97 protein-coding genes and 1 pseudogene (2 of these 98 only partly in view) are annotated in these 115,343 nt (G+C 67.1%); 63 read left to right on the top strand and 35 right to left on the bottom strand.

Annotated features, from left to right (window positions below):
* Both AC07PF_RS03060 and AC07PF_RS03055 read right to left on the bottom strand, forming a co-directional pair.
* On the bottom strand, positions 1-1,309 hold the 5' portion of the coding sequence (locus AC07PF_RS03060) for an AMP-binding protein (RefSeq protein WP_145694741.1). It extends 380 nt beyond the left edge of the window; only the first 1,309 of its 1,689 coding nucleotides appear in the window; it begins with the start codon at positions 1,307-1,309; its stop codon lies beyond the left edge, outside the window.
* 66 nt (positions 1,310-1,375) lie between these two features.
* Positions 1,376-2,116, bottom strand: coding sequence for an FFLEELY motif protein (locus tag AC07PF_RS03055; protein ID WP_007852027.1), 741 nt, complete (start codon positions 2,114-2,116; stop codon positions 1,376-1,378).
* A gap of 102 nt (positions 2,117-2,218) precedes the next feature.
* On the opposite strand from AC07PF_RS03055, the gene AC07PF_RS03050 reads away from it, so the two are divergent.
* Positions 2,219-3,115 (top strand): esterase/lipase family protein, encoded by an 897-nt coding sequence (locus AC07PF_RS03050; protein ID WP_494610846.1) that lies wholly within the window; start codon positions 2,219-2,221, stop codon positions 3,113-3,115.
* 12 nt (positions 3,116-3,127) lie between these two features.
* Here AC07PF_RS03050 and AC07PF_RS03045 read toward each other — a convergent pair whose 3' ends face one another.
* From AC07PF_RS03045 to AC07PF_RS03035, 3 genes are all read right to left on the bottom strand, one after another.
* Complete coding sequence (locus AC07PF_RS03045; RefSeq protein WP_007852025.1) at positions 3,128-4,096, bottom strand: Bug family tripartite tricarboxylate transporter substrate binding protein; 969 nt, start codon at positions 4,094-4,096, stop codon at positions 3,128-3,130.
* Between the two features lie 134 nt (positions 4,097-4,230).
* The gene (locus AC07PF_RS03040) at positions 4,231-5,217 is read right to left on the bottom strand and encodes a lipase secretion chaperone (RefSeq protein ID WP_108016389.1); all 987 of its coding nucleotides are present in this window, start codon (positions 5,215-5,217) and stop codon (positions 4,231-4,233) included.
* Between the two features lie 18 nt (positions 5,218-5,235).
* Positions 5,236-6,177, bottom strand: a complete 942-nt coding sequence (locus tag AC07PF_RS03035) for an esterase/lipase family protein (protein WP_007852022.1) — start codon at positions 6,175-6,177, stop codon at positions 5,236-5,238.
* 166 nt (positions 6,178-6,343) lie between these two features.
* Here AC07PF_RS03035 and AC07PF_RS03030 point away from each other — a divergent pair, with 166 nt between their 5' ends.
* From AC07PF_RS03030 to fabB, 9 genes are all read left to right on the top strand, one after another.
* A complete protein-coding gene (locus AC07PF_RS03030) occupies positions 6,344-6,826 on the top strand; it encodes an Lrp/AsnC family transcriptional regulator (protein ID WP_145694738.1) in 483 nt (160 codons plus the stop codon).
* 55 nt (positions 6,827-6,881) lie between these two features.
* On the top strand, positions 6,882-7,775 hold the full coding sequence (locus tag AC07PF_RS03025; RefSeq protein WP_494610845.1) for an ATP-binding cassette domain-containing protein: 894 nt from the start codon (positions 6,882-6,884) through the stop codon (positions 7,773-7,775).
* A 2-nt stretch (positions 7,776-7,777) separates the two neighbouring features.
* The gene (locus AC07PF_RS03020; protein ID WP_494610844.1) at positions 7,778-8,605 is read left to right on the top strand and encodes a hypothetical protein; all 828 of its coding nucleotides are present in this window, start codon (positions 7,778-7,780) and stop codon (positions 8,603-8,605) included.
* Positions 8,602-9,549, top strand: coding sequence for a hypothetical protein (locus AC07PF_RS03015; RefSeq protein ID WP_494610843.1), 948 nt, complete (start codon positions 8,602-8,604; stop codon positions 9,547-9,549). The genes AC07PF_RS03020 and AC07PF_RS03015 overlap by 4 nt, the downstream gene beginning before the upstream one ends.
* A gap of 277 nt (positions 9,550-9,826) precedes the next feature.
* Positions 9,827-10,558, top strand: a complete 732-nt coding sequence (locus AC07PF_RS03010) for a GNAT family N-acetyltransferase (RefSeq protein ID WP_007852008.1) — start codon at positions 9,827-9,829, stop codon at positions 10,556-10,558.
* A 124-nt stretch (positions 10,559-10,682) separates the two neighbouring features.
* Entirely contained in the window at positions 10,683-11,558 is an 876-nt protein-coding gene (locus AC07PF_RS03005) for a CorC family transporter (protein ID WP_007852006.1), read from the top strand.
* Positions 11,558-13,156, top strand: coding sequence for an apolipoprotein N-acyltransferase (gene lnt / locus AC07PF_RS03000; protein WP_007852003.1), 1,599 nt, complete (start codon positions 11,558-11,560; stop codon positions 13,154-13,156). Before AC07PF_RS03005 ends, lnt begins: the two co-directional genes overlap by 1 nt.
* A gap of 179 nt (positions 13,157-13,335) precedes the next feature.
* Entirely contained in the window at positions 13,336-13,866 is a 531-nt protein-coding gene (gene fabA, locus AC07PF_RS02995) for a 3-hydroxyacyl-[acyl-carrier-protein] dehydratase FabA (protein ID WP_007851999.1), read from the top strand.
* A complete protein-coding gene (fabB, locus tag AC07PF_RS02990) occupies positions 13,863-15,077 on the top strand; it encodes a beta-ketoacyl-ACP synthase I (protein WP_494610842.1) in 1,215 nt (404 codons plus the stop codon). The genes fabA and fabB overlap by 4 nt, the downstream gene beginning before the upstream one ends.
* A 53-nt stretch (positions 15,078-15,130) precedes the next feature.
* Here fabB and AC07PF_RS02985 read toward each other — a convergent pair whose 3' ends face one another.
* Complete coding sequence (locus AC07PF_RS02985) at positions 15,131-16,036, bottom strand: LysR family transcriptional regulator (RefSeq protein ID WP_007851992.1); 906 nt, start codon at positions 16,034-16,036, stop codon at positions 15,131-15,133.
* A gap of 154 nt (positions 16,037-16,190) precedes the next feature.
* Here AC07PF_RS02985 and AC07PF_RS02980 point away from each other — a divergent pair, with 154 nt between their 5' ends.
* The 8 genes and pseudogenes from AC07PF_RS02980 to AC07PF_RS02945 all read left to right on the top strand — a co-directional run bounded on the left by AC07PF_RS02980 (position 16,191) and on the right by AC07PF_RS02945 (position 24,203).
* On the top strand, positions 16,191-17,261 hold the full coding sequence (locus AC07PF_RS02980; RefSeq protein WP_145694732.1) for an asparaginase: 1,071 nt from the start codon (positions 16,191-16,193) through the stop codon (positions 17,259-17,261).
* 305 nt (positions 17,262-17,566) lie between these two features.
* Entirely contained in the window at positions 17,567-18,487 is a 921-nt protein-coding gene (glyQ, locus tag AC07PF_RS02975; RefSeq protein ID WP_007851987.1) for a glycine--tRNA ligase subunit alpha, read from the top strand.
* A gap of 21 nt (positions 18,488-18,508) precedes the next feature.
* Entirely contained in the window at positions 18,509-20,644 is a 2,136-nt protein-coding gene (gene glyS, locus AC07PF_RS02970) for a glycine--tRNA ligase subunit beta (protein ID WP_494610841.1), read from the top strand.
* A 35-nt stretch (positions 20,645-20,679) separates the two neighbouring features.
* Positions 20,680-21,246, top strand: coding sequence for a D-glycero-beta-D-manno-heptose 1,7-bisphosphate 7-phosphatase (gene gmhB / locus AC07PF_RS02965; protein WP_007851981.1), 567 nt, complete (start codon positions 20,680-20,682; stop codon positions 21,244-21,246).
* A 67-nt stretch (positions 21,247-21,313) separates the two neighbouring features.
* Positions 21,314-22,060, top strand: coding sequence for a lysophospholipid acyltransferase family protein (locus AC07PF_RS02960; RefSeq protein WP_494610840.1), 747 nt, complete (start codon positions 21,314-21,316; stop codon positions 22,058-22,060).
* A 35-nt stretch (positions 22,061-22,095) separates the two neighbouring features.
* Complete coding sequence (locus AC07PF_RS02955; RefSeq protein WP_494610839.1) at positions 22,096-23,022, top strand: M48 family metallopeptidase; 927 nt, start codon at positions 22,096-22,098, stop codon at positions 23,020-23,022.
* A gap of 68 nt (positions 23,023-23,090) precedes the next feature.
* Positions 23,091-23,591, top strand: a pseudogene (locus AC07PF_RS02950) (MBL fold metallo-hydrolase); the annotation flags it as partial.
* A gap of 120 nt (positions 23,592-23,711) precedes the next feature.
* On the top strand, positions 23,712-24,203 hold the full coding sequence (locus AC07PF_RS02945) for a rhodanese-like domain-containing protein (protein WP_369751434.1): 492 nt from the start codon (positions 23,712-23,714) through the stop codon (positions 24,201-24,203).
* Positions 24,204-24,268: 65 nt separating this feature from the next.
* On the opposite strand, the gene lysM is transcribed toward AC07PF_RS02945, so the two are convergent.
* On the bottom strand, positions 24,269-24,751 hold the full coding sequence (gene lysM / locus AC07PF_RS02940) for a peptidoglycan-binding protein LysM (RefSeq protein WP_007851976.1): 483 nt from the start codon (positions 24,749-24,751) through the stop codon (positions 24,269-24,271).
* Positions 24,752-24,945: 194 nt separating this feature from the next.
* On the opposite strand from lysM, the gene AC07PF_RS02935 reads away from it, so the two are divergent.
* A complete protein-coding gene (locus tag AC07PF_RS02935) occupies positions 24,946-25,713 on the top strand; it encodes a type III pantothenate kinase (protein WP_494608337.1) in 768 nt (255 codons plus the stop codon).
* Between the two features lie 24 nt (positions 25,714-25,737).
* Here AC07PF_RS02935 and AC07PF_RS02930 read toward each other — a convergent pair whose 3' ends face one another.
* From AC07PF_RS02930 to AC07PF_RS02920, 3 genes are all read right to left on the bottom strand, one after another.
* The gene (locus AC07PF_RS02930) at positions 25,738-26,511 is read right to left on the bottom strand and encodes a hypothetical protein (RefSeq protein WP_494610838.1); all 774 of its coding nucleotides are present in this window, start codon (positions 26,509-26,511) and stop codon (positions 25,738-25,740) included.
* A gap of 55 nt (positions 26,512-26,566) precedes the next feature.
* Entirely contained in the window at positions 26,567-27,232 is a 666-nt protein-coding gene (locus tag AC07PF_RS02925) for a TetR/AcrR family transcriptional regulator (protein ID WP_007851973.1), read from the bottom strand.
* 225 nt (positions 27,233-27,457) lie between these two features.
* Entirely contained in the window at positions 27,458-28,069 is a 612-nt protein-coding gene (locus AC07PF_RS02920) for a phasin family protein (RefSeq protein ID WP_494608336.1), read from the bottom strand.
* Between the two features lie 230 nt (positions 28,070-28,299).
* Between AC07PF_RS02920 and AC07PF_RS02915 the strand changes: the two genes are divergently transcribed.
* The 13 genes from AC07PF_RS02915 to AC07PF_RS02855 all read left to right on the top strand — a co-directional run bounded on the left by AC07PF_RS02915 (position 28,300) and on the right by AC07PF_RS02855 (position 46,306).
* Entirely contained in the window at positions 28,300-30,285 is a 1,986-nt protein-coding gene (locus AC07PF_RS02915) for an SDR family oxidoreductase (protein ID WP_494610837.1), read from the top strand.
* A gap of 111 nt (positions 30,286-30,396) precedes the next feature.
* Complete coding sequence (gene rfbB / locus AC07PF_RS02910) at positions 30,397-31,485, top strand: dTDP-glucose 4,6-dehydratase (RefSeq protein WP_494610836.1); 1,089 nt, start codon at positions 30,397-30,399, stop codon at positions 31,483-31,485.
* Positions 31,482-32,372 (top strand): dTDP-4-dehydrorhamnose reductase, encoded by an 891-nt coding sequence (gene rfbD, locus AC07PF_RS02905; protein ID WP_494610835.1) that lies wholly within the window; start codon positions 31,482-31,484, stop codon positions 32,370-32,372. The genes rfbB and rfbD overlap by 4 nt, the downstream gene beginning before the upstream one ends.
* Before the next feature lie 10 nt (positions 32,373-32,382).
* A complete protein-coding gene (gene rfbA / locus AC07PF_RS02900) occupies positions 32,383-33,267 on the top strand; it encodes a glucose-1-phosphate thymidylyltransferase RfbA (RefSeq protein WP_007851963.1) in 885 nt (294 codons plus the stop codon).
* Positions 33,268-33,285: 18 nt separating this feature from the next.
* Positions 33,286-33,852 (top strand): dTDP-4-dehydrorhamnose 3,5-epimerase, encoded by a 567-nt coding sequence (gene rfbC, locus AC07PF_RS02895; RefSeq protein ID WP_007851962.1) that lies wholly within the window; start codon positions 33,286-33,288, stop codon positions 33,850-33,852.
* 32 nt (positions 33,853-33,884) lie between these two features.
* Complete coding sequence (locus AC07PF_RS02890; protein WP_494610834.1) at positions 33,885-34,850, top strand: glycosyltransferase; 966 nt, start codon at positions 33,885-33,887, stop codon at positions 34,848-34,850.
* Positions 34,847-35,983 (top strand): DUF1972 domain-containing protein, encoded by a 1,137-nt coding sequence (locus AC07PF_RS02885; RefSeq protein ID WP_494610833.1) that lies wholly within the window; start codon positions 34,847-34,849, stop codon positions 35,981-35,983. The genes AC07PF_RS02890 and AC07PF_RS02885 overlap by 4 nt, the downstream gene beginning before the upstream one ends.
* Positions 35,980-36,885, top strand: a complete 906-nt coding sequence (locus AC07PF_RS02880) for a glycosyltransferase family protein (protein WP_494610832.1) — start codon at positions 35,980-35,982, stop codon at positions 36,883-36,885. The genes AC07PF_RS02885 and AC07PF_RS02880 overlap by 4 nt, the downstream gene beginning before the upstream one ends.
* 385 nt (positions 36,886-37,270) lie before the next feature.
* On the top strand, positions 37,271-41,101 hold the full coding sequence (locus AC07PF_RS02875) for a glycosyltransferase (protein ID WP_494610831.1): 3,831 nt from the start codon (positions 37,271-37,273) through the stop codon (positions 41,099-41,101).
* 78 nt (positions 41,102-41,179) lie between these two features.
* Entirely contained in the window at positions 41,180-42,964 is a 1,785-nt protein-coding gene (locus AC07PF_RS02870) for a methyltransferase domain-containing protein (protein WP_494610830.1), read from the top strand.
* Positions 42,965-42,989: 25 nt separating this feature from the next.
* On the top strand, positions 42,990-43,505 hold the full coding sequence (locus AC07PF_RS02865; protein ID WP_494610829.1) for a hypothetical protein: 516 nt from the start codon (positions 42,990-42,992) through the stop codon (positions 43,503-43,505).
* 382 nt (positions 43,506-43,887) lie between these two features.
* Positions 43,888-45,060, top strand: a complete 1,173-nt coding sequence (locus AC07PF_RS02860) for a hypothetical protein (protein WP_494610828.1) — start codon at positions 43,888-43,890, stop codon at positions 45,058-45,060.
* A 100-nt stretch (positions 45,061-45,160) separates the two neighbouring features.
* Positions 45,161-46,306 (top strand): hypothetical protein, encoded by a 1,146-nt coding sequence (locus AC07PF_RS02855; protein ID WP_494610827.1) that lies wholly within the window; start codon positions 45,161-45,163, stop codon positions 46,304-46,306.
* A 154-nt stretch (positions 46,307-46,460) separates the two neighbouring features.
* Here the strand turns inward: AC07PF_RS02855 and AC07PF_RS02850 are convergent, their stop codons facing one another.
* The 10 genes from AC07PF_RS02850 to AC07PF_RS02805 form a co-directional block, all read right to left on the bottom strand.
* Positions 46,461-47,123 carry a hypothetical protein gene (locus tag AC07PF_RS02850; protein WP_494610826.1) on the bottom strand — a complete coding sequence of 221 codons (663 nt, stop codon included), beginning with the start codon at positions 47,121-47,123 and terminating at the stop codon, positions 46,461-46,463.
* A gap of 452 nt (positions 47,124-47,575) precedes the next feature.
* The gene (locus tag AC07PF_RS02845; RefSeq protein ID WP_494610825.1) at positions 47,576-48,712 is read right to left on the bottom strand and encodes a glycosyltransferase; all 1,137 of its coding nucleotides are present in this window, start codon (positions 48,710-48,712) and stop codon (positions 47,576-47,578) included.
* Positions 48,703-49,887: a class I SAM-dependent methyltransferase gene (locus AC07PF_RS02840; protein ID WP_494610824.1), complete on the bottom strand. Its 1,185-nt coding sequence runs from the start codon at positions 49,885-49,887 to the stop codon at positions 48,703-48,705. Before AC07PF_RS02840 ends, AC07PF_RS02845 begins: the two co-directional genes overlap by 10 nt.
* On the bottom strand, positions 49,884-50,627 hold the full coding sequence (locus tag AC07PF_RS02835; RefSeq protein ID WP_494610823.1) for a hypothetical protein: 744 nt from the start codon (positions 50,625-50,627) through the stop codon (positions 49,884-49,886). Before AC07PF_RS02835 ends, AC07PF_RS02840 begins: the two co-directional genes overlap by 4 nt.
* Before the next feature lie 33 nt (positions 50,628-50,660).
* On the bottom strand, positions 50,661-51,608 hold the full coding sequence (locus tag AC07PF_RS02830) for a lysophospholipid acyltransferase family protein (protein WP_494610822.1): 948 nt from the start codon (positions 51,606-51,608) through the stop codon (positions 50,661-50,663).
* Positions 51,605-52,423: a class I SAM-dependent methyltransferase gene (locus AC07PF_RS02825; RefSeq protein ID WP_007851920.1), complete on the bottom strand. Its 819-nt coding sequence runs from the start codon at positions 52,421-52,423 to the stop codon at positions 51,605-51,607. The genes AC07PF_RS02830 and AC07PF_RS02825 overlap by 4 nt, the downstream gene beginning before the upstream one ends.
* Before the next feature lie 120 nt (positions 52,424-52,543).
* A complete protein-coding gene (locus AC07PF_RS02820; protein WP_494610821.1) occupies positions 52,544-53,539 on the bottom strand; it encodes a GNAT family protein in 996 nt (331 codons plus the stop codon).
* Complete coding sequence (locus AC07PF_RS02815) at positions 53,536-54,849, bottom strand: ABC transporter ATP-binding protein (RefSeq protein WP_494610820.1); 1,314 nt, start codon at positions 54,847-54,849, stop codon at positions 53,536-53,538. Before AC07PF_RS02815 ends, AC07PF_RS02820 begins: the two co-directional genes overlap by 4 nt.
* Positions 54,839-55,645, bottom strand: a complete 807-nt coding sequence (locus tag AC07PF_RS02810) for an ABC transporter permease (RefSeq protein WP_007851915.1) — start codon at positions 55,643-55,645, stop codon at positions 54,839-54,841. The genes AC07PF_RS02815 and AC07PF_RS02810 overlap by 11 nt, the downstream gene beginning before the upstream one ends.
* A 67-nt stretch (positions 55,646-55,712) precedes the next feature.
* The gene (locus AC07PF_RS02805; protein WP_158279151.1) at positions 55,713-56,411 is read right to left on the bottom strand and encodes a Crp/Fnr family transcriptional regulator; all 699 of its coding nucleotides are present in this window, start codon (positions 56,409-56,411) and stop codon (positions 55,713-55,715) included.
* Positions 56,412-56,833: 422 nt separating this feature from the next.
* Between AC07PF_RS02805 and AC07PF_RS02800 the strand changes: the two genes are divergently transcribed.
* From AC07PF_RS02800 to AC07PF_RS02770, 7 genes are all read left to right on the top strand, one after another.
* Positions 56,834-58,183 (top strand): FecR family protein, encoded by a 1,350-nt coding sequence (locus tag AC07PF_RS02800; protein ID WP_494610819.1) that lies wholly within the window; start codon positions 56,834-56,836, stop codon positions 58,181-58,183.
* 93 nt (positions 58,184-58,276) lie between these two features.
* On the top strand, positions 58,277-60,349 hold the full coding sequence (locus AC07PF_RS02795; RefSeq protein ID WP_494610818.1) for a CHASE2 domain-containing protein: 2,073 nt from the start codon (positions 58,277-58,279) through the stop codon (positions 60,347-60,349).
* A gap of 253 nt (positions 60,350-60,602) precedes the next feature.
* The gene (locus AC07PF_RS02790; RefSeq protein ID WP_494610817.1) at positions 60,603-61,955 is read left to right on the top strand and encodes a tetratricopeptide repeat protein; all 1,353 of its coding nucleotides are present in this window, start codon (positions 60,603-60,605) and stop codon (positions 61,953-61,955) included.
* A 300-nt stretch (positions 61,956-62,255) separates the two neighbouring features.
* Positions 62,256-64,460, top strand: coding sequence for a beta strand repeat-containing protein (locus tag AC07PF_RS02785; RefSeq protein ID WP_494610816.1), 2,205 nt, complete (start codon positions 62,256-62,258; stop codon positions 64,458-64,460).
* A 269-nt stretch (positions 64,461-64,729) separates the two neighbouring features.
* Entirely contained in the window at positions 64,730-66,268 is a 1,539-nt protein-coding gene (locus AC07PF_RS02780) for a methyltransferase regulatory domain-containing protein (protein WP_494610815.1), read from the top strand.
* 90 nt (positions 66,269-66,358) lie between these two features.
* Entirely contained in the window at positions 66,359-67,990 is a 1,632-nt protein-coding gene (locus tag AC07PF_RS02775; RefSeq protein ID WP_494610814.1) for a hypothetical protein, read from the top strand.
* 337 nt (positions 67,991-68,327) lie between these two features.
* A complete protein-coding gene (locus AC07PF_RS02770; protein ID WP_494610813.1) occupies positions 68,328-68,882 on the top strand; it encodes a hypothetical protein in 555 nt (184 codons plus the stop codon).
* A gap of 46 nt (positions 68,883-68,928) precedes the next feature.
* On the opposite strand, the gene AC07PF_RS02765 is transcribed toward AC07PF_RS02770, so the two are convergent.
* From AC07PF_RS02765 to AC07PF_RS02730, 8 genes are read right to left on the bottom strand one after another with little or no spacing between them, the layout of a single operon-like run.
* A complete protein-coding gene (locus AC07PF_RS02765; RefSeq protein ID WP_494610812.1) occupies positions 68,929-69,822 on the bottom strand; it encodes a beta-keto acid cleavage family enzyme in 894 nt (297 codons plus the stop codon).
* An 11-nt stretch (positions 69,823-69,833) separates the two neighbouring features.
* Positions 69,834-71,003, bottom strand: a complete 1,170-nt coding sequence (locus tag AC07PF_RS02760; protein ID WP_494610811.1) for an acyl-CoA dehydrogenase family protein — start codon at positions 71,001-71,003, stop codon at positions 69,834-69,836.
* Positions 71,004-71,007: 4 nt separating this feature from the next.
* Positions 71,008-72,981: an acetyl/propionyl/methylcrotonyl-CoA carboxylase subunit alpha gene (locus AC07PF_RS02755; RefSeq protein WP_494610810.1), complete on the bottom strand. Its 1,974-nt coding sequence runs from the start codon at positions 72,979-72,981 to the stop codon at positions 71,008-71,010.
* Positions 72,978-73,793, bottom strand: a complete 816-nt coding sequence (locus AC07PF_RS02750; protein WP_494610809.1) for an enoyl-CoA hydratase/isomerase family protein — start codon at positions 73,791-73,793, stop codon at positions 72,978-72,980. Before AC07PF_RS02750 ends, AC07PF_RS02755 begins: the two co-directional genes overlap by 4 nt.
* A gap of 13 nt (positions 73,794-73,806) precedes the next feature.
* Positions 73,807-74,988: an acyl-CoA dehydrogenase family protein gene (locus AC07PF_RS02745; protein WP_494610808.1), complete on the bottom strand. Its 1,182-nt coding sequence runs from the start codon at positions 74,986-74,988 to the stop codon at positions 73,807-73,809.
* Positions 74,989-75,040: 52 nt separating this feature from the next.
* Positions 75,041-76,654: an acyl-CoA carboxylase subunit beta gene (locus AC07PF_RS02740; RefSeq protein WP_494610807.1), complete on the bottom strand. Its 1,614-nt coding sequence runs from the start codon at positions 76,652-76,654 to the stop codon at positions 75,041-75,043.
* A complete protein-coding gene (locus AC07PF_RS02735; RefSeq protein ID WP_494610806.1) occupies positions 76,651-77,562 on the bottom strand; it encodes an SDR family oxidoreductase in 912 nt (303 codons plus the stop codon). Before AC07PF_RS02735 ends, AC07PF_RS02740 begins: the two co-directional genes overlap by 4 nt.
* 3 nt (positions 77,563-77,565) lie before the next feature.
* Entirely contained in the window at positions 77,566-78,294 is a 729-nt protein-coding gene (locus AC07PF_RS02730) for a TetR/AcrR family transcriptional regulator (RefSeq protein ID WP_494610805.1), read from the bottom strand.
* A gap of 311 nt (positions 78,295-78,605) precedes the next feature.
* Between AC07PF_RS02730 and AC07PF_RS02725 the strand changes: the two genes are divergently transcribed.
* From AC07PF_RS02725 to AC07PF_RS02620, 22 genes are all read left to right on the top strand, one after another.
* A complete protein-coding gene (locus tag AC07PF_RS02725; RefSeq protein WP_494610804.1) occupies positions 78,606-79,730 on the top strand; it encodes a carboxypeptidase regulatory-like domain-containing protein in 1,125 nt (374 codons plus the stop codon).
* 279 nt (positions 79,731-80,009) lie between these two features.
* Positions 80,010-80,150, top strand: a complete 141-nt coding sequence (locus AC07PF_RS02720; RefSeq protein WP_157405917.1) for a hypothetical protein — start codon at positions 80,010-80,012, stop codon at positions 80,148-80,150.
* Positions 80,151-80,430: 280 nt separating this feature from the next.
* A complete protein-coding gene (locus tag AC07PF_RS02715; RefSeq protein WP_494610803.1) occupies positions 80,431-81,747 on the top strand; it encodes a M12 family metallo-peptidase in 1,317 nt (438 codons plus the stop codon).
* A gap of 209 nt (positions 81,748-81,956) precedes the next feature.
* Positions 81,957-82,520 carry a hypothetical protein gene (locus AC07PF_RS02710; protein ID WP_494610802.1) on the top strand — a complete coding sequence of 188 codons (564 nt, stop codon included), beginning with the start codon at positions 81,957-81,959 and terminating at the stop codon, positions 82,518-82,520.
* Entirely contained in the window at positions 82,517-84,268 is a 1,752-nt protein-coding gene (locus AC07PF_RS02705; protein ID WP_494610801.1) for a type I secretion system permease/ATPase, read from the top strand. Before AC07PF_RS02710 ends, AC07PF_RS02705 begins: the two co-directional genes overlap by 4 nt.
* A 22-nt stretch (positions 84,269-84,290) precedes the next feature.
* Positions 84,291-86,048 carry a type I secretion system permease/ATPase gene (locus AC07PF_RS02700; protein ID WP_494610800.1) on the top strand — a complete coding sequence of 586 codons (1,758 nt, stop codon included), beginning with the start codon at positions 84,291-84,293 and terminating at the stop codon, positions 86,046-86,048.
* A gap of 58 nt (positions 86,049-86,106) precedes the next feature.
* On the top strand, positions 86,107-87,450 hold the full coding sequence (locus AC07PF_RS02695) for an HlyD family type I secretion periplasmic adaptor subunit (protein WP_494610799.1): 1,344 nt from the start codon (positions 86,107-86,109) through the stop codon (positions 87,448-87,450).
* Positions 87,451-87,454: 4 nt separating this feature from the next.
* Positions 87,455-88,843, top strand: a complete 1,389-nt coding sequence (locus AC07PF_RS02690) for a TolC family outer membrane protein (RefSeq protein WP_494610798.1) — start codon at positions 87,455-87,457, stop codon at positions 88,841-88,843.
* Between the two features lie 196 nt (positions 88,844-89,039).
* Entirely contained in the window at positions 89,040-90,140 is a 1,101-nt protein-coding gene (locus AC07PF_RS02685; protein WP_007860862.1) for an MraY family glycosyltransferase, read from the top strand.
* A gap of 190 nt (positions 90,141-90,330) precedes the next feature.
* Entirely contained in the window at positions 90,331-91,221 is an 891-nt protein-coding gene (gene argB, locus AC07PF_RS02680) for an acetylglutamate kinase (RefSeq protein WP_007860864.1), read from the top strand.
* A gap of 13 nt (positions 91,222-91,234) precedes the next feature.
* Positions 91,235-91,927, top strand: a complete 693-nt coding sequence (locus AC07PF_RS02675) for a response regulator transcription factor (protein WP_007860866.1) — start codon at positions 91,235-91,237, stop codon at positions 91,925-91,927.
* 79 nt (positions 91,928-92,006) lie between these two features.
* A complete protein-coding gene (locus AC07PF_RS02670) occupies positions 92,007-93,458 on the top strand; it encodes a sensor histidine kinase (RefSeq protein WP_007860868.1) in 1,452 nt (483 codons plus the stop codon).
* 176 nt (positions 93,459-93,634) lie between these two features.
* On the top strand, positions 93,635-94,297 hold the full coding sequence (slmA, locus tag AC07PF_RS02665) for a nucleoid occlusion factor SlmA (RefSeq protein ID WP_007860869.1): 663 nt from the start codon (positions 93,635-93,637) through the stop codon (positions 94,295-94,297).
* Between the two features lie 212 nt (positions 94,298-94,509).
* Positions 94,510-95,244, top strand: coding sequence for a TetR/AcrR family transcriptional regulator (locus AC07PF_RS02660; RefSeq protein ID WP_007860871.1), 735 nt, complete (start codon positions 94,510-94,512; stop codon positions 95,242-95,244).
* 4 nt (positions 95,245-95,248) lie between these two features.
* Entirely contained in the window at positions 95,249-97,045 is a 1,797-nt protein-coding gene (locus AC07PF_RS02655) for an acyl-CoA dehydrogenase C-terminal domain-containing protein (RefSeq protein WP_007860872.1), read from the top strand.
* Between the two features lie 53 nt (positions 97,046-97,098).
* Entirely contained in the window at positions 97,099-97,545 is a 447-nt protein-coding gene (locus AC07PF_RS02650) for a DUF2147 domain-containing protein (RefSeq protein WP_007860874.1), read from the top strand.
* A gap of 89 nt (positions 97,546-97,634) precedes the next feature.
* Complete coding sequence (locus AC07PF_RS02645; RefSeq protein WP_494610797.1) at positions 97,635-100,058, top strand: 3-hydroxyacyl-CoA dehydrogenase/enoyl-CoA hydratase family protein; 2,424 nt, start codon at positions 97,635-97,637, stop codon at positions 100,056-100,058.
* Between the two features lie 17 nt (positions 100,059-100,075).
* Complete coding sequence (locus tag AC07PF_RS02640; protein WP_494610796.1) at positions 100,076-100,591, top strand: DUF4442 domain-containing protein; 516 nt, start codon at positions 100,076-100,078, stop codon at positions 100,589-100,591.
* 14 nt (positions 100,592-100,605) lie between these two features.
* Positions 100,606-101,805: an acetyl-CoA C-acyltransferase gene (locus AC07PF_RS02635; protein ID WP_007860877.1), complete on the top strand. Its 1,200-nt coding sequence runs from the start codon at positions 100,606-100,608 to the stop codon at positions 101,803-101,805.
* Between the two features lie 197 nt (positions 101,806-102,002).
* Positions 102,003-102,890 carry an alpha/beta hydrolase family protein gene (locus AC07PF_RS02630; protein WP_494610795.1) on the top strand — a complete coding sequence of 296 codons (888 nt, stop codon included), beginning with the start codon at positions 102,003-102,005 and terminating at the stop codon, positions 102,888-102,890.
* Between the two features lie 27 nt (positions 102,891-102,917).
* Entirely contained in the window at positions 102,918-103,796 is an 879-nt protein-coding gene (locus tag AC07PF_RS02625) for an acyl-CoA thioesterase (protein ID WP_494610794.1), read from the top strand.
* Positions 103,797-103,893: 97 nt separating this feature from the next.
* Entirely contained in the window at positions 103,894-104,670 is a 777-nt protein-coding gene (locus AC07PF_RS02620; protein WP_007860889.1) for an enoyl-CoA hydratase, read from the top strand.
* Positions 104,671-105,481: 811 nt separating this feature from the next.
* Here the strand turns inward: AC07PF_RS02620 and AC07PF_RS02615 are convergent.
* Positions 105,482-107,644, bottom strand: coding sequence for a 3-hydroxyacyl-CoA dehydrogenase NAD-binding domain-containing protein (locus AC07PF_RS02615; RefSeq protein WP_494610998.1), 2,163 nt, complete (start codon positions 107,642-107,644; stop codon positions 105,482-105,484).
* A 20-nt stretch (positions 107,645-107,664) separates the two neighbouring features.
* Positions 107,665-108,870 (bottom strand): acetyl-CoA C-acetyltransferase, encoded by a 1,206-nt coding sequence (locus tag AC07PF_RS02610; protein ID WP_145694673.1) that lies wholly within the window; start codon positions 108,868-108,870, stop codon positions 107,665-107,667.
* A 217-nt stretch (positions 108,871-109,087) separates the two neighbouring features.
* Between AC07PF_RS02610 and AC07PF_RS02605 the strand changes: the two genes are divergently transcribed.
* A complete protein-coding gene (locus AC07PF_RS02605; protein ID WP_494610793.1) occupies positions 109,088-109,366 on the top strand; it encodes a hypothetical protein in 279 nt (92 codons plus the stop codon).
* A gap of 75 nt (positions 109,367-109,441) precedes the next feature.
* Here the strand turns inward: AC07PF_RS02605 and AC07PF_RS02600 are convergent, their stop codons facing one another.
* Complete coding sequence (locus AC07PF_RS02600) at positions 109,442-110,071, bottom strand: outer membrane beta-barrel protein (protein ID WP_494610792.1); 630 nt, start codon at positions 110,069-110,071, stop codon at positions 109,442-109,444.
* A 247-nt stretch (positions 110,072-110,318) separates the two neighbouring features.
* Here AC07PF_RS02600 and AC07PF_RS02595 point away from each other — a divergent pair, with 247 nt between their 5' ends.
* Positions 110,319-110,624 carry a hypothetical protein gene (locus AC07PF_RS02595; RefSeq protein ID WP_007862169.1) on the top strand — a complete coding sequence of 102 codons (306 nt, stop codon included), beginning with the start codon at positions 110,319-110,321 and terminating at the stop codon, positions 110,622-110,624.
* Positions 110,625-110,649: 25 nt separating this feature from the next.
* On the opposite strand, the gene AC07PF_RS02590 is transcribed toward AC07PF_RS02595, so the two are convergent.
* The 4 genes from AC07PF_RS02590 to AC07PF_RS02575 all read right to left on the bottom strand — a co-directional run.
* Complete coding sequence (locus AC07PF_RS02590) at positions 110,650-111,813, bottom strand: acyl-CoA dehydrogenase family protein (RefSeq protein WP_494610791.1); 1,164 nt, start codon at positions 111,811-111,813, stop codon at positions 110,650-110,652.
* A gap of 116 nt (positions 111,814-111,929) precedes the next feature.
* Positions 111,930-113,090, bottom strand: a complete 1,161-nt coding sequence (locus AC07PF_RS02585) for an ABC transporter substrate-binding protein (protein WP_494610790.1) — start codon at positions 113,088-113,090, stop codon at positions 111,930-111,932.
* An 82-nt stretch (positions 113,091-113,172) separates the two neighbouring features.
* Positions 113,173-115,029 (bottom strand): AMP-dependent synthetase/ligase, encoded by a 1,857-nt coding sequence (locus AC07PF_RS02580; protein ID WP_494610789.1) that lies wholly within the window; start codon positions 115,027-115,029, stop codon positions 113,173-113,175.
* 5 nt (positions 115,030-115,034) lie between these two features.
* Positions 115,035-115,343 carry the final stretch of an ABC transporter ATP-binding protein gene (locus AC07PF_RS02575; protein ID WP_494610788.1) on the bottom strand. The gene runs 513 nt beyond the window's last position, so the window shows 309 of its 822 coding nt (coding positions 514-822); the start codon falls outside the window, past its right edge; its stop codon occupies positions 115,035-115,037.

Below are 115,343 nucleotides of genomic sequence, written 5' to 3'. Positions count from 1 at the left end.
TGAAGGCCTTGGCGTTTTCCTCGGGCTGGTTGTAGTAGCCGGTCATCACGTTGGGGCCGCGGATGCAGATCTCGCCCGATTCGCCCTGGGGCAGGCTGTTGCCTGCATCGTCCTTGATGGCGATGTCGATGCCCGGCAGCGGCAGGCCGATGCTGCCGCTGAACTCGGTGTTGGTCACCGGGTTGTTGGTGCCGATGGCGCAGGTCTCGCTCATGCCCCAGCCCTCGATCATGGTGTTGCCCGTGACCTTCTGCCACTGCTTGGCCGTGCCCTCGGAGGCGGCCATGCCCCCGGCCTGCGACACGCACAGGTGCGAGAAGTCGAGCGCGCGGAACTGCGGGTTCTGCAGCAGTGCATTGAACAGGGTGTTCACGGCGGGCAGCATGTGGAAGGGGCGCTTCTTGAGCTCGGCCACGAACTTGGGGATGTCGCGCGGGTTCGGAATCAGCGTCAGGCTGGAGCCCTGGCGGATGGCCAGCAGGCACAGCGTGAGCGCGAAGATGTGGTACAGCGGCAGGGCGGCAACGCTGTTGGCGCGGCTGAGGTCGCCCACCTTGGACAGTGCCGGGGTGAACCAGGCCTCGGCCTGCAGCGTGGCGGCCACGATGCAGCGGTGCGTGAGCACCGCGCCCTTGGACAGGCCGGTGGTGCCGCCTGTGTACTGCAGGAAGGCGATGGAGTCGAGCGTGGCCTGGCTCGGGGCCAGGGTGCGGCGCTCGCCCAGGGCCAGCGCCTTCTTGAACGGCACGACCTTGCGGCCGTTGGTCAGCGGCAGGTCGTAGGCCGGCACCATCTTGGCCAGGTGGCGCACGGCAAAGGTGATCCAGTGGCCGAACCAGAAGCCCAGCAGGTCGCCCATGGAGGCCATGACCACATGCTGCACGGCCGTGTTGTCGATCACCTCGGCCAGGGTGTGGGCGAAATTCTCCAGGATCACGATGGCCGTGGCGCCCGAGTCCTTGAGCTGGTGCTGCAGCTCGCGTGCGGTGTACAGCGGGTTCACGTTCACGCAGGTGTAGCCGGCGCGCAGCACGGCGGCCATGGTCACGCCGAACTGGGGCACGTTGGGCAGCATGATGGCCACGCGCGCCCCGGGCTCGAGCCCCAGGCCCTGCAGGTAGGCGCCCAGCGCGCCGGACAGGCGGTCGAGCTCGCCGTACGACATCCACTGGTCCATGCAGACCGAGAACGGGTTCGATGCATTCTTGCGGAAGGATTCCTCCAGCATATGGGCCACAGAGCGGTATTGCTCGGGCTTCACGTCATGCGGGACGCCCGGTGGGTAGCTCTTGAGCCAGATCTTTTCCATGCGTTTTCCTTGTGCACACCAGTAGATAGATGGGCACAGATTGTGGAAGTGCAGGCAGGAAACCGGCTACCGGGCTTGTCCTAGGGTGCGGGCCAGTTCGGTCCCCGAGGTGACAGCATCGCCCTCGAACAGCAGGCGCATCAAGGCTTCCTCGCGCTGCTCGATGGTGGCCAGGAACTGCTCCACCGCGCCGCGCTGGCGCGCGAGCTGGCCGAAGGTGTCGAACCCGGCTTCGAGGAACTGCTGCAGCGCGCCCATGCCGGCCGCCGTGGCGGGCCCGCGCATCATGCGCAGCATGGTGCGCAGGCCGGGCGCCCGGGTCAGGCGCGCCAGGTCGCGGCCCATGGCCAGCACGCGCGCCAGCTGCTGCTGGCGCCCGGCGCGCTGGCCCACGGCGCGCCAGGCGGTGGTGTAGCGCATGGCCTCGGGTTCGGCTGTGACGGTCTGCAGCCAGGCGCGGCCCATGTCCTGGTCCAGGTTCTCGGTCTGGGCGTGCAGCACGGCCAGGGCCACGGCCGTGTCCACCACGGGGCGCGGGAACATGGTCTGCAGCGTGCCTGCGATGCGGCCGAACTGCTGGTCGCGCGCCGTGTAGTCGCGGTCGCTGTAGAGTTCTTCCAGAAAAAAGCGCGCCGCGGGGCCGAACGCGGGCGAAGCCATCAGGTCCGCATAGGTGCCCGCAAAGCGGCGCGCCTGCAGGGTCTTGATTGTCGCCACGGCGACCCCCAGGGGGGCATCCCCCGTGCGGTGCAGGCGCAGGGCGTTGACATCGGCAATGCTGTCGCGGATGGTCTGGGCCGCGTCCATAGGTCCCTCTCGTGTGGCCGCACAATGCAGGCACGCCATTAGACCCTGTTCAAAATGGTCTTGAACAGCCGGCGTTGACCGGAAACAACTCCACTGCAAACCATGATTGCGCGCTGGCAAAAAATCCTCCTCCTGATCCTGGCACTGGCCGAGACCGCCTGGCTGGCCTGGCAGTGGCCGCAATCCCCCGTGCGGGCGCTGGCCGGTGCGCTGGCGCCCCTGGCCTTGTTCTGGCTGGTGATGGCCATCGAGTTCGTGCTCATGCACCACCTCAACCGGGGCGATGGCGCGCCCCGCGCGCGCGCTGCACAGGTGGTGCGCGCCTGGTGGGCCGAGGTCTGGGTGGCCCTGGTGGTGTTCTGCTGGCGCCAGCCGTTTCGCCACCAGGCCGTGGGGGACTGGCTGCCGGCGCAGGGCACGGGGCGCCGCGGCGTGGTGCTGGTGCATGGCTTCATGTGCAACCGGGGGCTGTGGCTGCCCTGGTATGGGCCGCTGCGCGCACAGGGCCATGCCCATGTGGCGGTGAACCTGGAGCCGGTGATGGGCTCCATCGACGACTATGCCGCGATCATCGAAGACGCCGTGCTGCGCGTGACGGCCGCCACCGGCATGTCGCCGGTGCTGCTGTGCCACAGCATGGGCGGCCTGGCGGCACGTGCCTGGCTGCGCGCGCATGCGGCCGATGCGCGCGTGCACCGCATCCTGACCCTGGGTACGCCGCATGGCGGCACCTGGCTCGGGCGCTTCAGCCGTGCCGTCAACGGCCGCCAGATGAGCCTGGCGGGCGATTGGGTGAAGGGGCTGCTGAGCGTGGAGCCGCAGGGGCGTGCCCAGCGCTTCGTGTGCTGGTACTCCAACTGCGACAACATCGTCTTCCCGGCCAGCACCGCGACCCTGGTGGGTGCGGACAACCGTTTCCTCGATGGCCCGGCGCACGTGGAGATGGCGCTGCACCCCGAGGTCATCAGCGCCTGCCTGGCCGAGATCGGCAGGGGCTGAGCTCCCCGGTGCCTACTCAATCTTGATCTTGGCGGCGCGGATCAGGAATTCGTACTTGCTGTTTTCAGAGCGCACGAACTGCGCGAAGCCATCGAGCGTGAGTTCTTCGGGCGTGATGCCCATCTGCTTGAATTTTTCCTTGCCGGCGGGCGATTGCATGACCGCGGTGAACGCCGCCGCATAGCGCTGCGCATCGGCCTGCGGCAGGGACGCCGGGGCGAACAGGCCGAACCAGGTCGACACATTGAAGCCCTGGACCGAGTCGTTGATGCTGGGCACCTGGGGCAGCGCATCGTTGCGGCTCAGGGTGGTCACGCCCAGCGCGAGCAGCTTGCCCGAGCGGATGTGCGGCAGCGCCGACGCGAGGTTGTCGAACACCAGCAGCACCTGGCCCGATTGCAGCGCGGCCAGCGCCGGGTTCGATCCCTGGAAGGGGGTGTGGCCCATCCTGGTGTTGGTGAGCGACTTGAACATCTCGGCCGAGATATGGCCGATGCTGCCGTTGCCGCCCGAGCCGTACTTGGCCTGGTCGGGGTTCTTCTTGAGGTACTGCACCAGGTCGGGCGTGGTCTTGATGCCCAGCTTGGCGGCCTGTTCGGCGTTCACGACCAGCACGTTTGGTGTGCGGGCCACGAGCGCGATGGGCTTGAAGTCCTTGATCGGGTTGTACGGGAAGTTCTTGTACAGCCAGGGGTTCACGGCATGGGTGGCTACGGCGCCCATCAGCAGCTGGTTGCTGCCGGCTGGCGACTTGGCCACCAGATCGGCACCGGTTCCGCCACCGGCACCGGGCTTGTTTTCCACCTTGACGGCGCCCAGCTGTGCGGCAGCGCCTTCCGCGATGATGCGGGCCGAGGTGTCCAGCGGGCCGCCTGCAGGGTAGGGCACCACGATGGTCATCGGGGCGGACGGGGTCTGCGCCAGGGCGGCGGTGGCCGCCGCGGCCAAGGCAACGCTGAACAAGGTGCTACGGAGCGACATCGGGATCCTCTTGATTTCCGGGAATGCGCAGTATAGGCATCTGTACAGGGTTTACCCTTTGTTACCGCGTGGGTGTTCCCCGGTGCTGGGCGCGCGCTGGCCCGATGGAAGGCAAAGCCCCTGGGGATGCCGCGTCAGGGGCGCGAACCCGGGGCCTGCAGGGCGCGCAGGGCCAGTGCGGCGTCCACCCGCTGCAGCTCTTCGGCCGAGAACAGCTGCTGGCGCAGGGCCTGAGCGGCGGCCTCGCCCTGCCGGGCGCGGGCCTGGCCGAGCTCGTCGAGCCGGTTCTGCCAGTGCTGCTCGTCGCGGTCCAGCTGGGCCAGGGCGTGGGCCGCTTGCTCGCCGTACTGTGCGCTGCGCGCCAGGTGGCGCTGGACATCGCCCACGCCCTGGGCGTTGAAGGCCGCGGTCTGGGCCGCCGCATCGAGGTGGGCCGTGGCGGCGGCGCGTTCGGCGCGGCGCTCGGGCGCGAGTTCGGACTCGGCGGCGCGCAGTGCGCTGGCGCGCTCCTGCGGCGAGAGCTGGGTGTTGCGCGCGATCTCCAGGCGCGCCAGGGTGTAGCGGTCGAGTTCGGCCTCCTGCGCGAACAGGGCGTCGTGCTCTTCTTCCTGGAAGTGCTGCTGCCGGACCTTCTGGCGCGCCTCGATGGCCTCGCGCAGTGCGCGCGGATCGCTGGGATCGCGGGGGGCCGACAAGGCGCCCAGCGCCACGCGGTAGTCCACGTAGCGCTCGGCCAGGGCGAGGGCGCGGGTGGCCAGCGCGGCAGGGAAACGCTCGCCTACCAGCTGCGCCAGGCGTTTCTTGAGGGCCTCTGGGTCGCTGGCTTCGCCGGCATCGGCGATCAGGGCTTCCAGCGTGTGGCGCAGGCCGGGCACCAGCAAGGGGTCGCTGCCCCCTGCCGCCAGTGAGGCGGCCGAAGCGGCGGCCAGCGCTGCGGACGCGGGCGCTGCCGATGCCGTGCTGCGGGCGGGCAGAGCAGCGCCTGCCACAGGTGCTGCCGTGCCGGAGCCGGGCCCGGTGTCCTGGCTCGCCTCGGCCCGCCAGGCCCGCCACCCGAGCACAGCCGCGACCAGCAGCGCCAGGGCAATGGCGGTCACGGCGGGGCGGGGCAGGCGGTCCATGGCGGCCATCATCGCAAATTACAGGCCGGCTGCCTTGAGGCGGTTGGCCTGCTGGCGGTACAGGGTGACCGGGTCGGTCGAGAACCAGTCGCGCAGGCCCACGAGCTGGTTCACCTCGTCGAGGTGGTTCTGGCGGTAGTCGCCCAGGTGGGTGCCCAGCCGCGAGGAGCAGGCCGAGACCAGGCCGTCGTTGGCTTCGCCGAAGACCAGGCCCAGCACGCCGAGCAGGGCGTCGCTCGCGTCAAGCACATTGGTCAGGGTCTTGGTGCCCGTCCAGGAGTAGTAGCGCACGCCATTGACCAACTCGGCCCCGTTGCCGCAGCCTGCGGTGGGAACGCCCTGCGGGAAGCGGCGGTTGAAGGCGGCCGAGCCGGCCGTGGTCAGCGAGTCGAGCGCTGCCGTGGGCATCTGCGGCAGGCCGGAGCCCCCCGAGGTCAGGTTGATCAGCGCCACCAGCGCCGAGGCCGCGCCGTTGGCGATGGTCTCGGACACCGAGCCCGCGGGCGCCACGCCGCGCATGATGTCGGCCACGCGCGAGCCGCGGTTGACGCCGCCCACCGAGGTCACCGAGGCGATCTTGCCCGGGGCCACGCCGGCCACGTAGCGCGCCGTGGGCCCGCCATGCGAGTGGCCCACCAGGTTGACCTTGGCCGCACCCGTGATGGCCAGGATGTTCTTCACCTGGGCCAGCAACTGCTCGCCACGCACCTCGGTGCTGTTGGCCGCCGAGACCTGGGCCACATAGACCTTGGCGCCCCCCTGGCGCAGCGCGTCGGGGATGCCGTAGAAATAGTCCACGCCCAGCGCCGAATCGAAACCGAAGAGGCCGTGCACCAGCACGATGGGGTAGCGCGTCTGCGTGTACCCGGCCTGTGCATGGGCACTGGCCCCCAGGAGCAGTGTCGAAGCGGTAGCGGCGAGCGCGAGTCGCCGCAGAAGGCGGCCAAAGAAACCGGTCATGTGCTTGTCTCCGTTGATGGATATTTTTGGTTTTCGCAAAAAAGAACGACCGTTCGTTTTTGCGGTATTCATTGTTTGTTGGCAGCCCCCTGTGTCACTATCGGGACATACCCGAGTTTGGTGAAGGGCCATCGCGGCGCCCGGCAATTTCGTAAAATCCTGCGCAATGACTGCTTTCAACGCACTTGACAAGCTGGATCGGGCCATACTGCGCCGGTTGCAGGAAAATGGCCGCGAGACCTATGACGTGATCGGCGAGCAGGTGGGGCTCTCGCCCAGCGCCGTGCTGCGCCGGGTCAAGCGGCTCGAGGACGCGGGCGTGATCGCGCGCTACGTGGCCCTGGTGCCGCCCGAGGCCGTGGGCCTGGGGCTCACCGCCTACCTCAACGTGCGCCTGGAAAAGCACACCGAAAGCCACAAGCGCAACCCCATGGACGTGTTCCGCGCCAGCGTGCAGACCTGGCCCGAGGTGGTCGAGTGCGCCTCGCTCACCGGCGAAATGGACTACCTCTTGCGCGTGGTGGTGGCCGACATGGCGCACTACAGCCGCTTCATCATGGACACGCTGCTCAAGCACCCCAGCGTGCAGGACTGCAAGACCAGCTTCGTGCTGGACCGCGTGAAGGCGACCACCGCAGTGCCCGTGTGACAATGCGCGCGCCGTGGCCCTGCGCCTGCGTGCATGAAAGGCCGGACTGCCACCCATGATCGCCATCGACGACCTGCACTTCGGCTATGGCCGCAACGCGCTCTACCAGGGCTTTTCCGCCGAGGTGCACCAGCCCGGCATCTACGGTCTCTTCGGGCGCAACGGCAGTGGCAAGTCCACCTTGCTCAAGCTCCTGTGCGGGCTGCTCACCCCCTGGGGCGGTCGCATGCAGGTGCTGGGCCAGGTGCCGCGCCAGCGGGCGGCGGATTTCCTCGCCGGCATCTACATCGTGCCCGAGGAATTCCACCTGCCCAACCTGACCACGGGTCAGCTGGCGGACACCCAGGGCGTGTTCTATCCGCGCTTCTCGAAGGCCCTGTTCGGGGAATACCTGGCCGAGCTCGAGGTACCCACCGCCAGCCGTTTCGAGGCCATGAGCCTGGGGCAGAAGAAAAAGGCCGCGATCGCCTTCGCGCTGGCCACGGGCACGACGCTGCTGCTCATGGACGAGCCGACGAACGGGCTGGACATCGTGGGCCGCGGCCAGTTCCGCCGCCTGGTGCAGCGGCCCGAGCACGCCGAGCGCGCCGTGCTCATCAGCACCCACCAGGCCCATGACCTCGAAAGCATCCTGAGCCACATCTGGTTCATCGACCAGGGCCAGCTGGCCCTGTCGGCGCGCATGGCCGACCTCGCCGGGGTGCTGCGCACCGGTGTGGCCAGTGGTGTGCAGGACTTGCCCGCCGCGCAGGACCTGCTCTACCAGGAAAGCATCGGCCAGCAGATCGCCTATGTGGCGCGCCATTCCCGATCCGGCGCACAGGCGCCGTCGGCAGAGGGCGCCGTGCAGCTGGAGCTGCTGTACAAGGCGCTGAGCCTCAACCGCGACGGCATGCTGGCGGCGCTGGCGCCATCGCAGCAGGCCAGCCCGGACCTGGAGCAGGCATGACCATGGAATTCATCCCTGTGCGTGGACCCGAGTCGCCCACCTTGTCCTGGCCGCGCTGGCGGCGTCTGGCGCGTGCCCACTGGGCCGAGCAGCGGCCCCAGTACCTGGCGCACATGTTGGTGAGCGGCATGCTCTACGTCGCACTGCTGTTGTTCCTGCTGGGGGTGTCGGGCTTTGCGGCTTTCCAGACCACCGTGCAGGCGGCGCTGTACTTTGGCGGCTTGTTCCTTACCGGTTTCGTGTTTGCCGGGCGCTATTTCGGCGCCATGGCGCAACGCGAGTCGGCCCTGCTGGCATTGATGCGGCCCGCCTCGGCGTTCGAGAAATGGTTGCTGTGCATCGTGGTGGTGGCCATTGCCTATCCGCTGGCCTACAGCCTGCTGTTTCTGGCGATCTCCTGGCCGGCGCAGCAGATCGCCATCGCGGCGCGCTCCGCCCTGGAGCCGCAGTCCTTCAAGCCCGAGGACTATGCGCTCTTCGTGCCCCTGCTGAAGATGGCCGCCAGGCAGGCCATGCCGGTACCCCAGCAAACCGGTTGGCTGGTTGCGGTCTGGGCCCTGCAGGCGTTTGCCGTGGCCGGCTCGCTGTACTACGCACGGGCCTCGCTGCTCAAGACCCTCGCGCTGGGCTTTGCCCTGTTCGTTCTCACGGCGCTGCTGTGCTCCATGGCCGGCGTGCGTGGGGAGGTGCTTTTTGCATGGTGGTCGGCGCGCCGCTCGGTGCCCCTGGATGCGGCGGTCCATGCCGTCAACGCACTCCTGTGGATCGGCCTGCCGGCACTGCTGTGGTTGCAGGCCTATGTGCACCTCCAGGAAAAGGAGCTGCTGTGAGTGCCACTGCGACGCGACGGCACGCCCTGCCCCGGCGCGGGCGCTGGCTCTTCCTGGCCACCCTGCTGCTGTTCTGGGCCCTGCTGGCCTTGAGCGGGATGGAGCGTTTCAAACGACCCGAACCCACCGCCATCGCCTACGCGATCCCGGCCCCGGCGCTGGAGGGCGTGACCGGGCTCCGGCTGGAGGAGGGGGGCGGCAATGCCCAGCGGCTGGCGGTGCGCGTGGTGCTGGACGAGGCACCCGAGGTGCGCATCACCCTGCGGGCACGGCGGGGGGAGGGCGAGGACCCGGACACGCTGCCTGCGCAATTCCCGGAGCTGACCGCCCGCCGGGAAGCCGACATGCTGGTCCTGCGCTGGACCGAAGTTCCGGCGGTTGCCGGTGTGCCGCCCAGGCGACACGGGAAATCGACGGTGTGGATGGATGAGATCGTGCTGCCCGCCCAGTTCCGGCACCTGGCGCTTGCACGCGCCCGTATCGAAGCGCGGACTCCCGTGGAGCGCCTGGAGGTGGTCGGGCAGGCCATCGCCGTGCGCGGTGCCATCGGGCGCCTGGACCTGTGGTCCACGCAGTGCCGGCCCTGCGCGTCCGGAACCACGCCCGCGCTGGCCGAGGACGTGGCCCAGTGCGCGGAACGCACGCGCCGGGGCACGGCAGCGCTGGAGGTGAACGCCGCCCGCATGCGCTCGCTGCGGGTCGATACCCGTGCCGGGCAACTGGATCTGTCCGAGACCCAGGGCCTGGATCGGGCGCTGCTGCAGCTGGGGGATTCCGTGGCCCTGTCCGTGGACCGTGCCAGCGTGCTCGAAAAGGCGCGCGGCAATGACCGGGGCGAGCCCTTGGGCATGCCGCCCGCCTGTGGCGGGCCCGCGACGGACCCCGCGCCGGCACAACTGCTGCCGGCCAGTCCACCGCAGGCGGAGGGGGCTTCCGGCCCTTAGAACCTGTTCGCGGCCACCAATCCCGCATGGCCAGGGCTGTTGCTATTGCATCCCGCGCGCGGGAGGCTTAACGTGGCGCTTCAGGGCCAGCAGGTGCCTCGGTGGCGTGGTGTCATGCCCTGTACTTCCCATCAACTGCTATGGAACTGAGAGCTATTGGCGGGCGCTGGTAAACAAGTTTCGCCATTTTTGAAGGAATTCGACGTGCCTCCCTATTTTGCTGCGGTGCAGCAAAAATCACTGGAAATTCCTAGGGAAAACCCTTATATTCGGAGGCATGATCGCTACCAAAGACTGGCTCAAGGCATCCTGGGACGCAGGCCGGGGAATGCTGCGCCCGGTCACGGGGCGCCCGCATGAGAGCGAGGACACCATGTCTGCACCGTTGATGGTTCCCATCCGTTCGCTCGGCCCTTCGTACCGCGAGCGCATCACGGCCCACCTGCTGCGGCTGGAGCCCGCCGACCGCTACCTGCGCTTTGGCTACGCGGCCAACGACGAGCAGATCCGCCGCTATGCGGACCAGCTCGACTTCAACCGCGACGAGATCTTCGGCATCTACAACCGCCGCCTCGAACTGATTGCCATGGCGCACCTGGCATTCTCCGAGCACCCTGAATACAAGCACTGCGCCGAATTCGGCGTGTCCGTGCTCAAGCAGGCCCGGGGCCGGGGTTTCGGCGCACGCCTGTTCGAGCGCGCCGTGATGCATGCCCGCAACGAGGGGGTGAACATGGTGTTCATCCACGCGCTGTCCGAAAACACCGCCATGCTCAAGATCGCCCGCAATGCGGGTGCGCAGGTGCGCCGCGATGGCTCAGAGTCCGAGGCCTACCTGCAGATCGCCCCCGCCAGTCTCGACACCCGCATGGCCGAACTGGTCGAGCAGCAGTTCGCCGAGGTGGACTACCAGCTCAAGCGCCAGGCCAAGCAGTTCTGGGACTTCCTCGCCGGTGTGCAGGAAGTGCGCAGCGGCGTGCAACATGCACGCCACCAGTCCGCCGAATAGGCCGGACGGCGGCGCTTAGGCGGGCCCGTACCGGGCGATGGCCGCCCGGACGACAGGCGCTGTCACAACAATCCGCTATCCTAGAGCCCCTGATCCACTACCGCACGTCCTGCACTCCAAGACAGTGTCTGACCCGCACCCCGGGCGATTGCCCGAAAAGGAAGACAAGCGCACCTTCCTGCAGAAAGTCGCCGAGTTCATCCACCCCGGACCGGACTCGACCGAAGAACTGATCGAGACGCTGGCCGAAGCCGAGGACAACGACGTCATTGGCGCGGAATCCCGCGTGATGCTCGAACGTGTGATCCGCATGGCCGACATGACGGCGGGCGACGTGATGGTGGCCGCGCCGCGCATGGACCTCGTCAACATCGACGCGCCCTTCGATGAGCTGCTGTACCTGGTGATCACCACGGCCCACTCGCGCTTTCCGGTGTACCAGGGCGAGCGCGAGAACATCATCGGCATCCTCATGGCCAAGGATCTGCTCAAGCTGCAGCGGGCGCCCGAGCTCAATATCCGCGCACTGCTGCGCCCGGCCGTGTTCGTGCCCGAGAGCAAGGGCCTGAATGATCTGCTGCGCGAGTTTCGCGGCAACCGCAACCATTTGGCCATCGTGATTGACGAGTTCGGCCGCGTGGCAGGGCTCATCACCATCGAAGACGTGCTCGAACAGATCGTCGGCGAGATCGAGGACGAGTTCGACATTCCCGAGGATGCGGGCGACATCTTTGCCCTGGCCGACCGCACCTACCGCGTGAGCGGCGACACGCCCATCGAACGCGTGGCCGAGTCTTTCGGGGTCACGCTGCAGGGCAGCGACCGCGAGGAGGCCTTCGACACCATCGGCGGCCTCATTGCCCATGAGATGGGCCATGTGCCCAGGCGCGGCGAGCATGTGCAGCTCGGCGGCCTGCATTTCGTGGTGCTGCACACCAAGGGCGGCGCCGTGCGCTGGTTCAAGGTGTCGCGGATCGAAGAGAGCCAGGCTGGCGACTGATGGGGCTGGAGCGCGGAACGCAGGGATCCAGAATCACCTTGCCGCTGTTGATCGCCGTGGTGGCGGGGCTTGCGCAGGCGGCTTCGCTGGCGTTGCCCTGGAACGGCCAGCCCCAGTGGTGGCTGCAGATCGCATCGCTGGCCGTGCTGGCCTGGCAGGTGCGCGCAGGCGCCACCACCTGGCGCCACGGGGCGCTGCTGGGCTTCGTGTTCGCCACGGCCTGGTTGTGCGGCACGTTCTGGTGGCTCTATATCTCCATGCACACCTATGGCGGGCTGGCTGCTCCGCTCACGGTGGCCGCCATCCTCGGGCTGGCCGCCTTTCTGGCCAGCTACTACGCGATCGCGATCGGCGCCTTCTGCCGGCTGGCGGTGGTGCAACGGGTCGGGGCGGCGCTATTGTTCGCGGCCCTCTGGACGCTGGCCGAGATGGCCCGCGGCTGGCTCTGGACCGGCTTTCCCTGGGGGGCCGGCGGCTATGCCCATGTGGACGGTCCGCTGGCGGCGCTGGCGCGCTATGTCGGGGTCTACGGCCTGTGCTTCGTCACCGCCGTGATCGCCATGTTGCTGGTGCAGTTGCGCGCCAGCGACCTGCGCAGCCCGCGTGCCTGGGCCCTGGTGGCGGGGGGGCTGGCCCTGCTGGGCCTGGCCGCCGTGGACCGCCACTGTGCCGTGGAGCTGTGCCACACGCCGGCGGCGCGGGCGCCCGCGCCGTTGCAACTGGCACTGCTGCAGGGCAATATCCCTCAGGACGAGAAATTCCAGCCCGGCTCGGGCGTGCCATTGGCCCTGCAGTGGTATCGGGAGCAACTCGACGGCGCCAGCGCGTCGCTGGTCGTGGCGCCGGAGACCGCCATTCCCCTCTTGCCGCAGCAGCTGATACCGGGCTACCTCGAAGGCATCGCCCGGCGCTATGGCAGCGGCTCGCAGGCCGTGCTGCTGGGCATTCCGCTGGGGGACGAGAGCGAGGGCTACACCAATTCGGTGCTGGGTGCGCGTCCTGGCCTGACCGCCCCCTACCGCTACGACAAGCACCACCTGGTGCCGTTCGGCGAGTTCATCCCGCCCTTCTTCAAGTGGTTCACGCAGATGATGAACATCCCCCTGGGTGATTTCAACCGGGGCGGCCTGGGCCAGGCGCCATTCGCCTGGGCTGGGCAGCGCATCGCCCCCAACATCTGCTACGAGGATCTGTTTGGCGAGGAACTGGGGGTGCGCTTTGCCGATCCGGCCGGCGCCCCCACGGTGTTCGTCAATTTCAGCAACATCGGCTGGTTCGGCAACACCGTGGCCATCGACCAGCACCTGCACATCAGCCGCATGCGCGCGCTGGAGTTCGAGCGGCCCATGGTGCGCGCCACCAACACCGGCGCCACGGCCATCATCGACCACCGGGGTGTGGTCACGCACCAGCTGGAACGCCACACGCGCGGCGTGCTGCTCGGCTCGGTGCAGGGCCGGGGGGTGGACGCGCAGCAGGGCTGGGCGATCACGCCCTATGCTTTCTGGGTGTCGCGCTGGGGCTTGGTACCGCTGGCGGTGCTGGCGCTCGCCATCATTGCCTTCGCCGCAGTGGCGCGCAACCGGGAAAACCGGTGATTTCCAGGGGCCCGGGGCTTGATCCAGCTCAGCCCTGGCCGGGTGCCCGAGCGCCCTGGCAGGCCAATCGCTGGCAGGGTTGCCCCGTGCCTTGATAATAGAGCCCGCAAGCGGGGGCTTGTTTTGCATACAACGATGATTTGAAGCGGTGTGGCCGCTGTTCTGGAGCACGACTGAAAATGGCTGATTCCTTTTCCTACGAACAACTGATCGCCTCGGGCGAGGGACGGCTGTTCGACGCCGACAGCGGGCGTTTGCCGCTGCCGCCCATGCTGATGTTCGACCGCATCACGCACATCGACAGCGATGGCGGCGAGCACGGGCTGGGAAGGATCCGCGCCGAGCTGGATGTGCGTCCCGACCTTTGGTTCTTTGCCTGCCACTTCCAGGGCGACCCGGTCATGCCCGGCTGCCTGGGCCTGGACGCCATGTGGCAGCTGATCGGCTTTTACCTGACCTGGCTGCGCCTGCCCGGCAAGGGCCGCGCCCTGGGCGCCGGCGAAGTCAAGTTCACGGGCGAAGTGGGCCCGGACGTGAAGCTGGTCACCTATGAGATCGACATCAAGCGCGTGATCAAGCGCAAACTGGTCATGGCCATCGGCGATGCGCGCCTGTATGCCGACGGCAAGGAAATCTACGTCGCCAGCGACCTGCGCGTGGGACTGTTCAAGCGCGAGGAAGCCGGTGCAGCCCCAGGGGAGGCAGCATGAAACGCGTGGTCATCACGGGCACGGGCATTGTCTCGTGCATTGGCAATGACAGTGCCAGCGTCACCGAATCGCTGCGCGAAAGCCGGCCCGGCATCCGCGCCATGCCCCAGTTCACCGAGCTGGGCATGCGCAGCCAGGTGGCGGGTGTGCCGCAGATCAACCTCGAAGAGCTGATCGACCGCAAGCAGCTGCGCTTCATGGGTGATGCGGCCGCCTACGCCCACATCTCGCTGGCCAACGCGATTGCCGAATCGGGCCTCACGCCCGAGCAGGTCTCGCACCCGCGCACCGGCCTCATCATGGGCTCGGGCGGCGGCTCGCCCGCCAACCAGATCGAGGCGGCCGACATTCTGCGCAGCAAGGGCATCCGCCGCGTGGGGCCCTACCAGGTCACGCGCTGCATGAGCTCCACCGTGTCCGCCTGCCTGTCGACCAACTTCGGCATCAAGGGCATCAATTACTCCATCACCTCGGCCTGCAGCACCTCGGCCCACTGCATCGGCGCGGCCGCCCAGCAGATCGCCTGGGGCATGCAGGACGTGATGTTCGCCGGCGGCGGCGAAGAAGTCAGCTGGGGCATGGGCCTGCTGTTCGACGCCATGGGCGCCATGTCCAGCGCCTACAACGCCACGCCCGAGAGGGCCTCGCGTGCCTATGACGCGAATCGCGACGGCTTCGTGCTGTCGGGCGGCGGCGGTGCCGTGGTGCTCGAAAGCCTGGAGCACGCGCAGGCGCGCGGTGCCACCATCCTGGGCGAAGTCGTCGGTTTCGGCGCCACCTCGGACGGTGCCGACATGGTCGCCCCCTCGGGCGACGGCGCCATTGCCTGCATGCGCCAGGCGATTGCCACCGTGGACGGCCCCATCGACTACATCAACACCCACGGCACCTCCACGCCCGTGGGCGACGTTCCCGAGCTGCGCGCGATCCGCGAAGTCTTCGGAGATGCCATCCCCCCGTTCTCGTCCACCAAGTCGCTCACCGGCCACTCGCTAGGTGCCACCGGCGTGCAGGAGGCCATCTACTGCCTGCTGATGCTGCGCCAGGGCTTCATCGCCGGCTCGGCCAACATCGAGAACCTGGAGCCCGCTGCCGAGGGCATGCCCCTGGTGCGCGAAACGCGCGACGCGCCGATCCGCACGGCGCTGTCCAACAGTTTTGGCTTCGGCGGCACCAACGCCAGCCTGGTCCTGCGCCGCTGGGATAACTGACCCGCGCGGTTTTCAGCGCAGCCCGCCATCCTGCGAGGGATGGGCGGGTTTTTTCATGCCGCCTTTGCCGAAAGGGCCTGGTGCAGCAGCCCCGGCAGCATGGCCAGCATGCGCGTGGCGGGCAGGCCCGGGGGCAGGGCGCGGGCGTGGTAGCTGTACAACGACATGGGCGGCAGCTCGTGCAGTTCCACGGCCACCATGGCCTGCGGATCGAGCTGGGTGGCGGTGAGGAAGTCCACCACGGTCCAGCCCATGCCCCGGCGCACCAGGTCGAGTGCCAGGCGCGAGGTCTGCACCTGCAGCCCGGGCCCGGCCGGCGTGCCCAGGCGCTGGGCGATCTCGTCGATGGACTGGCGCATGGGATCGTCTCCCACGAGCCGGATCACCGGCACCTGGGCCAGCCGGGCGGCCGGTGTCACGGCGCGCGGCGCGCGCGTCCACACCGACTGCGCCACCGCCAGGTACATGCGGCCGCTGACCAGCAGCTCGCTGCGTACCTGCGGGTGCGGGTGCTTGTAGAAGCCCAGGCAGAAGTCCACGCTGCGCGTGAGCAGGGCCTGTGTCATCTGGTCCTGGTGGATGGTGCGCACCTCCACGCCCACCTGCGGGTAGCGCAGCGCGTGCTCCTGCAGCACCCGGGGCAAAAACTCGTGCGTGATGGATGGAATGGCCGCCAGGCGCACGTCCCCCGTGTCGCTGGTGCCCAGGTTGCGCGCCGTGCGCCGCAATGCGTCGAGCTGGCGGTGGATGCCGGTGGACTCGGCTGCCAGCACCTGGGCCTCGGGCGTGGGCGTGAGGCCGGCCGGCGTGCGCACGAACAAGCGGTAGCCCAACTGCAGCTCGGTGTGCGCCACGGCCTTGCTCACGGCCGAGGGGGTGATGCACAGCAGGCGCGCCGCTGCGCTCATGTTGCCGGTTTGCAGCACGGCCTGGAAGACCTCGAGTTGGCGCAGGTTCATGGGTATGAATGAAATTCACAGGGGGTGGCTGATTATTCCCTGTCGGTGTGCGCAAGTCTCTCATACCATCCGGCACCGCCAACGAGCGGGTGAGGGCGCCAGCGGCACCAAGCGCGGCAACCCTCTTCAAAACAACTGTCTGGAGATTCCCGTCATGCGCATTTCCCATCCCGTGCACCGCTGGCTTGCCGGCCTGCTGCTCTCGGCCGCATCGGCCGTGGCCATGGCCCAGGCGGCCCGTCCCCATGTCGTGGTGCTGGCCACCGGCGGCACCATTGCCGGCGCTGGCGCCTCGGCCGCCAACAGTGCGACCTATGCCGCGGCCAAGGTGCCGGTGGACAAGCTGCTGGCCGGCCTGCCCGAGCTGGCGAGCGTGGCCCGTGTCTCGGGTGAGCAGGTGTTCCAGATCGCCTCGGAAAGCTTCACCAACGAGCACCTGCTGCAGCTGGGCAAGCGCGTCTCGGCCCTGGCCAAGCAGGCCGACGTGGACGGCATCGTCATCACGCACGGCACCGACACGCTCGAAGAAACCGCCTACTTCCTGAACCTGGTGGTGCGGACCTCCAAGCCCATCGTGGTCGTGGGTTCCATGCGCCCCGGCACGGCCCTGTCGGCCGACGGCGCCCTCAACCTGTACGACGCCGTGGGCGTGGCCGCCAGCAAGGATGCGGCCGGCAAGGGCGTGCTGGTCACCATGAACGACGAGATCCAGAGCGGTCGCGACGTGAGCAAGACCATCAACATCAAGACCGAGGCCTTCAAGAGCCAGTGGGGCCCGCTGGGCATGGTGGTGGAAGGCAAGAACTACTGGTTCCGTGCCCCGGTCAAGCGCCACACGGCCGCGTCCGAGTTCAACATCGACGAGATCCAGTCCCTGCCCGCGGTCGACATCGTCTATGGCTACGGCAACATGAACACCACCGGCATCGAGGCCTACGGCAAGGCCGGCGTGAAGGCGCTGGTCCACGCCGGCACCGGCAACGGCTCGGTCGCCGCACAGGCCGTGCCTGCCCTGCAGGCGCTGCGCGCCCAGGGTGTGCAGGTGGTGCGCGCGGCCCGCGTGCCCGACGGCTTTGTACTGCGCAATGCCGAACAACCCGACGACAAGTACGACTGGGTCGTGGCCCACGACCTGCGCCCGCAGAAGGCCCGCATCCTGGCCATGGTGGCCCTGACCAAGACCAACGACAGCAAGGAACTCCAGCGCATCTTCTGGGAGTACTGATTTCTTGAATTGGCGCACCACGTGTGCGCCGACCGGCTGCCCTTGCGGGCAGTCACCGGTGCGCACCGGCAGACAGACAGCTTGCGCAATCGGTTGGAAAGGCCGGGGCTCCAAAAGGGCCCCGGCCTTTGTACTTGGGGCGGTGTTTTCGTGGCCGGGAGCAGCCTGCCGAGGGTCTGCGAGCGAAGGCGTGCTGCAGCGCCGTAAAATCACCGGTTTGCGTGCGCAAAGGGTCACCTCTGCGCAGCGGCCTTTTTCCATTCCCCCTTAATGCCCGGCCCTGGTCCGCCAGCGCCACAGACGCCATGTTGACATTCCAGCAAATCATCCTGAAGCTGCAGTCCTACTGGGACGCGCAGGGTTGCGCCCTCCTGCAGCCCTACGACATGGAAGTGGGTGCCGGCACCTCGCACACCGCCACCTTCCTGCGCGCCATCGGCCCCGAGCCCTGGAAGGCGGCCTACGTGCAGCCCAGCCGCCGCCCCAAGGACGGCCGCTACGGCGAGAACCCCAACCGCCTGCAGCACTACTACCAGTTCCAGGTGGTCCTGAAGCCCGCACCGTCCAACATCCTGGAGCTGTACCTGGGCTCGCTGGAGGCCCTGGGCTTCGACCTGAAGAAGAACGACATCCGCTTCGTCGAAGACGATTGGGAGAACCCCACCCTGGGCGCCTGGGGCCTGGGCTGGGAAGTCTGGCTCAACGGCATGGAGGTGACGCAGTTCACCTACTTCCAGCAGGTGGGCGGCATCGACTGCAAACCCGCCACGGGCGAGATCACCTACGGCCTGGAACGCCTGGCCATGTACCTGCAGGGCGTGGACAACGTCTACAACCTGACCTGGACCGAGGGAGCGGACGGCTCCAAGCTCAGCTACGGCGACGTTTACAAGCAAAACGAGGTGGAGCAATCCACCTACAACTTCGAGCACAGCGACGCCGACTTCCTGTTCACCGCCTTTAACGCGCACGAAAAGCAGGCCAAGCACCTGATGGAGCAGCAACTGGCCCTGCCGGCCTACGAGCAGGTGCTCAAGGCCGCCCACAGCTTCAACCTGCTCGATGCGCGCGGCGCCATCAGCGTGACCGAACGTGCCGCCTACATCGGCCGCATCCGCAACCTGGCGCGCGCCGTGGCGCAAAGCTACTACGAGAGCCGCGAGCGCCTGGGCTTCCCCATGGCCCCCCGCGAATGGGTGGAGCAAATGGCCAAGAAGACCGCCTGAACCCGCCGGAGCCCCTGACAAATGACGACAACGCAAAACCTCCTGGTCGAACTGTTCGTGGAAGAGCTGCCTCCCAAGGCGCTCAAGAAGCTGGGCGACGCCTTTGCCGGCGTGCTGGCCGAGCAGCTCAAGGCCCTGGGCCTGGCCACGCCGGCCTCCACCGTGACGGCATTCGCCTCGCCCCGCCGCCTGGCCGCCCACCTGACGGCCGTGGCCGACAAGGCCGCCGACAAGGCCGTGCAGCAAAAACTCATGCCCGTGACCGTGGGCCTCGATGCCGGCGGCAATGCCACGCCGGCCCTGCTCAAGAAGCTGCAGGCCCTGGGCGCCGACGTGTCCGACCCCGCAGCCGCCGTGGCCGCGCTCAAGCGCGCCCCCGATGGCAAGGCCGAGGCCCTGTTCTATGACAGCGTGCTGCCCGGCGCCACGTTGCAGGAAGGCCTGCAGAAGGCGCTGCTGGAGTCCCTCGCCAAGCTGCCCATCCCCAAGGTCATGAGCTACCAGCTCGAGTCCGACTGCGAACTGCCCGGCTGGACCAGCGTGAACTTCGTGCGCCCCGCGCACGGTCTGGTGGCGCTGCACGGCAGCACCGTGGTGCCGGTGAAGGCACTGGGCCTGTCGGCCGGCAACAGCACGCAGGGCCACCGCTTCGAGGCGGCCGTGTCGCCCGTGGTGTTCAAGGACGCCGACAGCTATGCTGCCACGCTGCAGGGCGATGGCGCCGTGATCGCCTCGTTCGAAGGCCGCAAGGCCGAGATCGCGCGCCAACTGTCCGCCGCCGCCGCCAAGGTGGGCAATGGCGCCCGCCCGATCGAAGACGACGCCCTGCTCGACGAAGTGACGGCCCTGGTCGAGCGCCCCAATGTGCTGACCTGTGCGTTCGAGCAGGAATTCCTCGACGTGCCGCAGGAGTGCCTGATCCTCACGATGAAGGCCAACCAGAAGTACTTCCCGCTGCTCGACGCGGCCGGCAAGCTCACCCACCAGTTCCTGGTGGTGAGCAACATCAGCCCCACGGACGCCAGCTTCGTGATCGGCGGCAACGAGCGCGTGGTGCGCCCGCGCCTGGCCGATGCCAAGTTCTTCTTCGACCAGGACCGCAAGAAGACGCTGGCCTCGCGCGTCGAAGGCCTGTCCAAGGTGGTCTACCACAATAAGCTGGGCACGCAGGGTGAGCGCGTGGAGCGCGTGCGCGCCATCGCCCAATCCATTGCCGAACAGCTGGGCGACGCCACGCTGGTGGCGCAGGCCGACCAGGCCGCGCAACTGGCCAAGACCGATCTGGTGACCGACATGGTCGGCGAGTTCCCCGAGCTGCAGGGCACCATGGGCCGCTACTACGCGCTCAACGACGGCCTGGGCGAAGTGGTGGCGGACGCCATCGAGGACCACTACAAGCCCCGCTTTGCCGGCGACACGCTGCCGCGCAACAGCGCCGGCGTGGTGGTGGCGCTGGCCGACAAGCTCGAGACGCTGGTGGGCATGTTCGGCATCGGCAATCTGCCCACGGGCGACCGCGACCCGTTCGCGCTGCGCCGCCATGCACTGGGCGTGATCCGCATGCTGGTCGAGAAGGACCTGCCGCTGGACATGGGCGCGCTGCTGGCCGGTGCCGTGCCCGCCTTCGGCGACAAGATCACCGATGCCTCGGCCGCGCTGGCCGATTTCATCTACGACCGCCTGGCCGGCAGCCTGCGCGAGCAGGGCTACAGCGCCCAGGAAGTCGATGCCGTGCTGGCCCTGCGCCCGCAGCGCCTGGCCCTGGTCGAAAAGCAGCTGGCCGCCGTGCGCGCCTTTGCCGCGCTGCCCGAAAGCCCGGCCCTGGCCGCAGCCAACAAGCGCGTGGCCAACATCCTCAAGAAGGCCGGCGAGGTGGATGCGCACGTCAATCCCGAGCTGCTGCAGGAAAAGGCCGAGCAGGACCTGTATGCCGCGCTGCAGCGCTTCGTGCCCGAGGCCAATGCCCAGTTCGACGCGGGTGACTACACCGCGTCGCTGCAGACGCTGGCCGTGCTGCGCGCTCCGGTCGACGCCTTCTTCGACGATGTGATGGTGAACGCCGAGCAGATGGACCTGCGCCTGAACCGCCAGGGCCTGCTCAAGAGCCTGCACGACGCGATGAACCGGGTAGCCGACCTCTCCCGTCTGGCGGCCTGACCTGCTAGGCTGGCGGCTGTCACAAGGGGATTCCCATGAAACTCGCCATCCTGGACCGCGACGGCACCCTGAACCCGCTGGGTGAGGATTTCATCACCTCGCCCGAGGAGTGGACGGCCGTTCCCGGCGCGCTCGAGGCCGTCGCGCGCCTGAACCACGCTGGCTGGCATGTGGCGCTGGCCACCAACCAGCCGGGCCTGGGGCGCGGGCTGTTCGACGTGGTGGCGCTCAATGCCATCCACGCCAAAATGCACAAGCAGCTGTCCGCCGTGGGCGGGCGCATCGATGCCGTGTTCTATTGCCCCCATGCGCCCGAGGAGGAATGCACCTGCCGCAAGCCCGGCCCGGGTCTGCTGGAGCAGATCAGCGACCGCTACGGGGTGGAGCGCCACGACGTGCAGGTGGTGGGCAGCTGCCTGGCGCACCTGCAGGCGGGTGCTGCGCTGGGCGCGCAGCTGCACCTGGTGTGCACTGGCAGCGCGGCCGGCCTGGTGCCGGGACAGGCACTGCCGCCGGGCTATCCCCCGGGCACCCAGGTGCACGACAGCCTGGCGGCGTTTGTCGAGCAACTGTTGCCGACGGCTCCCCTGATGGCGGTCTGACCTTTCGCAACACCCTCATGGCTACCCCGCGCCTGCGCCGCGGCGGGCAGCGCAAGACCTTCATACCATGGCCCTGATCCGTTCCATCATTCACCTGCTCTGGATGGCGACCACCGTCATGCCCTATGCGTTGCTCATCATGCTGGGCACCCTGTTCGGCGTGCGCGGCCTGCCGCTGTACCGCATCGCGGCCGCGTGGCTGTCGCTGTGCATCAGCGGCGCGCGTGTGCTGCTGGACATTCGCGCCCGGGTGTCGGGCATGGAGAACCTGCCGCAGGGCGAGCACGAGGGGGCCATCCTGCTGGTCAAGCACCAGTCGACCTACGAGACCTTTCTGATGCCCACGATCATGCCGCACCCGCTGGCCTATGTGTTCAAGAAGGAGCTGCTCTACGTGCCCTTCTTCGGCTGGGCCATCGGCCGGCTGGACATGATCCACATCGACCGCAGCCAGCGCGCCCAGGCCTTCAACAAGGTGGTGCAGCAGGGCAAGGACCTGCTGGCCAAGGGCATCTGGATCATCATGTTCCCCGAAGGCACGCGCATCGAGCGCGGACAGAAGGGCACCTACAAGACCGGTGGCACGCGCCTGGCCATCGAAACCGGCGCGCCGGTGGTGCCCATTGCCGTGACCTCGGCCAAGGTGTGGGGCCGCCGGGCCTTCGTCAAGCGCCCGGGCGTGGTGGATGTGTCCATCGGCAAGCCGATCTCCAGCGTCGGGCGCGAAGCGGAAGAGCTGATGCAAGAGGTCGAGGCGTGGATCGAGGCCGAGATGCGTCGCCTCGACCCCGAGGCCTATCCCGCAGTCCATTGACTGCCTGTTGACCGCGCATTGATCGGACGCCCCCCATGATGCAGCGGCTCGTGCAGATGGCGCTGGACTTCTTCGACGCGCCGCCCCCTGGCGCCGCGCCGCCACCGGTTGCCAAGGTGCCCGCCACGCCACCGCCCCGGCCCGTGGGACCGCCAGCGGTCCCCCTGCCTTCGCTGCTGTCGCCTGCCGAATTCCGCCATCCCGAGGCCAAACGCGAACTGCTGCTGGGCGAGGCCGTGGTGGCCTATGCGCTGCAGCGTGCGCGCCGGCGCACCATCGGTTTCAGCGTGGGGCCCGATGGCCTGTCGGTGCGCGCTCCCAGTTGGGTGACCCTGGGCGCCATCGATGCGGCGCTGCGCGAAAAGTCCGACTGGATCCTGCGCAAGCTCGGTGAGGCGCGCGAGCGCCAGCAGCGCATGGAGGGGGGGCGCATCGTCTGGGCCGACGGCGCTGTCCTGCCCTACCTGGGCCGGCCGATCACCGTGGTGCTCGACCCTGCGCACGGCTTCAGCGGTCGCGGCGGGCAGCTCAAAGCCATCGCCTCGGCCGAGGATCCGGATGCGCCGCTGGCCTCGCGCCTGCACATCGGACTGCCGCACAGCGCCGGGCCCGCGCAGATCCGCGATGCCGTGCAGGCCTGGCTGATGCGCGATGCCAAGCGCCATTTCACCGAGCGCCTGGAGCACTTCGCGCCGCTGCTGGACGTGCGCTGGACCAGCCTGCGCCTGTCGAGCGCGCAGACACGCTGGGGCAGCGCCAAGGCCGATGGCTCCATCCGCCTGAACTGGCGCCTGCTGCACTACCGGCCTGCGGTGATCGATTACGTGGTGGCGCACGAGCTGGCCCACCTGCGCGTGATGGACCACAGCCCGCGCTTCTGGGACACGGTGGCCACCGTCGTCCCGGACTATGCAGCCCTGCGCAACCACCTGCGCGACGAGCCCGCCCCCCTTTGGGATTGAGCGCGCGCGGGGCAGGGAGACACCGGGCGCGGCACAATGGCAGCAACACCGCCATTCCCGCGCCCACCATGATCCCCCTGCAGCTCTTCGACCCCGCCTCCAGCACCTACACCTACGTGCTGCACGACCCCGCCACGCGCCAGGCGGTCATCATCGACCCCGTGGACGAGCACCTCGACCGCGACCTGGCCGTGCTGCAGTCTTTGGGCCTCACGCTGCGCTGGACGGTGGAAACCCACACCCATGCCGACCACATCACCAGTGCCGCACGCCTGGCCGAGCACACGGGTGCGCAGATGGCCGTGCCGGCGGGTTGCGACATCGGCACGGCGGTCGTGCAGCTTGAGCACGGCCACACCCTGGATTTCGGCGGCGAAGCGCTGGAGGCGCTGCACACGCCCGGCCACACGGCGGGCAGCATGTCCTACCGCTGGCGCAACCATGTGTTCACGGGCGATGCGCTGCTCATCAACGGCTGTGGCCGCACGGATTTCCAGTCGGGTGACGCCGCGGCGCTGTACCGCAGCATCACGGGCGTGTTGTTCGCGTTGCCCGATGACACCACGGTCTGGCCCGGCCACGACTACCAGGGCCGCAGCCACAGCAGCATCGGTGCCGAGAAGGCCGGCAACGCCCGCGTGGCGGGCCGCAGCCAGGCCGAGTTCGTTGCGTTGATGGAGTCGCTCAACCTGCCGCGCCCGCGCCGCATGGACGAGGCCGTGCCCGCCAACCAGCACTCGGGCCAGCGCCAGGACGCCGATGGCGCGTCGCTGCAGGCGCCGCGCGGGGCCGAAGGCTATGCCGGCGATGTATCGCCCGCGCTGGCCTGGCAGTGGGTGCAGGAGGGCCAGGCCGTGCTGGTGGACGTGCGCAGCGATGCCGAGCGCGAATGGGTGGGCCAGGTGCCTGGTGCCGTGCCTGTGGCCTGGAAGCAATGGCCCGGCATGGCCATGAACCCCGATTTCGATGCACAGATCCGCCTGGCTGTGCCCGAGGGTGGGCGCGTGGTGTTGCTGTGCCGCAGCGGCGTGCGCTCGGTGGCGGCCGCCAAGCGTGCGACCGAGCTGGGCATCACGGCCTACAACATCCTCGAAGGGTTCGAGGGGGATGCCGATGGCCAGGCGCATCGAGGCCGCAAAGGCGGCTGGCGCTTCAGAGGCCTGCCATGGCGACAGGGCTGAGCACCATGCACCATGAAAAAAGCGGGCCTTGCGGCCCGCTTTTTTCGTTGGGAAGCGCTGTGCGCTCAGAGCGGCGGGATGCGCAGCTTCTGGCCTGGGTAGATCTTGTCGGGATGCGTGAGCATGGGCTTGTTGGCCTCGAAGATCTTGGGGTACTTGTTGGCATCGCCGTAGAACTTCTTGGCAATGGCCGAGAGCGTGTCACCGCGCACCACGTCGTGGTACTGGGCTTCGGGCTCGGGGTTGGTCACGTTCATCAGGTTCTCGACGCTGGTGACGCTGGCCACGTTGCCGCAGCACAGGGTGACTTTTTCCTTGGCCGCCTGCGTGGGGGCATCGCCCTTGACGGTGACCTTGCCCTGGCTGCCATCGAAGGCGACCTGCAGGTTGGTCGCGCCCAGGTTCTGGGTGCCGATGTAGGTCTCGATGGCCTTGGCCGCCGTGGCGTTGAGGTCGTCCTGCGATGGAGCGGCGGCCGTGGCGGCGTGCGCATCCTTGCCGCCGAACAGCTTTTCACCGGCTTCCTTGATGAAACTGAAAAGACCCATGTCGTATCTCCTAAGGTTGCACAAAACAGGAAGGGCCACTGTAGCGGCAAAGTGCGACGCCGCAATGTAAGACGGGCGCGCGACACGATTTTTCACATTGACGCACGCGGGCTGTCCCCGGTGCGACGGCGTGCATGGCACGGGTTATGGGGGGCGGCAGGTGCGCCCGGCCAAAACTCGGGATAATCCGCCGCATGACTTTTCTGGCCATCGACGTCGGCAACACCCGCCTCAAATGGGCACTGTACGACGCCCACCGCCCCGGGGCCACGCTACTGGCCCACGGCGCCGAATTCCTGGACCACATCGAGAAGCTCGCCGAAGGCAGCTGGGCCGACCTGCCGGTGCCGCAGCGCATGCTCGGCTGCGTGGTGGCGGGTGACGCCGCCAAGCGCCGCGTTCAGGAGCAGATGGAGCTGTGGGACGTGGGCGCACAGTGGGTGGTGTCCTCGGGCGAGGAGGCGGGGCTGGTCAACGGCTACGACCATCCCTCGCGCCTGGGCTCGGACCGCTGGGTGGCCATGATCGGTGCGCGCCACCATGTGCTGGCCCAGGGGGCTGCGCGGCCGCTGGTGGTGGTGATGGTGGGTACGGCGGTCACCGTGGAGTGCATTGACGCGCATGGGCGCTTCATGGGCGGGTTGATCCTGCCGGGCCACGGCATCATGCTGCGCGCGCTCGAAACAGGCACTGCCGGCCTTCATGTGCCCACGGGCGACGTGCGCATGTTCCCCACCAACACCAGCGATGCGCTGACCAGCGGCGGCACCTATGCCATCGCGGGCGCCGTGGAGCGCATGGTGCAGCATGTTATCCAGCACTGCGGCGAGGAGCCGGCCTGCATCATGACCGGCGGCGCCGGCTGGAAGATGGCGCCGAGCATGACGCGCCCCTTTGAGCTGGTGGACAACCTGATCTTCGACGGACTGTTGGAGATCGCCTCCCGGCGCTTTGCTGGCTGAGCGCCGGGGCGGCGCCCAGCGGCGTCAGTCTTCCAGCTCGGCGCGCGCCATTTCCACGTCCAGGCGCTCCATGGCGTCGGCGGAATCGCAGGCAGCGGCCTTCTCGTAGAGCTGGGTCGCTTCCTTCATCTTCTTGTCGCCTTCGAGCATCACCAGCGCATTGGCGTACTCCACCATGGCGATGGCCGATCCGGGGTTGAGCTTGAGGGCTTCCTGGAACAGCTTGAGCCCGGTGTCCTTCTTGGCGCCATAGGTCATGCCACCGATCAGCGAGCCCACCTTGTCGATCACCTCGGCGTGGAAGGCGCCCAGCGCAATGCGGGCGTCGGCGTGCTTGGGGGCCAGGGCGATGGATTTCTCGAGCGACTCCTTGACCTTGCCGCCCAGGCCCTGGGCCAGGGCCTTGGCCACGCTGATGCCCTGGCTGTAGCGGCCCAGGGCGTAGGCATGCCAGTACCAGGCATTGGCGTTGTTCGGGTCGTCACCGGCCTGGGCTTCGGCGCGCTCGGCCACCTGGGTGAACAGGTCCAGGCGGGTCTTTTCCTTCTGCTCGAGGTAGTTGGCGTAGATGGCCGTGGCCTTGTTGGCCACGGTGATGCCGGGGCCGCCAGCGGCCAGGCCGGCGGCGGTGGCTTTCTCGAAGTCACCGCTGTGGAACAGCGCCCAGGCCTGCAGCACAGCCGCGTCCTTGGGGCAGGGCTCGGCGTCGCCGCTGTGCAGCCGGGCCCAGTGCTTCTTCACGCTCGTGGCATCGAAGCTGTAGTCACCCGCATGGGGAAAAGGGGTCCATTTGGCCATGGTGTGTCTCCTGTGGTTCTTGGGGTCGGGTGTTGGGGGGATGGCGCCTGGGCGCTCAGCCCGGTGGGGTGGCGGCGTAGGCGCCAACGAGTTCCAGCAGGTGTGCGCGCTGCCCGCTTTCCAGGTAGGGCATGAGCAGGTTGAGCACATGGTGGGCGCCGCGCAGCAGGGCCGCCTGGGCGCTTTCGGGCTCCAGGGCGCGGCGCGGGTCGCGCACGTACTCGAAGCTCAGCCAGTAGGTCAGCACCACCACCATGCTGGTCGCCGTGGCCTCGAGCTCGCGCGTGTCGATGTGCAGCGCGTCCGAGCGGCCCATGCCATCCAGCATGGCGCGCACGGCGCGGGTCTTGTTCTTGAGGATGGCCTGGAAATGGGTCTCCAGGCGCCGGTTCTTGGACAGCAGGTCGTTGAGGTCGCGGTACAGAAAACGGTACTGCCAGATGAGCTCGAACAGCGTGTGCATGAAGAACCAGGCGTCCTCCACGTTGCGCACCCCGTCGGCGGCGGCGAGCAGCTCGGTCAGCGACTGCTCATAGCGGTCGAACAGCGCATTGATCAGCTCGTCCTTGGCCGGGTAGTGGTAGTACAGGTTGCCGGGGCTGATGCGCAGCTCGGCCGAGATCAGGGTGGTGGAGACGTTGGGTTCGCCAAACCGGTTGAACAGGTCCAGCGTGACTTCCAAGATGCGTTCTGCGGTGCGTCGCGGCGCTTTCTTCACCATGTGTGCGGGCCCTCTTCGCGTCGTTTTGGATCGGTGTTGGGATGTCTCTGGTGGCTACTCTAACCGAGGCGCTGATGCTGCACTGCATCAATATTGGCATGTCCTTAGAACCGGTTTCCATGCCCTGCGGCAAGGGAGGCCAACGAAAAAACGGCTGGCACGCACAGGGCGTGTCAGCCGTTCGCAGCAACGGGCCGGTCGGGGCGGCCCATTGGCTGGGGGCGATCAGTTGGAAGCGGCAGCTGCCGAGGCGGGCGCAGCGGCCTTGGCGCTGGCCTTCTTCGCGGGGGCTGCTGCCTTCTTGGCAGGAGCGGCCTTGGCGGCAGGCTTGGCTGCAGCCTTGCGGGGGGCGGCGGCCTTCTTGGCGGCTGCCTTCTTCGCGGGGGCGGCTGCCTTCACTGCGGCCTTGGCAGGTGCCTTGGCCGGGGCTGCCTTGCCGGTGCCCTTGGTCAGTGCGTCCACGCGCGCCGTCAGGGCTTCCAGGTCACGCGCCGAGGGCACGCCGAGCTTGGACAGGGCCTTGGCCACGCGGTCTTCGAAGATGTTCTCGAGCTTGTCCCACTGGCCCTGGGCCTTGGTGCCGATGTCGCTGGCCATGGTGGTCACGCGGCTGGTGGCTTCGGAGATCTTCTCTTCGGCCACGGCCTGGGTCTTGCGCTGGATGGACAGGCCTTCCTTGACCAGGGACTCGAACACCTTGCCGCCTTCTTCCTGGGCCTTGGAGAAGGCACCCAGGCCCGCCAGCCAGATCTGCTGGGCCGAGTCCTTGACGGTGCTCGACAGCTGGGCATTGCCATTCTTCTTGTCGGCGCTGAGTTTCTGCAGTTTCTTGACCATGGGGCCTCCGGTATGCGGGTGGGTGGTTGGGGTTGCCAGTGCCGGGTGGCTTTGGCGCATGGCCGAACTGTACGCCGCGTGGCAGGCCAGGTGTAGGCGCGCGCTCCTAAAAACGTAGAGCGTGGCCTCTAGCAGGCCATGCTGGTCGGCCACCGGGCTGCGCGGGTTTGTGCTGAATCCACCGGCCATGCGCTTGGGCAAGAATGAACAGATCTCACAGGAGTTTTTTCATGCAGTATTTCGTGACGGGAGCGACGGGGTTCATTGGCAAGCGGCTCGTGAAGAAGCTGCTGGAGCGCAAGGGGGCCGTGGTGCACTTCCTGATCCGGCGCGAGAGCGCGGACAAGGTGGCCGACCTGCGCAGCTACTGGGGCGTGTCGGCCGCGCGGGCGGTGCCGGTGTTCGGCGACCTCACGGCCAAGAAGCTCGGCGTGGCCTCCGAGGACGTGAAAAAGCTCAAGGGCCAGATCGACCACTTCTACCACCTGGCCGCGGTCTACGACCTCGGGGCGGATGAGGAAACCCAGGTGGCCGTGAACATCGAGGGCACGCGCAATACGGTCGACCTGGCCAAGGCCATCGACGCCGGGCACTTCCACCATGTCTCGTCCATCGCCGCGGCCGGCCTGTACGAAGGTGTGTTCCGCGAGGACATGTTCGAGGAGGCCGAGGGCCTGGACCACCCGTACTTCCAGACCAAGCACGAGAGCGAGAAGATCGTGCGCGAGGACTGCAAGGTGCCCTGGACGGTGTACCGCCCGGCCATGGTGGTGGGCGACAGCACGACCGGTGAGATGGACAAGATCGACGGCCCCTACTACTTCTTCAAGCTGATCCAGCGCCTGCGCCAGCTGCTGCCGCCCTGGATGCCCACCGTGGGCCTGGAGGGCGGGCGCGTGAACATCGTGCCGGTGGACTTCGTGGTCAACGCGCTTAACGTCATCAGCCACCAGAAGGACATCGGCAAGAAGTGCTACCACCTGGTGGACCCGGTGGGCTACCGCGTGGGCGACGTGCTCGACATCTTCAGCCGCGCCGCGCATGCGCCACGCATGAACCTGTTCATCAACGCCGCGCTGCTGGGCTTCATCCCCAAGGGCATCAAGAAGAGCCTGATGGCCATGGCGCCCGTGCGCCGCGTGCGCAATGCCGTCTTGAAGGACCTGGGCCTGCCCGAGGACATGCTGACCTTCGTGAACTACCCCACGCGCTTCGATTGCCGCGAGACCCTGGCGGCGCTCAAGGGCTCGGGCGTGAGCTGCCCCAACCTCAAGGACTATGCCTGGCGCCTGTGGGACTACTGGGAGCGCAACCTCGACCCCGAGCTGTTCATCGACCGCAGCCTCAAGGGCACGGCGGGTGGCAAGGTGGTGCTGGTCACGGGGGGCTCCTCGGGCATCGGCCTGGCGGCCGCGCACAAGTTTGCTGAGGCGGGTGCCACCACCATCATCTGCGGCCGCGACCAGGACAAGCTCGACGAGGCCTGCGCCGAAGCCCGGGCCAAGGGCTACGAGTTCATCGCCTATGCCGCCGATATCGCCGACATGGCCGATTGCGACCGCTTCGTGCAGCTCCTGATCGACAAGCACGGCGGCGTGGACTTCCTGATCAACAACGCGGGCCGTTCCATCCGCCGCGCCATCGAGTCGAGCTACGACCGCTTCCACGACTACGAGCGCACCATGCAGCTCAACTACTTTGGCTGCCTGCGCGTGACCATGGGCTTTCTGCCCGGCATGGTGGCCAAGCGCAAGGGCCATGTGGTCAACATCAGCTCCATCGGCGTGCTGACCAATGCGCCGCGCTTTTCGGCCTATGTGGCCAGCAAGGCCGCCCTGGATGCCTGGACGCGCTGTGCCTCGAGCGAGTTCGCCGACCAGGGCATCACCTTCACCACCATCAACATGCCGCTGGTGCGCACGCCCATGATCGCGCCGACCAAGATCTACAACAACGTGCCCACGCTGAGCCCCGAGGAGGCGGCCGACATGATCGCCCAGGCCTGCATCTTCAAGCCGGTGCGCATCGCCACGCGCCTGGGCATCACCGGGCAGATCCTGCATGCGCTGGTGCCGCGCGTGGCGCAGATCACCATGAACACGAGTTTCCGCATGTTCCCGGATTCCACCGCCGCCAAGGGGGCCAAGGACGCCAAGCCGCAGCTTTCCGCCGAAGCGGTGGCGCTGCAGCAGATGATGCGTGGCATCCATTTCTGATGGCCTTTCCACCCGCCCCGGCCGGCCCGTGTTGAACTCTGTTACCGGGTAACCGGGCGGGGTGGGATAATCGCGGGTTCTGCCGAGCAGGCATTTCACACAGCCCACCCTATGATTCTGGTTACCGGCGGCGCGGGTTTCATCGGCGCCAACTTCGTTCTTGACTGGCTTGCTGCCTCCAGCGAGCCCGTCGTCAACCTCGACAAGCTCACCTACGCGGGCAACCTGCACAACCTGGACAGCCTTCAGGGCGATGCCCGCCATGTCTTCGTGCAGGGCGATATCGGCGACACCGCCCTGATCGCCCGCCTGCTGGCCGAGCACAAGCCGCGTGCGGTGGTCAACTTTGCGGCCGAATCGCATGTGGATCGCTCCATCCACGGGCCCGAGGACTTCATCCAGACCAACATCGTCGGCTCGTTCCGCCTGCTGGAGGCCGTGCGCGCCCACTGGAGCTCACTGCCCGAGGGCGAGCGCGCGGCGTTCCGCTTCCTGCATGTCTCCACCGACGAGGTGTACGGATCGCTGGCACCCACGGACCCGGCATTCGCCGAGACGCGCGGTTTCGAGCCGAACAGCCCCTACAGCGCCAGCAAGGCCGCCAGCGACCACCTGGTGCGCGCCTGGCACCACACCTACGGCCTGCCGGTGCTCACCACCAACTGCAGCAACAACTACGGGCCCTACCACTTCCCCGAGAAGCTGATCCCGCTGATGATCGTCAACGCCCTGGCCGGCAAGAACCTGCCGGTGTACGGCGATGGCATGCAGGTGCGCGACTGGCTCTACGTGAAGGACCACTGCAGCGCCATCCGCCGCGTGCTGGAAGCCGGCGCCCCCGGCGAGACCTACAACGTGGGCGGCTGGAACGAGAAGCCCAACATCGAGATCGTGAACATGGTCTGCGGCCTGCTCGATGAGCTGCGCCCCCGCGCCGATGGCCAGAGCTACCGCACCCAGATCACCTATGTAAAGGACCGTCCGGGCCACGACCGCCGCTACGCCATCGATGCGCGCAAGATCGAGCGCGAGCTGGGCTGGAAGCCTGCCGAGACCTTCGACACCGGCATCCGCAAGACCGTGCAGTGGTACCTGGAGCATGCCGACTGGGTGGCCAGCGTGCAGACCGGTTCCTACCGTGACTGGGTGCAGACCCAGTACGCGCAGGAGCCCGCAGCCGTTGCGGACGCCAGCGCATGAACATCCTGCTCTTCGGAAAGGGCGGCCAGGTCGGCTGGGAACTGCAGCGTAGCCTGTCCGTGCTGGGTACGGTCACGGCGCTGGACTTCGACAGCACCGAGCACTGCGGTGACTTCTCCAACCCCGCTGGCGTGGCCGAAACGGTGCGCGCCCTGCGCCCCGACGTCATCGTCAACGCCGCGGCCCACACCGCCGTGGACAAGGCCGAGAGCGAGGCCGACTTCGCCCGCACGCTGAACGCCACCACCCCTGGCGCCATCGCGCAGGAGGCCGCGAAGCTTGGCGCCTGGCTGGTGCACTACAGCACCGATTACGTGTTCGATGGCAGCGGCAGCCGCCCCTGGGTGGAGTCCGATGCACCCGCCCCCTTGAGCGTCTACGGCCGTACCAAGCTCGAAGGCGAGCAGCTGATCGCCCAGTCCGGCGCGAAGCACCTGATCCTGCGCACCAGCTGGGTGTATGCCGCACGCGGCAGCAATTTCGCCAAGACCATGCTGCGCCTGGCCCAGGAGCGCGAGCGCCTGACGGTGATCGATGACCAGTGGGGCGCACCGACCGGTGCCGACCTGCTGGCCGATGTGACGGCCCACGCCATTCGCCACCTGCAGCAGCACCCCGAGGATGCGGGCCTGTACCACCTGGTCGCAGCCGGCGAGACGAACTGGAACGAGTACGCGAAGTTCGTGCTGGCACTGGCCGCGAAGCACCCGGTGGGTGAAAAGATCGTCGCCAAGGAAGTCGCTCCCGTGCCGACCAGCGCCTTCCCCACGCCAGCCGTGCGCCCGCACAACTCGCGCCTGGACACCACCAAGCTGCGCAGCACCTTCGGCCTGACCCTGCCGCATTGGCAGGCCGGCGTGGCGCGCATGCTCACCGAGATTCTCTGAAAAATACCCCATGACGGCACGCAAAGGCATCATCCTCGCCGGAGGCTCCGGAACCCGGCTGCACCCGGCCACCCTGGCCATCAGCAAGCAATTGCTGCCGGTGTACGACAAACCCATGATCTATTACCCGCTGAGCACGCTGATGCTCGCGGGCATCCGCGACATCCTGGTGATCAGCACCCCGCAGGACACGCCGCGTTTCGAGCAATTGCTCGGCGATGGCAGCCAGTGGGGCATCAACCTGCAGTATGCGGTGCAGGCCAGCCCCGACGGTCTGGCGCAGGCCTTCGTGATCGGCGAGTCTTTCCTGGCGGGAGCGCCCAGCGCGCTGGTGCTGGGTGACAACATCTTCCACGGGCACGACTTCCACGAACTGCTGGGCAGCGCGGCCGAGCGCACCGATGGCGCCACCGTGTTCGCCTACCATGTGCACGACCCCGAGCGCTACGGCGTGGCCGAGTTCGACGCCAACGGCAAGGTGCTGTCGCTGGAGGAAAAGCCCAAGGTCCCCAAGTCGAGCTATGCGGTGACGGGCCTGTATTTCTACGACAACCAGGTGGTGGAGCTGGCCAAGGGCCTCAAGCCCTCGGCCCGGGGCGAGTACGAGATCACCGACCTCAACCGACTGTACCTGGAGCGCGGCCAGCTGAACGTGGAGATCATGGGCCGGGGCTACGCCTGGCTCGATACCGGCACGCACGAGAGCCTGCTCGAAGCCGGCCAGTTCATCGCCACGCTGGAGCACCGCCAGGGCCTGAAGATCGCGTGCCCCGAAGAGATCGCCTGGCGCTGCCAGTGGATCGACAGCGCGCAACTGGAGCGCCTGGCGCAGCCGCTGACCAAGAACGGGTACGGCCAGTACCTGATGCGCGTGCTCAAAGAAAAGATCTACTGATTCCCTGAAATTCATTCCATGCAAGCAACCCGACTGGCCATTCCCGACGTCGTGCTGATCGAACCCAAGAAGTTCGGCGACGCGCGCGGCTTCTTCTTCGAAAGCTTCAACCAGCGCGCCTTCAACGAGGCGACCGGTACCGACCACGATTTCGTGCAGGACAACCACAGCCGCAGCGCCCGCGGCGTGCTGCGCGGCCTGCACTACCAGGTCCAGCAGCCCCAGGGCAAGCTGGTGCGCGTGGTGCGTGGTGCCGTGTTCGACGTGGCGGTGGACATCCGCAAGGGCTCGCCCACCTTCGGCCAGTGGGTCGGTGAGGAGCTGAGCGAAGACAACCACCGCCAGCTGTGGGTGCCGCCGGGCTTTGCGCACGGCTTCCTGGTGCTCAGCGAGACGGCGGAGTTTCTGTACAAGACCACCGACTACTACGCGCCGGCGCACGAGCGCTGCATCATCTGGAACGACCCTTCCATCGGCATCGAATGGCCCGACATCGGCGCCAACCCGCTGCTGTCGGCCAAGGACCAGCAGGGCCTGACCCTGGAGAACGCGGAAGTCTTCGCTGCTGTTGCCGCCACCCGCTGACGGCGGCCCCTGGCGCACCTGAAAAGTCCGGCATGACCCTGCATGTGCTCCTGTGCAGCCACAACGGGGCCCGCTTCATTGCGCAGCAGATTGCCTCGATCCGCGCCCAGTCCCGCGCCGTGGACGTGATCCACGTCTTCGACCATGCGTCCGACGACGGCACGCGGGCCGTGCTGAGCCAGCTGGCGTCCCAGCCGGGCGCCCCCCTTGAGCTGCACTGGCTCGGCGACGCTCCCGGGCCGGCGATGTCCTTCTTGCGTGCCATCGGCTATCTGGCATCCCGCGTCGATGCGGCAGACAGTATCTTCCTGGCCGACCAGGACGACGTCTGGCTGCCCGGCAAGGTGGCTGCCATGCTGGAGGCAGCGGCCCACAGGCCCCGGCCCTGGGCGCTGTTCCATGACGTGCAGGTGGTGGACGAGGCGCTCGCCCCTCTGCAGCCCAGCTTCTACACCGGCAACCCGTACGCCGTGCCGCGCGACCTCGATCCCCGACGGTTGCTGCTGACCAACCCGGTGGTCGGGCACACGCTGCTGCTCTCCGGGGACTTTCTGGCGCTGATGGCCCGGTTGCCCGGGCAGGATGCCTATGTGATGCACGACTGGGCCGTGGCCCTGGTGGCCCAGCGCATGCAGTGCCTGGTCTATGTGCCGCAAGCCCTGTCGCTGTACCGGCAGCACGGTGCCAACCTGCTGGGGGCATCGCGCGAGCGCCGGCTGGGTGAGCAGCTGCAGCGCGGCATGCAGCTGGCCGAACGCGTGCTGGTGCAGGCCATGGCCTGGGCGCGGGCCCCCTCGTCAGGGCTGGTGCCCGCTGCCAGCGCAGCAGCGGGGCCGGTGTGGCTGTCTCGGCCCTGGGCCGGCCACAGCCGCCTGCGTACGGCCCTGCACCTGGCCTTCCATGCCCTGGTGTCGGCACCCACGCTGCGGCGGCGGGCCCTGGGCATCTTCCTGTTGCTGCAATTGCTGCGCCCTGCCCATGGGAGTGCCAGGCCGTGAAGGGTGCGGCCGCCAAGGCACTGCGCATCGCCGTCATCGGCACCGATGGCATGCCGGCCCGCTACGGCGGGTTCGAGACCTGCGTGGAGCAACTGGCGCCACGGCTGGCCCGGCGTGGCCATGCCGTGCAGGTGTTCGGCTCCTCGGTCGGGCGCACAGAGCGGGCGGTTCCCCAGGCGGGTCTGGTGCACCGCTACCTGCCGCTGCGTGCCAACGGCCTGTGGTCCGTGCCGTACGACCTGCTCAACTTCCTGCTCTGCTGGCGCCAGTCGGATGCCATGCTGGTGATGGGTGTCTCGGGCGGCATTTTCATGCCCTGGCTGCGGCGCCTGGCTGGCCGGCGCCGCATCATCGTGAATGTGGACGGGCTGGAGACCCGGCGCGACAAGTGGACCGGTTTCAAGCGCTGGTTCCTGGCGCGCAGTGAAGCCCTGGCCGTGCGCCATGCCCACGTGGTGGTGAGCGACAACCAGGCCATCGCCGAGATGGTGCAGGCCCGGTACGGCCGCGCCAGCACCGTGATTGCCTATGGCTGCGACCATGTGCAGCAGTTGCCCGCAGCCGAGGCCCAGGCCCTGGTGCGCGAGCGCTTCGGCCTGGCACCGGGCGGCTACCTGCTGACCGTGGCCCGCATCGAGCCCGAGAACCAGATTGCCGAGATGCTGCAGGCCTTTCTGGCCTCGCCCCAGCCCCAGTATGTGGTGGTGGGCAACTTCGGCGGTACGCCGCTCGGACGCGAGCTGCAGGCCCGCTACCAGGGCGAGCCGCGCATCCGGTTCATCGACTCGCTGTTCGACCCCCGGGCGCTGGCCGCCCTGCGCGCCTGCTGCCACATCTACCTGCACGGCCACAGCGTGGGGGGCACCAACCCTTCCCTGGTGGAAATGCTGCCCTATGGTCGGCCGCTGCTCGCCTTCGACTGCAGCTTCAACCGCCATACGCTGGCGGGTGGGTGCGGTTACTTTGCCGACGTGCCGTCGCTCATGGCGCAGCTGCAGCACCCGGCGCTGCCGGCCTGGGTGCCGGGGCCGCAACTGGTGCAGTCGGCGCGCTACCGCTGGGAGGCGATCGCCGACGCCTACGAGGCGCTGTGCCGCGCAGACGCCGTCCGCAGCGGGGGCGGCACGCCATGAGCCCGCGTGTGCTGGCTTGCGTGGTCGCCTACCTGCCGCAGGCGGACCGGCTGGCGGCCCTGATCGAGCGCCTGCTGCCGGACGTGGCGGGCCTGCTCGTCATCGACAACGGCCAGACCATCGACCCGCAGGCCGCCCCCTGGAACCAGATGCAGGGCGTGCAGTGGTACCGCGCGCCCCGCAACCTGGGCATGGGCGCTGCGCTGGAGATCGCACGCGGGCGTGTGCTGGCGCAGGGCTACGATTTTCTGCTGAGCTTCGACCAGGACTCCCTGCCACCTCCTGGCTATGTGCCGCAGCTGCTGGGCATCTGGGCGCGCGAGGCCGATGCGACCTGGGCGGCGCTGGGCGCGGCCGTGGTGGATGAAGCCACGGGCGCGCCCCTGCCGGTGACCCGGGTGGATGGGCGGGGGGGGCTGGTGGCGTCCAGTGCCCTGGTGCCTGGCCCGGCCGCAGCGGTGGACCATGTGATCACTTCCGGCTGCCTGGTCGCGGCGCCGGCCCTGGCTGCTGTGGGGCCGTTTCGCGCCGACTGGTTCATCGACCTGGTTGACACCGAGTGGTGTTGGCGCGCGCGGCACCGCGGCCTGGTGGTGGTGCAGACTGGCGATGTGGCGATGGTGCACACCATTGGGCGGGCGGGCGTGCGGGTGCTGGGGCGCAGGGTGCTCGCGCATGCGCCGGCGCGTGTGTACTTCCAGGTGCGCAATGCCTTGTGGCTGCTGCGTTCGCGCGAGGTTCCGGCAGGTTGGCGCAGGCACCTGGTCGCGCCGCTGCTGCGCAAGGTGGCACTCCAGGCGCTGCTGCCCGACCAGCGGCTGGCGCGCTGGGCGGCGGTGGCGCGCGGCGGCTGGCAGGGCCTGGTGGGCCGGCCCGATGCCCAGGATCGCTCGCGCGTGTGACGCCCTGAAGGCAGGCGGGGTGTCTCCGCGACCACGCTGCTGCGCAAAAAACAGCCGTTGTAATCGATTGGCAGGGCAACAATCCGTTGCATCGGAACGGATTTGCGCACGATCAGAGCTGCATACGACAGAATATAGAATTGCAGACCTGCCCAGCAGCCCGCCCAGGCGGTCGGCTGGCAAAAAATCCCACAGACCTGGTCTCAGCCCTGGCAACCGCCGCGGCCCTTCGGCAACGAAGGCTGCGCATTGTCGTGTGTGCGCCTTTTTTGCGGATGCACCCGGTTTCCACGCGCTCCAGACTGTCCCCACGTTCCTTTTCCTGATCTGAATGCACAACATGCACCCTAGCGAGGCTGAGATCATTCCTTACCACGCCTCCCCTGTGCCTCCTGCCCCAGGTGGCGTGCTCGTACTGGCGCCCCACCCAGACGACGAGGTGTTCGGATGCGGCGGTGCGATCGCCGGGCACTTGCAGGCCGGGCACTCCGTCCAGGTGATCCTGCTGACGGCGGGCGGCCACGGAGAGCAGGGCGAGGCCGGGCAAGGCTATGCCGAAACCCGCCTGTCCGAAAGCGCTGAGGCGGCCCGCGTGCTGGGCCTGCCGCCGCCCCAGTGCTGGGGCCTGCCGGACCGCGAGATCAGCTACGGCGAAGCCCTGGTGGGCCGCATCACCCAGGCGATCGCCGAAACCGGTGCCGACGCGGTGTACGCCCCTTCCCCTTGGGAGCTGCACCCCGACCACCGTGCAACCGCCCTGTGCGCCCTGGAGGCGGTGCGCCGCCTGGAAGGCGTGAGCCTGCACCTGTATGAAGTAAGTGCCCCCCTGCGGCCCAACCGGCTGCTGGACATCACGCCCGCGTGGTCGCTCAAGCAGCAGGCCATGCAGGTCTTTGCCAGCCAGGAGAAGAAGCTGCCCTATGCGAGCTTCATCTCCGCGCTCAACCGCTTCCGCGCGCTCACGCTGTTCCCGGCCGCGGAATATGCCGAGGCCTTCGAGAGCTACACCTCGGCCGATCTGCGCGCCGGGGGGCCGCTGCTGATCGAAGGCGAGAAGCAGCGCCTGCTGGGCCGCGGCGTGGCCGTGCTCCCGCAGGACATGCCGCTGGTATCGGTCATCGTGCGCACCATGGGCCGGCCCACGCTGGCCAAGGCGCTCGGTTCCGTGGCGCTGCAGACCTACCCGCACCTGGACATCGTGCTGGTGGATGCTGCCGGCGATGGCCTGCCCGGCACCCAGTGGGCCGAGGGACCGGTGCCCGTGAGCCTGGTTTCACAGGGCAAGAAGCTCAACCGGGCGCTGGCGGCCAATGCCGGCATGGCGGCGGCCAAGGGCGAATACCTCATCTTCCTGGACGACGACGACTGGTTCTACCCGGACCACATCGCCAAGCTGGTGCTGGCCGTACGCCAGAGCACCACGGTCAAGGCGGTGCACACGGCGGTGGAGTGCGTCGATGCGAAGAGCGAGCCGGTGGGCGAGATCTTCCAGTTCCCCTACGCCTCGGGCGAGTTGCGCTACGGCAACTTCATGCCCATCCACTCGGTGCTGTTCCATCGCAGCCTGGTGCAGGCCGGCGGCGCGGCCTTCGACGAGCGCTTCGATCTGTACGAGGACTGGGACTTCTGGCTGCAGGTGGAAAGCCGCACGCCGTTCGAGTTTGTACCCGGCGTCTCGGCGGCCTACCGCATCCATGCCGGGGCAGGCGAGGGTGTGCAGGCCGATCGCCAGCGCGCAGCCGATGCCACGGCGCAGCTCTATGCCAAGTGGCAGGTGCTGCAGTCGAAGCAGACCTTCGAGGAGCTGGTCACGCGCTCACTGTCGCGGCGCAGCGTGCTGTCGCAACTGGCCGAACGCGGCAAGGACGTGAAACGGCTGACGCAGGACCTGATGGACCAGCAGCAGCGCGCCATGGACGCCATGCAGGCAGCGGACAAGGCCCGCCAGGATGCGCACCACCTGGGCGAGGCGCATGACCTGGCCTGCGCCGCGCGCGACGTGGTGCAGCAGGAGCGCGATGCCACCATCGTGGAACTCCATGCCGTGGTGCGCGAGCGGGACCTGGCCCACCAGCATGGCGCGAACGTGCTGAGCCTGTACACCGATGCCCAGGCGCACATCGGCTCCCTGGAGGCTTCTGCCGCCGCCCTGGGGGCGGAGATCGCCCTGGCACGCAACCATGCGCACAACCTGCAGACCATGCTGGACGGCACGCAGCACCAGTTGCGCCTGGTGACGGGCTCGCGCTCCTGGAAGATCACCCGCCCGCTGCGCCTGGTGGTCCGGTTGCCGCGCTACGCCCGGAGCGTCGTGGCGGCCTATTCGGTGGCCCGCAGCCGGGGTGTGGGCCTGCCGCACCTGGTCAAGCGCACGGTGTCGGTCCTGCGCACCCAGGGTGTGCAGGGCGTGCGCCAGCGCCTGCGGCGCATGCTGCATGGCTCTGGCCATGGGTCGGAAGCGCTGGATACCGGAGCGCCGGTGCCGGACGCGGTGTCCGGTGCCGCACCACGCAGCTATGCCGACTGGGTGGCGAAATACGACACCATGGACCCGGTCAAGCTCTCGCGCCTGGTGGCCGAGGCGGCCGAGCTGCCGCGCAAGGCCCTGGTCTCCATCATCATGCCGGTCTACAACCCCGATCCGCAGGACGTGGGCCGCGCCATTGCCTCGGTGAAGAACCAGGTCTACCCGCACTGGGAGCTGTGTATCTGCGACGATGCATCGACCAAGGCAGGCACGCGCGCGCTGCTGGAGGCGGCGGCGGCCGAGGAGCCCCGCATCCGCCTGGCCTTCCACGAACAGAACCAGCATATCTCGGCGGCGACGAACACGGCCATCGCCCTGGCCAACGGCCAGTACATCGCCCTGCTCGACCACGACGACGAGCTCACGCCGCATGCGCTGCTGCGCGCCATGCAGGCCTTTGCGCGCAACCCGCAGGGCAAGGTGCTGTACTCCGACGAGGACAAGATCGACCAGACCGGTCGGCGCTTCGACCCTTACTTCAAGCCCGATTTCAACCTGGGCCTGCTGCGTTCGCACAACTACATGTGCCACTTCGCGGTCTACGACGCGAATTTCATGCGCGAACTCGGCGGCCCGCGCGTGGGCTTCGAAGGGGCGCAGGACTACGACCTGGCACTGCGCGCCATCGACAGCGTGGATGCCGCGGCTGTGCTCCATGTGCCGCAGATCCTGTACCACTGGCGCACGGCAACCGGCAGCACGGCCTCGGGCCACGGCAACAAGAGCTATGCCTTCGAGGCCGGCCGGCGCGCCCTGCAGGAGCACCTGCAGCGCCGCGGCCTGCAGGGCGAGGTGCTGGAGGCGCCCGAAGCGTCCGGCATGTACCGCGTGCGCTGGGGCATTGCGGCCAACCCGCCGCTGGTGAGCATCGTCATCCCGACCCGCAATGGCGAGAAGATCCTGCGCCAATGCCTGGACAGCCTGGTGCAGACCCGCTATCCCAATTACGAAATCATCGTGATGGACAACGGCAGCGACGAAGCCGCTTCGTTGCAGCTGCTGGCCGAGCGCACGGCGTCGGGACAGATCCGGGTGCTGCGCGACGACGGCCCGTTCAACTTCTCGGCCATCAACAACCGGGCGGTACACGAGGCCACGCGCGGCGAGTTCGTGCTGCTCATGAACAACGACATCGAGGCCACCCACCCCGAGTGGCTCGACGAGATGGTCGGCCCGGCCCTGGAGCCCGGCGTGGGCTGCGTGGGCGCCCGGCTGTGGTACCCCGATGGCCGTATCCAGCACGCGGGCGTGGTGCTGGTCTGCGGCGTGGCGGGGCATGCGCACAAGCTGCTGGCGCGGGGGCAGCACGGCTACATGGGCCGCGCCGTGCTGGCGCAGGACTTCGTGGCCGTGACGGCGGCCTGCCTGCTGCTGCGCAAGTCGATCTATGAAGAGGTGAGCGGCCTGGATGAAACCCTGGCCGTGGCATTCAACGACGTGGACTTCTGCCTGCGCGTGCGTGAAGCGGGCTACCGCAACCACTGGACACCGTATGCCGAGTTGATCCACCACGAGTCGGTCTCGCGTGGCTACGAGGACACGCCGGAGAAGCAAAAGCGGTTCAACTCGGAAGTGAAGATCCTGCAGACCCGCTGGCCCGCCCTGCTGGCCAACGACCCCTGTTACAACCCCAACCTGACCATCGACGCCGAAGACTTCTCGCTGGCCTGGCCTCCCCGGGTTGTCTGACGCGGCGCTCGTCGCCACCCTTTGCCACGTGACCGTTTCCTTCCTTGAATCCATCGTATGAGCCGACTTGATTCCCTGTTGCCGCTGCTTGCCTGCCCGCGTTGCGGCTCACGACTGAACCAGCATGAGAGCCGGATGGTGTGTGGTGGGTGCGGCACGGCCTACCCGCTGCGCAATGGGGTGCCCGTGCTGTTGCCGGAAACCATCGAGGAGGCGGGGACGGGCGAGGCATCGGTGGACGATCCGGTCTCGCGTCACCCTTACAGCCAGGAATCGCAGAGGATCATCGAGGACCACAAGGACGGGTGGGTGCTGGACCTGGGCGCGGGTGGCAAGCTGCAGCGCTGGGACAACGTGGTGCAGATCGACATCTTCCGCTACCCGATGACCGACGTGGTCGGCTCCGCGGACCGGTTGCCGTTCCGCGACAACAGCTTCAGCGCGGTGATCAGCCAGGCGGTGTTCGAGCACCTGCAGTATCCGCAGGCTGCGGTCGAGGAAATCCGCCGCGTGCTCAAGCCGGGCGGGGTGGTCAAGATCGACACCGCCTTCCTGCAACCCGAGCACGGCTATCCCCACCATTTCTACAACGCCACCGAGACTGGCCTGCGCGAGTGGTTCCGCGAGTTCGACTTGCGCTGGAGCGGGGTGGAGCCCCACCAGCATCCGCAGTGGTCGCTGAGCTGGTTCATGGGCGTGTACCTGGACCGCCTGCCGGCCGAGGCTGCGGCGCTGCTGCGTGCCACCCCATTGGGCGACGTCGTCGATGCCCTGCAGCGGGCGGGCACGGGTGCAGCCCAGCCGCAGGACGCCGCCATCATGGATGCGCTCGGCGCGCTGCCTGAACACCACCTGCGGACATTGGCGGCAGGGGTTTCGATTCGTGCGATCAACCCGCCCAAGACCTTGCCGTCGTCCGCATCCCCTGCGATGGAGGGCGTGTCCCCGGTCGTGGCCACGGATCTGGACCGCAAGCTGGCCGCCGCGCGCACGGACCTGGAGCGCCTGCGCTCGGAGCTGACCACGGTGCGCGAGCACCATCTGCTCGCCAACGACCAGTCGCGCTACATGGCGCAGTACTACCGCCTGATCGCCGATGCCGGCGAAGAGGCGCCCCTGAGTGCCGGGCGGCGGGCGCATGCCCTGTTCCATGCCAAGAACATGGTGCGCGCCGTGGTGCCGCCAGGCATGTGGCGGTTCATGCGCGATGGCTGGCGCTCATTGTCCGGTGCAGGCGCGGCGCAGAGCGCTCAGGCAGCCCCCGCCCGGGCGGTGGCTGCACCCTTCGTCTCGGCAGTGGTGCAGCCATTCGACGTGGCTGCGCTCACCGCCACCTTCTTTTCGCTGGTGCGCCAAACCTATTCGGGCTGGGAGTTGCTGTTGCTGGGCCACCCTGATCAGTCACCCGCGGTGCGCAGGGCCATGGAGGACTTTGCCCGGCTGGATTCACGGCTGACCATCGTCTCCCGGACGGATCCTGAGGGCTCGTACCCCTGGCGTGGCCAATACCGACTGGTGTTGCAGGAGGGAACCACGCTCGCCTTCAATGCCCTGCAGGAGATGTTCACACTCGCCAAGATGCGTCCTGGCACAGAGGCCATCATGGCAGACTACGATGCCGTCCTGGGGTGCGATGACATGATGCCTCCCATGCACTGCCTGAGCACGCCGGTTCCGCAGACCGACAGCTCGTTCGCGGTCTCGGCTCCGTTCGTTTTGCTGGCGGCAGAGGCGTTGCGCGGAAATGGTGCGGACCGCACCATCAATGTGAACTATCAGCAGGTCGCCCATATCCCATTGGTGCTCTTTCACGCGCTGCAGGAGCCTGTATCCCCCACGAGTCGCCTACCGGCAACTCATTGAACTTCCACACTATCTTGAGACACGCATGAAGAATTTTGCACAAAAGATCACGCTTGCCGCTGCCATGGTTGCGGTGTTGCCATGGCTGGCCGGTTGCGCTACCTCGCAGCCGGCAGGCAGCGCGACAGCCGCGCCGAGTACGGCCTCGACCCCGTCCAAGCCGCTGAACGTCGTTTTCGAGTCTGCGGCTCTGGAGTCGAAGCTGGCGCAGATGGGCGTGCTTACCAATTTCAAGCGCTATTGGCAAGCCCATTTGGACCGCAACTGGGGCCTGCGCTACGAGCTGGAGCATGGGATCGACCCCGGCCGGACGGATGCAAAGTTCTATGCGGACTACCACGCAAAGGCCTGGACCCTGAAATCCTTCAAGGTGCATGATGTGACCCTGGATGGCAAGCATGTCATCCTCGACGTGGAAAGGGCCTTGGCCGATCCGACCGGCAAGAAGGCCGACGTCACTGTCCGCGACTCCGATATCTGGCTGGAGGTGGACGGGCAGTGGAAGCACGTCAACCTCGACGCGGTCCTGAAGTCGCGTTGATGATGAGGGGCCGTGGCACGGATCGCCTGCAAGGCCGGGCAGAACGCCTGTCGGGCTGGCAGGGTGGTCGTGCCGCCGGCCCGCTGTGCCGCGAGGGGGCAGGCCGCAGGCTTGCCGTGTCGGGCACCGGAAAAGGACAACGGGCGCTTGTTGCAGAGGTGCAACATCCATCGCCCTAGTTGTGACACCAAACACATTTTATCTACGCCCCCCTGCGCAAACCGGGGGGCGATTGTGTAGGATGCGAATCAACAGTCCATAGAGTCCGCTTGTCTAGATTGTGTACGCGGGGCGGATTGTTGAAGTATCTGGTGTAAACTTGTAAAGCTATGAGTGTGGGCTTGCTCAGGTGCTTTTTTTAATTTTTATGGAGAAATCTGTGATGAAGAAGAAACTTCTTGCTGTAGCAATGGGCGCCATGCTCGCTGCTGGTGCTGCAAACGCTGTGACCGTGAATCACGCTGGTTTGGGTGATTTGCTGGTCGCTCCCTCGTATTTCATCGGTGGGGGATGGCAAAGTGAGTTGAAGGTTATCAACACGAGCCTGACGCAGTCCGTGGTTGCCAAGGTCGTGATTCACGACAACGAGCGCTCCGAAGAACGTCTTGACTTCTTGATCTACCTGTCGCCTGGCGACGTGTGGGTCGGTACCCTGGCCAGCCAAGCTGCCGGTGCCAATGGCCAAACGACCCGCTCGGTCGTGACGTCCAGCGACGATTCGATCCTGCTGCCTAACTCCAACAGCTTCGCGTCCGCTGCTACCCCAGCAGTGATCGTGAGCGGTGCTGGCGAAGGCCGTTCGCCTCTGACCAACATTGGTTACATCACGATCATCGAATCGCAAGCATTCGACATCGCTCCTAACGCTCCTGGCGTGTCCAAGGCTGCTATCAAGGCTGCATTCGACGCTGCTCCAGCTGTGGTTGCCGACACCAACACGCCTAACGTGCTGGCCGGTTTCCTGTCGATCTCCAACCCGCTGAACGGCCAAAACGCTTCGCTGCCTACCCTGGCACTGGCTGACTACAACAACCGCATCAAGCAAAACATCGGTGTTGACTCCAGCCTGGGCGCTCCACGCTCGCAAGCTACGGTTGCTGACATCGAAGACGCACTGTGGAAGACCTCGTTCGTCGTTCCTTACGTGGTCGGCGGCACGCAATCTTCGCTGGTGTCCTTCACGTTCCCCACGAAGCTGACGTACCGTAACGTCATCAGCGGTCAGTACCCCTTCCCAACGAAGGTTGCTATCACGGCTGACGTGTTCGACTACAGCGAAAACCGCATCCAAGGTCCAGCGTTCAACATCTCGCCTCTGCCAGCCGCATCGGTCACCAGCGTGTTCGAACACGACTGGCTGGCTTTCGGCAGCCAGATCAGCGTGGGTTCGTTCACCGCTGGCTGGGCTAACGTCCGCTACGCCAACCCAACGGTTTCCGTTGGCCAAACCTCGGCTCCTTCTGTGAACCTGGGCAAGTCCGGCGGTCCTGGCATCGTTACCTACATCAACACGATTGGCCCAGAAGTCACGTGGCACTACGCTCCTTCTAACTAAGAAGTTGCGACTTTAGTAAAAAGGCCGCCGGCGAGAGCTCGCGGCCTTTTTTTTTTGGGTGGATGCAATGCGGTATCTAATTGTTATTTTTTTGGCTGCGATGGGCACGTTCGCCCAGGCCGCGAATTTTGTGTCGATGCACCAGTCTTCGCACAAGATCGCCCTGCCTCCGGCGCCCGGCACTTTCAACTACACCTTTGACAACAAGGTCGGTTTCAAGGCGCAGTACGATCCTACGGGTGTGACAGGCTGTGCAATCGGCTTTGGCACCGGCGGCTGCGCCTTCCCCGGTGGTGGTTCCCTTTCCCTTCCCGAGTTCACTGGCTTCCAGATGCAAAGCCAGGAGTTCAAGGTCTATATTCCCGCAGGCTCCCGTTCGTTCCTGTTCTCGGGCTATGCTGCCCAAGGCACCCAGTCGGCCTTCGTGCTGCGCTACGGCAAGGAGCCGACTCGCGTCGCACCCCTGAGCGCTGGCGAGTACTCGGTTGCCCAAGTCAACGAGCGCATCGACACCTCGTTTGCGCGCCTGATCAATGAAGATGTCGACCACTTCGTCGTGCACGATGGTGGCGGTACCCTGCGTTTTGTGGGCGGCCAGCTCGATGCCAACCGCAGCAGCACCGACCAGGGCAAGTGGCTCTACGTGCGCCAGCTGAGCGGCGCCGCGCTCTACGACTACCAGGGCGCCATCGACGTGGACATGCCCAAGTACGCGGCTGGTTACGCCAAGATATCCTGGACCACCAGCCCGTTCCCGGATCCCGTGGATGCTGCATCGCCGACGACGCCTACGACTCCGACGACGCCGACCACCCCTACGACTCCGACGACACCGACCACTCCTACGACTCCGACGACTCCCGCCCCTACGGCCGGTACGGTCACAACCACCATGACGTCGGCGGCCGGTCAGCCTCTCAAGCTGGACGTCACCTTGGAGCAGACAAGTACCGCGGTGGCCACCAGTGAGAAGACCAGTGTCTGGATTGCAGCGCGCATTCCTGCCAATGGCCTCTTCTTCACGACGGACGTCTGGTTCTTCCGCAAGGCCGACTCGTGGGCCCAACTGGTCTTGCCGAATCCCGAGACGGTTGCGTACTCCAGCCAGATCCCCTCAGCAACCAGCCTCAAATTTTCGCCTTCGTTCGACCTGACGAGTGATGACCTGCGTGCATTCAACGTCGAAATCTATTTCGGCTACAAGAACAGCAACGGTTCCTTCATCAGCAAAGGAAAGATCTGGTAAAGGCGCAGCCTTTCGAAGACAAAAAAAGGGCCCTTCGGGGCCTTTTTCTTTGGGGAGCGCAACTGACGGAAGGGTCAGGTCGCCCAGGCAGACCAAGGTTATGTAGTGCCGCAGGCCCCGCACAGCCCCTTGAGAGCAGCGCGCGGCCTGGGTTTCATGGCTTTACGGTGGGAACCTGGAAGGGGTTGGCGCCCTGGTTCTGCTGCATGTTGGCATTGTTGCGCGCTGCATTCAGTGCCTCGGAGAGGCTGTTGAACACCGTGTTGGCCGCGTTCGGTGAGTTGGCAGCCGGCGCGGGGGCCGGGGCTGCTGCTGCCTGCTGCTGGGCCACCTGGGCGGTGCCCGTGCCCGGAGGAGAGGTAGGTGCAGCGGCAGCCGCCTGGGCGGCTGCCGGATCTCCGGCGGGTGCCTGCACCACGGGCGTGGCGCCTTGAACGGGCGATGGGCTCTGGGCCACAGGGGCGGGCGCCCCGGGGCCGGTCGCCCTGTCCATCTTCTTGGTGAAATAGATGCTCTGCTGCCCCCCGGGCGCCGACAGCACCACATGGGTGGGGTGAACCTGGCTCAGGGTGAACTCGCCCAGTGCCTGCCCTTCACGGAAGGTCGAGAAAGGACGCCCCTCCGTGGCGGCGCTGGCGAAGCGTGGCCCCAGGCGCACATTGGCCATCTTGACGCTGCCTGCAATCACCACGCCGTACAACTGCAGATCCTGGTCGGTGACCACGGCAGGTGGCGGTGGCGGTGGTGGTGGCGGCACGGGCGGCACGCGGTCCGGCCATGCCTTGCGCTGGGCATCGAAAGGGTTGGCTGCGCCCATGTAGGTGGGAGCGGGATTTGCAGCTACCGGCGCCGCAACGGCCGGCGCAGTGGCAGCTGGGACCGCTGCCGCAGGCGCTGGGCGCACCGGCACCCCGGGGGCTGTGCCCTGTGGAGCCTGCGCCCATGCCTGCCCGCTGAGGGCGATGCCTGCTGCGGCCATCGCCAGCGCCAAGGTGCATGGCGATGGCTGGCCCGCGGGGGCAGAAAGGAAACCAAGAGTAGGCATGTACTCACTCCCAAGAAATCGAAATGCCAGGCGGGCCCGGCGAAAAACAAGTGATGCTGCAGCGACCCGCCCGGCAGGGCGGATGGCGCAGGGAAGTGTTGCGCAATGACAAGGCGCAGGACCGCATTGCTGCATGTCCTCCTTGTCCGTGGGCTGGATTTTCGCAGAGTGGCGGGTGGCCTCGGCGCTACAGGATGTGTCGTCCTGCGGCGAGCGTGTGCCACTCAGGCCGATGGGTGCGCTCCTGCCTCCTGGGGTGGGCCGTAGGGCGGATGGAACCTGGCCAGCACTTCGCTCCTCCCTGCGTTGCGCTCCTGGCAGCTGCTGCGCAAGCGCGCAAATACCGCGCTTTCTCCGAAATGCGCCAACGTCTGGTAGGAGGCGAATGCCCGTGCTCCAGTTCCCAGGTGCCCAACGCCGATCTGCCGCAAGGGATCGGGGCTCAACTCCAGCACCCAGCCCTGCTGGAGCGCTGTGGGTACCTCAAGCTCGATGCCGTCGGCTGTTCGCTGGCCCGGCTGCTCCAGGTCCCCCAGCGGACCGGGCGGCACGTGCTGCAACTGGTGGGCTTTGTGAAGCCAGCGATCCCCTGCATAGTGCTTGCCGAAATAGATGGCGGCCCCAGCTTCCATCATGCCCTGCTTGTGGGGTGCATTGCGCCAGGCATGCACCGCCTGCGCTTCGGGGGCCATGGCCATGCCCCAGCCCTGGCGGCGCAAGCGCAGACACAGGTCGGAGTCCTCGAAGTACATGAAGAAACGTGGGTCGAAGAGGTCGCCCCCCGCGTCCAGAACACGGCGGTGCACCATGACCGCGCCGCCCGACAACGCCCGCTGGCGCAATGGAGCATGCCGGGCCTGCCAGGCGCGCAAGGCCTCGGCCCCCGTGGCGTGGCGGACCCGGTCCCGGATGGCGGGTTCCCTGCGGGCACGCTCCGTGGCCCAGGCACGCACGGCGGTAGGCAACCAACTGGGCGGCAGGCGCCATTGCAGGGCTGCATCCAGGAACTGCCGCGGTGCGACCGCTCCCAGGCTGGCGTCACGGGCGAGAACATCTACCAGTGCCGCAGTGCATCCCCTGACCAGGCGCACATCGGGGTTCACCAGGAAAAAGCAGTCGGCGGACGAGGCCTGCACGGCCAGGTTGCAGCCGCGGCCAAACCCGATGTTGCCGTCAGCGCGGTGGGAGTGCAAGGACGGCGGCAGCAGCGACTGCAGCAAGGCCCACTCCCTGTCGTCATCGCTGTTGTCGACCACGCGCACCTCGATGCCGGGCGCATCGGCCAGCACGGACTCCACGGCCGCCACAATTTCGGCGGCATCTCGGTAGTTCACCAGAATGGCGCAGCAGCTCAGGCCCATGGACCCTCCTGGAGGGGCGTGGCGCGCACCAGGAAGGCATAGGTATTCCAGCTTTCTGGATCCGCCTTCAAACGCGGGCTCTGGGCCCAGTGGCGGGCCCAGTCCTCGGGGGCTGGCACCTGCACGCGCTCCAGGTGCTCTACCTGGAAGCCTGCAGTCGCCAGCAAATCCTGCAGGGTCTTCCAGGTGAAGAAGCGCACATGGGTCACGCAGTGGATGCCCAGCGGGCAGTAGTCCCAGCGCCCTTCGATCAGGTCGGCCACCACGCCCCAGTGGCCCACATTGGGAATGGAGATGAGGACGGATCCACCCGGCGCCAGCAGGCCCCGGGCACGGGCCAGCCAGGCCTGTGGGTCATTGGCATGCTCCAGCACATCCAGAAAGCTGATGCAGTCGAATGCGCCGTCGCCCTGGTTCGGCAAGCCGGCAAACGGCTGGCTGAGAAAATCACCCTGCCAGACATGGTCTACCTGGGTGCGCGCGGTGCGGCAGGCCTCTTCCGAATATTCGGCCAGGTGGGTCTCGCAGCCGCGCAGCTCCTTGATCGCCTGCAGGAAGCCCCCCTCTCCGCCACCCACGTCCAGCACGCGGGCCACGCCGGCAGGCAGCAGGGGCAGCATGTCTTCGCGCCGTGCCTGGTGGTAGCTGGCGAAGTCGTGCACGAAAGCCCCGGGCACCCATTGGGCCTGGCTGCGCACGGTGCCGGCACGCACGGCGGCCACGGTGGTCAGCGTCACCAGTGGTACATGCTGGCCACTGTCTGCAAGCAGTGGGAGCTCGCTGGTCCCCAGTTGCCCCAGGTAGCGCTCCATGCCACGCACGGTGCAGTAGTCGGGGCCCAGGGCGGGCGGAAAGCCCGGGTCGAATGCGTGTACGGCCGTGGGCGTACCCTGCGCACCGTCAAGCGCACGGCCCAGCCGGTCCAGCACGTCGGGGCCCACCATGACATGGCCATGGCGCAGCAGCAGCACGCGGGCATTTTCTTCCAGCGGTGCGGCGGCCGATGCCCGCTCCAGCGCCTGGCTCCACGCCTGCGGACTTGCCGGCTCGGGCATCTCCTGCCACACCGTGGGCGCGGGCAACATGCGGTGCAACTGGTCCCAGCCGTAGCGGAATTCTTCCGACGACAACGGGCTCGATGCGGTGGAGACGATGACCAGTGCGATGGGTGTCATGGCGTGTCCTGGTCCAGGGGCTGTGCATCGGCCGCGAGCATCGACTGCGCCAGGGCGCGCACGTCACCACGTTGGTGGATGGCCACGCAGGTGGTTGTGAGGGGGAATTGCTGTTCCCATTTGGCCTCGAACGCCGCTCCGCTGCGCGCGATGCGCTGCGCCGTGGGGCGGGGCAGGGGCGGGTGCTGCGGGGTGTTGGACCAGTGTTCGCAAAACGCATCCACGGCGGCGGCCTGCAGGCCCGCCGCCTGGGCCTGCAGCACCAGGTCGGTGGCGTAGAAATCCCAACCCAGCGCCGGGTCCATGCGCAGGCCGCTGTCGCTGCGCACGGCCACCAGCAGTTCGTCCAGGCTGTCCACCAGGCAGGGCAGGGGGGCCGCGCCGCGCAGCACCTGGCCGCGGTCCAGCACGTGGCCTGCGTGAACGGCGGTTTCTCCTGCACCCACCACGCCGTAGGTTCCGACGACGGACAGGCGCCCCAGCTGCTGCTCTGCCTGTGCGATGGCCTGGGCGAACAAGCTGTCCCAGCCCCCGGGCAGCACCACATCCTGGTGCACCCACACCACCCACTCCTGTGTGGGCCGGGAGTCCATCACGGCGTTGAACGCCTGGGCTGCGGACGGGGCGTTCCAGCGCAGCACCAGCGGCTGCCGGCCGGCCGCCATGCAGGGGGACGCCAACAAGCGCTCGCGCACGATGTCGAAGCTGCTCACGGCACTGACAAACAGAAAATCAGACACGGTCAACAATCCTTGGAGCGGCACCAGCCGCCATCATGCGCCCGTGGCCTCGGCGGCCACGTAGGTGCGGTACAGGTCGGCCGCCCACCATTGCCAGGGATGGGCCAGCAGATGGCGTTCGAGTGCCGAGTAGGCCTGCTGCAAGCCGCCATTTTCGAGGGTGACGGGTTCGGTGACCTCCACTGTGAAGTGCCCGCCCGGCCCCTCCTGGCAGGTGTAGAGCGCCAGCGGCGCATGGCCCGCCCGGGCCAGAAATTGCGGGCCCGACGCCATCCGGCGCTGTGCGCCCAGAAAGTCCACGGGCTGCGACCGGTCCTGCGAGGTGGAGGGGCCATCGCAGGCGATGACCACGATCTCTCCGCGGCGCAGCGCGCTCACGAAGAAGCGCATGCTGTCCTCGAAGTGCGTCACCCGCCCGGGGGCCAGCAGCCGGTTCAGTGCCACCGCCTTGGTGGCAAAGTGCTGGCTGATGGCGGGCGGCACCATGGCATCGTCCGTGAGCTTGGTGGACATGAGGTTGACCGTGAGGCCGGCTTCGGCAAGTGCCGCCAGGCCCACGTAGAGGCTGTCGAAATGCGCCGTCATGAGCACCACGCCTTGCTGGCTGTCGCGCGCCTTGAGCAGCGCTTCCAGCCCGATGATCCTGGCCTGGATGTTCTTGCGGTCCAGATGGCTCAGCCTGGCGGCTTCGACCTCCTCGCGCGACATGCATACGAAGCGCCGCAGCGTCAGCCGGCGCGGCAGCGTGCCTTCTTGGGCCTGGAGGCGCAATTGCGCCATGGCGTGCTGCGTGGCCTCGCGCACATAGCCGTGGCCCAGCGACAAGGTGCGCCAGTCCCAGTCCATCGCATAGTTGATGCAGCCGCGCAGTATCCACAGCGGGCGGGCAAGCCACCGCGGCAGCCGCGCCAGCAGAGGCAGCACCAGGCCGTAGTCCAGCCGCGCCACGCCCCGCGACAGCCAGCGCGGAAACTGCTTCAACGGCTTGGTGCCGGGGCTTCCGGCTTCTTCAACACGAAGATGTGGTATCCCATGTCACCGTCCTGGGCGAGTTCACGGTAGTTGTTCAGCACCAGGGACCAGTACTTGGAGATGCGGCTGCGGTTGCCGGGCTGGCCGGCATTGAATTCATGCACGTGGTGGTACAGCGGGCCATACACCTGCGGCCCGATGTCTTCGGTCGACACCAGTTCGAAGCCGGCATCGCGGATGAGCGCGTGGTAGGTCTCCGCGCTCTCGTAGTAGTTGCCCTGGCGAAAGCGCACACCTTCCACGCGCGAGCAGGTGATGTCGGCCACCACGGCGTAGCCCCCCGGCCGCAAGGTGCGGAAGATCTCACCGAAGAACGAAGGCTTGTCGTCGTAGTGGAACGAGGACTCGATGCACAGCCCAAAGTCGAACGCGTTGTCCTGCAGCGGCAAGGCCATGGAATTGCCCTGCTGCGCCTGGAAGCGGTCCAGCACCCCATGGGCCTTGGCATTGGCCTGCGCAAGGGCCAGTTGGCCTTCGGCGATGTCCACACCCGTCATGCGCGCGTTCGGCAACTGTTTGAGCACGTTGATGCTGATGCCGCCGATGCCGCAGCCCACTTCTACCCCCTGGGCACCGTCCTTGGGAATGGAGGCGATGATGCGGTGCACCAGCGACTGCTGTGCCTCGTACAGGTGGTTCACGCCATCCGACCAATAGCCGAAGTTGAGCATCACGGTGGGCGCTGCGGCGGCCTTGCTGCCCAGAGCGATCCAGTAATCGCGGTTCTGTGCGTAAAAATCTGAAACTTCGTGTGCGCTGTTCATAAAATTCGGTAAAAAGGATTGGCACGGGCCCACTGCAGGGGGCTCTTGTCCATCATCGTGGAAATCAGCGCAGGGGCCAACAGAGGGCCGATCGCTGCGCGCAGGCCTCAAGGGCCAAGCTTAGCGAAAATCCGTATCCCCTCCGGTAAGCCACCAGGGGCGTTGGAGCAGATCGCCGGTGATCGCAGGGTCGCGGGCTACCGTCACGCAGTTGGTGCATGCCAGTTGCGAACTGGCGTCCGCCAGTGCCGGCATGGCGCCCAGTCGCGCCGCCAGCGGTGCACTGAACCACCCGGTGAGCGCCGTTGCGCCGGCAGAGGCCGCCAGGGCGCGGGCAGCCACCAGCACGGTTGCGGTGTGGTGCAAGGGTGCCAGCCAGTCCACGATTTCCCAGGTGCCAGGGCCCGGTCGCAGGACCACCGCGCCCAGGATGCGCCGAGTGAGCCGGTGGCGCACCCACCAGGCCTGGTAAGGCCCATCGGGGTGGCGGGCGAAACGGTGGCGCCACCAGTTGGCGTCGCGCCGGGGCAAGACAAAGCCTTGCGCGTCGCTGCGCAATGCCTGCCAGAGCGTGTCCAGCCGGCCTTGCGTGTGCGGGTCGGTCCAGTCCAGCGGCGCTGTTGCCCACAGGCGAAGCTTGCCGCCGTTGTGGCCGGCTGGCGGGCTGGGCCACGCGAGGGCAAGGACCTCACCCAGCGTTTCATAAAGACCCAGTGCCTTGCCGAGCCGGGCGGCGCGCTCGTTCGGGAAGCCGAAGCCAATGGCAAAGCGGGTCTGCGCGCCGATGTGCTGCTGCAAGAACGATTGGGCCGCCGTGGCAAAGGCGCCGTTGCGCGACAGCACACCCCGCGCCTGCTCCATCACCATCACGTCGCCCAGTTGCACCGCGGCGCGTTCCCTGCCGTCCCACAGCAGCGTGCGGGCCGTGCCGCCGTAGTGTGCGATCAGCTTGCCTTCGTGGTCGCGCGTGCCGGTGGCCTGGCCCCGGCCGTCCGCGTACTTCCATTGCCACAGGGCATCGCTCATGCTGGAGCCGAACACCTGGGCAAACAGGGCGCGCACCTCGGGTGATTCGGCGGGGCCCAGGTTGACTGCGTACCAGGATCTTGCGTTCATGCCGCCACCTTGGCCTTCCACTGGCGGGGCAGGCTCACCAGGCCCTGCTCCAGCCCGGTCTGCACCACGCGCAGCGTGATGGCGCGCTCCACGATCTCATACGGGTGCAGGCCACGCTCGCACGCCAGGATCACCGAGATGGTGTAGTCGCCCTGCAGCAATGGCAGCTTTGGCAGTGTCAGGGTGCCGATGCCAGAGCCAACGGCGTCCCGGGACAGCTCCACGCCGTCGTTGGCGCTGCCGGCGCTGGCCACCACCGTGCCATTGGCATGGGCAATGCCGATGGCCACCGACGGGCAGGGCAGGGCCGGGTCGCTGTCGAACTGCACGCGCAACTCCAGCGTCGTGCGGCCGGAGTGGATGGCCAGCTCGCGCCCGGCCACGCCGTCGGCCAGTGCCTGGATATCGGTGATCACGGCCGTGCCGTCGGGCGCCTTGCGCACCTTGGCGCCGTGGGCCAGGGAGTCGGCCTCGAAGCTGTCTGCCATCGCATTCGTGGCGGCATCCGCATGGGCTGGTCTGGCGTCGCCCTCTCTGAGGGGGGCGTCCTCCATCACCAGCGAGGTCTCGTAGGCTGCAGTCACCTTGGGTGCTTCGTCCCACATGCGCATGCGCCCGCCCTCGAGCCAGAGCGCGCGCGAGCACAGGGCCTGCACGTGGTACATGGAGTGGGAGCAGAACAGAATGGTCGCACCCCGGTCCTTCATGTCCATGATGCGGTCGAAGGACTTGCGCGCAAAGGCGCCATCGCCGACCGAGAGCGCCTCGTCGATCACCAGGATGTCCGGGTCCACGCTGGTGGCCACGGCAAATGCCAGGCGCACGAACATGCCGCTGGAATAGGTCTTGACCGGCTGGTGGATGAATTGGCCGATGTCGGCAAACGCCAGGATGCTGTCCAGTCGCTCGTCCACCTGGGCCCGGCCCATGCCCAGGATGGCGGCGTTCATGTACACATTCTCGAGCCCGCTGAAATCGGGGCTGAAACCGGCGCCCAGCTCCAGCAGCGCGGCCACGCGCCCGCGCACTGCCAACGTGCCGTGTGTGGGGGTGAGCGTGCCGCACACCATCTGCAGCAGCGTGGACTTGCCGGCGCCGTTGCGGCCCACCAGACCCACCACTTCGCCGCGGCGGATGTCGAAGCTCACATCCTGCAGTGCCCAGAAATCCCGGCTGTACTGCTTGTAACGGCCCCAAAGAAGCTGCTTGAGGCGGTCGCTGGGCTGTGAGAACAGTGAAAACCGCTTGCCCACGCCGCGGGCTTCGATGGCCAGGGTCTGGAGGGTGTCTGCAGGGCTATCAAACGACATCGGAAAACCCCGTGCGAACCTTGTGGAAGAAGGCTGCGCCTGCCGCTGCCACGGCAGTGCAGGCGGCCAACAACACGGCCAGGGCCTGCCAGTCGGGCCAACGGCCATTGAGCAGCACCTCGCGCGTGCCCGTCATCACCCAGGCCAGCGGGTTGAGCAGCAGCCAGGGGCGCACCGCCTCGGGCAGGGCCTCCACCGGAAAGAAGATCGGACTCAGGAACATCAATGCAGCGACCACCATGCCCAGCAGCTGCGCCACGTCGCGTACATAAGTGCCCACTCCGGCCAGGAACCAACCCAGGCCGAGCACCAGCGGCAGCAGCGGCAGCCAGACCAGGGGCAGTGCCAGGGCGGTGATGGTCAGTCCATGGCCGCTCAACACCGCCATGCCCACCAGCAGCAGCGCCGATACCGCCAAACCCACGCAGGCGCTGGCCGCGTTCACCCAGGGCATGATCTCCAGCGGAAAGACGACCTTCTTGACCAGGTGGGGTTGCTCCAGCACCAGGTTGGGCGAGCGGTTCACGCACTCCGCGAAGAAGCCGAACACGGCCAGGCCCGCATAGATGCGCAGCGCAAAGGCCAGATTTCCTTCGTCTACGCCACCATGCCAGCGCACACGCATGACGTGGCGGAACACCAGCGTGTAGACCCCCAGCATCAGCAACGGCGTGAGCACCACCCACACCATGCCCAGCCACGACTGCCGGTAGCGAGCATGCACTTCGCGGCGCGCCAGTTGCAGCACCAGGGACAGATGGCGCCAGGGCCACAGATAAGACAGAAGGAATCTCAAGGCAATAACCGTAAAACGAGAGAGAGCGCCAGCGGCGATCCGGTAGAGGCGCCCATGGCAGGAGGTGTCAGGCTTTGGGAGGGTCTGCGCGTCCTTCTGCAATATCGCGCATGAGCTCAGGCTGCATCAGCTTGAGGATGTTGCCTTCCCGTACCAGCACCTTGTGCAGGAACAGCACCTGGAACGCCCGTGTAACCGTCTCCCGGCTGGCGTTGATCATGATGGCCAACTCCTGGTGGGTGGGGGCCTGTGCGACCTCGGCCACCCCGTCGACCGGGCGCTGCGGCAATTGTAAAAGCAATACGCAAAGCCGCTGAAAGGGGTTGGGAAGGCTCAGCAGCGTGCGCTGCGCCATCACCGTGCGCACCCGCTGCGCCAGCCGGGTCATCACGGCCTGTGCCAGCGCGGGGTGCCCCAGGATCAGCTCGCGTGCTGCGGCACCGTCGAGAAATGCCACCGTGGACTTCACCGCGGCAATGACGAATTCCGAGGGCGGCTTGCCATCCACCAGTGCCAGCTCGCCGAAATAATCCCCCGGATCCACGAAATACATGCCTACGCTGCGGCCGTCCACCGTGAAATCGACCCCCTGCAGCCGTCCTTCCACCAGAAAACCCAGCTCCTGGGTCGGGTTTTCCTTGCCCATCACCATGGCCCGGCGGGCAAAAGAACGCAGCGCCATACGTGCCGACAGTGGTTCCAGGGCTTCGCGCGCCAACGGCTGCAGCAAAGGGAACTGGCTCAACAACTGAACGGAAACGGGCATAGATAGGGAAAAACGCGGCTTGAGCCGATAATACGAAGCCGCTGAAAACGGCGCCCAACGGGCGCCAGGAGATGCAGATCCAGGGCTGGATCGTGCCATGCACCCATGGGATGTTTGCCGGGCTGCGCCAAGCAGCGCATTGCGGCATTACACCACTGGCAACGCTCCCAGCATATTGCCAGTGCTGCGGCAAGTGGTGTGTGACCGTGCTCACACACTGTGAAACAGACATGAGCGAAAATAGGGACCAGAGCTATTTCCTGGCCTGCGCCTGTTTTGGCGCCGCCAGGCATTCTCTGCTGTCCGAAAGGCACACCATGAACCACCGATTGCACCCCATTGCCGCCTGCCTAGCCTTCCCCTTGATGGGGATGGGTGGCCTCGCGCTTGCCTCTACACCCGGGCAACCCTTGGGTGCTGTCGTGGGTGAAGCCACCTTTGTCATCGGGGCGGCCGCCATTCTCCAGGAAGACGGCAGCAGCCGCGTGCTGGACCGTGGCGCCGCCGTGCGTGTCGGCGACCGCATCGAAACCAAGGCCGGCGGCCATGTGCACCTGCGCTTTGTGGACGGTGGTCGCCTCAGCGTGCGGCCGGCCAGCCGCCTGCACATCGAAAGCTACAGCCATTCTGCGCAGCAGCCGCAGCTGGGGGCGATCAAGTTCCGCCTCGATGAAGGCGTGGTGCGCTCCATTACCGGCAGCTGGGGCGAGGCCGCGCGCGAGCGCTTTCGCCTGAACACCCCCGTGGCCGCCATTGGCGTCAAGGGCACGGACTTTGTCGTGCGATCGGACATGGAGCGCACGGCTGCATCGGTGTACACCGGCGCCATCACCCTGACCCCGTTGGCCAACAGCGGCTGCGGTGCGAGCGTCGGTCCCTGCATCAGCGGCCATGAAAAGCTGCTGTCGGACGACATGAAGGGCAAGATCCTCGAGTACAGCCGCCGTGATGCCACGCCCCTGCTGGTGGCCACCGACGCCGTGACACGCAATGCCCGTGCCGTGGAAATCACCGCGCGCACCGAAAAGCCGCAACCCCAGACGCTGGACGACCTGCGCGCCGAGCCCACACCCGTCAAGTCGCTCACGAGCGAGCAAAAGGCGGTGGAAGTGGCTGTCTATACCCCACCAGTGGCGCCCGTGGCGCCCCCACCGGCACCGGAACCCCCGGTGACGGTCGCGCCTCCACCGCCCCCTGCGCCCGCACCTGCTCCTACCCCTGCGCCGCCACCTTCCGTGGTCGAGCCCTCGGTGCCGGTGCTGCCACCCCAGGTGACCCAGCTGGCATGGGCTCGTAACCCCTGGACCTCGCGCGCCGAGGGCGACAGCTTTGTGGTGGATTACGAAACCGCATTGAAATCGGGCTGGAACCGGGTGATCGGCAACCCGTCCTACGCGCTCTTCCAGAATCCGGACGCCCAGGGCAAGCTGCCCCAGGAAGGGGTGGTCAACTTCCGCCTGGCCAATGCCAGCGCCCAGTTCTACAAGGATGCGCAAACCGCCATCGAGGCGGTGGCAGTGCAGAGCGGGGCCCTGCAGGTGGACTTCGGCCGCTCGCTGTTCAATACCTCGCTGTACATGGCCAGCAAGAGCGTGGGCTCGCAGAACATCCAGGCCTCGGGCAATGTCAATGCCACAGGGCAGTTCGTCCCCACCGCATCCAATGCCAACCTCACGGGCCACCTGAATGCCAACGGCACCGAGGCTGCCTATGCCTTCGAGAAACCCCTGTCCCAGGGCTCGCTCAGCGGCGTAACCCTTTGGGGGCGCTGATTGACGCCACGCCAGCCGCCAGCGGACAGACGTCCGGTAGGACGACACCGGGCGCTGCTGGCAGGACTGGCAGCCGCTGCCATTGTCAGCCTGTTGCTATCGCTGCTCTTCGGCCCTGCATTGCAGGCGGTTGAAGAGCGGGTGGGGGACTGGGTCTGGCGCCTGGGCTCCCAGAAGACCGAGGAGCGCCGTGTCCTCGTCGTCGACATCGACGAAAAATCGCTTGCCGAAGTCGGCCCCTGGCCCTGGCCGCGCAGCACGCAGGCGCGCCTGATCGAGCAGATCGCCCAGATGGGGGCGCGCGAGCAAATCCTGGACGTGGTCTTCACGGACCCACGTGACGATGACGCGTCGTTGCTCGCCGCCGTGGCCGAGCACCGCCCGGTCCTTGCCCAGGTCTTTGCGTTGGGTGCATCCGGCCCCGGCACAGGGTTGCCGCAGCTCAGCGAGCAGGCGGCGCCGCGCGTGGGTCAGCCCGCGGGTGCGCTGGACTGGGCCAGTTGCCCGGCACCCTTCTCGGAAGCCCTGGGGCACCTGTCCAATTTCCCCGCGCTGGCGGCCCTCGGTGACATGCCCCAGGGGCGCACCGGCCACATCAGCCCCCGCATCGCAGACGATGGCGTGGTGCGCCACCAGCCGGCCATCATCTGCTGGCAAGGCAAGTCCTACCCCTCGCTGGCCATCGCCTCGCTGCTGCGCGCCACCTCCGAAACCAGCCTGCTGCTGCAGCGCGGCGGCTGGTGGGACGCACCCTGGACCCTGGGCAGCGCCGGCCAGGCATTGCCCGCACTGCCCCTGGATGAGCGAGGCAACATGCGGGTGGCCTGGCGCCTGCACCCCGACAGTTTCGTGAGCATTCCTGCCGCCGACGTGCTGGCGGGCCGTGTGCCGACCGACATCATGACCGGCGCCTGGGTGCTCGTGGGTGCCAGCGCCTTCGGCATGAACGACACCATCGCCACTCCTTACAGTGGTGCCAGTGCCGGGCTGCTTGCGCACGCCCAGATCCTGAGCGCCCTGGTGGACGGGCATACACCCTATACCCCGCGCGCCGCCTTGCCCTTGCAGGCGATCGCCGCCGCACTGGGTGCGTTGCTGTTGTGGCTGCTGGTGCGGCTGGCCGGGCAGGGGGGGGCGGCTGCGCGCGACGCCCAGGCACCCACGCCCTCGCCCATGCTGCGCATGCCGGTGTACCTGCTGCCCGTGGCCGCCCTGGCCTATGCGGTGGCGCTGGTGGTGGCACATGCCCTGGCACTGTGGCTGGCCGATGTGTGGGTGGGTTGGCTGCTGCCAGCCGTCTTCGTACTGCTGGCCGGGGTGTTTGCCGGCACCATCGAGCATGCCCGCAGCCGCAGCGAGCGGGACCGCCTCTACCAGCACCTGGCCAGCTACCTGCCGGCACCCGTGGCGGCCGCACTGGCGCTGCAGCCGCCATCGAGCGCCATCCGCGCCAGCACGCGGCAGGTCAGCGTGCTGCTGGCAGACATCCGCAATTTCTCGGCCTACTGCGAAGCCCGTCCGCCGGAAGAGGCCGCAGCCGTGTTGCATGCCTTCTTTTCTGCCGCGAGCCGCATCGTGCAGGCGCACGGTGGCGTCATCGAGTCCTTCCAGGGCGATGCCGTTGTTGCCGTGTGGAATGGTGCAGACGATGTGCCCCCGCCTTCAACGGCCGATGACCAGCACGCGCAGGTCCATTCACGACAGGCTGTCGCCGCCGCGCTCGACCTGCTCACGGAGTCCTTCAAGCTGCTGCCCGACCCCGCCCCCGCCGGCCTGGAGCCGCTGAGCCTGGGTCTGGGCCTGGAAACCGGCCCCGCCATGGTGGGGTCCTTCGGCCTGGCCAGCCGCCGCACCCACACGGTCATGGGCCGCACCATCACCATTGCCAGCCGCCTGGTCGACCTGACGGTGGACCTCGCCCACCCCATCCTGGTGGGTGAGGGCATGGCGGCGCAGTTGGGTGGACAGTTCTCCCTGGGTGCGCGGACCGATGGCCGCGGCGCGCCGGAAACGCAGCACCTGCAGTCCATGGGCACCTTCCTGCTGGAAGGCCTGCGCGTACCCCACCATATATATGCTGTGCCCCTGGACACCCTGGCGGCCGAGCACCCGCCTGAACCGGGAGACAGCCAGGCGGCCCAACTCACAGCCCATGGCACAGCGTAGGCGGCACTACCATTTTTCTGCCCAATCCTGCGCAGCATCCGCCCCTTCGGGTTCAATGCCCCGCACGGTGTGGCTGCTCGCAATGGCCATGTGCGCGGCAACGGCCGCGCAGGCACAGTCCCCGGCGTCACCCGCCGCACGGCCGGGCAAGGCCCTGCCTCCCCTGGCAGCCCCGGCCCAGGAGATAGTGCCCGCGTTCAATGTCCCCCAGGTTCCGCCAGCCGGGGCACAACCCAGTGCTGCGGAGGCGGCCGTGGCTGCCGTGTGCATCCCGGTGCCCGACGGCACGCCCGCCGACCGCCTGACCCCCTATGTGATCACCTGCCAGCGCGTGCCCGAATGGCTGGCCCAGCTGGGTGCCCTGCTCAACAAGGAAGGCCGCTACGACGAAGCCGCCGAGCACCTGGAGCGCTCGCTCATGCTCGCTCCCGACCAGATCCAGGCCGGGCTCGACTACGCCGTGGCACTGGCTGGCGTGGGCGACCTGCTCAGCGCCACCCAACTGCTGGGCCAGTGGCTGGCCCGCCCCGACCTGCCCGACACCCTGCGCGCCAGCCTGGCCCAGGCCCAGCAGCGCTATGCGGCTGCGGGCCGTGCCAGCACCGGCTGGCAATGGCGCCGCCACGCCGGGCTGCGGCTGGGGCGCGACAGCAACCTGCTCGGCGCCCCCAGCATCACCAGCCTCACGCTGACACTGCCCACCGGCAACATCACCCTGCCAGTGGAAGAGAGCAGCCTGCCCCGCCCCGGCGCCTACACCCGGGCTGACCTGCGCATGGACCTGGCGCGCCAATGGGCCGACGGCCAGCGCGTGGAGGTAGCTGCCGCCGTGCTGGCCCGCTCTGCCCCCCGGGCCTCGCAGACCGGAACCACGCAAGCTGAACTCGCCGGCGAGTACTCCCGCCTGGCGGGTGAAATCGGCTCGGCCGGTGATACGACCTTGCTGCAGCACTACACCGGTGCTGCGGTGGCCAGCCTGCACACACGCGGTGGCACACGTTACGCCAGCTTTCATCTGGGCACGGGCCTGCAGCTGCAAGACAAATACATGCCGACCAATGGATCGAGTCCGCTGGGCCCGCAAGGGTTGTCGGCAATATGCAACACGCGGGTGGGGGCCGAGGCGCAGCTGCGCAATCTATATAGCAACCCTGTGCTCTCGGGCCGCTATGCAGGCCTGGCCGTGTTGTGGAGCTGCAATGCACAGCCCCAGCAGGTGCTGGCCGATGGCGCGGGGCTGGCATTCAGCCAGTGGCAGATCGGCGTGCGCGCCGGCGTCGACTCGCCCACCGATGCCACCCGCCCCGGTGGCCGCCAGCAGCAGTACAGCCTGCGCGCCGCCACCCACCTGGGGCCCCGCTGGTACCTGGACGCAGAGCTGGGCCACAACCGCGACACCACCGCCTACAGTGCCATCCTGGACAACGGGCGCGTGCGCAACACCACCCGCCTGTCCCTGCGCGCCGAATACCAGCACCCCCTGCCCAGCCTGGCGCCGGGCGCCGTGGCGGTGCTGGGGTTCGAGGGCTTCCGCCAAAGCTCCAACCTGCCCCTGTTCGCGATCCGCAGCAGCGGGCCTTACCTGGCCATTCGGGGGCAGTGGTAGCCCTGGGCTGTTGGCCGGCTGCAACGCAGTGGGCTGCGGCCGGGCCGCATCGGCAAGCGCACGGTAGTTGTGATCCGCGTCACGCCACCCCCGGTGGGTTGCTTGCTACACTTGCTCCCAAGTTGGCTAGGCATTGCTCTTGATCACTGGCATTTTTTTAAAAGTGCGTGTGATAATGCCAGAGCAAACTTGTAAAGATGGGGTCGATCTGGCACGCACGGCAGAAAAGCGTGGTGCATGACAGGCAGGCCTGCTTTAGCAACTTGTTTTCATTTCTTAACTGTAAATAGGAAGATTCAAATGCCTGCACAAATTTTCGGCACCGACGCAGTCGTCACAATCCTGAACCGCGCGTTCACCGACACTTCGCCAGCCAACGCCACCTTCAAGAACCAAGTGGCAACCGCCGGCACCACCCGTGCTAGCCAAGAAGCCTTTGCTCAGCAATTCGGCGCTGGCTACCAAGGCAAGACCAATGCAGAACTGTCGAACCTGTTGCTGAAGAACCTGGGCGTGCTGCCCAACGCAGGCCTCGAAGCAGCTCTGACCGACTACATCGCTGCAGCCGGCAAGAACAACATCGGCCTGATCGCTCTGCAACTGGGCGAAATCCTGTCGAACCTGGAAAACGACACCAACGGTTTCGCCGCTGCTGCCGTGGCATGGAACGCAGAAGTCACCGCTGCTTACAACTACTCGTCGAACCCAGCCAACACGACTCCTTCGGGCACCAACTCTGGCACCAACCTGGTTCTGACCACCGGTGTGGACCTGATCAACGGCACGTCCGCTGACGACACGATCATTGCTGACAACACCGCTGTTGCAAAGCAACTGACGGCTGCTGACCAGATCAATGGCGGTGCCGGCAACGACACCCTGAAGGTCTTCCTGGCTGCTGGCGACACCGCTACCGGCCAGCCCACCACGCTGACCAGCATCGAAGAGGTGTACATCACCGGCGGCGCCGTTGTCGCCTACACCGCTGCCACCGGCACGACCAAGCTGACCATCGACGCTCCCGTGGTCAACACCGCTGCCACCTTCACGGTGAACGGCCAGGCTGTTTCGCTGAACAACCACGCTGTGACGGCTAACGTCACGACCACGATCGCTGCTGCAGCCACTGCAACGGCTACGTCGCAAGCCGTGGCCCTGAATGGCGTGACCAGCACCGCTGCCAACGTGCACACGCTGGATCTGTCGGGCACCAAGGTTGCCACGCTGGACCTGTCGACCAACACCGCTGCCAGCAAGATCGCCCTGACGAACACCGGCGCTGCCATCACCACCGTGAACGTGTCTGGTGACAAGGGCCTGACCGTGACGGCTGCTCCTGCTGCCATCGTCACCGTGAACGCTGCTGCCAACACCGGCGGCGTGAGCTGGGCTGCTGGCACGCCTGGCGCTGCCTTCAAGTTCACCGGCGGTACCGGCAACGACACCGTTTCGTTCGCCAACGACGGCCTGGCTGCCCTGACCTCCGGCGCTCAGCTGGTGGGCGGCGACGGCACGAACGACAAGATCGGCATTCTGGACACCGCTCTGTCGGCTACGGAAACCGCGCGCATCAACCAAGCCACCGGCTTCGAAACCCTGGGCCTGAATGCCAACATCTCCGTGGATGCCAGCACGCTGACCAGCATCAAGTCGTTCTCGGTTGACACCGCTGGCCTGACCGCCACGATCAGCAGCCTGGCCACTGGCAGCACGACCGCCATCAACGCCAACACCACGTCGCTGACGCTGGGTTCCGCTGTGGGCGTGACCGACACGGCCATCACCGTCGGCGGTACCGCCGGTGGCGTGACCGTGGGCACCCTGGTGACCACCGGTATCACGAACGTGTCGCTGACCTCCAACGGCGCAGCCGCCAACATCATCACCACGCTGACCAACAGCGACAACAGCGTGTTCACGCTGAAGGGTGGCGCTGACCTGACGCTGGCTCTGGCTGCTGGTACGGCTGTGGGCAGCAAGATCGACGGTTCCGCTGCCACCGGCAAGCTGACGCTGACCGGTTCTGCTCTGGTTTCTTCCGGTGACGTGATCATCGGCGGCGCTGGCGTCGACACCATCAACGGTGGCCAAGGTGCTGACACCCTGACCGGCGGCGCTGGTGCTGACGTGTTCTCGTTCACGGGTACGGCTGCTGCCAATTCCAGCGGCGCGGCCTTCGGCCAAGCCGACGTGATCACCGACTTCGTCGTGGGTACCGACAAGCTGCAATTCGCTGGCGTGGTCGATGTTGTGTCTGGCCAACAAGGCGCTGTGCAAGCTGCTGTGACGGCCCTGGCTGCTGGTTCCAGCGCCACCGCCATCGCTACCGCCATGGCAACGGCCAACACGACCAACCTGGGCGTGTCGTTCGCTGTGTTCGAAGGCAACACCTACGTGCTGTACGAAACCGCTGGTGCCTCCACCGGTGTCGCCGCTGATGACGTGTTCATCAAGCTGACTGGCGTGACCACTGCGCCTACGTTCGCTAACTCTGTGATCGCCTAATTCGCCTTGTGCGACAAACCCATGCCTTCTGGGCGTGGGTTTGGGTGAGAACCTGAAAACCCGGCTCCTTGGAGCCGGGTTTTTTATTTTTGGTGCACTGAAAATAGGGCGGCTTCACGGACGCCAGCCCGCTCGGCGGCGTGAATGCAAGAGCGAAGGAAGGCATCGCGCAAGCGCCAGGCCTGGCATCGATTGCCAAGCCCGCCACGGCGAACGCATGCGGTGGCGCTTAGGGCAGAATGCAGCATCTCAACAGGGAGTCGCATTGCATGTCTGAATGGACGGATGGCTACGTCGCCGATATCGGGTACACCTACGGGTATTACACAGAGCTCAATCCCCTCCGGCTGCGCCTGGCGTTTCTGCACAGCGGCCTTGCAGCACCAGAGATCCACACCGCGTGTGAACTGGGCTTTGGCCAGGGCGTGAGTGTCAACATGCATGCGGCAGCCAGCACGGCGCAATGGCATGGCAATGACTTCAATCCATCCCAGGCCGCCTTTGCGCAAGGGCTGGCATCAGTGGCCGGTACCAACGCCCAGTTAACGGACGAGTCCTTTGCAGAACTGGCCGCACGCGACGATCTGCCCAGGTTCGACTACATCGGCCTGCACGGCATCTGGAGCTGGATCAATGACGAGAACCGCTCCACCATTGTCGAATTCATCCGCCGGCAGCTCAATGTGGGCGGGGTGGTGTACATCAGCTACAACACCATGCCAGGCTGGGCACCTTTTGCCCCGGTGCGCCATTTGCTCAACCTGCACGCCGAGACCATGGGCTCGGCAGGGCAGGGCAGCGTGGGCCGCATTGACAGCGCTTTTGCATTTGCCGACAAACTGCTGGCCGCCAATCCCCTGTATGCGCGGGCCAACCCGAATATCGTGGAGCGATTCAAGGGTGTGAAGGGCCACACCAAGAACTATGTGGCCCACGAGTATTTCAACCGCGACTGGCAGCCCATGCATTTTTCCACCCTGGCGGAAAAATTGGAGTCGGTGAAACTGCAGTTTGCCTGCTCGGCCCATTACCTGGACCATGTGGAGCCCATCCATTTCACGCCCGAGCAGTCGCAGTTGCTCGCCGAGATCAAGGATGTCACGCTCAAGGAAACCGCGCGCGATTTCCTGGGCAGCCAGTATTTTCGGCGCGATTACTGGACCAAGGGCGCACGCCGGCTCGACCCGTTGCAGCGCTGGGAAGCCCTGCGCGCCGAGAAGGTGGTGCTGACCAAGTACCGGCCCGAGGTGCCCCTGAAGGTGACCGGCGCCCTGGGCGAGGTGGCCTTGAACGAAGCCATCTACAACCCGCTGCTGGACCTGCTGGCCGACCACAGGCCGCGCAGCCTGGGCCAGATCGAGCAGGCCATGAAGCCGCACAATGTCGGTATGGCCCAGGTGCTGCAGGCCGTGATGCTGCTGGCCGGTGCCGGGCACCTGCAGTCGATCCAGGAGGCGGATGTCGTCGCCAAGGTCCGCAAGAACACCGACAAGATCAACCTGGAGTTGATGAAGCGGGCCCGCGGCAATGGCGATGTGCAGCACCTGGTGAGCCCGCTGACCGGCGGCGGCATGCCCGTGCAGCGTTTCCACCAGCTGTTTCTGATGGCCATCGGCCAGGGTAAAAAGCAGCCGGCCGACTGGGCCCAGTTTGTCTGGCAGGCACTGGCCGGCCAGGGGCAGTCCATCGTCAAGGAAGGCAAAACCCTGGCAACGCCCGAGGAAAATCTGCAGGAACTGTTGGTGCAGGCCACGGATTTCGAGAAAAAGCACCTGCCTGTCCTCAAGGCCCTGATGATCGCTGCCTGATCGCCGGCCTGCACGGAGCGCCGGAGCCGTGCGCCCCGCCTAGCGGGCCGGCCCGCATAAATGCGGCTGCTTCCGCGCCGCCCCCAACCCATGGACATTGGCCTGACGGGCGATGTGCCCGGTCAATGGGCACCGGCCCGGCAAAGGAAGCACACCATGGGGCGCCATCTCGCAAGCGCGGCAGACAATCCAAACCAGACCATCACGGTGGTCGCAGAAACAGCGCTGGCCGCCGGGGACTATGCCCGGCTGGGCGCAGGCGGCTATGTGCGGCGCGCTGCCGACGGCGTCCCCCTGGCGCTGCAAAACTCCGCTGCGGGGATCACGGCCTTGGTTCCCGCCGCCGCGGCGGAGAGCAGTGGAGCCGGGGCGTGGGGCCGCATTGGACTCGGCAACCAAAGCTTTCGCTCCGTGCTGGCCTTGGACAATGGCCATTTCGCGGTGGTCTTCAGCGGCAATGGCTCGCAGAACGATACCAGTGTCAACCTACGCATCTATGGGCCCATGCGCATGCCGGTTTCGCCCCGCGTGGTGGTTGCCACAGCTGCCGGTGTCGGCTGTACGCGCCTGGCACGTGCGGGAGCGTCAGGCATCGCCGTGGCGTGGACCGAGGGCTCGGTCCTCAAGCTGGCCATCCATGCGGTCGGTACCGGCGCCCTCGCGGTAGCGGAGACCACGGTGGCCACACTGGGCGCTGCCGACATCGCCAGCTGGAACATGGCCACCCTGGCGGGTGGCGAGGTCGTGCTGGCCTACCGCAAGAGCGGCAGCAACGATCTGGTGTTCAGGCGCTTCGACACCCTGGGTGCCCCCCAGGGGGGCGAAGTCGTCGTGGAAGCAGGCGCCTCGCCCACTTACCTGGGGGTGTTGCCACTGGCCGCTGGCGGCTTTGTGCTGCACTACTACCGCGCTGCCGCGACCGCCGCCTACAAATTCGCGCGATTTGCTGCCAACGGCAGCCAGCAGGGGGCATTGGCCACGCTGGCGACGGGCGCCGCCTACCGCTCTGCAAGCCCTTGCGAACGCAATGCAATCGAACTGGGCAATGGCAATATCGCCTTTGTCGATCCGGCAAGCAGCACCGTCGCAGGTGTCCGCCTGTACGATGCCGGCGGAAATTTCCTTTCGGCGATCGTTGCCGCCACGGATGGCGGCCCCAACTCCGTCTGCATCTGCCCCCGCCAGTTTGGGGGTTTCTGGTTGGCTGCGGGTGGCCGCATGCACGAATATGACAATGTTGGCAACAGCGTAAGGCAGGTGGTCAGTGCCGGAAGCACGCCATCGATGCTGTTCGACCGGCCGGGCAATGGACCCTTGATCGCGTGGTATCTATCCACAGCAGAGGGGTTCACTGTGCAGTTGTACGGATGGGCGGTCGATTTGTCGGCTTTGGAGAGCGCGCTCGTCTTGGGCTCTTCAGGCACTTATCCCCTGTCGTACGCTTGGACAGAGGTGTTGTCCAATGGCATGGTGGCCAGCATCGTCTGTCCGCAGTCCAGTGCTGCACAAGTTCATCTCTCCATCCCGCAAGCGTCCTCCATCCTGGGCATTGTGCAAGAGCCCGCTGCACCGGGCACTGCCGCCAGGGTGGCGACGGCTGGCAAATTCACGACCACCCAGTCGTTCAATGGCCCTGCCTTCGACCGGCGCAGCGCCACCCCTCCGGGGACCCGGGGCGTCGCGGTGGGCAACATGGCCATTCTGGGTGGGTTGAGCGGATAAATTCCCGTCTCCACGTCCACGTCCACGTCCCCGTCGCCAGGGTCGGGGGGGACAGGCGAGGGCGCATTGCAATCCACCCGGGAGGCTTCAGATGGCTGGCGAGCGACACCACGGCCGCGCTGAGGCCCAATGGCAGCTCGGTCAGGCTGACCGGTGTGCCTGCCGTGGCCGATGCGGACTGGACTGTGGACTGGCGAGCGGAGGGCGCAGCCATGCCCGCAGGCCCTGGCAAGACAGTGCTGGTGCGCATATTGGATATGCAGATGCACAAGAATGCTTTATCAGGCCGCCAGCCTTCGCTATGCTCTGCAGGTTGTACTAATCTTGGAGCTGTGTGATGCCCGCGACCCCCGTCATGTCTGCCGAACTCGAAGTCACCATTCTGAACCGTGCGTTCAATGACCAATCCCCTTCGAGCACGACTTTCTACCAGCAGAAGATGGCCGCCGGCTCCACCCCCCAGAACTGGCTGGACTATGCCTTTCAGTTCGGTTCCAACTACCAGAACCTGACGTCGGGGGAGCTGGCGTTGAAGATCGCGACCAACATGGGCCTGGGGTCCAACCTGGGCGTGCAGGGCGCGCTGCTGTCGTACCTGGACGCCGTGGGCAAGGAAAATGTGGGCATCGTTGCCGTGCAACTGGGCCACATCCTGCTGGGACTGGAGCATGCCACCGGTGACATGGAGGTCTTCAACGCCCCCGCAGCAGCCTGGGCCAAGGAGGTTGCCGAGTCGTACATGTACTCCACCAACTCGGCCAACGGCAGCCCTTCGCCCAAGGGCGCCCTCGCGGCCAGTGCAGGCTGGAGTTCCGCCGTTGAGCACCAGCCGACCGACGCTGCTGCAGCCGTGCAACTGGTCGGTGTGGACACCGGGGCTTTGCTGGCCTGAGGGATGTCTGTGTCGCTGCCGGGCCGCTGGCGGCCGGCCAGCCCCATCAAGCGGTGGTGGCGGTGTGCAGGCCCAGCAGCTCCCGCGCTTCCTGCGGTGAGGCCACACTGCGGCCTGCATCGCGCGCGACCTGGGCCAGTTGGGCAATCAATGGGCCATTCGAGGTGGCCTTGCTGCCATCGGGCAGGTAGAACGTGTCTTCCAGCCCCGTGCGCAGGTGGCCACCCAGTTCGGCCACGCGCTGGTGCACGGGCCAGATATCCTGCCGGCCGATCACGGTGGCCTGCCAGGGGGCGTCCTTGATCTTGAGCCTGAGCAAGATGGGCAGCAGGTCCGGGTCGGCCGGCATGCCCGACTCGACCCCCATCACAAAGTTGTATTCGGGCAGGCGCTCGGTGTACATGCCGGTCTGCACGTACATCTCCACGCAGCGCACGATGCCCACGTCAAAGCATTCGAACTCGGGCAGGGTGTTGGTCTCCAGCATCACATCGATGAAGTCCTTCACCTTGGCGGGCTGGTTGTCGAACAGCATGGGTGGCCAGGCCCAGGTGCCGTTGCTGCGCACCTTGAGGTAGTTGAGCGAGCCGGCGTTGCAGGCCGCCATCTCGGGCCGGGTGGCGCGCAGGCAGTCGAGTGGGCCCTGGTAGTGCGGGCCCACCACGCCGGTGGTCTGGTTGATGATGAGGCCGGGGCATTCCTCGCGCATGGCCTGCACGCAGTCGCGCGCGACCTGCGGGTCCCACGAGGGCAGGTGGCCCTTGCCCGCCTCCTGCTGGCGAAAGTGCACGTGCACCACGGCGGCGCCGGCATCTACCGCGCGGCGTGCCTCGCGCGCCAGCTGTTCGGGCGTCACGGGTACATGGTGCTGCGTGGGGTCGGTCAGTACGCCGGTGATGGCGCAGGTGATGATGGCTTTGTCGGAGTGGGTCGTCGTCATGGTGGGTGTCCTCAGATTCCGAGCTGGCGGGCCGCCAGGTCCTTCATGATTTCCTCGGCACCGCCGCCGATCATCATGACCTTGACCTCGCGGTAGATGCGTTCGCTCACGGTGCCGCGCATGTAGCCCATGCCGCCCAGGATCTGCACCGACTGGTCGGCACAGAACTGCATGGTCTGCGTGGCGTGGTTCTTGAGCAGGCAGACCTGGGCCACCCATTCGGCGCCCGTGTGGCCTGCATCGGCCTGGGCGGCCACCGATTCGAGCCAGGCGGCGGTGGAGTGGATGCGCATCTGCATGTCCACCAGCTTGTGGCGTATCACCTGGTGTGCCACCAGCGGCGCTCCAAAGGTCTTGCGCTGGCGCGCCCAGGCCAGGGCCTCGTCGTAGCAGGCCTGCGCAAACCCCAGGGCCGACGCGGCCAGGCCAAAGCGCTCGCCATTGAAGTTGCCCATGATGGTGCGAAACCCATCGCCCTCGGCCCCCAGCAGGTAGCGCGCGGGCACGCGCACGTTGTCGAAGCGCAGGTGCGCGGTGTCGGAGCACAGCCAGCCCATCTTGGAAAGTTGGCTGCGCGACAGGCCGGCACTGTCGCCCGGCACCAGCAGCATCGATATGCCGCCGCTGCCCCGGCTGCCGGCCTCGCCCGTGCGCACGGCCACGGTGATCCAGTCGGCGCGCATGCCCGAGGTGATGAACACCTTCTCGCCGTTGACCACATACTCGTCGCCCTCGCGCCGCGCGGTGGTGGCCAGCTGCGCCACGTCGGAGCCGCCGCCAGGCTCGGTGATGGCCAGGGCCGCGATGCGCTCGCCCGCCAGCACGGGCGGTATCACCTCATCGCGCACCGCATCGCTGCCATGTGCCAGCACCGGTGGCAGTCCGATGTTGTGCGAGAGCAGGCTGGCCAGCACGCCGCCGCTGGTGCCGTAGCGGCACAAGGCCTGCCACAGCGGCAGGCGCAGCGCATAGCTGGCGGGCGTGCCGCCGTACTGCTCGGGGTAGCCCAGGCCGAGCAGGCCCAGGTCGCCCGCGCGGCGGTACAGCGTGCGGGGGAACTCGCCCGCTGCGTCCCAGGCATCCACATGCGGTGCGATCTCGGTGCGGGCAAAGCGCGTGACCGTGTCGGTCAGGGCTGCGCGGTCGGCGCGCAGGCCATCGTCATCCGTTGGGAGCAGCATGGCCTTACGCCTCCTGCGCCGCAAAGCGCGCCAGCACCTGGCCCGGTGCAACCTGCTGGCCGGGCGCCACCAGCAGCTCGACCACCGTCACGGCGGCAGGGCAGGTGAGGCTGTGCTCCAGCTTCATGGATTCGAGCACCACCACCGTGGCGCCTGCCTGCAAGGCCTCGCCTACGGCCACGGGCGCTGCCACCACGCGGCCGTTGAAGGGGGCGCGCAGTTCGTTCGCGCCATGGGCTGCGCCTGCGCGTGCGGCAGGCTCCCATGACGCGTCTTCCACCCAGCCGTCTGCACCACCGGTCTGCCAGTGCCAGCGGTGCGGGCCCACCGCCACCGTGCGCACAGCGTGCGTCACCCCGTCAAGAGTGCATTGCACGCGGCCATCGGGCAGAGGGGCCATCTGGATGGCGATGGATTTCTCTTCGCCCAGCGGCTCGACATGCAGCTGCCCCCGGCCCATCTCTCGCACGGCCATCGGCCGCACCTCACCCTGGTGGCGCAGCCGCATGGGGCGCGCAAAGCTGCAGGGCAGGGTGGTGGCACGGGGCGGGAACAGGGCCGCCATGGCGCCGGGCAGCAGGGCGGCCTGCTGCTGCTGGTGCAGCGACGCGCGCAGGGCATCGCCTTCATCCGTGAGGAAGGGCACGCGCGCCTGCCCGGCGCGGAACTGCGGGTGGTCGAGGCAGGCGGCCAGAAAGGCGCGGTTGCTGGGCAGCCCGAGCAGCGAGGTACCGTGCAGCGCGCGCACCAGCGCATCGATGGCATCGCCGCGTGTGGCGGCATGCACGATGAGCTTGCCCAGCATGGCATCGTAGTGGGGCGTCACCTGCGTGCCTTCTTCCAGCGCATGGTCAAAGCGCAGACCGCCCAGCGGAGCGCGCTGGAAGGCAGTGGCCTGCGGCGTGCCCAAGTGCAGCACCCGCCCTGTGTGCGGCGTAAAGTGAGCGTCTTCCGCGCACAGCCGCACCTCGATGGCATGGCCCTGCAAGGCCACCTGGTCCTGCATCAGGGGCAGGGGCTCGCCGCGTGCCACGCGGATCTGCCACTCCACCAGGTCCAACCCGGTGAGCGCTTCGGTCACCGGGTGCTCCACCTGCAGGCGGGTGTTCATCTCCATGAGGAAGAAGGCACCGGGCTGCTCTTCGTCAAGCAGGAATTCCACGGTGCCCGCTCCCACATAGCCTGCCGCCTGGGCCAGCGCCACCGCGCAGGCGGCCATGCGTTCGCGCAGCGCGGCATCCACGGCGGGGCTGGGTGATTCCTCGACCAGCTTCTGGTGGCGCCGCTGTACCGAGCAATCGCGTTCGCCCAGGTGGATGCAGTGGCCGTGCGCATCGGCAAACACCTGCACCTCCACATGGCGTGGACTGAGCAATGCGCGCTCGATCAACAGGTCGCCACAGCCAAAGCCTGCCAGCGCTTCCGACCTCGCGCTGGCCAGTGCTGCGGGCAACTGCGCGGCCTCGGTCACCAGCCGCATGCCGCGCCCGCCGCCGCCGGCCACGGCCTTCACCATCAGCGGAAAGCCGACGCGGTCTGCCTCGGCCGCAAAGCGTTCATCGCCCTGGTCGCTGCCCGCATAGCCGGGCAGGCAGGGCACGCCCTGGGCCTGCGCGAGTGCCTTGGCGCCGGCCTTGCTGCCCAGCGCGCGTATGGCGGCGGGCGGCGGGCCGATCCAGGCAAGGCCGGCATCCACCACCGCCTGCGCGAACTCGGCGTTCTCGCTGAGAAAGCCATAGCCAGGGTGCACGGCGTCGGCGCCCGTGGCGCGTGCTGCCGCGAGCAGCTTGTCGATGCGCAGGTAGCTGTCGGTACTGGCGCTGCCGCCCAGTGCCACGGCCTGCGTGGCCTCGCGCACATGCAGCGCCTGGGCATCGGGCTCGGAGTACACGGCCACGGTGGCAATGCCCATGGCGTGTGCCGTGTGCACGATGCGGCGGGCGATCTCGCCGCGATTGGCGATCAGTATCTTCTTCATGCCGAAGCACTCCAGGGTGGCGCCTTGCGGGCCGTGAAGGCTGACAGCCCCTGTGGCGCCTCGGGCCCGCGCACGGCATGGGCAAACAGGTGGGCGGCGTCGTCCAACAGGGCTGGCAAGGGCAGCGTGCCCTGCACCTGCAGGAGCAGGTGTTTGGTGGCGGCAATCGCCTGGGGCGCAGTGGCCGCCAGGCGCTGGATGGTTGCCTGCACGGCTTCGTCCATCGCGCCGTCGACCACTTCATCCACCAGCCCACACTGTTGCGCGGCAGCCGCACCGCTGCGCGCGCCCGACAGCAGCCAGCGCCGGGCCGCCGCCGGCCCGAGCCGCCGCACCACGAAGGGTGCGATCTGCGCAGGCACCAGCCCCAGCGTGACCTCGGGCGCACCGAACTGCGCATCCGCATCCGCGAGCACCAAGTCGCCGCAGCAGGCCAGGCCCAGGCCGCCGCCCATGGCAGCACCCTGCACCGCGATCACCAGCCATTGGGGCAGGCCGCACAAGGCCTGCAGCAGCGTGCCGAAGCGGCGGTTCAGCGGCACCAGCGGATCGGGCACGCCCGCGTCGAGCGGCTGGCCGATGGCCTTGGCAAAGCCGCCCAGGCTGCCGCCTGCGCAGAAGTGCCCGCCTGCGCCGCGCAGCACCACGCCGCGCAGCGCGGCATCGTTGCGTGCACGCGTGCAGGCGCTCAGCAGGGCATCCACCATGGCATCGGTCAGCGCATTGCGGCTGGCCGGGTCATTGAGGGTCCAGGTCTCCAGGAAAAGGCCGCTGCCCAGCGGCGCGCGGTCGATCAGCAGGGCGTCGGGCATGCTGTGTCCTGGTTCAGTGGGCGGTGGGACGCTTGGCGATGCCCATGGTCTTGGAGAGGATGCCCAGCATCACCTCGTCGGCCCCGCCGCCGATGGAAGCCAGGCGCCCGTCGCGGAACATGCGCGAAACCTTGTTCTCCAGCGTGAAGCCCATGCCGCCCCAGAACTGCAGGCAGGTGTCGGGCACCTCGCGGTTCAGTCGCCCGGCCTTGAGCTTGGCCATGGAGGCCAGCTCCAGCACGTCCTGCCCGCCCACGTAAAGCTCGCAGGCGCGGTAGGTCAATGCGCGCAGGGCCTCCACTTCGGTCTTGAGCTCGGCCAGCTTGAACTGCACCCACTGCTGGTCGGCCAGCGCACCGCCGAAGAGCTTGCGCTCCTGCGCCCATTCGATGGTCCAGCCGATGCAGTTGGTCAGCGATTCCAGCGTGCTGGAGGCGCACCACAGCCGCTCTTCCTGGAACTGCTGCATCTGGTAGATGAAACCCTGGCCCTCGGCGCCGATGCGGTAGCGCTGCGGTACGCGCACCTCGTCGAAGTAGAGCAGGCCCGTATCGCTGCTGTGCATGCCGATCTTGCGGATCTTCTGCGCCACCTCCACGCCCTTGGTGAGCTGGCCGCCGCGGCCGTCGCGCAGGGGCACCATCACCAGGCTCTTGTTGCGGTGCACGGGGCCCTCGCCGGTGTTGACCAGCATGCACATCCAGTCGGCCTGCAGGCTGTTGGTGATCCACATCTTCTGGCCGCTGATCACGTAGTCGTCACCATCCTTGCGCGCCGTGGTCTTGATGCCGGACACATCGCTGCCCGCTGCGGGCTCGCTCACCCCGATGCAGCCCACCGTGTCGCCTGCGATGGCTGGGGCCAGGAAGTCGCGCTTGAGCTCCTCGCTGCCGTGGCGTGCCAGCGCCGGGGTGCACATGTCCGTCTGCACGCCGATGGCCATGGGCACGCCGCCGCAGTGCACGTGGCCCAGCGTCTCGGCCATGGCCACGGAGTACGAATAGTCCAGGCCCGAGCCGCCATATTCCTCGGGCTTGCACAGGCCCAGCAGGCCAAGTCGGCCCATCTTCTTGAAGACCTCGTGCGCCGGGAAGATCTCGGCCGCCTCCCACTCGTCCACATGGGGGTTGATCTCCTCGTCGATGAAGCGCTTGAGGGTCTTCTGGATCTCGCGGTGCTCGTGCGTGAACTGCATGGTGTGTCTCCGTTGATTTTTCTGTGGACCAGTGCAAGAAAGGGGAAGGGGTCTACATGCGTGCCACCCCGAACTGCATGGGGTGCACCTGGCGTGCCTGGGCGTCGGCGCAGGTGGCAAGGCACAGGGCCAGCACGGCGCGCGTGTCGCGCGGGTCGATCACGCCGTCGTCCAGCAGCAGGCCGCTGGTGTAGAAGGCGTCGGCCTGCGCCTCGAACATGGCCACGATCTTGTCGAACTGGGCCTGCGACTCGGCCGGGTCGGGCGTGATGCCTTTGCGTGCCAACGCTGCCTCGGTCACGATCTGCATGGTGCGCGCGGCCTGCTCGCCGCCCATCACGGCCGTTTTGGCACCGGGCCAGCTGAACAGGAAGCGGGGGGCATAGCCGCGCCCGCACATGCCATAGTTGCCGGCGCCGAAGCTGGCGCCGCACTGGATGGTGATCTGCGGCACGGTGGCGTTCGATACCGCCTGGATCATCTTGCTGCCGTGCTTGATCATGCCGCCCTGCTCGCTGTCCTTGCCCACCATGTAGCCGGTGGTGTTCTGCAGGTAGACGATGGGGTGGCCGAGCTGGCACATCCACTGGATGAAGTGCGCTGCCTTGTTGGCACCCGCCACGTCGATGGGGCCGTTGTTGGTGATGAACCCCACGGGGCGGCCATCGATGCGCGCCTGGGCGCACACGGTGGCCATGCCGTAGCGGGCCTTGAATTCGAGCAGCTCGGAGCCATCGGCGATGCGCGCGATCACCTCGCGCATGTCCACGGGCTGGCGCAGGTCGTCGGGCATCAGGGCCAGCAGGTCCTCGGCATTGAGGGTCGGCGCCGGGGCTGCGGATGCCGGGCGCATGCTGGCCCAGCCGGAGGCCTCCACCACGGCGCGCGCCATGCCGATGGCCTCGCGGTCGTCCTGTGCCAGGTACTCGCCCAGGCCCGAGATGCTGGTGTGCATTTCGGCACCGCCCAGTTCCTCCTCGGTGGCGATCTCGCCCGTGGCGGCCTTGAGCAGCGGCGGCCCGGCCAGGAAGGCGCGCGAGCGCCCCTGCACCATGATCACCACATCCGACAGCCCCGGCATGTAGGCACCGCCTGCCGTGCCCGAACCGTGCTGCACCGTGATCACCGGAATGCCGGCCGCCGACAGCCGCGCCAGGTTGCGAAACAGGCTGCCGCCGTGCACGAAGCCCTCCACCCGGTAACGCATGAGGTTGGCGCCCGCGCTCTCCACCAGGTGCACGAAGGGCAGGCGATTGTGCAGCGCGATCTCCTGCACGCGCAGGATCTTCTCGAGGCCCATGGGCTGGATGGCGCCGGCCTCGATGCCCGAGTCGCTGGCCACCACCATGCAGCGCACACCCGACACCACGCCGATGCCGGCGAGGATGCCACCACCGGGAACGGACTTCGCGGGGTCCTTGGTGTCCTGCAGGTAACCCGCCAGCGTGGCCAAGGGCAGCCAGGGCGTGCCGGCATCGAGCAGCAGCGCCACACGCTGGCGCGGCAGCAACTGGCCGCGCTTGTCGAACTGCGGCTGCGAGCGGGCCGAAGCGGCCGCGGCGCGGTCTTCGAGCGCGCGCAGGGCGTCCAGGCGCGCCAACTGGGCGCTGCGCCGCCTCTGCGCGTCGGGCGCCAAGGCATTGAACCGCGAGGCGAAGACGGTCATGGCGCTGCCTCCGGCGGTTGCTGCGGCTGGGCTGCAAACACGCGCGGCACCTGGGCGCGGTGGAAGCCCTCGAACGGCCGCACGGCAGGCCGTTGCTGCGCTGCGGCGTCGGGCACCTGCATGGGCCAGCCCAGGCGGGCCTGGGGGCGGGCGCCGTCGACGCGAACGGTGGTTCCGCTGATGAAGCTGGCAGCAGGGCTGAGCAAAAAGACGATAGCCGCCGAAACCTCGGCCTCGGTACCGAAGCGCCCCTGCGGCACGGTGTGGCGCATGGCGCGCAGCATGTCGGCGGCGGCGGGGGGGTAGTTGTCCATGCCGCTCGATGCGATGTAGCCCGGTGCCACGGCATTCACGCGCACACCGCTGCCCGCCCATTCAAGGGCGGCGGTCTCGGTGAAGCTGACCATGCCGGCGCGCGCCGCGCCGCTGTGGCCCATGCCCGGCATGGAGCCCCACATGTCGGCCACGATGTTGACGATGCTGCCACCCTGCGCCTGCATCCACTGCCGGTGGCACTCGCGCGCCATCAGGAAGCCGCCGGTCAGGTTGGTGTTCAGCACCGCCTCCCAGCCCTTGGCGGAGATGCTGGCCAGCGGCGCCATGAACTGGCCGCCCGCGTTGTTCACCAGGGCGTCGATGCGGCCGTGCTCGGCCAGGGCCTGCTGCACGACGATGCCCACGGCCTCCTCGGAGCGGATGTCGCAGGCATGCCAGGAGGCTTGTCCGCCGTCGGCCGTGATCTCGGCCTGCACGGCCTGGAGCTTGTCGGCCTTGCGCCCCACGAGCACCACCTGCGCACCCAACCGGGCCAGCTCGTGCGCCGTGCAGCGGCCTATGCCCGAACCGCCGCCGGTGACGATCGCCACCCGCCCTGCGAAAAGACCTGGTGCAAACACGCTCTGGTACATGGCTCACGCCTCCCGTATGAACAGTGCCAGCGCCTCACCGGTCAGCTCGTCCAGCGACTTGCCGCCCTTGGGGGCAAACCACTGCACGGCCCAGTTGAGGGCGCCAAAAAGGAACAGGCGTGCCAGGCTGGGGGCGGCCTGCAGCGTGCCCTGCCGGGACAGCGCTTCGAGCGTGGGCATCCAGGCGGCCTCGTAGGCGTCCTTGACGCGGGCTATCCCCTTGCGCTGTGCGGGCGTCAGCGAGCGCCATTCGTACAGCATCACCGGGATGAAGCCACTGCGTGGGCCCAGCAGGATCTCGAAATGGTGGCGGATCAGCACCCGCAGTTGTTCACGTGGCGTGGCAGTGGGGGGGAGCGCGGCGAGCGCCTGCTGCTGGCTTTGCAAAGCCATGACCATGCCTTCGTTCATGACGGCGTGGAGCAGGGCCCCTTTGCTTTCGAAGTGGTAGAAGGGCGAGCCGCTGTGCATGCCTGCGGCCGCCGCGATGTCGCGCGTGGTGGTGGCCGCAAAGCCCTTGGTCAGAAACAGCCTGGCCGCCCCGTCCATGAGCTTGCGGCGGCGGTTGCCGTCGTCGACTTCTTCCGCAGTCTTGCGCGGGCGGCCGCGGGGGCGCCGGGGTTCATCGGCGGCAATCGCAGGGGCTTTGCGGGCGCGGGCAGCAGGTGCGGGAAGGGGCTCAGGGGCCTTGGGGGCGGCGGGACGTTTGCGCCGGGTTGCAGGGGATTCCATGGTCTGCACGATAGCAAAGGGTTTTATTTTTAGCAAGCGGATGCTTTGTGAAAATACTGACCCCTGTCGGAGCAGTCCAAAGCCGGGTCGCCAGGGCGGTTTGGCCTGCGCGGCGGCCGAAATTGTTCCCAATCGTTGATTCGTCCATCAAGTTGAAACAACCCGGAGGAGAAAATGAAGGGTTCGTTGGTCTATTCGCTTCTTTGGCTGCCAACTGTCTTTAAAAGCGTTCCTTGGGTAGGGAGTGGTTTTGGAGGAAGCTGGCACACATGCCCTACGCTTCGCGTCTTATCCAACGAGAGGCAGGTTTCATGAACACATTCGGTATCGCCCGCTGGGCGCGTGGCGCCATCGTCACCGCCGCATCCGCCACCCTGGTGCTGGGGGCGCAGGCCCAGGTCATCGATTTTTCCGGCACCCGGGGCGCGGGGGTCAACCAGACGGATGTGCTGCTGGAAAACCTGCGCCTGCTGGTGCCCGTGGCCAACCCGCAGCAGCCTGGCACCACGACCACGGTGGAGTCCAACTACAACATCCTGTTCCGCTTCGATCCGGCCACCTTGCACCTGGTGCCTGTGGGCTTGCAGCAGACTGGCGGGTCGGGCGCGGTGCAGTGCGCCACGGCCCAGGTGACGGTGTTCGATGCGCTGCGGGGCGCGAACCTCCCCCTGGCCAACGCGTCGGTAACGCTGGGCACGCGCTCGGCCACCACCAACGCGCAGGGCGTGGCCTCCTTCACGGGGCTGGCACAGGGCTTCTTCACGGTGACCACGACGGCGCCCAACTACTCGCCCGCCAACCAGACCGTGCTGCTCAACTGCGCCGCGCCCAACCAGGTGGCGGTGGCCCTGTCGCCAGCCAGTGGCAGTGCAGGCGGGCTGGCCGCCGGGCAGTTCCGCACCATCCTGACCTGGGGTGAGAACCCGCGTGACCTGGATTCGCATCTCACAGGGCCCTCGGCCAGTGGGGCTGCGCGCTGGCATGTGTACTTTGCCGGCAAGAATGCGGGCGACATGTGTGCGCTGGACGTGGATGACATCTCCTCCTACGGGCCAGAGACGGTGACCTGCCCGCCTACGGCCAGCACGGGCAGTGCGGGGGCTGGCGCACTGCGTCCGGGCGTCTACCGCTATTCGGTGCACCACTATGCGGGCTCGGGCAACCTGGGCACATCGAATGCCAACGTGCGGCTGGAGCTCTCCAATGGCCAGGCCTACACGTTCACGCCGCCGGCGGCGCCCTACACCGGCTCCAACAATGTCTGGACGGTGTACGAGCTGACGGTGCTGGCCGATGGCTCGGTGGGCGTGGCGCCGGTCAACTCGGTGATGGCGAATGTATCGTCGGGCAGCGTGGCCCGCGAACTGCCGATTGCCGAAGGCACCGGGCTGGGCCAGGCGGAAAGCCCCTCGACGTTCCGGAACCTGGCCAAGTAGGCGGGTGAAGCCGCTGCCGCGCGCGGGTGCCCCTGGCGCGCGGCATTGCATCGCGGAGGTATGAGAGGTGAGCGTATGTAAGGCCCCGCCCTCCGAGGTCGGTTCACGCGAGTGTGACTTTGATAGCAGAAAAGCACGGTTGCATGCGCTCTTCAGGCCATTTTGGCGCTGCTGCGCATGCGGCAGATGGGCCGCCTGCAGGCACTGGCATCCTTGCTTAACAGAGACATTTGCAGGGTTAATGGCAGCGGGCAGGAGTGCCGGTGATAAGGTAAAGGCATGAACACACCGAACCAAACCCCCACGCCCTCGCCATCCGGTCTTGACCCGGAAAAGATGCGCAGCGACCTCGCAAACCTGCTTCGCAAGGCGGCGCCGCCGCAGGACAAGTCCGCTGCTGACAAGCCTGCTGGCAAGTAAGGAGCTGAAAGCCGCGCGACGCCGCCGGCCCGCATTGCGGGTGGGCGGCGTTTTTCTTGGTGGCCTGCCATGCGGGGCGGTTGATAACGGCAGCCCACTGCAATGTGGTGACCATTGGTTTTCCATATCGGCTGCGAGCGAGCACCGGTGATAAAGTGGTGCGGCACCTGTCTGTCCCGCGGCCAGATCCGTTCTTCGACCCCAATTCGCTGCCTGTCCGTAGGGGCGGGATGGATGGGGCCTCGGCGGATGGGGCTGCCTGAAAGAAGAAAGCCCGACCATGGCCACCGTTTCCGATCTCCAGAATGTCGTGTACTCCGGTAACCCGCAGGCCGACGCCTTGCTGGACAACCCGTCGCCGTGGAACTTCTTTCCCGATGGCCGCAAGGTGCTGTACTACACCTTCGATGCCAGCCCTGGCAGCGTTGCCGCCACCGACGCGGGACGCGCGATCACCGCATTCAATACGGCGCAACAGCAGGCCACGCGGCAGATACTGCAGCATGCCGCGGCGGTCACGGGCATCACCTTCACCGAGGTGGGCAGTTCCGCCCAGGCGGACCTCCACTTCGTCGCGACGAATATCCCAGGGGCGTCGACGGCCGGGCTGGCGTCCACGTTCTACAACTACAGCTACAACGGCAGCCAGACGCTGACCCGGCTCAACGCGGAATCGGTGGTCTACCTGGACAACGTGGAGCATGCCGGCATCAACAACCAGCCGACGGCAGGCGGCGCCGGGTATGAGGTGCTGCTGCACGAAGTGGGGCATGCGCTGGGGCTGGCGCACCCTTTTGACTCCGCCAGGCCGCTGCCCGCATCGCAGGACAACACCAACAACACGGTGATGTCGTACACGCGGGCCGGCCCCTACAAGACCACCTTCCAGGCCTTCGACCTGCTGGCCCTGGACTGGATCTACGGGCGGGACGGTCTGGGCGGCACCTGGGGCATGAATTCCACGAATGGCCCGACGCTGAATTTCTCCAGCCAGCCCAGCGGCACGGCGGGCCCCGATGTATTCACCAGCACGCAGGCCAATGAGGCCTTCAATGGCGCCGGGGGCGTGGACACCCTCGTGGCCCAGGGTGCCCGGGGTGGCTATTCGCTGACGCGCAAGGACGGGGGCTGGCAACTGGCCGATGGGACGGCGGGGCGGGATGGTACCGACACCTTGCTGCAGATCGAGCGCGTGCGCTTTGCCGACCGCTCCGTGGCGCTGGACCTCGATGGCGCGGCGGGCACGACAGCGCGCCTGCTGGGCGCGCTGGTCGGCCCGGCGGGACTTTCCAGCCGGGAACTCGTGGGGGCGGTGCTGGGCGTGGTGGACTCGGGTGCGTCGCAGCTGCAACTGGCGCAACTGGGCCTGAATGCGTTGCTGGGCGCCTCGGCCACGCCGGAGCAGGTGGTGGCGCTGCTGTTCGGCAACGTGGTGGGGGCTTCCGCAGACGCTGCCACCGTGCAGTCGCTGGCCGGCCTGATCCGGTCAGGTGCCTACACCAATGCGTCATTCACGGTGGCGGTGGCCAACCTGGACATCAATGCCGCCCACATCGATCTGGTGGGGCTGAGCGCGCGGGGTCTTGACTACACCTGACCCGGCCGGGCCCCGGGCGCCCTGAAGCCGGCTTTCTCCGCCTGTGGCAGCCCCAATCCGGGCTGCATCTTCTGCTGCCTGTGATTCGGATCACTCCGGCAAGACGGGTGCCTGGGGTGTCGGTGAAAAAATTCATATAGGAACTGGTAGACTCCGCTTCCTATATGAATTCTCTCTTGCGCATTCCGCTCAACGCCACACCCGAGCAGGTGGAGCGGCTGCGTGCATTGCAGGTGGGTTTTTCCAGGGTGTGCAATGCCATTTCGCCCGTGGTGCAACAGACCCGGACATGGAATCGTGTGGCGCTGCACCACCTGACCTACCGCCAGTTGCGCGAGCAATTCCCGGAAATGGGCTCGCAGATGGTGTGCAATGCCATTTATTCGGTATCGCGCACGGGGCGCCTGATCTTTCAGCACCCGGCCAGCCCCTTCCATCTTTCGCGGCTGGGCGACAAGCCGCTGCCCTTGTTGCAGTTTGCAGACAGTTGCCCGGTGTACTTTGACCGCCACACCCTGAGCGTCAAGGGTGGTCAGCTGTCCATGTTCACGCTGGACGGACGCATGCGCTTCGAACTGGCACTGCGCCCGGAAGACGAGGCGAGCTTTCACGAAAAGAAGCTGCGCGAGATCGTGCTGTCGCGCCAGGCCGGTGGCGGGTATGCGCTGTCCTTCCTGTTGGACGGTGGGCTGGAGGGCGAGAAAAGCCAGCCGGACATGTCCCTGCCTAACGGCGAAATTCCCGAATACATCATGGTTCACGAGACAGTATGAAACCGAACGTTCCTCCTTCTGAATTGCGCGATGCGATCGCTTCCTTGCGACCCTACTTCGTGCGCGCTGGCTGGTTCAGCGTGTTCTCCAGCCTCCTGGTCCTGGCGCCTTCGGGCTACATGCTGGAGGTGTACGACCGGGTGGTGAACACGCGCAACCACACCACGCTGGTGATGCTGACCTTGCTCATCCTGGGGGCGTACGTGGTGATGGAGGTGCTGGAGTGGGCGCGCAGCGAGGTCATGCGATCGGCCAGCGTGGCGCTGGACCGGCGCCTGAGCGGCCGTGTCTTCGGTGCCATCTTCGAAGCCAACCTCAAGCGCATGCCGGGCGGGTCGCAGCAGCCGCTCAACGACTTCCGCACCGTGCGTGATTTCCTGTATTCGCCAGCGCTTCTGGCGGCCATGGAGACGCCCATTGCATTGGTGATGATGGTGCTGCTGTTCATGATCAGCCCCTGGCTGGGCTGGGCGGCGCTGGTGTTCGGCGTGATCCAGGTCGCGGTGGCCTGGTTCAACGAGCGGGCCACCAAGCCCACCCTGATGAAGGCCAATGGCAGCGCCATTGCGGCCCAGCAGTATGCCGACGGAGCCCTGCGCAACGCCGAGGTGATCGAGTCCATGGGCATGCTGCGTGATACCCATCGGCTGTGGCAGCGCAAGCAGCGGGATTTCCTGCGGTTCCAGGCGCTTGCGTCCGAACGTGCCGGAGGGTTCCAGGCGATCGCGAAGCTGGTGCAGAACATCCTGAGCTCCCTGCTGCTCGGGCTGGCCTGCTGGCTGCTGCTGCGCAATGAGCTCAACGGCGGCGGCGGCATGATGATCGTGGCGTCCATCCTGGGGGGGCGGATGCTGGCTCCGCTGGTGCAGGTGGTGGCGCAATGGCAATCCGTGGTCAACGTGCGGGATGCATGGATGCGGCTGGACCAGCTGTTGGCGTCCTTGCCGGCGCAGGCGCCAGGCATGGCCTTGCCCGAGCCGCGTGGGGCCCTGCTGGTGGAGCAGCTCTACGCATCGGCCCCGGGCAATCCGAACCAGATTCTGCGTGGCGTGGCCTTTGCGCTCGCGCCGGGCGAGGCGCTCGCGGTGGTGGGGCCTTCCGCTTCCGGCAAGACCACGCTGGCCCGCATGCTGGTGGGGCTGTGGCCTGCCGCGGGCGGCAAGGTACGGCTCGATGGTGCCGATGTGCACACCTGGAACAAGTCCGAGTTGGGCCCTTATGTGGGCTACCTGCCCCAGGGGGTGGAGCTGTTCGAGGGCACGCTGGCCGAGAACATCGCCCGCTTCGGCGAGGTGGACATGGCCAAGGTGGAGGCCGCTGCGCGCATGGTGGGCCTGCACGAGTTCATCCTCTCGCTGCCCCACGGCTACGACAACCCGGTAGGGGCCGATGGCGCGCGCCTGTCTGGTGGCCAGCGCCAGCGAGTCGGGTTGGCGCGTGCGCTGTACGGCGATCCGGTGTTCGTGGTGCTCGACGAGCCCAACTCCAGCCTGGACGAGCAGGGCGATGCGGCCCTGGCCCAGGCCATCCTGGCGGCCAAGGCGCGCGGGACGACCTTCGTGATCATGACCCACCGCACCAGCGTGCTGGCGGTGGTCGACAAGCTGCTGGTGCTGCGCGACGGGCTGCAACAGATCTTCGGGCCCCGCGACGAGGTGATTGCCGCGTTGAACAAGGCCAACCAACAGGCGCAGCAGGCTGCCTCGGCGCAAGCCGCCCCTGCCGGACCCGCCATTGCGGCCTCCTGATACCGATACGGATTCAATTTTCATGAAGAAAACTGGCTTTTTCCACCGCAGCGAGCTCACCGAGGCCCTGTGGGCCTTCCGCCGGGAGTTTCTCGTGGTCGGCATCTTCAGCATGGTGGCCAACGTGCTCATGCTGGCTCCGACCATGTACATGCTGCAGATCTTCGACCGCGTGATGATGAGTCGCAGCGACCTGACGCTGATCGTCATGTCGCTGATCACCTTGTTCTTTTTCGTGGTGATGGCGTTCTCCGAATGGATGCGCTCCCGCGTGCTCGTGCAGGCCGGCTTGCGTCTGGACGAGGTGCTCGGTGCCCGGGTCTTCAATGCCAGCTTCGAGGCCAGGCTGACGCAGTCGGGGGCATCGGTGGCGCGGACATTCGGTGACCTGATCCAGATCCGCCAGTTCGTCACCGGCAGTGGCACCCTGGCGTTCTTCGACCTGCCCTGGGCACCCATCTACCTGGCCGTGCTGTTCTTCCTGCACCCTGTGCTGGGCTACGCCGCCCTGGTGTTTGCGGTCCTGCAAGGCGCACTGGCATGGTTTGGCCACCGCCATACGGTTGCTCCTACGGAGGAGGCGTCCAAGGCTGCGTCGGAGTCCGGCGCCTACCTGCAAAGCAAGCTGCGCAACGCCGAGGTGCTGGAATCCATGGGCATGGTGCACAACCTGCACCCCCATTGGCAGGCACGGCATGACAAAGCGCTGGAAATGAATGGCCGGGCACAGGCGCTCATCCACAAGATCACCGCCTGGAGCAAGTTCATCCGCTACAGCCAGCAGTCGCTGGCCCTGGGTGTCGGCGCATTGCTCGTGATCGACGGCCAGCTGTCGCCCGGGGGCATGATCGCGGCCAACGTGCTGATGGGCAAGGCGCTTGCGCCCATCGACACCCTGGTGGGCACCTGGCGCAGCTTCATCGGTGCGCGCTCCGCCTTCGAGCGGCTGGAGACCCTGCTGCAGCTGCACCCGGAACGCGATCCTTCCCTGTCCCGTGTGGCGCCCCAGGGGGCGGTGACGGTCCGTGACCTGGTGGCCTCGGCCCCAGGCCGTGCCCAGCCCATTCTCAAGGGCGTGAGCACCGCGGTACCGGCCGGCACGGTGACGGTCGTTCTCGGCCCCTCGGGTTCGGGCAAGTCCACCCTGGCGCGCTGCCTGATGGGCATCTGGCCCGGCATTTCAGGCGAGGTGCTGCTCGACGGCCTGCCGATCGATGGCTGGGACCGCATGGAGCTGGGCCCCCATCTGGGCTACCTGCCGCAGGACATCGAGCTGTTCGAAGGCTCGATTGCCGAGAACATCGCCCGGTTCGGCGAGGTCGATCCTGAGAAGGTCATTGCTGCTGCGCGCAGCGCCGGCCTGCACGAGATGATCCTGCGCTTTCCCAAGGGCTACGACACGCCCATTGGCGAGGCCGGCAACCTGCTCTCGGGTGGCCAGCGCCAGCGCGTGGGCCTGGCCCGCGCCGTGTATGGCAATCCGGTGATGGTGGTGCTCGACGAGCCCAACGCCAACCTGGATGACGTGGGCGAGGCAGCGTTGGTGAACACGGTGCACCAGCTCAAAGCCCGCGGCTGCACGGTGTTTCTGATCACGCACCGCCCCGGAATCCTGGCGGTCGCCGATCGACTCCTGATCCTGCAGGACGGCATGGTGCAAGCCGATGGCCCGCGCGATGCCGTGCTGAACGCATTGCGCGCCGCCCAGGGTGCCGCGCAATCGCCGCCACCTCCCCCTCCCGCCGCTGCGGCAGGCGGCCTGCAGCCCATCCCAGCTTGAGCGCGATTGCTTCTGTCGCTCGCTGTTTCATCGAACCCTTTTTCTGTCGGGTACTGACATGGTCAAATCATTGTTTCCTCTGAGTCAAAAGCCGGATGCTCCCCTGGAAGCCGGCGATGCAGGCGAGGCCTCGCGCCCTGGCCGCATGGGTCTGTGGGCACTTGCCATCGGCTTCGGCGGTTTCCTGCTCTGGGCGTCCCTGGCGCCGCTGGACGAAGGTGTGCCGGCCGCCGGCGTCGTGGCCATCGATACCAAGCGCAAGGCGGTGCAGCATCTGAGCGGGGGCATCGTCAAGGAGGTGCTGGTCCGCGAAGGCGACGCCGTGCAGGAAGGCCAGTCGCTGATCCGCCTGGACTCGGCCGTGGCCAAGGCCAACTACGAGTCGGTGCGCCAGCGCTACCTGGGCTTGCGGGCCGTGCAGGGCCGCCTGCAGGCGGAGCAGGGCAACCTGGCCAGCATCAGCTTTCACCCTGATCTGCAGGCTGCGGCATCGGACCCTCTGATCCGCCAGCAGATGGTGAACCAGGAGCAGCTGTTCATGACGCGACGCAGCCTGCTGCGCTCGGACCTGCAGTCCATCGAGGAAAGCATTCAGGGCCAGGAAGGCCTGCTGCAGGCGTACGACGGCATGCTCGCCAGCCGCAAGAGCCAGCTGTCCCTGATCAATGAGGAACTGGGCAACCTGCGGGGACTGGTCAAGGAAGGCTATGCACCGCGCAACCGCCAGCTGGAGATGGAGCGCATGGCCGCTGACTCGAACACGGCGATTGCCGATCTGCAGGGCAACACCATCCGCGCACGGCGCGCCATTGGCGAACTGCGCCAGCGGATCATGTCGCGCCAGCAGGAATACCGCAAGGAAGTCGAAACCAACCTGGCCGATGTCAGCCGCGAGGTGCTGTCGGACAATGAGAAGCTGCATTCGGTCACCGATGACCTGGCCCGCACGGAAATCAAGGCACCTGCAGCAGGCCAGGTGGTGGGGCTCGCCGTTCAGACCGTGGGCGGCGTGATCTCCCCGGGCCAGAAGCTCATGGACATCGTGCCCAAGGATGCCGCGCTGCTGCTGGAGGCGCATGTCGCACCGCACCTGATCGACCGGGTGCATTCCGACCTGCCGGTGGATGTCCGGTTCTCGTCCTTCGCGCATTCGCCGCAACTGGTCGTGGGTGGCAAGGTGGTTTCCATCTCCGCAGATCTGCTTTCCGACCCGCAAACCAACGCCAGCTACTACCTGGCCCGTGTGCAGGTGACCGCCGATGGCCTCAAGAAGCTGGGAACCCGCCAACTGCAGCCCGGCATGCCCGTGGAAGTGATTTTCAAGACGGGCGAGCGCTCGATGCTGACCTACCTGCTGCATCCGCTGACCAAGCGGCTGGCTGCGTCCATGACCGAGGAGTAAAGCCATGACCCTGCAACGACATGCCATCCTGCCTGCGGGCAGCACCCGACGCGGGCCGGTAGCCCGTCTGGGCCTTCTGGCCGCTGCAGTGGCCGGATTGCTGGCGGCGGCGCCGGCCTGGTCCATCGACCTGCGCCAGGCCTATGAGGCCGCCCTGGCCAACGATGCGACCATCCGCTCCTCGCGCGCGGCAGCCGATGCCAGCCGCGAGCAACTGCCGCAGGCGAAGGCGCAGCGGCTACCCAACGTCTCTTTCTCTGCGGGTCGCAACAAGAACGACCTCACCAGCGAAACCCAGAGCGCTCTGGGTCAACCCGTCACCACGGAGAACAAGTACTACAGCGGCAACCAGGCACTCACCATTCGCCAGCCGCTGTACCGCCCCTTCCTTGGCGCGCTGGTCAAGCAAGCCGAGGCCGTGGTGCAGGATGCGGATGCCACGCTGGAAAGCGCGGAGCAAACCCTCGTGGTGCGCGTGGGCGAAGCCTACTTCGAGGCGCTGCTGGCCGAGGAGCAACTGGCGCTCATCAGCTCGCAGAAGAGTACCTACACCACCCAGCTCGATGCGGCCAAGAAAGGTTTTGCGGCAGGCAGCGGCACCCGCACGGACATCGACGAAGCACAGGCACGGCTGGACCTGACCTATGCCCAGGAGCTGGAGGTCCAGCAGAACGTGGAGTTCACCCGCCGCAAGCTGGAGACCATCACGGGGCAGCCGGTGGGAACCCTTGCGCGGCTGGACCTGGCGCGTTTCACCCCTGGGGCGCCCACGCCGAACCTGGTGGAGGACTGGATTGCCCGTGCCGAGCAGGCGAGCCCCGACGTCAAGGCCTTGCGCGCGCGACTGGAGGCCGCGACCTTCGAGATCGACAAGGCCAAGGCGGGGCACAAGCCTACACTCGATGCCGTCGCGCAGTGGTCGCGCAACAGCAGCGACAGCGTGACCAACGTGAATTCGCGCTATGACAACAAGTCCATTGGCTTGCAGCTCACGGTTCCGATCTATGCCGGCGGTTATGTCAACTCCACCGTGCGCCAGGCCGTGGCCAGTGCCGAGCGGGCCCGCGAGCTGTTGGAGGCCCTGCGCCTGGACCTCAGCGTGCGCGTGCACCGCGAATTCCGCGGCATGACCGAGGGCGTGCTGCGCATCAGTGCCCTGGAGCAGGCCGTGCGCTCGGCCGAGCAGGCCGTGCTGTCCAACCAGATGTCCTTCAAGGCCGGTGCCCGTACCACGCTGGACGTGCTCAACGCCGAGCAGCAAAAGACCACGGCGCTGCGCGACCTGGCCCAGGCCCGCTACCTGTATGTGGCGTCGCGCCTGCGCCTGCAGTCCCTGGCTGGGGACGAGCGTGCTGCCAGCGTGACGGAGATCAACGCCTGGCTGGCCCTTTGATTCGGGCGCGCGCCACTGCCTCGAACGGCTTCTCCAGGTCGTTGGTGGCCAGGGGTGGGGAGGGTGCTCGGGTATATGAATGCAATCGAGATGCATTCGTGTTGTCGCGCCTTGGCGCCATTTGTGTGACCAGCCGCACGCAGGGGTACATGAGGTTACTTGCCGATACAGGCCCTGCAGTTACGATTGGCGCCTCATGATTTGGTTGTCCGTGGTGGGTTTTCTGGTGGCGGCGATGGCTGCAGGGTTCGTCGTACGCTGGGTGCGGGGACATGCGTCAGCCTATGGAAACGGTATGCCACAGCGCTTCCACATGGGGGATGTGCCGCGCCTGGGAGGCGCTGCCCTGCTGCTGGGCCTGGCAAGCGCCTGGGGCCTGGGCATCCTGCAGTCCTTCCTGGGAGACCCCGGCTCCCTGCGCCTGGGGTGGTGGGTCGGCAGCTGGCTGCTGGTGTTGCTGCCGGCGGTGCTCGGCGGCATTGCCGAGGACATGACCCAGCGACTGGCCGTGCGCTACCGCCTGGCCCTGACGGGCGCTTCCGGGTTGCTGGCCATCTTCCTCCTCGATCTTTCCGTTCCGCGCATCGGCCTGCCCTGGGTCGACATGCTGTTGTCGGCCTGCCCCTGGCTGGGCCTGGCCATCGTGGTGCTGGCGGTGGCGGGCCTGCCCCACGCCTTCAACATCATCGACGGCTACAACGGCCTGGCCGGCATGGTCGCCATCATCGTCTGCCTCGCGCTGGCCCACGTGGCCCTGCAGGTGGGAGACCGTTCCCTGGCGGCCCTGCTGGTGACCACCGCGGCCGCTACGGGGGGGTTTCTGGTCTGGAACTACCCGCGGGGCATGCTGTTTGCCGGGGATGGCGGGGCCTATGTGTGGGGCGTCGTCATTGCCCTGGCCAGCATCTCCCTGGTACAGCGCAATGCCGATGTCTCTCCCTGGTTTCCCATGCTGCTCCTGATCTACCCGGTCTGGGAAACGGTCTTCTCGATCTACCGCAAGGCGGTGCGGGGGGTGTCCCCCGGGGTGGCCGATGCGCTGCATTTCCACCAGCTGATCTACCGGCGCATCGTGCGCGGCGTGTTCCACGACGACGAGTCGCGCCGCGTGCTCATGCGCAACAACCGCACCTCGCCCTACCTGTGGGGTTTCACCCTGCTCACCGTGGTTCCTGCCATCCTGTTCTGGAACAACACCCTGGTGTTGATGGGCTTCTGCTGGCTTTTCGTGATCAGCTACGTCGTGGCCTACCTGGCCATCGTGCGGTTCAAGGTGCCGGATTGGCTGCGCAGGTGAGCACCCCCTGAGTCGCTTTGCGCCATCCCCCCGAGGGGGATGCTCCCGGCGCGGCGGGGCGGCCCTTGCGCGGGAGCGCTGGCAGGGCCGGGCCAGTTTCTTGGGCTCCGCGCGGCTAATGCTTGCAAGACCGGCCCGCGAATGCGGCACAATTTGCGCATCCTCGTTTTTCTCTGGATGGCACGCCCCCATGACCGATCTTCTCTCGATTGCGCCCCGCGACAAGGCTGAAATTCTGGCCCAGGCGCTGCCCTACATCCGCAAGTTCCATGGCAAGACCATGGTCATCAAGTACGGCGGCAACGCCATGACCGACCCGGCCCTGCAGGCCGACTTCGCCGAAGACGTGGTGCTGCTCAAGCTCGTGGGCATGAACCCTGTGGTGGTGCACGGTGGTGGGCCGCAGATCGAGACGGCCCTGAACCGTCTGGGCAAGAAGGGCGAGTTCGTCCAGGGCATGCGCGTGACCGATGCCGAGACCATGGAAGTGGTGGAGTGGGTGCTCGCTGGCGAAGTGCAGCAGGACATCGTGGGCCTGATCAACCAGGCCGGCGGCAAGGCCGTGGGCCTGACCGGGCGCGACGGCGGCATGATCCGGGCGCAAAAGCTCAAGCTGCTCGATTCCAAGGACCCCAGCATCGAACACGACGTGGGCCAGGTGGGCGACATCCTCTCCATCGACCCGAGCGTGGTCAAGGCGCTGCAGGACGATGCCTTCATCCCCGTGATCAGCCCCATCGGCTTCGGCGAGAACAACGAAAGCTACAACATCAACGCCGACGTGGTTGCCAGCAAGCTGGCCACCGTGCTCCAGGCCGAGAAGCTGATGCTCTTGACCAACACCCCGGGCGTGCTGGACAAGCAGGGCAACCTGCTCACCGACCTCACGGCGCGCGAGATCGACGCGCTGTTTGCCGACGGCACCATCTCCGGTGGCATGCTGCCCAAGATCGCAGGCGCGCTGGACGCCGCCAAGGCTGGCGTGCACGCGGTGCACATCATCGACGGCCGGGTGCCGCATGCCATGCTGCTCGAAATCCTGACCGACCAGGCCTACGGCACAATGATCCGCAGCCACTGAACCCGGTAATGGAATGAGACTGCTGCTGGTCGAAGACGACGTGATGGTGGCCAGCGGCATCAAGCTGGGGTTGTCCGACGCCGGCTATGCAGTCGATTGGGTCGGCAGCGGCGAACGCGCGGAAGAAGTCCTGCGCGTCGAATCCTTCGACGCCGCCATCATCGACATCGGCCTGCCCGCGATGGATGGGCTTGAGCTCACGCGGCGCCTGCGCCGCCCGGACATGGCCAGCCCATCGATGCCGGTGCTGATCCTGACCGCGCGCGACGCCCTGCATGACCGGGTGCAGGGCCTGGATCTTGGGGCCGACGACTACATGGTCAAGCCCTTCGAGCTGCCCGAGTTGCTGGCCCGCCTGCGGGCCCTGCTGCGCCGCTCGCAGGCCGCCACCACGGCCGTGCTCAGCTTCGGCCCGCTGGAGCTCGACACCGCGGGCCGGCGCGCAAGCGTGCGCTCCGATGCCGGCGAGCAGGTCATCGAGCTGGGCCCACGCGAGTGGACGGTGCTCGAGTACCTGCTCATCAATGCGCCCAAGCCCGCCAGCAAGGACAAGCTGCTGCAGGCGCTCACCGGCTGGGACAAGGAAATCACCCCCAACGCGGTCGAGGTGTATGTCTCCCGCCTGCGTGGCAAGCTCGAGCCGCACGGCGTGGCACTGCGCTCGATCCGGGGGTTTGGCTACCGGCTGGAACTCCAGGCCGGCTGAAACCTCCCCCTTTCTTCTTCTCGCGGCCCTGACCATGGAAACCCGGATCCCTCCTGTGCGACGGCCCGGACTGCGGGCCATGACCTCGGACCTGCGCAACCGCTTGCTGCTGCTGCTGGTGCTGCCTCTGTGCGTGCTGGCGACCATCGGGGTCTGGCTGGACTACCGGTCGGCGGACGAGGCCGCCGGCCAGCACGACCAGCGCCTGCTGCGCCTGCTGCCGGCCCTGTCCGACTCGGTGCTGGCGCCGGCCATCCGCGACAACGACCCGCCCCTGCTGCTACTGGCCCCTCCCTTGGAGGACTTCCTGCGGCAGAACGCCGGCTTCTCGGGCTACAGCGTGCGCGACCCGTCGGGCAAGCTGCTGCTGGGCGACGACTGGGTGCACAGCGCGGTGCCCACCACCCAGGCGCCCGAGTTCCACAGCATGGAATACAGCGGCGTGACCTACCGCGTGGCCGTGCAGCGCGGCCGGACCGGGGCCGGCGAGATGGTGGTGGCCCTGGCCGATGGTTCCGACCCGCGCCAGCAATGGGCCCAGCAACTGCTGCTGCGCGTGCTGCTGCCCAACCTGGTGCTGGTGGCGGCTGCCGCACTGGCTATCCACTGGGCGGTGCGCCAGGCCTTCAAACCGCTGGTGGACCTGGCCGAGGCGGTGGAGCACCGCTCGCCGCGCGACCTGAGCCCCATCGACGAAGCCGCCTCGCCCTCCGAGGTGCGACCGCTCGTGCATTCGCTCAACCGCCTGTTCGCCCTGGTCAATGCCCAGGCCGAGGGCCAGCGCCGCTTCGTGGCCGATGCCGCCCACCAGTTGCGCACCCCGCTCGCCGGGCTGCAGGCCCAGGTCGAAGCCTGGGCCATGATGGCCAAGGCGGCGGCGCCCCAGCGGCAGTCGCCGTCCGGTCATGACAAGAAGGGCCCGGTGTCCACAGACGGGCGTACGCAGGGCGCCATCGTGCTGGGTGTCGACCAGATCGAAAAGCTGCGCAACGCCACACGCCGTACCTCGCAGCTCGCGCACCAGTTGCTTGCCCTGTCGCGGGCCGATGCGCGCAGCCTCGACGCCCAGCAGCCCCAGCGCGTGGACCTCAAGGATCTGTGCGAGACCCTGCTGGAAACCTTTCTCGACCCCGCCACCGGCAAGGGCCTGGACCTGGGCCTGGAGGTGCAGCCCGTGCACGTCACCGGTCACGGCTGGCTGCTGCGCGAGCTGCTGTCCAACCTGGTGGACAACGCCATCAAGTACACACCGCCCTCGGGCATCGTCACCATCCGCTGCGGCATGCGCCAGGGCAAGAGCGGGCCGCCGCGGGTTTTCCTGCAGGTGGAGGACGATGGCCCGGGCGTGCCCGACGCCGAGCGCACCCGGGTGATGCAGCGCTTTTACCGGGTGCCGGGCACGGTGGGCGAGGGCACGGGCCTGGGCCTGGCGATCGCCGACGAGATCGCCCGTGTGCACCGTGCGTCGCTGACCCTGGGCACCGGGGCGCAGGGACGCGGCCTGATGGTGACTGTGGTGTTTCCGCTGTAGCCTGCGCAGTACGGCGGCGGGCGCCGAGGCCTGTGCGAGAATCATTTCCACACATGATTTACGCCCTGCCGCAAGCCCGGGGCATGCCGAGACCGGCATGCGTCCAGGTGGCAGGGACCACGGGCCCCAGGGCGCCGGGCCGCCAGCCCTGCATGCCCTCCATTCCTTTCTTGCGCATGTCCGATCTTTCGCCGCTTCCCGAGCCAGCCAGCACTGCCGACGCAGAAGACAGCCCTGCGGCGCGCAAACGGCCCAAGCCCGGAGAGCGCCGGGTGCAGATCCTGCAGATGCTGGCCACCATGCTGGAGCAGCCGGGAGCGGAGCGCATCACCACTGCGGCGCTGGCGTCGCGCCTGTCCGTCAGCGAGGCCGCGCTCTACCGCCACTTCGCCAGCAAGGCGCAGATGTTCGAGGGACTGATCGATTTCATCGAGCAGTCGGTCTTCGCCCTGGTGCAGCAGATCACCGGCCGAGAGGTTCCCGACCCGGCCCAGCCCGCCGACGTGGGTCGGCGCCAGGCGGCCCGCATCGTCGCCGTGCTGCTGCAGTTCGGCGAGCGCAATCCCGGCATGGTGCGCGTGATGGTCGGCGATGCCCTGGTGTTCGAGCACGAGCGCCTGCAGCAGCGCATGAACCAGTTCTTCGACCGCATCGAGTCCACGCTGCGCCAGTGCCTGCGGCCTGCCAATGCGGACTCGGCCACGCCGACCGTGGACGCCCAGGTGGCTGCCAGCGTGCTCACAGCCTTCGCGCTGGGGCGGCTGCAGCGCTATGCGCGCTCGGGCTTTCGCCGCATGCCCAGCGAGCACCTGGACGCCAGCCTGGCCTTGATGCTCTAAGAACGAATGTGTTTGCGCGCTAGGAGCCGGCCCTAGCGGCTCCCTTTTGCCGCAGGCCGCCCGGGCCTGCGCGCTTCTCTCCAGCCCCCGCGCGCGGCGGGTCGCTGCCATGCAACAAAGTTTTGGTACGGTCTCCCTATTTTTGGAGAGGCCTTTGGTGGGCGGGCAAATTTGCTGCAGAATAGTACGAACGTTCGTTTTTATTTGCCCGCATGCCCGCCATCCCCGACTCTACTCCGGTCACCCGCATCCCGCGCCCCCGCACCGGCACGGGTCGTGCCCTGCAAAAAGGCCAGCAGACCAAGGCGGTCATCGTCGAGGCGGCGCTGGGCCTGGCCACGCACATCGGGCTCGAGGGCCTGTCCATCGGCGCCTTGGCCGATGTCACGGGCATGAGCAAATCGGGTGTGTTCGCCCACTTCGGCTCGCGCGAGGAACTGCAGATCTCCGTGATCCGCGAATACCACACCCGCTTCGAGCAGGAGGTGTTCTACCCCGCCATGTCGGCGCCGCGCGGCGTGGCGCGCCTGAGCGCGCTGTTCGACAACTGGATGAAGCGCACCTCGATCGAGATCGATTCGGGCTGCATCTACATCAGCGGTGCGGTCGAATTCGATGACCGCAACGGCCCGGTGCGCGACGCGCTGGCCAGCTCGGTCCTCACCTGGCTGGCCGCCATGCGCCGCGCCATCGAGCAGTGCAAGGAGTGCGGCGAGTTGCGCCCGGACACCAACGAGGAGCAGATGCTCTTCGAGATCCACGGCCTGATCCTCGCACTGCACTACGAAGCGCGCTTCCTGCGCACCCCCGGCTCCATGGCGCGCTCCGTCACGGGCTTTCAGAACATCCTGGCGCGCTACAGCGCACCACGCACCCCGGTGGCCGCAGCCGCACCCGCTGCTGCACGCCGCAAAGTTTCCAACCAAACCACCATCTCCAAGGAGTAACCCCATGCCCAGCTATACGCCGCCCCTGCGCGACATGCAATTCGTCATGCACGAAGTGCTCAAGGTCAGCGACGAACTCAAGGCCCTGCCGGCCCATGCCGAGGTGGATGTGGACACCATCAATGCCGTGATCGAAGAGGCCGGCAAGTTCGCTGCCGAGGTCACCTTCCCGCTGAACATCAGCGGCGACACCGAAGGCTGCGTGCTGGACAAGGCCACCCACGAAGTGAAGACCCCCACGGGCTTCAAGGCCGCCTACGCCAAGTACGTCGAAGGCGGCTGGGCTGCGCTCTCCTGCGACCCCGCCTACGGCGGCCAGGGCCTGCCCTTCGTGCTCAACCAGTGCTTGTACGAGATGATGAACTCAGCCAACCAGGCCTGGACCATGTACCCAGGCCTGTCGCACGGCGCCTACGAAGCCCTGCACGCGCACGGTACCGACGCACAGAAGGCCCTGTACCTGCCCAAGCTCACCAGCGGCGAGTGGACCGGCACCATGTGCCTGACCGAACCGCATTGCGGCACCGACCTGGGCCTGCTGCGCACCAAGGCCGAACCCCTGGCCGACGGTACCTACAAGATCACCGGCAACAAGATCTTCATCTCGGCTGGCGAGCACGACATGGCCGCCAACATCGTCCACCTGGTGCTGGCCCGCCTGCCCGATGCGCCCAAGGGCAGCAAGGGCATCAGCCTGTTCGTGGTGCCCAAGTTCAACATCCAGGCCGACGGCTCCCTGGGCGAGCGCAACCCGATCTTCTGCACCGGCCTGGAGCACAAGATGGGCATCCACGGCAATGCGACGGCGCAGATCGCCATCGATGGCGCCATCGGCACGCTGGTGGGTCAGCCCAACAAGGGCCTGGCCGCCATGTTCGTGATGATGAACGCCGCCCGCCTGGGCGTGGGCAACCAGTCGCTGGGCCTGACCGAAGTGGCCTACCAGAATGCCCTGGCCTACGCCAAGGACCGCATCCAGATGCGCAGCCTGTCGGGCACCAAGGCCAAGGACAAGGACGCCGACCCCATCATCGTGCACCCCGACGTGCGCAAGATGCTGCTCACGGCCAAGGCCTACGCCGAAGGCGGTCGCGCACTGCAGATCTTCTGCACGCTGCTACTGGACAAGGCCCACGGCCACGCCGACGAAAAGGTGCGCAAGGACTCCGAGGAACTCGTGGCCCTGCTCACGCCCATCGTCAAGGCCTTCATCACCGACAACGGCCACATCGCCACCAATGCGTGCATGCAGGTCTTCGGCGGCCATGGCTTTATCAAGGAATGGGGCATGGAGCAGTATGTGCGCGACAACCGCATCAACATGATCTATGAAGGCACCAACACCATCCAGTCGCTGGACCTGCTGGGCCGCAAGATCCTGGGCAACAACGGCGCCTCGCTCAAGAAGTTCGGCAAGCTGGTGGGCAAGCTGGTGGAAGAAGAAGGCGTGAACGAGAAGATGGCCGAGTTCATCAACCCCGTCGCCTACCTGGCCGACCAGATGACCAAGTTCACCACCGAGATCGGCTTCAAGGGCCTGCAGAACCCCGACGAAGTGGGCGCTGCCGCCGTGGACTACCTGCGCGTGGCCGGCCACCTGGTATTCGGCTACCTGTTCGCCCGCATGGCCCAGGTGGCCCTGCGCGAGATCGCCGCCGGCAACACCGACCCCTTCTATGCCGCCAAGCTGCAGACCGCGCGCTTCTACTTCGCCAAGCTCTTCCCCGAGACGGCGACGCTGATGCGCACGGCCCGCGCCGGCAGCAAGGTGCTGATGGACACCGACCTGGCCCTGGCCTGATCGGCGCCCCCGCCAGCGGATCCCGACCCCTCAGCCACGGAGCAGCCACCACCATGGTCAATGCAGCAACCACCGCAGCCGTTCTCTTGTTCGCCGCCGCCGCGGCACCGGCCTGGGCGCAGATGACGCCCGAAGGCCTGTGGCGCAACATCGACGACAAGACCGGCGAGGCCAAGGCCGAGATCCGCATCCGCGATGCGGGCGGTGGCGCCCTGAACGGCGTGCTCGAAAAGCGCCTGTCCAAGGACGCCAAGCCCGACGAGGTCTGCGACGAGTGCAGCGATGACCGCAAGGGCAAGCCGCTCGTGGGCCTGGAGCTGATCCGCGGTGCCAAGAAGGCTGAAGGCAAGGACGTGTGGGAGGGCGGCAAGATCCTCGACCCCGAGAACGGCCGCAACTACACGCTGCGCATGACGCCTGTCGAGGGCGGCAAGAAGCTCGAGGTGCGCGGCTCCTTCGGCCCCTTCGGCCGCACACAGACCTGGGTGCGGGTGCAGTAACAAGACAACAGCATGCACCGGCCACGCCGGGTGCAGGCAACAACGAGGGCCGGGCGCCGCGTCGCCGTCGTCCTCATGGAGAAACACCGATGTCAAGATTCCAAGTGAAGAAAGTCGCCGTGCTCGGCGCGGGCGTGATGGGCGCGCAGATCGCTGCGCACCTGGTCAACGTCAAGGTGCCCGTGGTGCTGTTCGACCTGCCGGCCAAGGAAGGCCCGAAGAACGGCATCGTCACCAAGGCCGTGGAAGGCCTCAAGAAGCTCAAGCCTTCGCCCCTGGGCGTGGCGGACGACGCCGCCCTGATCGGCCAGGCCAACTACGAAGAGCACCTGGAGCAATTGCGCGACTGCGACCTCATCATCGAGGCCATCGCCGAGCGCATGGACTGGAAGCTTGACCTGTACAAGAAGATCGCGCCCTTCGTCGCGCCGCATGCCATCGTGGCATCGAACACCTCGGGCCTGTCGATCACCAAGCTCTCCGAGGCCCTGCCCGAGAGCATCAAGCCGCGTTTTTGCGGCATCCACTTCTTCAACCCACCGCGCTACATGGTGCTGGTGGAACTGATCAACACGCCCACCACCTCGCCCGAGGTGCTCGACCAGCTCGAAGCCTTCGTCACCAGTGGCCTGGGCAAGGGCGTGGTGCGCGCGCACGACACCCCCAACTTCGTGGCCAACCGCGTGGGCATCGCCGGCATGCTGGCGACCATGAAGGAAGTCGAGAACTTCGGCCTCTCCTTCGACGTGGTGGACGACCTCACGGGCAAGAAGCTTGGCCGTGCATCGAGCGGTACCTTCCGCACTGCCGACGTGGTGGGCCTCGACACCATGGCCCACGTCATCAAGACGCTGCAGGACAACCTGGACGAGAACAGCGACCCGTTCTACGCCAGCTTCGGCACCCCCGCCGTGCTCAAGAAGCTGCTGGAATTGGGCAACCTGGGCCAGAAGGCCAAGGCCGGTTTCTACAAGAAGGTCGGCCGCGACGTGCTGCGCTTCGACCTCGAGAGCGAAGAGTACGTGCCCGGCGGCCAGAAGGCCGACGAGGTGTACGGCCGCATGCTCAAGAAGCCTGCCGCCGAGCGCCTGCGCCTGCTGCGCAATTCTGAAGGCGCGCAAGGCCGCTTCCTCTGGGCCATCCTGCGCAACAGTTTCCATTACGCCGCCGTGCACCTGGCCACGATTGCCGACAATGCGCGCGACGTGGACCAGGCCATGCGCTGGGGCTTCGGCATGAAGCAGGGCCCCTTCGAGTTGTGGCAGGAAGCCGGCTGGCTCGACGTGGCGAAGATGATCCAGGAAGACATCGACGCCGGCAAGGCGCTGTCCAAGGCGCCGCTGCCCGAGTGGGTGTTCAAGGGCCCCGTGGCCGAGGCCGGTGGCGTGCACACCGCCCAGGGTTCGTGGAGCGCATCGGCGCAGAAGTTCATCGCGCGCCGCGCGTTGCCGGTGTACGAGCGCCAGCACTTCCCCGAAAAGCTGCTGGGCGAGACCTCGCTGCCCGACTTCACCACCGCCGGCACCACGCTGCACGAGGATGATTCCCTGCGCGTGTGGACGCTGGAGGGTGCAGACCGCGCTCCCGGCACCGGCGTCGTGATCGCCAGCATCAAGACCAAGATGCACGCCATCAGCCCCGACGTGGCCGAAGGCCTCACGCTGGCTGTGGACCTGGCCGAGAAGGACTACGAAGGCCTGGTGATCTGGTCGGGCGACGAGCCCTTCAGCGCCGGCGCCGACCTGCAGGCCATGCTGCCCGCCTTCATGGTGGCCGGCGTGAGCGCCATCGAAGGGGCCGAGGCCGAACTGCAGAACACCATGCTGCGCATCCGCTATGCCAACGTGCCCGTGGTCGCTGCCGTGCGCGGCCTGGCGCTGGGCGGTGGCTGCGAACTGGCCGTGCACTCGGCGCGCCGCGTGGTGCACATGGAAAGCTACATCGGCCTGGTGGAAGTCGGCGTGGGCCTGGTGCCCGGTGCCGGCGGCCTGACCTACATCGCGCGCCGCGCTGCGGAGAACGCCGCTACCTCCACGGGCAAGGACATCCTGCCCTTCCTGACCGAAGGCTTCACGGCTGCCGCGATGGCCAAGGTGGGCACCAGCGCGCTGGAATCGCGCAAGCTCGGCTACCTGCTCGAGAGCGACGTGATCGTGCCGCACAAGGACGAACTGCTCTATGTGGCCATCAACGAAGCCAGGTCCCTGGCCAAGGGCGGCTGGCGCGCGCCTGCCAAGCGGCTGTTCCCGGTGGCCGGCCGCAGCGGCGTCGCCACCATCAAGGGCTCGCTGGTCAACATGCGCGACGGCGGCTTCATCAGCCAGCACGACTTCCACATCGCCGGCCTGATCGCCGAAGTGGTCTGTGGCGGCGACGTGGATGCCGGCACCCTGGTGAGCGAGGAGTACCTGATGACGCTGGAGCGCAAGGCGTTCTGCGCCCTCATCGAGCACCCCAAGACGCAGGAGCGCATTCTGGGCATGCTGTCCACCGGCAAGCCGGTGCGCAACTGACAGAGCCCTTGTCCACCATGAGCGAAACCACCCGCCCGCCGAACAAGCTGCAGCGCTCGCTGATGCGGCTGGACGAAGCCCCGGCCTTCATGCGCGGCTTCGTGCAGAACATCATCCTGCGCCGCGCCGTGCCCTTCACGGGCACGGCCGGAGTGCAGTTCGTGTCGCTCGCGCCCGAGCGGGTCGAGGTGCACCTGGCCAACGAGCGCCGCGTGCAGAACCACATCGCTGGCGTGCACGCCTCGGCCATGAACCTGCTGGCCGAGACGGCCACCGGCATGGTCGTGGGCATGAACGTGCGCGACGACTGCCTGCCGCTGGCCAAGGAGTTCAGCATGGCCTTTCGCAAGCGCGCCACGGGTGGCCTCAAGGCCGTGGCCGTGCTCAGCGCCGAGCAGCGCGCAGCCATGCAGGCCAGCGACAAGGGCGAGGTCCAGGTCACCGTCACCGTGACCGATGAGGCCGGCGCCGAGCCGGTCGAATGTGCATTTACGTGGGCCTGGATTCCCTCCAGCCGCCCCGCCAAGAATTGAAGGAGTTCACCACCATGGCCAAACAAGTCCAGGAAGCCTATATCGTTGCTGCCACGCGCACGCCCATCGGGCGCTCGCACCGCGGCTTCTTCCGCAACACCCGGCCCGACGACCTGCTGGCGACCACGCTCAAGGCAGCGCTGGCCGCGGCGCCCGGTCTCGACCCCAAGGCCATCGAGGACATCATCTGCGGCTGCGCGATCCCCGAAGCCCAGCAGGGCCTGAACGTGGCGCGCATCGGTGCCGTGCTGGCCGGCCTGCCCACCAGCGTGGGCGGCATCACCGTCAACCGTTTCTGCGCATCGGGCCTGTCTGCGGTGCAGATGGCGGCCGACCGCATCCGCGTCGGCGAAGCCGACGTGATGATCGCTGCCGGCGTGGAAAGCATGAGCATGGTGCCCATGATGGGCAACTCGCCCTCGCTGTCGCCCTCGATCTTCGAGCGCGAAGGCGACGTGGGCATTGCCTACGGCATGGGCCTCACGGCCGAGAAGGTGGCCCAGCAGTGGAAGGTCAGTCGCGATGCGCAGGACCAGTTCGCGCTGCAGTCGCACCAGAAGGCCCTGGCCGCCCAGCAGGCCGGTTACTTCGCCGACGAGATCACCTCCATCGAAGTGACCGACCGCACGGCCAACCTGGAAACCGGCGAGTCGATCGCCAAGAGCCGCACCGTGAGCCTGGACGAGGGCGCCCGCCCCGACACCACGCTCGAAGGCCTGGCCAAGCTGAAGACCGTGTTCGCCGCGCGCGGCTCCGTCACCGCCGGCAACAGCTCGCAGACCAGCGACGGCGCCGGTGCGCTGATCCTGGCCAGCGAGGCCGCCGTGAAGCGTTTCGGCCTGACGCCGCTGGCGCGGTTCGTGAGCTATGCCTCCAAGGGCGTGCCGCCGCACATCATGGGCATCGGCCCGATCGAGGCGATCCCGGCGGCCCTGCGCTATGCGGGCCTGAACCAGCAGGACATCGACTGGTTCGAGCTGAACGAAGCCTTTGCGGCGCAGTCGCTGGCGGTGATGAACACGCTGGGCATGGACCCTTCCAAGGTCAACCCCATGGGCGGCGCGATCGCGCTGGGGCACCCACTGGGTGCGACGGGCGCGATCCGCTCGGCCACGGTGGTGCATGCGCTCAAGCGCAACAAGCTCAAGTACGGCATGGTCACGATGTGCGTAGGCATGGGCCAAGGCGCCGCCGGCATATTTGAATCTGTTTGAGGCTACTGCGCGGCCTTCAGGCGTCGTTGGGCGGTGCTCGGAATCCTCACGTACAGGAAGTACGTTGCGGTTCCTGTGCTCCGTTCGCCTAGCCTGAAGACCGCTCGCTACGCCCTTGAGGGCGGGGTGTGAAGAGCGGGATTGTTTGAAGTGTTTTCCATCGAGCCGGCGCAGATCGGTCTTTACAGGAGACGAACATGGACAAGCAGACTTTGCAGGTGATGGACGCGGTGTCTTTGGCGCTGCGCGTGTACGAACCCGAAGGTGGGGCTGGCGCCGCGCGCGCCAGTGTCGTGGTCGGCGGGGCCATGGGGGTGCGGCAGGCGTTCTACGAGGCGTTTGCGCGCTGGCTGGCGCAGCAGGGGTTTCGGGTTACGACGTTCGATTACCGCGGGCATGGGGATTCGCTGCAGGGCCCTATGCGGGCCGTGAAGGCGGATCTGTTCGATTGGGCGCAGGACTACGAGGCCGTGATTTCAGCGGCCAAGGCTGCGCTACCGGCGTCCCCGCTGTACCTGCTGGGGCACAGCCTGGGGGCGCAGCTGCCGGGGCTCTTGCGCAACCCGGCGCAGGTCGACGGGCTGCTCAGCATTGCCGCAGGCAGTGGCTACTGGCGCGACAATGCGCCGCAGCTCAAGCGCATCGTGCCGTATTTCTGGTGGGTACTGGTGCCGCTGGCCACGCGGCTGTGCGGGTACTTTCCCGGGCGCACGCTCAAGAAGGTCGGCGATCTGCCGGCCGGCGTGATCCTGCAGTGGCGGCGCTGGTGCCTGAACCCCGCCTACAGCGTGGGGGCCGAAGGGGCTGCCGTGGCGCAAAGCTATGGGGCGGTGCGCTTTCCGGTGCTGGCCCTGTCGATGAGCGACGATGAGCTCATGACGCTGCGCGGCACGCACAACCTCGTCAACCTGTATGCCAACACCGAGCGCAGCGTGGAGAGCATCACCCCGGCAGACCTGCATGTGCGCCGCATCGGGCACTTCGGCTTCTTTCGCGACCAGTTCAGCGGCAATCTGTGGCCGCGCGCGGCGGCCCTGCTGTCCGGGTTCGGCGCTGCGGCAACAGTCACCGGCACGACGGTGTAGTCCGGCAATTCGCGGCACACTCAGCGCATGACCCGCAGCACCCAGACCCCGCAAGGCAGCGACAACCCTCCTGCTGCCGCCGCCGCCCCCCACCCGCTCGACGAGGCCCTGCAGCTGTCCGCCAGCGCCGATGTCCCGGGGCAGTACCAGGGGCAGACCCATCCTGGCTACTGGAACATGGTTGGCCCGTTCGGCGGTGTCACGGCAGCCACCTTGTTGACGGCCATCCTGCAGCACCCGGACCGGCTCGGCGACCCCCTGTCGCTCACGGTCAACTATGCGGGCGCACTGGTGGAGGGCGCCTTCACCATCCAGGCCGTGCCCGTGCGCACCAACCGCTCCACCCAGCACTGGACACTGTCCATCCTGCAGGCCGATGCCGAGGGTGCGCTGGTGGTCACCACCACCGGCACGGCAGTGACGGCCGTGCGCCGCGAGACCTGGAGTGTGGGCGACCTGCCCATGCCCGAGGTGACGCCGCCTGCCGAGCTGGCGCCCATTGCCCGGCAGGGGGTCGAGTGGATCAACCGCTACGAGATGCGGCCGCTGAAGGGCCCCATCCCCAATACCTGGGATGGCAGTGGCGACCACAGCACCACGCAGTTGTGGATGCGCGATGCGCCACCGCGGCCGCTGGACTTTTTGTCGCTCGCCGCCCTGGCCGATGTGTTCTACCCGCGTGTCTGGCTGCGCCGCGCGCGCCGCGTGCCGGCCGGCACGGTGTCCATCACCGTGTACTTCCATGCCAGTGCCGAGCAGCTTGAGGCCACTGGCACCGGCCACCTGCTGGGCCAGGCCCGGGGCCAGGAGTTCCGCAACGGTTTCTTCGACCAGACCGCCCAGTTGTGGAACGAGGCCGGCACCATGCTGGCCACGAGCCACCAGATCGTTTACTACAAGGAATGATGGATGGAAGGCCGGCAGGGGACTGGCATCCTTCGCCTGCCGCATCATCCGTCCTTCGATGCCCGATTCATCATCCCAAACCCCCGAGATTCCAGCCATGACTGCATCCACCCAAGACATCCTCGTCCACACCGAAGCCGGTGTCACCACCATCACCTTCAACCGGGTGGACAAGAAGAACTCCATCACCACCACCATGTACGCCGCCATGGCCGATGCACTGGTTGCCGCCGAGGCGGACGCTGCCGTGCGCGTGGTGGTGTTCCAGGGCGATGTGGCGATCTTCAGCGCCGGCAACGACATCGGTGACTTCTTGCAGCAACCGCCCGCCACGCAGGACTCGCCCGTGTTCCGCTTCCTGCACGGCATCGCCGCCTTCCCCAAGCCCCTCATCGCGTCCGTCTGCGGCCCGGCCGTGGGCATCGGCACGACCTTGCTGTTCCACTGCGACCTGGTCTACGCCGGTGACAACGCGGCGTTTTCCATGCCCTTCGTGAACCTGGGCCTGTGCCCCGAGGCGGCGTCGAGCCTGCTGGTTCCACAGATGATGGGCTACCACCGTGCGGCCGAGGCCCTGCTGCTGGGCGAGCCTTTCATGGCCGAAGCGGCCTTGGAAGTGGGCCTGGTGAATCGCGTGGTGCCTCCCACGGAATGCAATGGTGTGGCGCAGGCACAGGCGAAGAAGCTGGCGGCCAAGCCCTTGTCTGCGTTGATCGAGACCAAGCGCTTGATGAAGAAGGGGCAGACGCAGCCGGTGCTGGAGCGCATGGGCGAGGAGGGCGCGAGCTTTGGGCGCATGCTGCGGGAGCCGGCTGCGCGCGAGGCGTTTTCTGCGTTCATGGAGAAGCGCAAGCCTGACTTCAGCAAGGTTTGATTTCTTGAGCCTGCTGTGCGGTCGTCGGCGCGATGATGACCGCATGCCTTAGCTGAGTGCGGGAGCCGGGATGTGCGCCCGGCGGCGCACCCACCTTCTTTTGCGTCGCCAAAAGAAGGGGGGCCAAGAAAAGGCGACCCCCAGTCTGCGTCCCTTCGCTTCGCTGCGGGCAACCTGCGATGCTCGGTCCTGGGGTGGCGTCGCAGAACTCGCTGCGTTCTTCGAACTCCGCTCAAACAGCTGCGACGAGTCAGATCACGAAGTGCGTGTGTCCTTCGGCACACGCACCCACCCCAGGCCCTGCGCTTCTCGGCGCAGCCAGCAGGGGTGGGGAGCGGGTACCACACGGCTGCTGCTTGCGCAGCTGCGCCGGGTGTCGGTTACGCGCTGCGCGCTGCCGACGCGCCTGACTATCGCCCTGGCGAGCCGAGCGCAGCGAAGGACCACAGGCCGAGCGAAGCAATGGCCCGTGTTGGTATCCACCCCCTTCTGACCGTGCCGAGAAGCGCAGAAGCTGGGGTGGCGCGTGTGCCGCAGGACACACGCGCTTCGTCATCTGACTCGCCGCAGATGTCTGAACGGAGTTCGCCCGAAGGGGGAACGCAGTGAGTTGCGAGGCGCACCCCAGCTTGGAGCATCGCAGGCTGCCCCCTCGTACGCAGTGCGAGGGGGACACGGGCAGCGGGGTCGCCTTTTCTTTGCCTTCTTTCTTTTGGCGACGCAAAAGAAAGAAGGTGCGCCGCCGGGCGCACATCCCGGCCTCCGCCCTTCAATGAAGCAAATTGATCGATTGGGCCACTGCACGCAGCACTCAGTACCGAGGCTGAAACCGCGCAATCGCATCACGCGCCGCAGCATCCAACGCAAACCCCGTCCCAAACCTCTGCGCCAATTCATCTGCCCGCGCAAGGAACGCCTCCACCCCCGTTCCATAGATGAACTGCATCGCCCCCCCGGTCCACGCCGGAAACCCGATCCCAAAGATCGACCCGATGTTCGCATCGTGCACGCTCGTGAGCACCCCCTCCGCCAGGCACCGCGCCGTCTCCACCGCCTGCCGGTACAGCAAGCGATCCTGGATCTCCTGCACGTTCAAGGGGCTTGAAGTGTCGGCAGGGCGCCCGAACAGCGACGGCAGCTGAGGCCACAACTGCTTCTTGCCGCCCGCGGGGTAGTCATAGAACCCGCCGCCACCCGCGCGGCCAGGGCGCTTCAATTCCTTGACCATGCGCTCCACCAACAGCTCGCCGGGCGTGGCGAGGTAAGTGTGCCCCTCGGCCGCATAGTCGGCACGCGTCTGGTCGAGCACATGCACGCTCAGGGTCAGCGCCGTCTCGTCGAGCACGGCCAGCGGCCCCACGGGCATGCCGGCCTGCATGGCCGCGTTCTCGATCAGCGCCGCAGGCACGCCCTCGCCGAGCAGGGCCGCGCCCTCCATCACGTAGGTGCCGAAGGTGCGGCTGGTATAGAAGCCGCGCGAATCGTTGACCACGATGGGCACCTTGCCCAGGGCCTGCACGTAGTCGAAGGCACGCGCCACGGTCTCGTCGTCCGTGGCCTGGCCGCGGATGATCTCCACCAGTTTCATCTTGTCCACCGGGCTGAAGAAGTGGATGCCGACGAATTTCGCGGGCCGGCGGCTGGCCTGCGCCAGGCCGGTGATAGGCAGGGTCGACGTATTGCTGGCGAAGAAGCCACCCTCGGCGAGCTGGGGCTCGGCCTCGCGCGTCACGTTCGCCTTGAGCTCGCGGTTCTCGAACACGGCTTCGATCACCAGGTCGCAGCCGGCCAGGTCGGCGGCATCGGCGGTCGGGGTGATCCTGGCGAGCAGTGTCTGTTGCGCAGTTGCCTCCATGCGGCCCTTGTCCACGCGTGCCTGCGAGAGCTGGGCGCTGTAGGCCTTGCCGGCCTCGGCCTTTTCCTGGCTCACATCCTTGAGCACGGTGGCAATGCCCCGGCTGGCCTGGGCCCAGGCGATGCCTGCGCCCATCATGCCGGCGCCCAGGATGCCGACTTTCTGCGGCTTGTAGCGCGGGGAACTGCCGGGTCGTGACTGGCCGCTCTTGATCGCATTCATGTCGAAGAAGAACGTGTTGATCATGTTGCGCGCCACGGGGCCGGTCATCAGGCGGGCCAGGTAGCGGCTTTCGATGCGCAGCGCGGTGTCGTAGTCGACGATGGCGCCTTCGACCATGGTGGCCAGGATGGCCTCGGGCGCCGGGTAGCGGCCGCGCGTGGTCTTCTTGAGCATGGCGGGTGCCACGCTCAGTGCGCCGGCCACCTTGGGGTTGGCGGGCGTGCCGCCGGGCATCCTGTGGTTCTTGTCGTCCCAGGGCTGGACGGAGTGCGGGTGGGTGGCGATGCGGGCCAGGGCGGCGGGCAGCAACTGCTCGGGCGTGGCCACCAGTTCGTGCACCAGCTGCAGCTCCAGCGCCTCGCGCGGATTGAAGAGCTGGCCTTCGAGCAGGTAGGGCTGCGCGCCCATCAGACCGAGCAGGCGCGTCATCTTGGTGATGCCCGTGGCGCCGGGCATCAGGCCCAGGGTCACCTCGGGCAGGCCGAACTGGATGCGCGGGTTGTCCACGGCAATGCAGTAGTGGCCCACCAGCGCCACCTCCCAGCCGCCGCCGAGGGCCGCACCGTTGAGGCAACTGACCACGGGGATGCCCAGGGTTTCCAGCGTGCGAAAGTGCTTTTTCATGCGCTCGATCTCGCCGAAGGCGGTGGGCGCATCGGCAGGCGTGAGCCGCATGGTGGCCTTGAGGTCGGCGCCCGCGAAGAAGCTGGTCTTGGCCGATGCCAGCACCACGCCCTTGAGCTGGGCGCGATCGGCCACGACACGCGCCGTGGCCTCGCCCAGGTCGGCCTGCCACTGGCGGCACATGGTGTTGACGCTGGAGTCCGGTTCGTCGAAGGTGATCAGCGCAACCTTGCCGTCGGCGGCATCGAGGAGTTCGTAGCGGATGGTCTGCATGGTGTTCTCCGTCGTCGTCATCACACGCGTTCCACGATGGTGGCAATGCCCATGCCGCCACCCACGCACAGCGTGGCCAGGCCGTAACGCAGTTGCCGGCGGTGCAGCTCGTCGATCAGCGTCCCCAGGATCATGGCGCCCGTGGCGCCCAGGGGGTGGCCCAGGGCGATGGCGCCGCCGTTGACGTTGACCTTGTCGTGCGGCACGCCCAGTTCGCGCATGAAGCGCATGGGCACGGCGGCAAAGGCCTCGTTGACCTCGAACAGGTCGATCTGGCCGATGTCCAGGCCGGCCTTGGCCAGTGCCTTGCGCGCGGCCGGCACGGGGCCGGTGAGCATGATGGTCGGGTCGGCACCGCTGAGCGCGGTGGCCACGATGCGCGCGCGCGGCGTGAGACCATGGGCCGTGGCCGCGGATTCGTTGCCGATCAGCACCGCTGCGGCGCCATCGACGATGCCCGAGGCATTGCCCGCATGGTGCACATGGTGGATGCGCTCCACCTGCGGGTAGCGCTGCAGCGCCACCGCGTCGAAGCCCATGCCGCCCAACTGCTCGAACGAGGGCTTGAGCGCGGCCAGGCCTTCGAGCGTGGTCTGCGGCTTGATGAACTCGTCCTCTTCCAGGATGGGCAGGCCCAGGAAGTCCTGCACGGGAACCACCGATTGCTTGAAGTAGCCGGCCGCGCGCGCGGCGGCGGCCCGGCGCTGCGATTCGACCGCATAGGCGTCGACGTCGGAGCGCGTGAAACCGTCCAGCGTGGCGATCAGGTCCGCGCCGATGCCCTGGGGCACGAACAGCGTGGCCGAGTTGGTGTCCGGGTCCTGCGCCCAGGCGCCGCCGTCCGAGCCGATGGGCACGCGGCTCATGCTCTCCACGCCACCGGCCACCACCAGGTCTTCCCAGCCCGAGCGCACCTTCTGCGCGGCCAGGTTCACGGCCTCCAGGCCCGACGCGCAAAAGCGGTTGACCTGCAGGCCCGAAGCGCGGAAGTCCCAACCCGCCTTGAGTGCCGCCACCTTGGGCAACACCGAGCCCTGCTCGCCCACGGGCGAGACGATGCCCATCACGATGTCGTCCACCGCAGCGGTGTCGAAGCGGTGGCGGCGCTGCAGCTCGGCCAGCAGGCCGGTGAGCAGACTGATGGGCTTGACCTCGTGCAGGCTGCCGTCCTTCTTGCCCTTGCCCCGCGGCGTGCGGATGGCATCGAACACATAGGCTTGTGTCATGGCGTGTCTCCAGTTTGTCGCCGCAGTATAGGGCGGGACGGCTTTATGCAGATCACCTGCTTTGTATAAATGGTGACACCTGACCAGACGCGCGGTCCTCCTGGTGTAGGAGCAGGATGGCAGCGGCTCCCCGGTTTGGCTGACGGCCGCCGTACGCAAAGCCTTCGAAACTCATTGCGGCACGCCTCATCCATCCCACATTCCATCCAGGTGAACCATGAGCAACAGCATCCAGCGCAGCGGGGCAGGTTCGTCGGACGGCAATGCCATGCCGAACCCAGCGCGCGCCGGGCCTGGGCCCATGGACCAGCACGCGATCCGCTTCAGCGCCGGGGGCCTGCTCGCGGTGCTGGTGGCTTTCTGGTTGCTGGGGCCGTTCATGGGCATGGCGGCGCTGATCGTTCTGGCCACGCTGTTCTTCGTCTGGCGCGAACCTGGCGTGTCCAACCCGCTGCGGTGGGAAGACCACTACGAGCAGCCTGATCGGGCAGAGTAAGGTGGACGATGGCGTCCGCAAGGGCCCGGACAGGGCACATGCGGAGGGCGCTGGGTGCGCCCCCGTCGTTCCACCTCAGAACCGGTAGCGCACGCCCACGGTGGCCAGGTCGGCGGGTGCCGTGTCGTCCGCGAAGTGCAGGCGGTGGCGCTCCCACTCCAGCACGGCGGCGATGTTGGGCGTGAAGCCCCAGCTGGCACCCACCCCGAAGGACAGGCCCATGCCGCTGTTCCTGCCGGTGCGCAGGCCATAGACGGGCTCGGCGGACGTAAAGGTCCGGCTGTAGGTGGTGCCGGCCTTGGCAAACAGCTCCAGGCGGTCTCCGATGGGGGCACGCCCCACCAGGCTCAGGTTCAGTCCACGGGCCTTGGTCCGGCCATCGAGCCGGTAGGCGCGGCCGAAATCGAGGTAGCCCACCTCAACGCCGAAGTTGCGGTGAAAGTAGCCGCCGGTGCTGAGCTTCCAGGCGGTATCGCTGTCGTCGTAGGCCAGCCCGGTCGGCCCCGCGTACAGGTCGTACCGGGAGCGCCCGCCCGACAGGCCGACATAGCCGGCCTGGGTGAAGGGCAGGACGGACCTGGAGGAAGGCAGAGATACGTCGGCAGGGGCCTGCGCTCGCGCCACGCCGCACACGACGCCGAAAAGCGCGCCGCCGATGGCGGCAATGAGCCAGGGGGAAGTGCTGCTGCGCCGTGCATGCCTCATGGAAGTCTCCCGCGATAAGGACACCGTTTTTTGGCACCCGCACACGCAGGCCGCCTGACTTCCAATTTAGGCGGCTGCCATGTAACAGCACGTGGGATTTGATAAGCGGCTTTTGTAGGAATCGGCCTGCAAGGAAGGGCGCTGGCAACGCGCTATCCTGTCATCTTTGAACAGATTCTTGTGGGCTGGGCCTGGATGGCCTTATCCTGCGAAAACGGGGCTGCTTATTGACCGCCCCACCAGAACAATGGCAAAAACCCTTTCCGAATCCCTGCAGCGCCTGGCGCGCGACGCCATCGAATACGACGACGCGCGCTCCGGCTTTTTCCTCGAGCACCACCTGGCCCTGGCCGCTGGCGCGGGCTTGGCCGTGTCCGCGCTGATGGCGCCCAGCCGCAGTGCGGCCGCCGTGCGCGGCCTCGCCGCCGGGGTGCTGCTGGTGCGTGGCCTCAGTGGCCGCGACGGCGTGCGCGACTGGCTGCAGGTGCGCGGCGCTGCACCGGCCCCGCGCAAGCTCAGTCCCGAAGAGATCCGCGAGACCTGGCTGCTGTAAGCGCAGCTCCAGGCTGCGGCCCGGGCTACTTGCCCAGCCCCATCGCGCGGGTGATCACTTCCTTCATGATTTCGTTGGTGCCGCCGTAGATGCGCTGCACCCGGGCATCGGCGTAGGCGCGGGTGATGGGGTACTCCCACATGTAGCCATAGCCGCCGTGCAGCTGCAGGCACTCGTCCATCACCTTGCACTGCAGGTCGCTGGTCCAGTACTTCGCCATGCTGGCCGTGGCGGTGTCGAGCTGGCCGGCCACGATGAGCTCGCAGCATTTGTCCACAAAGACGCGTGCCACCTGCACCTCGGTCTGCAGCTCGGCCAGGGTGTAGCGGGTGTTCTGGTAAGCGGCCACGGGCTGGCCGAAGACCTTGCGCTGCTTGACGTAGTCCACCGTCCAGTCGATGGCCGCCTGGGAGGCGGCCACGGCCGTGATGGCGATCTGCAGCCGCTCCCAGGGCAACTGCTCCATCAGGCAGATGAAGCCGCGCCCTTCCATGGCCGGGCCGCCCAGCAGGTTCTCGGCCGGCACCTTCACGTCGGTGAAGAACAGCTCGGACGTGTCCTGCGCCTTCATGCCCAGTTTCTTCAGGCGCTGGCCCTTCTCGAATCCCGGCATGCCGCGCTCCACGAGGAACAGGCTGGTGCCCTTGGCCCCCGCCGCCGGGTCGGTCTTGGCGACCACGATCACCAGGTCCGCATGCCAGCCGTTGGTGATGAAGGTCTTGCTGCCGTTGAGCACATAGTGCGAGCCGTCGGCGCTCTTCACAGCCGTGGCCTTGATGCCCTGCAGGTCGCTGCCGGCAGCCGGCTCGCTCATGGCGATGGCGCCCACCGTGGCACCGCTGGCCAACTGCGGCAGGTAGCGCCGCTTCTGCTCCTCGGTGCCGTAGTGCAGCAGGTAGGGCGCCACGATCTCGCTGTGCAGCCCGAACCCAATGCCGGTGAATCCCGCACGCGCAATCGCTTCCATCTGCGCCACCGAGTAGAGCTTGTCGGCGCCCGCGCCGCCGTACTCCTCGGGCAGCGCCATGCACAGGAAGCCGTTCTCACCGGCCTTGGTCCACACGGCGCGGTCCACATAGCCCTGCTCCTCCCAGGCCGCGTGGTGGGGGGCCACCTCCTTGTCGAGGAAGCGCGCAAAGCTCTCGGCGAAGGCCTGGTGGTCGGCGTTGAAAAGGGTGCGTTCGATCATGGTCGTGTCTCCGGAGTCATTTTGCAAAGCAGGCGCTTTTTAAAATTCTGCCATGGGTTCGCGGCAACAAAAAGGCCGCCCATGCGGGGCGGCCTGGCCGGTGATCGTGGACCTGCCTACTTGACGTAGTCCGACACGACCTTCCACTTGCTGTCCTGGATCTGCGACAGGCGCGACAGGTCGCTGCCCAGGCGCTTCTGCGGCCCGTAGGACGCTTCGGCGCTGCCGAACATGTCGGGCGGGATGACCATGGTGTCCATTGCCTTGATGAAGCTTTCGGTGGTCAGCGAGGTGCCGGCCTTCTGCGCCGCGCGGATGAAGGCGTCGATGGCGCCGTAGCCGTAGACCGAGAACACGGTCGGGTCCTCGTTGAACTTGGTCTTGTACTTGGTGGCCCAGAAGCGGATGGGCTGCGAGGCCTCGTCCAGGTAGGGGTGCTGCACCGTCATGGTGGCGTACAGGCCGTCCATGGGCTTGCCGCCCAGCTTGTGGATGAGGTCGGTGTAGGCCGCGCTCGAGCCGAGGAAGGTGGGGTTGAAGCCGGTCTTGCGCGCCTCGCCGATGGTGCCGATGGTCTCGCGGATGATGGTGCCCAGGACCACGAAATCGCAGTCGGCTGCCTTCATCTTCGCCACCTGCGAGGAGAAGTCGGTGGCGCCGCGCTTGTACGAGGTCTTCTCGGTGAAGTCCAGGCCCATGGCCTTCAGGGCTGCTTCGCCGCCGCGCATCACCTCCAGGCCGAACTCGTCGTCCTGGTAGATGGTGCAGATCTTCTTGGCGCCCTTTTCCTTGATGAGCTTGGGTGCGGCCAGGCGGATCTGGTCGTAGTAGGTGGCGGCAAACGAGTACTTGAGCTTGTGGAAGGGCTCGTACATCTCGCGCGCGGCCGTCACCGGGAAGAAGTTGATCACGTTCTTGCTGAACTGCACCGGCATGGCCGCCAGGTTCTGCGCCGTGCCGATGTGCGCCACCATCATGAAGATCTTGTCCTGGTTGACGAGCTTCTGCGCCGCCAGCACCGCCTTCTTGGGGTCGTAGCCCGAGTCCTCGACCTTGAGGTCGATCTTGCGGCCGTTCACGCCGCCCTGCTCGTTGGCCTCGTCCACGCGCAGCATCATCCCCAGGCGCACCTGCTTGCCGAAGCCCGCGAGCGGCCCCGACAGATCCTGGATGGAGCCCAGCGTGATGCTGTCCTTGGCCACGCCCTGCGTCTGGGCCTGCGCGGCGGTGCCGGCCAGGGCCACGGTGGCCAGCGCAGCGAGGTGATGAAGTTTCATGGCACGTCTCCTTGGATGGATCGGATTCGTCGTTATAGAACGATGCCCGGTACCGGGCACCAGCACTTTCCCTATGGGCGGGTCAGCGGTACATGGCCTCGATCTGGGCCGCGTATTTCTGCTGCACGAGCTTGCGCTTGAGCTTCATGGTGGGGGTCAGCTCCTCGTCCTCGGCAGAAAGCTGCGTGTCCAGGAGGAAGAACTTCTTGATCTGCTCCACGCGCGCGAAGCGGGTGTTCACGCGGTCCAGCTCGGCCTGTATCAGGGCCTGCACCTCAGGGGCGCGCGTGAGGCTGGCGTAGTTGGAAAACGGCACGTCGTTGTCCTGCGCGTACTTCTCCACGTTCTCCTGGTCGATCATGATGATCACCGTGAGGTAGGGCCGGGCATCGCCGATCACCACCGCGTCAGTCACGTAGGGGCTGAACTTGAGCTCGTTCTCCAGTTCGCTCGGAGTGATGTTCTTGCCGCCGGCCGTGATGATGATGTCCTTCATGCGGTCGGTGATGCGCAGGTAGCCGTCGGCGTCGATCACACCCACATCGCCGGTGTGCAGCCAGCCATCGGGGGAGATGGTCTCCGCCGTCTTCTCGGGCTGGTTCAGGTAGCCCTTGAAGACGTTCGGGCCGCGCACCAGGATCTCGCCGGTGACCGGGTCCACGCGCACCTCGTTGTAGCTCGCGGCGGGGCCGATGGAGCCGGGCTTGATGCGGCTGGCCGGCACGCCGGTGGCGGCGCCGCAGGTCTCGGTCATGCCCCACACCTCCAGCATGGGTACGCCCAGTGCCAGGTACCACTTCACCAGGTCGGGCGAGATCGGTGCCGCCCCTGTGACGAGGAAGCGAGCGCGGTGGATGCCGATAAGCTTGCGCACGTTGTCCAGCGCCAGCCAGCGTGCCAGCTGGAACTGCAGCTTCTGCCCGGCGCCCACGGGCTTGCCGGCCAGCACCTGCTCGGCAATGCGCGTGCCCACACCGATGGACCAGGCGTACGCCGCCTGCTGCAGCTTCGTGGACTCCTTGAGCGCGATCATCACGCCCGAATAGAACTTTTCCCATACGCGCGGCACGGCGGTGAACACGGTGGGGGCGATCTCGCGCACGTTCTCGGGCACGGTGTCGGGGTTCTCCACGAAGTTCAGGCGCGAGCCGGTGTACAGCGAAAAGTACTCGCCGCCCATGCGCTCGGCGATGTGGCACAGCGGCAAAAAGCACATGGCCTCGTCGTCCTCGGTGCGCGAGATCAGCGTGTTGTAGCCGCGCACGGTGTAGGCCAGCGCAGCATGGGTGTGCATGGCGCCCTTGGGCTTGCCGGTGGTGCCCGAGGTGTAGACCAGGATGGCCACGTCCTCGGGCTTGCAGCCCTGCACACGGCGCTCCAGCGCGCCCGCGTGCTGCGCGTTCCAGTCCCGGCCCAGCGCGCGCAGGGCCTGCAGGCTGATGATGCCGGGGTCCGCGAGGCTGCGCAGGCCTTCCATGTCGAAGACCACGATCTTGCGCAGCAGCGGCAATTGCGCGCGCACTTCCAGTGCCTTGTCCAGTTGCTCGTCGTCCTCGACGAAGAGCACGCTGGTGCGGGAGTCCTCGCACAGGTAGTGCACCTGGCTGGCCGCGTCGGTGGGGTAGATGCCATTGGAGACACCGCCGCAGCTGAGCACGGCCAGGTCGGCCAGCACCCATTCGATGTTGGTACTCGACAGCACGGACGCGCAGTCGCCTGGAGCAAAGCCCAGTGCCATCAGGCCGCCCGCGATCTCGCGCACGGCGTCGGCGGTCTGGTCCCAGGTCCAGCTCTTCCAGATGCCCAACTGCTTCTGGCGCAGCCACACCTTGGGGCCGCGCTGCGCCACGCCATTCCAGAACATGGCGGCCATGGTGTCGCCCGCGAGCACGTCGGTGCCGGCCGGCTGGATGTGGGAGAGGTCCCATAGATTGGACATGCCGGTCACCTCCAGTTCTTCTTCTTTTTCCAGCGCCGCTCGCCGCGCACACCGGCGTCCTTCATGCCCAGGTAGAACTCCTTGATGTCGTCCTTCTCGCGCAGGCGCTCGCAGCTGTCTTCCATCACGATGCGGCCGTTCTCCAGCACATAGCCGTAGTCGGAGGCGTTGAGCGCCATGTTGGCGTTCTGCTCCACCAGCAGGATGGTGGTGCCGCGCTCGCGGTTGATGCGCACCACGATCTCGAAGATCTCCTTGGTGAGCTTGGGCGACAGGCCCAGGCTGGGTTCGTCGAGCAGGATCAGCTCGGGGTT

This window comes from Acidovorax sp. GW821-FHT10A04, assembly GCF_059415825.1.
This window is presented reverse-complemented; position numbering and strand designations above follow the sequence as displayed.

Bases quoted from the DNA above. Each gene is read 5' to 3' on its own strand.
- AC07PF_RS03055 (WP_007852027.1), bottom strand. From the start codon at position 2,116: ATGGACGCGGCCCAGACCATCCGCGACAGCATTGCCGATGTCAACGCC.
- AC07PF_RS03050 (WP_494610846.1), top strand. From the start codon at position 2,219: ATGATTGCGCGCTGGCAAAAAATCCTCCTCCTGATCCTGGCACTGGCC.
- AC07PF_RS03045 (WP_007852025.1), bottom strand. From the start codon at position 4,096: ATGTCGCTCCGTAGCACCTTGTTCAGCGTTGCCTTGGCCGCGGCGGCC.
- AC07PF_RS03040 (WP_108016389.1), bottom strand. From the start codon at position 5,217: ATGGACCGCCTGCCCCGCCCCGCCGTGACCGCCATTGCCCTGGCGCTG.
- AC07PF_RS03035 (WP_007852022.1), bottom strand. From the start codon at position 6,177: ATGACCGGTTTCTTTGGCCGCCTTCTGCGGCGACTCGCGCTCGCCGCT.
- AC07PF_RS03030 (WP_145694738.1), top strand. From the start codon at position 6,344: ATGACTGCTTTCAACGCACTTGACAAGCTGGATCGGGCCATACTGCGC.
- AC07PF_RS03025 (WP_494610845.1), top strand. From the start codon at position 6,882: ATGATCGCCATCGACGACCTGCACTTCGGCTATGGCCGCAACGCGCTC.
- AC07PF_RS03020 (WP_494610844.1), top strand. From the start codon at position 7,778: ATGGAATTCATCCCTGTGCGTGGACCCGAGTCGCCCACCTTGTCCTGG.
- AC07PF_RS03010 (WP_007852008.1), top strand. From the start codon at position 9,827: ATGATCGCTACCAAAGACTGGCTCAAGGCATCCTGGGACGCAGGCCGG.
- lnt (WP_007852003.1), top strand. From the start codon at position 11,558: ATGGGGCTGGAGCGCGGAACGCAGGGATCCAGAATCACCTTGCCGCTG.
- fabA (WP_007851999.1), top strand. From the start codon at position 13,336: ATGGCTGATTCCTTTTCCTACGAACAACTGATCGCCTCGGGCGAGGGA.
- fabB (WP_494610842.1), top strand. From the start codon at position 13,863: ATGAAACGCGTGGTCATCACGGGCACGGGCATTGTCTCGTGCATTGGC.
- AC07PF_RS02985 (WP_007851992.1), bottom strand. From the start codon at position 16,036: ATGAACCTGCGCCAACTCGAGGTCTTCCAGGCCGTGCTGCAAACCGGC.
- AC07PF_RS02980 (WP_145694732.1), top strand. From the start codon at position 16,191: ATGCGCATTTCCCATCCCGTGCACCGCTGGCTTGCCGGCCTGCTGCTC.
- glyQ (WP_007851987.1), top strand. From the start codon at position 17,567: ATGTTGACATTCCAGCAAATCATCCTGAAGCTGCAGTCCTACTGGGAC.
- glyS (WP_494610841.1), top strand. From the start codon at position 18,509: ATGACGACAACGCAAAACCTCCTGGTCGAACTGTTCGTGGAAGAGCTG.
- gmhB (WP_007851981.1), top strand. From the start codon at position 20,680: ATGAAACTCGCCATCCTGGACCGCGACGGCACCCTGAACCCGCTGGGT.
- AC07PF_RS02960 (WP_494610840.1), top strand. From the start codon at position 21,314: ATGGCCCTGATCCGTTCCATCATTCACCTGCTCTGGATGGCGACCACC.
- AC07PF_RS02955 (WP_494610839.1), top strand. From the start codon at position 22,096: ATGATGCAGCGGCTCGTGCAGATGGCGCTGGACTTCTTCGACGCGCCG.
- lysM (WP_007851976.1), bottom strand. From the start codon at position 24,751: ATGGGTCTTTTCAGTTTCATCAAGGAAGCCGGTGAAAAGCTGTTCGGC.
- AC07PF_RS02935 (WP_494608337.1), top strand. From the start codon at position 24,946: ATGACTTTTCTGGCCATCGACGTCGGCAACACCCGCCTCAAATGGGCA.
- AC07PF_RS02930 (WP_494610838.1), bottom strand. From the start codon at position 26,511: ATGGCCAAATGGACCCCTTTTCCCCATGCGGGTGACTACAGCTTCGAT.
- AC07PF_RS02925 (WP_007851973.1), bottom strand. From the start codon at position 27,232: ATGGTGAAGAAAGCGCCGCGACGCACCGCAGAACGCATCTTGGAAGTC.
- AC07PF_RS02920 (WP_494608336.1), bottom strand. From the start codon at position 28,069: ATGGTCAAGAAACTGCAGAAACTCAGCGCCGACAAGAAGAATGGCAAT.
- AC07PF_RS02915 (WP_494610837.1), top strand. From the start codon at position 28,300: ATGCAGTATTTCGTGACGGGAGCGACGGGGTTCATTGGCAAGCGGCTC.
- rfbB (WP_494610836.1), top strand. From the start codon at position 30,397: ATGATTCTGGTTACCGGCGGCGCGGGTTTCATCGGCGCCAACTTCGTT.
- rfbD (WP_494610835.1), top strand. From the start codon at position 31,482: ATGAACATCCTGCTCTTCGGAAAGGGCGGCCAGGTCGGCTGGGAACTG.
- rfbA (WP_007851963.1), top strand. From the start codon at position 32,383: ATGACGGCACGCAAAGGCATCATCCTCGCCGGAGGCTCCGGAACCCGG.
- rfbC (WP_007851962.1), top strand. From the start codon at position 33,286: ATGCAAGCAACCCGACTGGCCATTCCCGACGTCGTGCTGATCGAACCC.
- AC07PF_RS02890 (WP_494610834.1), top strand. From the start codon at position 33,885: ATGACCCTGCATGTGCTCCTGTGCAGCCACAACGGGGCCCGCTTCATT.
- AC07PF_RS02880 (WP_494610832.1), top strand. From the start codon at position 35,980: ATGAGCCCGCGTGTGCTGGCTTGCGTGGTCGCCTACCTGCCGCAGGCG.
- AC07PF_RS02865 (WP_494610829.1), top strand. From the start codon at position 42,990: ATGAAGAATTTTGCACAAAAGATCACGCTTGCCGCTGCCATGGTTGCG.
- AC07PF_RS02860 (WP_494610828.1), top strand. From the start codon at position 43,888: ATGAAGAAGAAACTTCTTGCTGTAGCAATGGGCGCCATGCTCGCTGCT.
- AC07PF_RS02855 (WP_494610827.1), top strand. From the start codon at position 45,161: ATGGGCACGTTCGCCCAGGCCGCGAATTTTGTGTCGATGCACCAGTCT.
- AC07PF_RS02850 (WP_494610826.1), bottom strand. From the start codon at position 47,123: ATGGGCGCAGCCAACCCTTTCGATGCCCAGCGCAAGGCATGGCCGGAC.
- AC07PF_RS02845 (WP_494610825.1), bottom strand. From the start codon at position 48,712: ATGGGCCTGAGCTGCTGCGCCATTCTGGTGAACTACCGAGATGCCGCC.
- AC07PF_RS02840 (WP_494610824.1), bottom strand. From the start codon at position 49,887: ATGACACCCATCGCACTGGTCATCGTCTCCACCGCATCGAGCCCGTTG.
- AC07PF_RS02825 (WP_007851920.1), bottom strand. From the start codon at position 52,423: ATGAACAGCGCACACGAAGTTTCAGATTTTTACGCACAGAACCGCGAT.
- AC07PF_RS02820 (WP_494610821.1), bottom strand. From the start codon at position 53,539: ATGAACGCAAGATCCTGGTACGCAGTCAACCTGGGCCCCGCCGAATCA.
- AC07PF_RS02815 (WP_494610820.1), bottom strand. From the start codon at position 54,849: ATGTCGTTTGATAGCCCTGCAGACACCCTCCAGACCCTGGCCATCGAA.
- AC07PF_RS02805 (WP_158279151.1), bottom strand. From the start codon at position 56,411: ATGCCCGTTTCCGTTCAGTTGTTGAGCCAGTTCCCTTTGCTGCAGCCG.
- AC07PF_RS02785 (WP_494610816.1), top strand. From the start codon at position 62,256: ATGCCTGCACAAATTTTCGGCACCGACGCAGTCGTCACAATCCTGAAC.
- AC07PF_RS02780 (WP_494610815.1), top strand. From the start codon at position 64,730: ATGTCTGAATGGACGGATGGCTACGTCGCCGATATCGGGTACACCTAC.
- AC07PF_RS02775 (WP_494610814.1), top strand. From the start codon at position 66,359: ATGGACATTGGCCTGACGGGCGATGTGCCCGGTCAATGGGCACCGGCC.
- AC07PF_RS02770 (WP_494610813.1), top strand. From the start codon at position 68,328: ATGCCCGCGACCCCCGTCATGTCTGCCGAACTCGAAGTCACCATTCTG.
- AC07PF_RS02765 (WP_494610812.1), bottom strand. From the start codon at position 69,822: ATGACGACGACCCACTCCGACAAAGCCATCATCACCTGCGCCATCACC.
- AC07PF_RS02760 (WP_494610811.1), bottom strand. From the start codon at position 71,003: ATGCTGCTCCCAACGGATGACGATGGCCTGCGCGCCGACCGCGCAGCC.
- AC07PF_RS02755 (WP_494610810.1), bottom strand. From the start codon at position 72,981: ATGAAGAAGATACTGATCGCCAATCGCGGCGAGATCGCCCGCCGCATC.
- AC07PF_RS02750 (WP_494610809.1), bottom strand. From the start codon at position 73,793: ATGCCCGACGCCCTGCTGATCGACCGCGCGCCGCTGGGCAGCGGCCTT.
- AC07PF_RS02745 (WP_494610808.1), bottom strand. From the start codon at position 74,988: ATGCAGTTCACGCACGAGCACCGCGAGATCCAGAAGACCCTCAAGCGC.
- AC07PF_RS02740 (WP_494610807.1), bottom strand. From the start codon at position 76,654: ATGACCGTCTTCGCCTCGCGGTTCAATGCCTTGGCGCCCGACGCGCAG.
- AC07PF_RS02735 (WP_494610806.1), bottom strand. From the start codon at position 77,562: ATGTACCAGAGCGTGTTTGCACCAGGTCTTTTCGCAGGGCGGGTGGCG.
- AC07PF_RS02730 (WP_494610805.1), bottom strand. From the start codon at position 78,294: ATGGAATCCCCTGCAACCCGGCGCAAACGTCCCGCCGCCCCCAAGGCC.
- AC07PF_RS02725 (WP_494610804.1), top strand. From the start codon at position 78,606: ATGAACACATTCGGTATCGCCCGCTGGGCGCGTGGCGCCATCGTCACC.
- AC07PF_RS02720 (WP_157405917.1), top strand. From the start codon at position 80,010: ATGAACACACCGAACCAAACCCCCACGCCCTCGCCATCCGGTCTTGAC.
- AC07PF_RS02715 (WP_494610803.1), top strand. From the start codon at position 80,431: ATGGCCACCGTTTCCGATCTCCAGAATGTCGTGTACTCCGGTAACCCG.
- AC07PF_RS02705 (WP_494610801.1), top strand. From the start codon at position 82,517: ATGAAACCGAACGTTCCTCCTTCTGAATTGCGCGATGCGATCGCTTCC.
- AC07PF_RS02700 (WP_494610800.1), top strand. From the start codon at position 84,291: ATGAAGAAAACTGGCTTTTTCCACCGCAGCGAGCTCACCGAGGCCCTG.
- AC07PF_RS02695 (WP_494610799.1), top strand. From the start codon at position 86,107: ATGGTCAAATCATTGTTTCCTCTGAGTCAAAAGCCGGATGCTCCCCTG.
- AC07PF_RS02690 (WP_494610798.1), top strand. From the start codon at position 87,455: ATGACCCTGCAACGACATGCCATCCTGCCTGCGGGCAGCACCCGACGC.
- AC07PF_RS02685 (WP_007860862.1), top strand. From the start codon at position 89,040: ATGATTTGGTTGTCCGTGGTGGGTTTTCTGGTGGCGGCGATGGCTGCA.
- argB (WP_007860864.1), top strand. From the start codon at position 90,331: ATGACCGATCTTCTCTCGATTGCGCCCCGCGACAAGGCTGAAATTCTG.
- AC07PF_RS02675 (WP_007860866.1), top strand. From the start codon at position 91,235: ATGAGACTGCTGCTGGTCGAAGACGACGTGATGGTGGCCAGCGGCATC.
- AC07PF_RS02670 (WP_007860868.1), top strand. From the start codon at position 92,007: ATGACCTCGGACCTGCGCAACCGCTTGCTGCTGCTGCTGGTGCTGCCT.
- slmA (WP_007860869.1), top strand. From the start codon at position 93,635: ATGTCCGATCTTTCGCCGCTTCCCGAGCCAGCCAGCACTGCCGACGCA.
- AC07PF_RS02660 (WP_007860871.1), top strand. From the start codon at position 94,510: ATGCCCGCCATCCCCGACTCTACTCCGGTCACCCGCATCCCGCGCCCC.
- AC07PF_RS02655 (WP_007860872.1), top strand. From the start codon at position 95,249: ATGCCCAGCTATACGCCGCCCCTGCGCGACATGCAATTCGTCATGCAC.
- AC07PF_RS02650 (WP_007860874.1), top strand. From the start codon at position 97,099: ATGGTCAATGCAGCAACCACCGCAGCCGTTCTCTTGTTCGCCGCCGCC.
- AC07PF_RS02645 (WP_494610797.1), top strand. From the start codon at position 97,635: ATGTCAAGATTCCAAGTGAAGAAAGTCGCCGTGCTCGGCGCGGGCGTG.
- AC07PF_RS02640 (WP_494610796.1), top strand. From the start codon at position 100,076: ATGAGCGAAACCACCCGCCCGCCGAACAAGCTGCAGCGCTCGCTGATG.
- AC07PF_RS02635 (WP_007860877.1), top strand. From the start codon at position 100,606: ATGGCCAAACAAGTCCAGGAAGCCTATATCGTTGCTGCCACGCGCACG.
- AC07PF_RS02630 (WP_494610795.1), top strand. From the start codon at position 102,003: ATGGACAAGCAGACTTTGCAGGTGATGGACGCGGTGTCTTTGGCGCTG.
- AC07PF_RS02625 (WP_494610794.1), top strand. From the start codon at position 102,918: ATGACCCGCAGCACCCAGACCCCGCAAGGCAGCGACAACCCTCCTGCT.
- AC07PF_RS02620 (WP_007860889.1), top strand. From the start codon at position 103,894: ATGACTGCATCCACCCAAGACATCCTCGTCCACACCGAAGCCGGTGTC.
- AC07PF_RS02615 (WP_494610998.1), bottom strand. From the start codon at position 107,644: ATGCAGACCATCCGCTACGAACTCCTCGATGCCGCCGACGGCAAGGTT.
- AC07PF_RS02610 (WP_145694673.1), bottom strand. From the start codon at position 108,870: ATGACACAAGCCTATGTGTTCGATGCCATCCGCACGCCGCGGGGCAAG.
- AC07PF_RS02605 (WP_494610793.1), top strand. From the start codon at position 109,088: ATGAGCAACAGCATCCAGCGCAGCGGGGCAGGTTCGTCGGACGGCAAT.
- AC07PF_RS02600 (WP_494610792.1), bottom strand. From the start codon at position 110,071: ATGAGGCATGCACGGCGCAGCAGCACTTCCCCCTGGCTCATTGCCGCC.
- AC07PF_RS02595 (WP_007862169.1), top strand. From the start codon at position 110,319: ATGGCAAAAACCCTTTCCGAATCCCTGCAGCGCCTGGCGCGCGACGCC.
- AC07PF_RS02590 (WP_494610791.1), bottom strand. From the start codon at position 111,813: ATGATCGAACGCACCCTTTTCAACGCCGACCACCAGGCCTTCGCCGAG.
- AC07PF_RS02585 (WP_494610790.1), bottom strand. From the start codon at position 113,090: ATGAAACTTCATCACCTCGCTGCGCTGGCCACCGTGGCCCTGGCCGGC.
- AC07PF_RS02580 (WP_494610789.1), bottom strand. From the start codon at position 115,029: ATGTCCAATCTATGGGACCTCTCCCACATCCAGCCGGCCGGCACCGAC.